Origin of the sequence: Streptosporangium oxazolinicum (assembly GCF_039537505.1) — a bacterium.
Classification (GTDB): Bacteria; Actinomycetota; Actinomycetes; order Streptosporangiales; family Streptosporangiaceae; genus Streptosporangium; species Streptosporangium oxazolinicum.
Genome location: NZ_BAABAQ010000007.1, coordinates 285,749 through 398,440 on the forward strand (window position 1 = coordinate 285,749; position 112,692 = coordinate 398,440).

The following is a 112,692-nucleotide window of genomic DNA, read 5'->3' on the forward strand; positions in this document are numbered from 1 at the left end:
GAACTGCTCACCGACGACCGGGGCGACCTCGCCGCCCTCACCATGGACGTCCACGGGCGCGGCGGCGTGGCCATCGGGTCGGCCGTCGCGCTGATGGCCCGCCTCGTGTACGGCACCGCGCCCCGGCGGCTCCGCGACTACGACGTGGTCACCAACGAGCCGCCGGGCACCCCGTTCCGCGGGCCGGGGGCGCCGCCCATGCTCTGGGCGCTGGAGCAGGCCGTGGACGAGGCCGCCCACCGCCGGGGCGAGGACCCGATCGCGCTGCGCCGCCGCTGGGACGGCAACCGCAAACGGCACGCCCTCTACGACCTGGCCATGACCCTGCCCGAGTGGACGGCCAGGCCGCGCACCGGCTCCCAGACGGGCCGCTTCCGCAGGGGCGTCGGGGTGGCCGCCGCCAACTGGCCCTACATGCTCGACCCCGCCACGGAGGTGGAGCTGCGCGTCGAGGGCGACGTGGTCGTGGCCCGCACCACGACCCAGGACATCGGGACCGGCATCCGCACCGTCATCACCGGTGTCGTGTGCGAGGAGCTCGGGCTGCCCGCCGAGCGCGTCCGTGTCGAGATCGGCAGGACGGGCACCGTGCACGGGCCGCCCTCGATCGGCAGCCGCACCACCGCCTCGGTGGCCCCCGCCGCGCGCGACGCCGCGCGGCGCCTGCGGACGCTGGGCGTGACCGACGGAGCCACGGTCGTGGGCGGGCGCCGCCGCGACCGGCGCGGCTACGTCACCCCGTTCCCGGTGGGCGGCATGGCGATCGGCCGAGGGTTCAGCGGTTCGGTCCACGTCACCGAGGTCGAGGTCGACACCCGCCTGGGCGTCGTCAGGCCGCTGCGGGTCTGGGCCGGGATCGCGGTGGGCCACGTCTACGCCGAGCGGCTGGCGCGCAGCCAGTGCGAGGGCGGCGTCGTGCAGGGCATCGGCTACGCCCTGTACGAGGAGCGCCTGGTCGACCCGGTGACGGGAACCGTACTGACCGCCAACCTCGACGACTACCGCATCCCCGGCATCGGCGACACCCCAGAGATCACCGTGCACTTCCACCGCGACGGGTGGGACCACGTCAACGGCCACGGCGTCGGGGTCGGGGAGATCTCCACGGTCGGCGTGGCGGCCTCGGTGGGCAACGCCGTGCACAACGCCACCGGCTGGCGCCCCCACGACCTGCCCATCCGCCCCGACCGGCTCCTCGAGGGGATCGCCCGATGACTCTCTTCCCGCAGCCGGACCCGGCCCCTGAACGGGCGCCCGGGGGAGCCACGAGGGATCGCCCGATGACCCTCCTCCCGCAGCCGGACCATGAACGGGCGCCCAGGGGGGCCGCGGCCTTCTTCTCGGAGCGCGGCCCCCGGATCCCCACACTGGAAGGTGTTCGATGACCGCACTCACCGATCTCGGCGAGGCCGTGCGGCGCGGGGGCGAGTTCCGCGCCGGAGGCACCGACCTGATGGGCCGCCGCGCGGCGGGGCCGCACGTGGACCTGCGTGACGTACGTGACCTGCCCGGCATGTCCGGCGTCATCTGGCAGCCGGACGGCTCCGTCAGGATCGGCGCGCTGACCACGGTCGCGCGGGTGGCCCGCGACGCGCGCCTCGGCGCCGCCCACCCCTGCCTGACGCTGACGGCGGCGGGCCTGGCCACGCCGCAGATCCGGGAGGTGGCCACCGTCGGGGGCAACCTGCTGCAGCGCAACCGCTGCGCGTACTTCCGCAACCCGGCCTTCTCCTGTCACCAGAACGGCGGTGACCACTGCCCGGCCCGCGCGGGGCTCGCCCCGAACGCCGCGATCCTCGACAGCGGCCCGTGCGTCGCGCCGCACCCGTCGTCGCTGGCGGTGGCGCTGCTCGCCTGCGACGCCTCCGCCGAGGCGCACGGCGGGGACCCGTTTCCCGTCGCCGACCTGTACGGGGACGGCTCGGACCCGTCCCGCGACCACCTGCTGCCCCCGGGGGAGATCCTCCTGTCGGTCCTCCTGCCGCCGCCCGTGCCGGGGGAGCGGGCCGCCTACCACCGGGCGATCGGCAGGTCCGAGGCCGAGTGGCCACTGGTGGAGGCGGCGGCGCGGCTCGTCGTCGACGACGGGAGGATCACCTTCGCCAGGGTGGCCGTGGGGGGCGTCGCCCGCGTCCCCGTACGCCTGCCCGAGGTGGAGGAGGCGCTCCTGGCGGGGGAGTCCCTCGACCGGGCGGCCGGGCTGGTCACCGCCCGGTGCGCTCCGGCGGCCCGCAACCACTACAAGGTCGCGCTGCTCGCCGGGACCGTCCTGGAGGTCCTGGAACGCGCGACCGGAACCGGCGAGACCCGCTGACCGGCCCGGCCGGAGCCCCCGCCGTGCCGCCCGGGTGCGGCGGGGACACCGGTGGAACGGCTCGCCCGGCTTCGTCATCCCGTACGGGGAAACCGGGGGGCCGTCACTCCGTATGGGGGAACCGGGGGGCCGTCCCCCGTACGCTCGACGATCACCAGGGGGATGTCCCGCTCGGTCCGCTCCTGATACCTCTGGTAGGACGGCATCGTCGCGACCATGAGCCGCCACAGCCGGGGTTTCTCCGAGGCCGTGGCGGTCCGCGTGTTCACCGCGAACGTCTCCGCGCCGATCTGGACCACGGCGCCGGGGGTGTCGACCAGGTTGAGATACCAGGCCGGATGCCGGTCCGCCCCGGAGTTGGACGCGGCGAGGACATAGCGGTCGCCGTCGCGCGCGTAGACCAGGGCGGTGCGGCGGAGCCTGCCCGACCTGCGGCCACGCGTCGTCAGCAGCAGGTCGTTCATGCCCGGCCTGGCCTGCCCGCCGGTCTCGACGAAACGACGGATGTGCCGGGCCACCCACTCGTCCGGGCTGTCGACGATCTCCTCCTCCATCAACCCCCCTCGACGCCGAGGTGCGTGCGGTGGTGCTTGGGGGCGTCGATCTCGTCGAGCAGCGCGATCGCGAAGTCGGCGTAGGAGACGCGGCCGGTCGCCTCGGCCGGAGCCGTGCGGTAGCGGCCGGTACGGGTGCCGCCGTGGTCGAAGTCACCGGCCGGGCTGACGACCAGCCAGTCGAGCGCGGTGGTGGCGGTGCGCAGCACGTCGTTTCCGGCCGCGTGCCCCAGGTAGAACGACCGGTACTCCTGCGGGTAGCCGGGCGTGTCCATGAGGAGCGTCCCCGACGCGGTCTCCAGCACCGACGCCAGGCCGACCACCAGCAGCCTGGACACCTTGGCCCTCGTCAGCCCGTCGAGCAGGGCGCGGGCGGCGTCGGCGAAGAAGACGTCCTGCGCCGCGCCGGGGTCGTAGACGGCGCTGATCGCGGCGTCGTGACCCTCGGCGAGCCGTGTGACGCCGCTCGCGTCCGTGACGTCGCCGGCGACGACCCGTACGCCGTCCGCCGCCAGGTCACCGTGCCCGGCCGGGTCACGCACGACCGCGGTGACCCGGTGACCACGCCGGAGGGCCTCGTGGACGGCCGCCCGGCCCGCCCTGCCACCCGCGCCGAAGACAATGATCCCGCTCATCCGCACACCTCGCGTCCAGGGCCGGACCTGATCGCCGGCCGCTGCCGGGAGAGTAACCGGGCAGGTGGTTACCACCGGGATACCCGGCCGCCGTGGGCGCTCGCGTGTGACGGGCGGTGGTCGCCGAAGGGATACCCGGCTACCGTGGAGCGGTGACAGAGCCCCTCGATCCGGAGATGTTCGACCCGGTTTGCCCGTCCGATCTCACGCCCATCCGTTTCGGTGACAAATGGGCAGGGATGATCATCCGCTGTCTCGAGGACGGCCCGCGGCGGTTCTCGGAGCTTCGGATCCCGCTGCGCGGCATCACCGCGAAGGTGCTCACCCAGTCGCTCCGGGCGCTCGCGCGCGACGGCCTGATCGCGCGCACCGCCCATCCCGCGCAGCGGGTCGAGTACGCGCTGACGCCACTCGGCCGCAGCATGCTCGAACCGATGGACGCCGCGTGCGCCTGGACACGGGAACACTGGGACGAACTCATCGACGCGCGCGAGGCGTCCTCCGCCGCTCCGTCGTACGGGCTTGGCCGGGCGGGCTAGGTACCGGACCGGGGGTGACCGGGCGGCCGACACACCGGGGACGTCTTCCGGACGCATGACGCGGTGCCGGGGGCACCCAGGGGCATTTGGGAGCACGGCCAGTCGTGACACGGCGCTACGAGCGCTACAGACGGGACGGGCGGGCCGTGACCAGGCCCGTCTCGTAGGCGACGATGACCAGCTGGGCTCGGTCGCGGGCGCCGAGCTTGCCGAGCAGGCGGCCCACGTGTGTCTTCACGGTCGCCAGGCTCAGGGTCAGGTGATCGGCGATCTCCGTGTTGGACAGTCCCCTGGCGATGAGTGTCAGCACGTCGAGTTCCCGGCCGGTGATCCCGTCGAGTCCGCGGGTCACCGGGCGCGTCGGTTCGGGACGCCGGGAGAACTCGGCGATGAGCCTGCGCGTCACCGTCGGCGCGAGCAGCGCCTCGCCGGAGGCCACCACCCGAATCGCGGCCAGCAGGTCGCCCGGCGGGGTGTCCTTGAGCAGGAAGCCGCTGGCCCCGGCCCGCAGCGCCGCGTAGACGTACTCGTCCAGGTCGAACGTGGTGAGCATGAGCACCCGCACGCCCGGGACGCCCGCCGGGCCGCAGATGCGCCGGGTCGCCTCGATGCCGTCCATCTCCGGCATCCGCACGTCCATGAGCACCACGTCCGGAGACTCGCCGCGTGCCAGCTCCACCGCCTCGGTGCCCGTCCCGGCCTCGCCGACCGACACCAGGTCGGGCGCGGTGTCCACCAGCACCCGGAAACTCCCGCGCAGCAGCGCCTGGTCGTCCGCGACGAGCACCCGGATCACGGAACCTCCTCGTACGGCCCACGCGTCCGCGTGTGTGACGCGCCCGTCTCCCCGTTCGGCACGCGCGTCTCCTCGTACGGTATGCGGGCCGAGATCCCGAACCCGCCCTCCGGGCGGCGCCCGGCCGTGAAGCTCCCGCCGTACATGACCACCCTCTCGCGCATCCCGATCAGCCCGTGTCCCGGCCCGCCGGGCAGCACCCGCTCGCCGGGCCCGTCGTCGGTGACCTCGACCCCGACCTCGCCCCCGGACGCCCGGACCGAGACCCGGCACCGGGCGGGGGCGGCGTGCCTGACGACGTTGGTCAGCGCCTCCTGGACGATCCGGTAGACCGACAGTTCCACCCCCTCGGGCAAGGTGGTCGCCTGAATGTCCAGCTCGACGCGTACCCCGGCCATCGACGCCCGCTCCGCGAGGCCGGTGAGCCCCGCGAGGCCGGGGGAGGGGGCGAGGTCGGGGCCGAGATCGGAGCGGAGCACCCCCAGCAGCTGGCGCATCTCGGCCAGGGCGCCCCTGCTCGTGGTCTCGATGACGCGCAGCGCGTCCGTGGCCTCCTCGGGCCGCACGGCGGCGACGTGGTTGGCGATGGCCGCCTTGACCGCGATCAGGCTCATGCTGTGCGCCACCACGTCGTGCATCTCGCGGGCGATCCGCAGCCGCTCCTCGGCCACCGCCCGGCCCGCGAGCTGCTCGGCCGCCCGCGCCGTGTACGCCCGCCGCTCGCGTACGGCGCGGCCCGTGACCCAGGCGCCGCCCATGAACGCCACCCCCACCAGCAGCGGTCCGACGACGCCGGGCGCCGGGGCGGGGGCGCCCATCGCCGACAGCAGCAGGACGGCCACCGCGCCGCAGACGCCAATCGCGATCGTGGGCTCCCAGCGGGGCCGGGGTCGGGTGAGCGCCACCATGTAGACCGCGAAGGCCGCCGCCGCGAACCTGTCGTGCACCGCGCCCAGGAGGACGACGGACACCAGCGACATCGCGAAGACGGCGCAGAAGACGGTGAGCGGCCACAGCCGCCGCACCGCGAGCGGCAGGGTGATCCCGGCCAGGACCAGCAACTCCCCCCACGCGGGGACCGCCGGGTCCAGGCGCCCGGCTCCGAACAGCAGCAGCGTGATCGCGTACCCCACCGCCCCCAGGGCGTCGAGGCGGACGAGCCGGCCGCGGCTCCAGTGCCGCGGGAAGAGCGAGTCGTCCACGGTGAAACCGTATCCGCCGGGGACGCCTGCCCGCCTCCTCCCGTGGGACGTCATCCCCGGGGCCGATCCTCCCGCGCCGAGGCTGCCCGCGTCAGGCCCGGGGCTGACCGCGAAGTGCCCGCCGTGGTCCGACGCGCCCGGGTTCTGCCCCGCGAGAGCCTCGACGGCATGATCGAAGTCAGGGAGTTGACCAAGCGCTATGGCGCGACCGTCGCGGTGGACGGCTTGTCGTTCCAGGTGAAGCCGGGTCTGGTCACCGGTTTCCTCGGTTCCAACGGCGCGGGGAAGTCGACCACGATGCGCGTGCTGCTCGGGCTGGACGCGCCCACCTCCGGCCAGGGGCTCGTCAACGGGCGCCGCTACGCCACGATGCGGCACCCGATGCGCGAGGTCGGCGCGCTGCTCGACGCGAACGCGGTGGACGGCGGGCGCAGCGCCTACAACCACCTGCGCTGGCTGGCGCGGAGCAACGGGATCGGGGTCTCGCGGGTGGCCGGCGTCCTGGAGCAGGTGGGCCTGGCTGGGGTGGCCCGCAGGCGGGCCGGTGACTTCTCGCTCGGCATGCTGCAGCGACTGGGGATCGCGGCGGCGCTGCTCGGCGACCCGGGCGTACTGATGTTCGATGAGCCGGTCAACGGGCTCGACCCGGAGGGCGTGCGGTGGATCCGCCACCTGATGCGCTCGCTGGCCGCCGAGGGGCGCACCGTGCTGCTCTCCAGCCACCTGATGAGCGAGATGGAGCTCACCGCCGACCGCCTCGTGATCATCGGGCGTGGCCGGCTGGTCGCCGAGACCACGGTCGGCGAGCTGGCCGCCCGCCACGACCGGGGGGTGCTGGTGCGCTCCCCGCGCGCCGCCGAGCTCACCGGCGTGCTGGAGGCCGCCGGCGCGACGGTCGGGACGGAGCCCGGCGGAGGACTGGTCGTCAGAGGGCTGGACGTCGCCGAGATCGGGGACCTCGCCGCGGGCGGCGGCCTCGCCGTGCACGAGGTCACCCCGCGCAGCGCCTCGCTGGAGGAGGCGTACCTGGAGCTGACCGGCGACAGCGTCGAGTACCGGGCGGGTGGGCGATGACCGCTCTTTCGCGGCACGAGGTGACGGGGAGCCGACTGGTGGCCGACGTGCTGGCCGCCGAGTGGCTGAAGCTGCGTACGATCCGCTCCACCTGGTACGTCCTGGCCGTCGTCGCGGCCTTCGTCGTCCTCATGGCCGTGTTCACCCTCTACGTGGGCGCCCTCTGGGACGGGCTGCCTCCCGAGGGGCGGGCCACCCTGCGCGCCGCGCGGCCCGAGCAGATCCTGCTGCTGCCGGTGCAGATCTGCATGGCCGTGCTCGGGGTCCTCGCGTTCACCTCCGAGTACGCCACCGGCATGGCACGTACCGGCTTCACCGCGGTGCCGCAGCGAGGAGTGGTGCTGGCGGCCAGGGCGGCGGTCGTGGCCGCCGTCGCGTTCGCGGTGGGGCAGGGGAGCGGGCTCGTGGCGTTCGTCGCCGGACGGTTGATCATCGGTGACCGTCCGATCCCGGGCTTCGCGGCACCGCTGTCGGAAGAGTTCCCCGGGATGTTCGCCGGCGGGCTGTCGGTGGTGGTGCTCGCCATGGTCGGACTCGGCGCGGGCGCCGTCCTGCGCTCCACCGCCGGTGCGATCACCGGCGTCGTCGCGTACCTGTACATCCTCCCGAGGTTCGCGACCGCGCTGCCCGACCCGTGGAACGCCAGGGTCGGTTCGGTGCTGCTGGAGGATCTGACCAGGCAGGCCGCGGGCGAGCCGCCCCTGGCGGTCGGGCTCGGCGACGCGACCGCAGGGATCGGGCTGTCACCGGCGGCGGCGCTGGCGGTGATGGCCCTGTACGTCGCCGTCGCCCTCGGCGCGGCGGCGTTCGCGCTCACCCGGAGGGACGTGTGATCCGGGTGCCAAGTGATCTACTTTGTAAAGGCGCGGGGTTGGTGGAATCCCCTCGCGGAAAAAGAGAAACCTCACCGGTCAGGGAGACGAGCGAGGATCTCACCTGAGGGTGACCGCCAGGTGCTTGGCCAGACCCTCGGAGGCGGCCCTGACCATCTCCAGCACCTCGGCGAAGCCCTCGCGCTCGCCGTAGTAGGGGTCGGGCACCTCGGCGCCCTCGGGGGCGGCGGGGTCGAAGGAGCGGAAGAGGCGCACGTCCGCGCCGTCGGGGGCGAGGTCGCGCAGGGCGGCGAGGTTGTGGGCGTCCATGGCCAGCACCAGGTCGACCCGGTCGTACCAGTCGCTCAGGAACTGCCGGGCCCGGTGCTCCGAGCCGTCGTAGCCGTGCTCGGAGAGCATCTCGGCGGCCCGCGCGTCCATCGGGCCGCCCTGGTGCCAGCCGCCGGTGCCCGCGCTGTCGACCGTGACGAGATCACCGAGACCGTGGTCGTCGAGGGTCTTCCTCAGCACGACCTCGGCCATGGGGGAGCGGCAGATGTTCCCCATGCACACCACGCATATGCGATAACTCATGCCTACCAGGATGCCGCCTGCTCGGGGTGCCCCCGCCGGGCGGCTTCGGGCCGACCCGAATGTGATCCGGTTGTACGGCCGGTGGGCGAAGACCTGGACGGATCATCGCAGACCAGGCGGTTACCGGCCCCACCTCCAGCACACCATCCCTTAGGACCGCCGGGCCCGGTCGGAGCCCGGGGCGATGTCGGAGGGCGGCGGCCCGGCTTTATCGAGGGGTTGATGGAAAGGCCACTCGGGTCAGGTCCGTTGGGACGGGGGGCGGGAGCGGCCGACGGGGGGTGCCGTCCGTTCGAAACGCGTCGAGGAGATAGCCGACGAGCCGCTTCGACGCCGCGGCCGTGGAATTCGGCGCGTTTTGCACTACACCGCTATTGGCCATGAGAACCAGGGCGAGATCGTCAAACGTGAAGTCGCGGCGGAGCCGGCCGGAGTTCTTCGCGCGGTGAATGAGTTGCTGGAATCCGGCTACGCCCTGCCGTAGTTTCTCCGCGACCATGGACGCCTGCGGAAGTCGCCCGACGAAGGCGGCGCTGAATCCGTGGTCCTCCGCCTGCATCGCGGCGAGCCCCTCCACGGCGGTGCACAGTCCTCGCCAGGCGTCAGGGTCTGCCAGGGCGGCCTCGACGATGGCGGCGCACTGGGCGAACTGCTCGGCGAAGACCTCGATGAGCAGGTCCTGCCGGGTCGGGAAGCGCCGGTACAGCGTGGCCATGCCGACTTCCGCCTCGCGGGCGATCGCCGACATGGGCACGTCGATGCCCTTCGTCGCGAAGAGGTGCCGTGCGGCGGCCAGTATCTTCTGCCGGTTCTCCCGGGCGTCGGCGCGCAGAGACGCCTCCGCCTCTGCGGCGGCCGGTCCGTTCACCGCCGAGGTCATCTGAGAATCTTCCGCCGCCATTCTTCCCACTTCCCCCGCAAGCGGATAACTCTGTCCGTTTGCCTGCTTACGATAGTCGCATCGCTCCGGCCGAACAAAAGCCGGGGGTGAATGTCGTTTTCTGGATTGAGGAATCAGGTAATGCCCACTGCAGTCCTTATCGGAGCCGGGCCGGGCCTTGGCCTGGCGATGGCGCGACGCTTCGGGCGCGGGGGATACACAATCGCCCTGATCTCACGTGACCCCGCTCGCCACGACGACGCCGTCCGGGAGCTGGCCGGCCTGGGGATCGAGGCGGCCGCCTTCGCCGTGGACGTCCGCGACACCGCCGGGCTGGGCGAGGCGCTGGGCCGGGTGGAGCGGGAGTTCGGCGCCATCGACCTCGTGTACTACGGGCCGTCGCCGCACAGCGTGGCCGAGGCGCGGAAGCCCATCGAGGAGATCACGGGATCTGACGTCGAGGAGGCGATGGCCCTGGTGTACCCGGCGGCGGACGTGGTCGCCAGGACGCTCCCCTCGATGCGGGAGCGCAGGACCGGGGCGTTCCTGTTCACCAGCGCGATCAGCGCCGTCGTCCCCGTTCCTCAGCTCGGTGCGATGACGGTACCGGCGTCTGCCGCGCGCACCTACGCGGTGACGCTCAACGCGGCGCTCGCCCCGCACGGCGTCTACGCCGGGGTCCTGCTGATCGGCGGGCTGATCGAGGGCAGCGACATCCACGCGGCCATGTCCTCCGCGGGGGAATCGGACTCCGCCTACCTGCTTGATCCTGACCGCACCGCGGACATCGCCTGGGACATGGTCGCCCGGCGCAAGTCCCCCGAAGCCCTGATCATGCCCGGCCGTAGGGGACTGGGCCTCACCCTGCTGCTGATCGCCCGGCTCCTGCGGGTGACGAGGCGCAGCGGGCGCTCCCCCTGCCGCCGCTGAGCCCCGGACACGGCGGGGCACGGAAACCCTGGAAGAAGAGCAAGGAGAACCACATGAAGGCGATCGGCTTCCACACGCCCGGAGGACCGCAGGTCCTCACCGAACTGACCCTTCCCGTACCCGAGGCGGGGCCGGGTGAAGTGCGCGTCCGCGTCCACGGCGCGGCCGTCAACCCGGCCGACACGCTCATCCGCATGGGTGACGTCGACCTGGGCGCGATGCCGGGGCCGTACGTCCTCGGCATGGACGTCGCGGGAGTCGTCGACCAGGTCGGCCCAGGCGCGTCCACGTTCGGCGTCGGTGACCGTGTTATGGCCGTCGTCATCCCCGACCGGCCCCACAACGGTGGATACGCGCACTATGTCGTGGTCCCTGCCGGTCAGGTGACCGCCGCCCCGAAGAACGTCAGCCTGATCGAGGCGGCCACCGTTCCGATGAACGGTCTCACGGCCCTGTGGGGCCTGCACGTCCTGAACGTGCGCCCCGGCTCGACCGTCGCCGTCACCGGCTCGACGGGCGCTTTCGGCGGCTACTTCATCGAACTGAGCAAGCGCGCGGGCGCGAGAGTGATCGCGGACTCCGGTGAGAGCGACGAGGCGCTCGTCCGCGATCTTGGAGCCGACCTGATCGCCCGCCGAGGTCCGGGGTATGTCGCCGACGTGCGCCGGCAGATCCCCGACGGCGTGGACGCGCTCGCGGACGCCGCCCTGCTCGGTGACGCCGTGCTGGACGCGATCTCCGACAACGGAATCTACGCGGGCCTGCGCGCCGCCGGGGAACGCGGCACGAAGCCCCTTCCCCACCCCGCGCCGCGCGGCATCGACTACCGCTACTTCGGCTTCTACGAGAATCCCGACATCTCGAACAGCCTGCTCGAACTCGCCGACGCCGTGGAGGCCGGGCACCTCACGCCCCGCGTCGCCGAAGTGATCGATCCCTCCGACGCCGGGCGAGCTCATGCCGCCCTGGAGGCCGGGGGAGTGCGCGGGCGATTCGTGCTCGACCTCTCGCGTCCCTGAGCGCGGCGAGGACCGCCGGCCGTCGCCGACGTGGACTCCGCCGCCGTCCCGGGGGGCGGTGGAATCGATCACGCGCGCGTGATGTTCGATTGCCTCATAGGCATCGTTCGTGACGCGGAGGTTCCGGTGGGAAAACTCAATGAAGACGCCAAGGAACTGCTCGGGCGGCCCCTCCACGCCTGGGTGACCACCGTCAGGCCGGACGGGTCGCTGCACAGCACGGTCGTGTGGGTCGACGTCGACGGAGACGACGTCGTCTTCAACACGGCCGTCGGCCGGGCCAAGGAGCGCCACCTGCGCGCGGATCCGCGCGTGTCGGTGAGCGTCCTCGACCCCGAGGACGCCGCCCGCCTGGTCAGCGTCTCGGGTACGGCCCGGCTGGAGCTGGAGGGCGCGGACGAGGTCGTCGACCACCTGGCGAAGAAGTATCTCGGGGTGGAGTCCTACCCCTTCCGGACTCCGGGCGAGCGGCGTGTCACCGTGAGGGTCACGCCCGACGACGTCATCTTCAACGCGGGAGGCTGAGAGTGGAGCCGAGTGGCGAGGGCAGGCCCATCCGTCATGTGGGTGACCCGGTGCTGCACCGGCCCTGCGAGCCGGTCACCCGTTTCGACGAGGACCTGGCCACGCTGGTGCACGACATGTTCGCCAGCATGTACGCCGCGGACGGCGTGGGGCTCGCGGCCAACCAGATCGGGGTCCCCCTGCGCGTGTTCGTCTACGACTGCCCGGACGAGACCGAGGAATACCGCAAGGGCGTCGTGGTCAACCCGGTCCTGGTGCTGCCCGAGGCCGCCGCGCGCACCCTGGCCGACTACGACGAGGGCTGCCTGTCGGTGCCCGGACAGCGGGCGTCGCTCGCCAGGCCCGACCGGGCGGTCGTGCACGGTGTCGATGTCACCGGGGTGCCCCTGACGGTCGAGGGCACCGGGCTGCTGGCCCGGTGCCTGCAGCACGAGACGGACCACCTCGACGGCCGCCTCTACATCGACCGGCTCCCGGCGGAGCGGCGCGAGGAGGTCCTGCACGCCTACGAGGAGGAGCGCGACCGGCCCGCCACGGAGGAGTGATCGGCGCTGACCGGTGGTGGGGGCGACGGCGGGTTCGCCAACCATTGGGTTGGGATTCCAAAGGGCCATTGGAGAGATGCCTTCGGCGAGGGGCTCCGCTCCGGGGGGAGGGGGAGCGCGGCGCGCGAGTAGCGGAGCGTGCCGGGTCTTCGTGCGGCCGTGGCGACCGGCCGGTGGCCGGTTCCAGCGATGGACGCGGTCCGGGGCTACCATGTCGCCCGGTAGAACGGCATCGGGGAAGGGCTGGCTGTTGAAGGATCTCGGGGAGGGACTCCGCGCGTTCTGGCGGGAGCGTCACCTGTGCACGATGACCACCGTGCGCGCCGACGGCACGCCGCACGTCGTCCCGGTGGGGGTGACGCTGGACGCTGACTCGGGGATCGCCAGGGTGATCACCTCGGGTGGCTCGCACAAGGTCCGCCACGTGCTCGCGGCGGGGGACGAGGGGGCGGCCGTCGCGGTCTGCCAGGTGGACGGGAGGCGCTGGTCGACCCTGGAGGGGCGCGCGGTGATCCGTACCGACCCCGAATCGGTCGCCGACGCCGAGCGTCGCTACGCCGAGCGCTACCGCGCGGCCCGGGAGAACCCCGCCCGCGTCGTGGTCGAGATCCGCGTCACCCGGGTGCTGGGCAATGTCTGACCCCGCCACCACGGCGGCCGGTCCCGTCGTCGTCGTCGTCGGGATCGGCGACGACGGCTGGGCCGGTCTCTCCGAGGCGGCACGGCGCGAGCTGCGCGCCGCCGAGGTCCTGATGGGCGGCGCCCGGCAGCTGGGACTCGTCCCCGACCTCGGCGCCGAGCCCGGTGACGCGTACGGTGGCGAGCCCAGTGACCAGCCCGGCACCGACCCCGGCATTGACCCCGGTGACCAGCCCGGCACCGGACCCGGTGGTACGCACGGTGGCGAGCCCGGTGACCAGTCCGGCATCGACCCCGGTGGCGAGTACGGTGCCGGGCCCGGTGCCGAGCGTGTCGTCTGGCCCTCACCGCTGCTCCCGGCCCTGCCCGCGCTGATCGCCTCCCACCGGGGGCGCAGGGTGTGCGTGCTGGCCAGCGGCGACCCCATGTTCCACGGCATCGGCACGACCCTGGTGCGGCTGCTCGGCGCCGACCGGGTGCGGGTCCTGCCGCACCCGTCGTCGGTCTCCCTGGCCTGCGCCAGGCTCGGGTGGGCGGCCGACCGGGTCGAGGTGGTCAGCCTCGTGGCGCGGCCCGCCGAGGTGTTGCACCCGGTCGTCCACGACGGCCGCCGCGTCCTGGTCCTCAGTGCCGACGGGCGCACCCCGGCCCGGGTCGCCGGGCTGCTCACCGCCCGAGGCTACGGCGCGAGCCCGATGACGGTCCTGGAACGGCTGGGCGGTGCCGGGGAACGCCTGCTCTCCGGTACGGCCGCCACCTGGTCCCCGCCCGTGACCCACGATCTCAACGTCGTCGCCGTGGAGTGCCGCGCCGACGCCGGGACCGTTCCGCTGCCCCGCCTGCCCGGCCTGCCCGACGAGGCGTACGAGCACGACGGCCAGCTCACCAAGAGCGAGGTGCGCGCGGTCACCCTGTCCCGGCTGGCGCCCGTCCCCGGGCAGCTGCTGTGGGACGTCGGCGCGGGCGCGGGCAGCATCGGCATCGAGTGGATGCGCGCGCACCCGGACAACCGGGCCGTCGCGGTGGAGTCCCACCCGGCGAGGGCGGCCGCGGTCGCCCGCAACGCCGCGGGGCTGGGGGTTCCCGGTCTCGGCGTGGTGACCGGTGCCGCGCCCGCCGCGCTCGCCGGGCTGGAGCGGCCCGACGCGGTCTTCGTCGGCGGCGGGGTGACCGTTCCCGGGATGGTGGAGGCGTGCTGGGAGGCGCTGCGGCCGGGCGGCAGGCTGGTGGCCAACGCGGTGACCGTCGAGTCCGAGGCGGTCCTCGCCCTCTGGCACGGCAGGCTCGGCGGCGGCATGGTCCGGCTCGCGGTCAGCAGGGCCGCCCCGGTCGGCGCGTTCACCGGCTGGCGGCCCATGATGCCCGTCACGATCTGGACCGCGGTCAAGCCGCCCGTCCCGGAGGAGACACGATGACGGTACGTTTCGTCGGTGCCGGGCCGGGCGCCGCGGATCTCATCACCGTGCGGGGTCAGCGGGCGATCGCGTCCGCGCCGGTGTGCCTGTACGCCGGGTCGCTGGTCCCGGCCGAGTTGCTGGAGTCGTGCCCGCCGGGCGCGCGGCTCGTCGACACCGCGAGGATGGCCCTGGAGGAGATCGTCGCGGAGATGGTCGCCGCCCACGGGGCCGGGCACGACGTGGCCAGGCTGCACTCCGGCGACCCGTCGGTGTTCAGCGCGATGGCCGAGCAGATGCGGAGGCTGGACGCCGAGGGGGTGCCGTACGAGGTGATCCCGGGCGTGCCCGCCTTCGCCGCCGCCGCGGCGTCGCTGCGGCGCGAGCTGACCGTGCCGGGGGTGGGGCAGACGGTCGTGCTGACCCGCACCGCGGTGCGCGCCACCCCCATGCCCGAGGGCGAGGACCTCGGCACGCTCGGCCGCAGCCGGGCCACGATGGTCCTGCATCTGGCGGTGCAGCGTATCGAGGCCGTCGCGGCGGAGCTCGTCCCCAACTACGGCGCCGACTGCCCGGTGGCCGTGGTGGCCAGGGCCAGCCGCGACGACGAGGTGATCCTGCGCGGCACCCTGGGCGACATCGCCGGGCAGGTCCGCGAGGCGGGGATCCTCCGTACCGCGGTGATCGTCGTCGGCCGCGTGCTGACCGCCTCGGAGTTTCCCGACAGCCACCTGTACTCGGCCGCCCGCTGCCGTGACTGACCCCGCGCCCCGAGGTGACGGTGTGCCGAACACGCCGAACGCGCCGAACACGTTGAACGTCCTGATACTGGGCGGCACCGACGAGGCCAGGCGGCTCGCCGCCGCGCTCGCCGACCGCCCGCGGACGCGCGTGGTGTCCTCGCTGGCGGGCCGGGTACGCGACCCGAAGCTGCCGGTGGGGGAGGTGCGCGAGGGGGGTTTCGGCGGCCCCGGCGGGCTCGCGGCGTGGTTGGCGGAGCACGGCGTCCACGCCGTCGTGGACGCCACGCACCCGTTCGCGGCCAGGATGACCGCCTCGGCGGTCGAGGCGGCGGCCCGCACCGGCCTGCCGCTGCTGATCCTGCGGCGGCCCGGCTGGCGGGCGGCTCCCGGCGACGACTGGCGCTGGGTGCCCTCCCTGGAGGCCGCCGCCGAGCTGCTGCCCTCGCTGGGGGAGCGGGTGTTCCTCACCACGGGACGCCGCAGCCTGCCGGTCTTCGCCGGACTCGACGGCCAGTGGTTCCTGGCCCGCTCGGTGGACATGCCGGGACCGCTCGTCCCGCGACGCCTGGAGGTGCTGCTCAGCCGGGGGCCGTTCACGGTGGACGGGGAGCTGGCGCTGATGCGCGAGCACCGGGTGCAGGTGCTGGTCACCAAGGACAGCGGCGGTGAGATGACCACCGCGAAGCTACTGGCCGCCCGCGAGCTGGGGCTGCCGGTCGTGATCGTACGCCGTCCGCCCCCGCCCGAGGGGGTGGCCTCGGTGGAGACCGTCGAGGCCGCGCTCGCCTGGCTGGAGACCGTGACCGGCCCCGGCGGGCGGGAACCGGCTTGAGCCGCCGGAGCCGGTCGCCACGACGGTCCCGCGACGGGGGATCGAACGACACGCCGGCTCATTCACCCGCCGCCGGTGTCGTGGAAACCTCCCGGAGTAGCCCTCCTCCACCTTTGCCGCCGTGCTCGCGCGGTCGGCCCGGCGGGTCACGCGGGGTAGCGGCGGGGGGTGAACACCACCCGGCCGCCGTCACCCCGCTCGGCCACCCGCGTGGTGGAGGAGCCCACCAGCAGCAGGCAGCGCATGTCGACCGTGTCGGGGTCCAGGTCACCGAGGGTGGTGACGGTCATGCTCTCCCGGGGCCCGCCGACGTCGCGGCCGACGACTACGGGGGTCTCCGGCGCCCGGTGCTCCAGCAGCAGGTCCCGCGCGGCGGCCACCTGCCAGGTACGGCTCTTCGATGCCGGGTTGTAGATCGCCAGGACGAGGTCGGCCTTCGCCGCGGCGCCGATCCGTTCGGCGACCACCTCCCAGGGCTTGAGCAGGTCCGACAGCGACAGCACGCAGTAGTCGTGGCCGAGGGGCGCACCGGCCCTGCTGGCCACCGCGTGCGCCGCGGTCAGGCCGGGCAGCACCCGTACCGGCACGTCCGCGAACCTCGGCTCGCACGCCACCTCCAGCACCGCGCTGGCCATCGCGAACACCCCGGGGTCGCCCGAGGAGACCACGGCCACCCTCGACCCGGCCGCGGCCAGCTCCAGCGCGTGCGCGGCCCGTTCGGCCTCCACCCGGTTGTCGGTGGGGTGGCGGCGCTGGCGCGGGTTGGGCGGGACGCGGTCCAGGTAGGGGCCGTACCCGACGAGCTCGTCGACACCGGCCAGCGCCTCCTGCGCCTCCGGGGTCAGCCACGGCCGCCCGGCGGGGCCGAGCCCCACCACGACCACCTCGCCGCGCGCGCTCACGTCACCTGGTGTCCCGGTTTCGGCGGCGGGCGCGGGACTCGCCGCGTTGACGGGGCTCGGGACGAGCGCCAGCGAGAAGTACGGGACGCTGCCGGGGTCGACCTCGGCGAGGGGGGCGATGCGCTGCTGCCCGGTGGTGGCGCGCTCGACGTACCACGCCTCGTCGAGCCGCCCGGCCTCGGCGAGCGCGTCGCGGACCTTGGTGAACGTACGGCCGAGTTTCAGCACCGCCGCCGAGTCGGTGGCCGCCAGGCGCTCGGCGAGCACCTCGGCCGGGAGCGTCCCCGGCAGCACGGTCAGGACCTCGTCCCGCTCGACCAGCGGGCGCCCCAGGACCGCCGAGGCGCCGCTCACCGACGTCACCCCCGGCACGACCTCGGTGACGTAGCGGTGCGACAGGCGCTTGTGCATGTGCATGTACGAGCCGTAGAAGAGCGGGTCGCCCTCGCACAGCACCACGACGTCGCGCCCGGCGTCCAGATGGGCCGCGAGCCGCACCGCGCAGGCGGCGTAGAAGTCGTCGATCGCCCCCTGGTAGCCGCCCGGGTGGTCGGTGGTCTCGGTGGTGAGCGGGTAGATGAGCGCCTCCTCGACCTGCCCCTCCCGCAGGTAGGGGGCGGCCACCGAGCGGGCGATGCTCCGGCCGTGGCGGGCACTGTGGAAGGCGATCACGTCCGCCTGGCCGATCAGGCGGGCGGCCTTGACGGTCACCAGTTCGGGGTCGCCGGGTCCGAGCCCCACGCCCCACAGCCGTCCGGTCACGTCGTCGCTCACTCTTCCTCACTCGCCATCGCGTTAACCGCGGCGGCGGTCATCGCGCTTCCGCCCCGGCGTCCGTTCACGACCAGGTACTCAAGGTTCGCCGGGTGCTCGGCGAGGGCCTGCTTGGACTCGGCGGCGCCGATGAAGCCGACCGGGACGCCGAGTACGGCGGCCGGGCGGCCCGCGCCCTCCTCGACCATCTCCAGCAGCCGGAACAGCGCGGTCGGCGCGTTGCCGATCGCGACCACCGAGCCCTGAAGCCTGTCGCGCCACAGCTCCAGCGCGGCGGCGCTGCGGGTGGTGCCCAGCTCCGCGGCGAGTTCCGGCACCCGGGGGTCGCCGAGGGTGCAGACCACCTCGTTGCCCGCGGGGAGACGGCGCCGGGTCACCCCGGAGGCGACCATCTGCGCGTCGCAGAGCACCGGGGCGCCCGCGAGGAGCGCCTCGCGCGCCGAGGCCACGACACCGGGCGACCAGCGCAGATCGCTCACCAGGTCGACCATCCCGCAGGCATGGATCATGCGGACCGCGACCCGGGCGACGTCGGCGGGCAGGCCGTCCAGGTCGGCCTCCGCGCGGATGGTGGCGAAGGAGCGGCGGTAGATCTCCGCGCCGTCGCGGACGTAGTCGATCACAGTTCCCCTCTGGCGGCCGCCACCGCGGCCGCGGTCTCCTCGATGCCGGAGCAGGTCAGGCCGGTGCCGTCCAGTTCCAGGCGGTAGCCGTCGCCGGTGGCGACCACGTCCGCGACCCGCCCCCTCGGGCGACCGCAGCGCCTGGCGCAGCCCGCCCAGTGCACGGGGAGCGTATCGGTGCCCGGCCCGCTCCCGGACGGCGGGGCCACCGGCGGCCCGCTTCCGGAAGAGTCGCTTCCGGACGGAGGGACCGTGGATGGCAGGGCCACGGATGGTGGTGGCAGGGACGGCGGCGGGGTCAGGCCGATGGCGGTGGCCGCGTCGGCCTGGACGTCGGCCAGGGACTTGGCGCAGCCGGGGCGGCCGGTGCAGGCCGTCACGCCGACCCACAGGGAGGCGGGGTCGACGACCAGCCCGGCGGCCTCCAGCCGGGCCGCCGTGCCCGCGACCTCGGCGCGCTCCAGGCCGGGCAGGACCACGCCCCGCCACGGCGTGAGCCGGATCTCCCCGCCGGAGGCGACGTCCGCGAGCAGCCGGGCCGACGCGGAGGTCAACCGCCCCAGCGGGACCGCCACCCCGAGCGCGACCCGCGCGTCTCCTCCCTCGCCTCCCTCGACACCGACTTCGACTCCGGGTTCGGTCATGCCCGCGCTCCCGATGACCCCGACAGGGCCGAGCGTCACGACCCGGAGGCTCACCGGTTCGAAGGGGGCCGTGCCGGGGATCCCCAGGGCGGTTCGCACGCGGGCGGCGATCAGGGAGGGGCCGTCGGGGAGTTCGGCGATCCGCCAGGCGGTGACGTCCCGGGTGGTCAGCTCGTCGAGGAACGCCCCGGCGGCGGCGAGCAGGGCGGTCACGGCTCCGTCCAGCGGGACGCGCAGACCGGTGTCGGTTCCGGCGAGGATCAGCGCGACCTCGTCCGGCCCCGTCGGCAGGATCCCGGCGTCCGCCCCCAGACCGGCCACGTCCCCCCGGCCGTCGTCGAGGGCGAACATGAACCGCCCCGGCAGGGCGGCGAGGGCGGGCCGGGCGCACAGCCGCCGGTCCAGCTCGCCGATGAGCGGGGTGACGTCGACGATCGGGCCGCCGCCCGGACGGCCCGGATGACCCCGGTGCTCCGCACCGCCCGGACCGTACGCATCGGTCGGCCCGGCACGCCCCACGAGCCCGGTCAGCTCCGCGAGCCCGGTCAGCCCGGTCAGCGGGGAGGCGAGGATGTTGCGGATCCGCTCGTGCGTCGCCGAGGGCAGCAGGCCCGCCCCCGCCATCCGGGCGGCGAACCCGCCGCCCGCACCGCCGTCCGGATTCTCCGGGCCGAGGCCGCGCACCTGGACGTTCGCGCGGGAGGTCAGCTCGATGACACCGCCGCCGTACGCGGAGGCGGCGTCGGCGAGCTCGCGCAGCTGGGAGGGGGTGAGGCGGCCTCCGGGCACGCGGACGCGGGCCAGGCCGCCGTCCGCGGCGGCGTGGACCTGGAGAGCCCCGGGACACGCGTCGAGTCGTGATCGTCCGGAAAAGTCGGCAATGGACACTCAGAGGATGTTAACGCCAGTTTCTTGCATCGAACCGGACTGCCGTAGTGTCATCGGTGGCGACGGCAAAGGGAGGAAGCCGGTGTGATTCCGGCGCGGTCCCGCCACTGTAACCGGGGAGCGAACCCCACCCGGGCCACTGTCCGACGACGGACGGGAAGGCCGGGGTGAGCACCGATCCGGGAGCCAGGAGACTCCAGCCGTCGCGGCCGACGACGACCCGGGGCGAGGACCCCGAGGGAGGAAGCTCCGTGCGCTTTTCGCCGTTCCCCCGCCGTACCGCGACATCGCGGTTCCCCCGTCACATCGTGGCATCGCCGTTTCCCCGCCACGCCGTGGCACCCCTGGGCCGTACCGCCCTGCCTCTCCTGGAGTGTGGCGCGTGATCCTCCTGCTCTCGACCTCCGACACCGACCTGCTGAGCGCCCGCGCGAGCGGCTCCGGCTACCGCCTCGGCAACCCCGCCAGGCTCGCCGCCACCGACCTCCCGCCGCTGCTGGAGGACGTCGACCTGGTCGTGGTCCGCCTGCTCGGCGGGCGCCGCGCCTGGGAGGAGGGCCTGGACGCCCTGCTCGCCGGACCCAGGCCCGTCGTCGTCCTCGGCGGCGAGCAGGCGCCGGACGCCGAGCTGATGGAGCTGTCCACCGTGCCCGGCGGGGTCTGCGCCGAGGCGCACGCCTACCTCGCCCACGGCGGCCCGGCCAACCTGACCGAGCTGCACCACTTCCTGTCCGACACGCTGCTGCTCACCGGCCACGGGTTCGCCGCGCCCGAGCCCACCCCCACCTGGGGGACGCTGGAGCGCGAGGCCCGCGACCAGGACGGCCCCGTCGTCGGGGTGCTCTACTACCGGGCCCACCACGTGGCGGGGAACACCGCCTTCGTCGAGGCGCTCTGCTCGGCGATCGAGGACGCGGGGGCGCGGGCGCTGCCGGTGTACTGCGCCTCCCTGCGCACCGCCGAGTCCGGCCTGCTGGAGGTCCTGCGTACGGTGGACGCGCTGGTGGTGACCGTGCTCGCCGCGGGCGGCACCCGCCCGGCGACCGCGTCGGCGGGCGGGGACGACGAGGCGTGGGACGTCGGCGCGCTCGCCGAGCTGGACGTGCCGATCCTGCAGGGCCTGTGCCTGACGAGCAGCCGGGCCTCCTGGGAGGAGAACGACGACGGCCTGTCCCCGCTGGACGCCGCCACCCAGGTGGCGATCCCCGAGTTCGACGGGCGGATCATCACGGTGCCGTTCTCCTTCAAGGAGATCGACGAGGACGGGCTCACCGTCTACGTGGCCGACCCCGAGCGGGCCTCGCGGGTGGCGGGTATCGCGGTGCGCCACGCCGCGCTGCGGCACATCCCGCCCGCAGAGCGGCGGCTGGTGCTGATGCTGTCGGCCTACCCCACCAAGCACGCCCGCATCGGCAACGCCGTCGGCCTGGACACCCCGGCCAGCCTGGTGCGACTGCTGGCCGCGCTCCGCGAGCGCGGGTACGACATCGGCGCCGAGGACGAGCTGCCCGGGGTGACCGCGCAGGACGGCGACGCGCTCATCCACGCGCTGATCGCCGCGGGCGGGCAGGACCAGGACTGGCTCACCGAGGAGCAACTCGCCGGGAATCCGGTGCGCATCGCGGCGAGCCGGTACGCCGAGTGGTACGCCACCCTTCCTGCGGACCTGCGCGCCCGGATGGAGGAGCACTGGGGCCCGGCGCCCGGCGAGCTGTTCGTGGACAGGTCGCGCGACCCGGAGGGCGAGATCGTGCTGGCCGCGCTGCGCTCCGGCAACGTGACGGTGATGGTGCAGCCGCCGCGCGGCTTCGGCGAGAACCCCATCGCGATCTACCACGACCCCGACCTGCCGCCCAGTCACCACTACCTGGCCGCCTACCGCTGGCTGGCCGACGGCTTCGGCGCGCACGCCGTGGTCCACGTGGGCAAGCACGGCAACCTGGAATGGCTGCCCGGCAAGTCCGCGGGCCTGTCGGCCTCCTGCGGCCCGGACGCCGCGCTCGGCGACCTGCCGCTCATCTACCCGTTCCTCGTCAACGACCCCGGCGAGGGCACCCAGGCCAAGCGCCGCGCCCACGCCACCCTGGTCGACCACCTCGTCCCGCCGATGGCCCGCGCCGACAGCTACGGGGACATGGCCAGGCTGGAGCAGCTCCTCGACGAGCACGCCTCCATCGCGGCGATGGACCCGGCCAAGCTGCCCGCGATCCGCGCCCAGATCTGGACGCTCATCCAGGCCGCCAGGCTCGACCACGACCTCGGCGTCGCCGACCGCCCGCACGACGCCGAGTTCGACGACTTCCTGCTGCACATCGACGGCTGGCTGTGCGAGGTCAAGGACGTCCAGATCCGCGACGGCCTGCACGTGCTGGGGGTCGCTCCCGAGGGGCAGCCGCGCGTCGACCTGGTGCTGGCCATGCTCCGCGCCCGGCAGATGTGGGCGGGCGGCGAGGCGCTCGTCGGCCTGCGCGAGGCCCTGGGCCTGGCCGAGGACGGCAGCGCGGGACGGATCGGCGTCGACGAGGCCGAGACCCTGGCGCGCGCCCTGGTCGAGGCGATGGAGCACCGCGACTGGGACCCGTCGGCGGCGGGGGAGGTGGCCGCCGAGGTCCTGGGCCGGGCGACCGCCGGGGCTGCGGGCGCTGGCACGACCGGTGCGACCGGTTCGGGTAACGGGCCCGGTTCAACCGGTACGACTGGTCAGGGCGGCGGTCCCGGCACGGGTGGCCCGGCGGGATCGGCCGACGCGTCCGGCGTTCCCGGCGCGGACGCCGGGACGGTGGAGCGCATCCTGCGGTTCGCCGCCGTCGAGGTCGTGCCCCGGCTGGCGCGTACCACCGACGAGATCGGCGCGATCCTGCACGCCCTCGACGGCGGCTACGTCCCGGCCGGGCCGAGCGGGTCGCCGCTGCGCGGGCTGATCAACGTGCTGCCCACCGGCCGCAACTTCTACTCGGTCGACCCCAAGGCCGTGCCGAGCAGGCTGGCGTGGGAGACCGGCCAGGCGATGGCCGAGTCCCTGCTGGAGCGCTACCGCGCCGACACCGGCGACTGGCCGCGCTCGGTCGGGCTGTCGGTCTGGGGGACCAGCGCCATGCGCACCGCCGGGGACGACGTCGCCGAGGTGCTGGCGCTGCTCGGCGTGCGGCCGGTCTGGGACGAGGCCTCGCGCCGCGTCACCGGCCTGGAGCCCATCCCCGCCGCCGAGCTGGGTCGCCCGCGCGTGGACGTCACCGTCAGGATCAGCGGCTTCTTCCGTGACGCCTTCCCGCACGTGGTGGCGATGCTGGACGACGCCGTACGGCTCGCGGCCGGGCTGGAGGAGCCCGAGGAGCTCAACTACGTGCGGGCGCACGTGCTCGCCGACCAGGCGACCCACGGCGACGAGCGCAGGGCCACCATGCGGATCTTCGGCTCGCGGCCGGGCGCCTACGGGGCCGGGCTGCTGCCGCTGATCGACAGCCGCAACTGGCGAGACGACGCCGACCTGGCCGAGGTTTACGCGGTCTGGGGCGGCTTCGCCTACGGCCGGGGCGTCGACGGCGTCCCCGCCAGGCAGGACATGGAGACGGCCTACCGCAGGATCGCCGTGGCGGCCAAGAACGTCGACACCCGCGAGCACGACATCGCCGACTCCGACGACTACTTCCAGTACCACGGCGGCATGATCGCCACCGTCCGGGCGCTCACCGGCAAGGCACCGGCCGCCTACATCGGCGACAGCACCAGGCCGGACGCGGTCCGCACCCGGACGCTTTCCGAGGAGACATCCAGGATCTTCCGTGCCCGGGTGGTCAACCCCCGCTGGCTGGCCGCGATGCGCAGGCACGGCTACAAGGGCGCCTTCGAGCTGGCCGCCACCGTCGACTACCTGTTTGGCTACGACGCCACCACCGGCGTCGTCGCCGACTGGATGTACGACAAACTGGCCGCGACCTACGTGCTGGACCCGGAGAACCAGGCGTTCATGGCCCGGTCCAACCCGTGGGCACTGCACGGCATCGCCGAGCGGCTGCTGGAGGCGGCCAACCGGGGCATGTGGGAGCACCCCGACCCCGCCATCCTGCGCGACCTCCAGGAGGTCTACCTCAAGTCCGAGGGAGACCTGGAGGACGGCGCCTGACCCGAGGCCCCACCCGCTCCGGCGGCCGGCCCACTACGAAGAAGGCGATCGCTGCGTCTTCTTGGCCGCCTTCAGGCGTCTGCTCATGAGGAAGACGAAGAGAAGGGCGAACGTCGGACTCATGAAGAGCGTGTAGATGACGGCGCCCCGCCAGTCGAAGGCGACGTCCCCCGATTCGGAACCGAGGGGGCCGAGCCATACGGAGAGGAATCCTGCCAGGACACCCGCGACAACACCTGCCGCGAGACCGAGAAGACCCGCTCGCCACAAAGCACGTCGGGGATCCTTGATGTCGATGATGCCGAGAAGGCCGTATCGCCATAAACGAGATCGGCGATCTGTCATGTCAATCCCCTTCGCCCCCGAAGTAATCGGGCCCCGTTGTGGTCGTGCTGCTGGGGTCTTCTCTATCCGGCTGGGATGATCGAAAACGTTCTGGGTGGATATCCGCTGATTGAGCCCGCCGTATTGAGCCGACGGCACCAGGCGCCGGTCCTGTCGAGGTCCACCCACGGGTAGAGGTGGCCGTCCGGGTCCGCCGGCCGCCAGGCGTGGAACGTCCTCGGGCAGGGGGCGCGGGGGCTCCTCAGCCCAGGGCGTGGTCGAGGTTGAACGCCGCGCTGATCAGTGCGAGGTGGGTGAAGGCCTGCGGGAAGTTACCGAGCTGCTCGCCGGTCTGCCCGATCTCCTCGGCGTACAGGCCGAGGTGGTTGGCGTACGTGAGCATCTTCTCGAACGCCAGCCGTGCCTCGTCCAGGCGCCCGGCGCGGGTGAGCCCCTCGACGTACCAGAACGAGCAGATCGAGAACGTGCCGTCCTCCCCGCGCAGCCCGTCCGGGCTGACCGCGGGGTCGTAGCGGTAGACCAGCGAGTCGGACACCAGGTTCGCGCCGAGCGCGTCGAGGGTGGAGAGCCACTTCGGGTCGGTGGGGGAGACGAACTTCGCCATCGGCATCATCAGCACCGAGGAGTCGAGGACGTCGTCGTCGAAGTGCTGGACGAACGCCCGCAGCTCCTCCGACCAGCCGTGCCGCATGATCTGCCGGTAGATCGCGTCGCGGGCCAGCTGCCAGCGCGGGGTGTCGGCGGGCAGCCCGCGGTGGGCGGCCATCCGCATGGCCCGTTCGATCGCCACCCAGCACATCAGCCGCGAGTAGACGAAGTCCTTGCGCCCGCCGCGCGTCTCCCACACGCCCTCGTCGGGCTGGTCCCAGTTGTCGCAGACCCAGTCGACCAGGAGGTGGACGTCGTCCCAGAGGGCGCTGGAGATCGGCTGGTGCCACTTGTCGTAGAGGTAGACGGAGTCGAGGAGGGCGCCGTAGATGTCCAGCTGGAGCTGGTCCACGGCGGCGTTCCCGACGCGTACCGGGGCCGAGCCCTGGTAGCCCTCGAGGTGGGACAGCTCGATCTCGGGCAGCTCGGTGCGCCCGTCGATGCCGTACATGATCTGCAGGGGACCGGAGGCGCCGCCGCCGTCGCGGCTGACGTGTTTGGACAGGAAGCCCATGAACGCCTCGGCCTCCTCGCCGAAGCCCAGCCGCAGCAGCGCGTACACGCAGAACGCCGAGTCGCGGATCCAGACGTAGCGGTAGTCCCAGTTGCGCTCCCCGCCGACCTGCTCGGGCAGGCTGGTCGTCGCGGCGGCCACGATCCCGCCGGTCGGCGCGTACGTGAGGAGCTTCAGCGTCAGCGCGGACCGGTGGACCATCTCCCGCCACCGGCCCCGGTAGCGTGACGAGGACAGCCAGTGGCGCCAGTACGCCACGGTCGCGGCGAACTCCTGCTCGGCCTCCTCGATCGGGCACGAGCGCAGCGCCACGTCGTCGCCGAACCTGTCGAGGGCGAACACCGCGCACTCGCCCTCGCTGAGTTTGAACTCCGAGCGCACGTCCTGGCCGTCCGCCTCCAGGGTGACGCTGGAGAACAGGGTGAGGGACAGCGACGGCGACTCGAAGACCGCCCGGTCCCGGTGCATGCTCAGGACGTGGGCCTGCCTGCCGTAGTCGAACCTCGGCGCCACCCGCGCCCGGAACGACAGCGCCCCTCGGACGCACCTCACCCGCCGGATCAGCCGGTGCCTGGCGCCGTCGCGCGTGTCGCCGACGATCGGCATGAAGTCCTGGACCTCACCCACCCCGTCGGCGGCGGAGAAGCGGGTGATCAGTACGTTGGTGTCGGGGAAGTAGAACTGCCTGGTCCTGGCCGGGGCGTCCGCGCGCAGCTCGAACGACCCGCCCCGCTCCGCGTCCAGGATCGAGCCGAACACGCTGGGCGCGTCGAAGCGCGGGCAGCAGTACCAGACGATGGTGCCGCCGGTGTCCACCAGCGCCACGGTGTGCAGGTCGCCGATGAGCCCGTGGTCGGCGATGGGCCGGTATCCGGGGGCGCCCGCCGGGTCCTGACGAGCGGATTCCGCTGCTGTCATGCTGGCCTTCTCACGTCGCGAGCAGGGCACCTTACGCCCTCAAGCTATGTGTCCGGGGCGCCTGTCCGGTTCTGTCCCGCGTCAAGGAGTCGGCAGGTTTTCCGCCGCCGGAGGCAAAGGCCACCCGGCGGCGGCAGCGTCATCGGGGGTCATCGGGGGTCATCGGGGTCGTCCGGGGGCCGGTGCCGCCCGTTCAGTCGCTCTCCGAGCGTCCCAGCCGCCAGTAGCCCATGAAGGCCACCGAGGAGCGGTCGACGCCCACCTCCTGCACCAGGTGGCGGCGCAGCAGTTTGACCATGCCCGCCTCGCCCGCCAGCCAGGCGTACAGGCCGCCGCCCCCTGAGGACTCCGAGGACTCGGGGGACTCGGGGACCTCCCAGAGGATCTCCTCGTCGACGTCGACGTCCTCCAGCGGGCTCGCGGCGCCGGTGTCGGCGGGAGCGGCGGTGAGCCCGGCCAGGACGTCGCGTACGGCCGGGACGAGCAGGTCGCCGTGGCGGGCCCCCTCGCGGGGCAGCCAGGTGACCTCCACGCCCGGACGGACGTCGAGCGCGAGCGCGTCGGCGGCCTCGGGGACCTCCAGCAGCGCGGTGGCGCGCACGGAGCCGGAGAGCGACTCGACGATCGTGGCGATGGCGGGCACGGCCGTCTCGTCCCCGGCCAGCAGCAGGTGCGACGCCCCGGCGGGCGGGGCCCACTCCTGGCCGCCGATGAAGCCGGGATAGGCGGCGTTGGGGCCGACCACCACGACCTGGTCACCGGGGGAGACGCGGGTCGCCCACCGGGAGGCGGGGCCGGTCTCGCCGTGCAGGACGAAGTCGATGTCGACTTCGCGCAGCTCGGGCCGCACGGCCCGCGCGGTGTAGGTGCGGATCGGGTTGCGCAGCTCGTCGGGGAGCGCCCGCCACCGCTGGTACCAGTCGTCGCCCCTGCCCAGGGGGGTGATGCTGCCGTCCGGCAGCGGGAAGATCACCTTGATCCGCTGGTCGAGGCCCTTGTCGGCGAAGTCGGCCAGCTCCTCGCCGCCGAAGGTGACCCGGAGGAAGTTCGGGCTGAGCCGCACCGTCCGCACGACCTGCGCTTGGTGGCCGCGGTAGGCCGGAACCTCCGCCGCGCGCTCAAGGGTCTGCTCGCCGCCCGCTGTCATCGTGCCGCCTTCGCTGGGGGAATGCCGTCCCCAGCAACTTAGCTTTGCCTAACCTTATTAGGCAACCCGCCGTCGCCGCCCGATCCCGGCCGATCCCGTACGGCCCGGCGCGTCCTGGCCGGGACCGGTCACGCGGCCCGCGCCTCCTCGCCCTCGCGCGTCTCCGGCGCGCCGCGCCGCGCCGTCGCCCCGAGGTCCGTTTCGTCGGTCCGCGCGCCGGTACGGCCGGGGGTCCCGGTGACGACGGCGCGCTTCGGGAGGCCCGCGCGGTACGGCTCGCACGCCCAGCTCGGCCTGCTCACGCGGAGCGTCTCGCGCATCCGGGGCGCGGGCCTGTCCGGCACGCCCGGCTGGGACGGCTGGGACGGCTCGGCCTGGGGGAGCGTCGTCCAGGCCGGGGGCGTCTGCGCGCGGGGGAGCGTCTCCGAGACCGGATACGCCATGCCGGTCCACAGGTCGGCCCGTTCCCGACGCCCGCCCCTCCTGCGGTGCCGTCCCGCCGAGACGCGGGGACGCAGCCGGGACAGGACGAACGTCGTGCCGAGGATGAAGGTGAGCAGTCCGGCGATCGCCGCGGTCTCCATGGAGACCGGGAGCGTTCCAGGCGCGCTGGGCGGGGTCGTCGCGCCCGGGGCGAGCGCCGGGCGGACCTCGATCCGCCCGGCCACCGGCGGGGCGGCCTCCTCCTTGCCCGGGACGGCCGTGAGCTTCTCCTTGACCTTGCGCGGCAGCCCGTAGCCGACGACCTTGCTCTGGTCGCGGGTTTTGCGCTTCAGCCAGACCCGGTCGACGTTTCCCTCGATGGTGTGGATCGTTCCACCGTTCACACTCTCCACGATGCCGACGTGGTCGATGCCCTTGATGTCCTTGCCGCCGGACCAGTCGAAGAAGACCAGGGCCCCCGGCTCCGGCGTCCGTGTCCACGCGTCGTTGGTCTCGAACCAGCGGGCCTGCGACGGGGTCCAGGCGAACTGCCCGACGTACTCCCGCACGCCCGCCTTCTCCGCCGCCCAGGCGATGAACATCGCGCACCAGGGGGCCGTTTTGTACTGCGGGTCCTGGGCGACGTTGACCGCGTACCACTCGCCGAACTTGCTGTGCTGGCCGGACCCCTCCCGGTACCCGATCTCGGGCTTGATGGTGCTGAGCAGATCGTCACCGATCGGATCCATGGCTGTGAGCCACCCCGTCCACTCTCCTCCGCCCTTCCGAGAAGGGGGCGCCGTCCGACAAAGCTGGACTGTATTCGTAGAAAAATGGAGAAGTGAGGCTATTTGCATAAAAAGCCAAACTGGGAGGCTGTTGAATACCGGATTCGACGAAAGGCGGGAAACGTGTCCCCGCAGCGCCTACCATCGTCCGGCCGCCCGCCTCGTTCCCGGCGCGTGCGCCGTCCCGCGAGGTCCGGGGGCGCCGGGGGCATATCTCACCTCACCCCGTGCTCACGGGTCACAGCGGTACGCGTCCTGCCCATCGGGGCCCATCGGGTCGAATAGCATGTGATCGCACGTGCGCGACAGGCGCGGGTGCCGACGCCGAGGCCCTGCCTCCCGGTCCGGCGACAACGGGGACGTGAAGGCGGAGTGGGTTTCCATGTTCGACGACAAGACGCAGGAGACCCTCCGCCGCCTCCTGGACCTCGCCGAGCATCCCGCGACCCCGCAGGCCGAGCGCGCCCTGGCCGTCGCGCGGGTCCGGGCCCTCATCATGGTGCCCGAGGGGGACGCCCGCCGGGCACCGGTCACCCCGGCGATGGAGGCGGGGATCCTCAGCAGGGTCAGGCCGCTCGCCCACCGGGTCGAGGAGGACCTGGTGGACGAGGTGCACGGCGACCTCTACGCTTTCAGCACCCGCTACCGGGTGATCGGCGAGCTCGCCGAGGAGATCGCCCTCCTGCTCGAACGCTGGAGCGCCGTCGTCCCGCAGAAGCGCCACCGCCACGAGGAGGCCGTCAGGACCGCCGCCTCGAAGCTCGTCTACCTGCTGGAGCGCCGCGACCTGTTCCGCAAACCCCGGTGGGGCAACCGCCCGAGAACCCGGTAGGCCCAGGACGATCGGGCGGGCGGGTCAGCGGTCCGGGCGCTCGGCGAGCAGCGGCAGCAGCGGGTTCCACGCGGTCCCGTCCCGGGCGTCGCGCCGCCGCCGGGCGATGGCGCTCAACGCCTCCAGGACCACCCGGTTGGCCAGCGCGGCGGTGATGTCGGCGTGGTCGTAGGGCGGGCTGACCTCCACGACGTCGACGCCGACGACCGGCAGCTCCAGGCAGATACGCCGTACGGAGTCCAGGAGCTGGCGCGCGGTGATGCCGCCGGGCTCCGGGGTTCCGGTGCCCGGCGCGTGTCCCGGGTCGCACACGTCGATGTCGACGGACAGGAAGACGCCGTCGCACTCGTCGACGGCGATGGCGAAGGCCTCGGTCAGGCACTCCTCCAGGCCGCGGTGCACGATCTCGGTCATCTCGTACGAGCGCATCGCCCGTTCCGCCATCCAGTCCAGCGTCTCCGGCGGCGGCCAGTAGCCGCGCAGGCCGACCTGCAGGAACCGGTCGCCGCGCAGCGCCCCCGACTCGATGAGCCTGCGCATCGGCTGCCCGTGCCCCCACAGCGAGCCGAACTCGATGTCGCCGGTGTCCGCGTGGGCATCGAAGTGGATCATGGAGATCCGGCCGTGCCCGAGGACGTTGGCGACCCCCTTGGCGTCGGGGAAGGCGATCGAGTGGTCACCGCCCAGGACCACCGGGATGGCCCCCGAGCGGGCGACCTTCTCGACAGCCGCCTCCAGGGCGGCCAGCGACGCCAGGATGTCGCCGGGCGGCATCTCGACGTCGCCCGCGTCCAGGACGCGCAGGTCGCGCAGCCCGTCGGTGCGCAGCGCCAGGCTGGGGCGCGTCCCGTCGTGCGGCAGGTAGTCGGTCATCCGGATCGCCTGCGGCCCGAAGCGCGCGCCGGGCCGGTGCGAGGTGCCGCCGTCGAACGGCGCCCCCACGATCACGACGTCGGCGCCCGCGTAGCTCGCGGGCTCGTCCAGTGAGCACCGCTCGACGCCGAGGAAGGTGATGTCGGGCCCGAACTGGGCCCCGTAGCGGTTCGTCACTGCTCCTCCGGCTCCCGCGGCGGGAAGGTCCCGGCCCGCGCGTGCCACGGCCCGTCGCCGCCGGGCACGGCTCGCGGGATGGCCTCGGCCGCCCGCCAGGAGATCGTCGTCGGGAACTCCACCCGGTCAGGTCCATTCGACCAGCCAGCATAACCATACAGGTCAGGACATGTGCTGACTCGTGGTGCGGCTCGGCGGGGGCGGGCGCAGAACCGGTGAACCCGATGAGCCCGGTGACTCCGTGAGGGTGAAGGACGGATGGTGGCCGTGGCCCGGGGAGACTTTCCGCCCGCGCGAGGCACGACCTCGCGCGATCCGGCGATTCGTCCCGGGGCCACGGCGTGTGAACTGGCAGATCCCGGGTGCCCGGCGGGGGAAGGGAAGCCGGTCACCATGGGATGAGTGGGACCCGCCAGAGCTCTCCGTCGACGCGCTGACCGGGAATGCGCGACCGCCGCGCCGCGGTACGCACAACCGTGACGGTAAGCAGCCCTGGGCGGGTGCCTCAATGATGTTGCCGGATGTTGCGTGGAATTCGCCGCCGGGCGGCGGACGCCGCCACGGGCGTTCGCCGGCCGATCGGCGTGCCGCCGATCGATACGCCGGGGGACCCTCGCGGGCCGGGACCGCGCGACCGGGGTCGCGAGGCCACGCGAGGGCACGGAGCCGGTTTCCTCCGGCGCCACGGCGGCCGGGCGGGGTTCACGCCCCGCCCGAGGTGTCACCTGCCGGTCTGCTCACCGGTGGGGTTGTCGGCCTCGCTCTCCGGCGCGGGATCGTCACCGGCGCCAAGCTCCTTGCGCAACCGGTCAAGATCCATGCTGTGGCTGCTGTACTTCAGCTCGCGAGCAACCTTCGTCTGCTTAGCCTTGGCTCGGCCCCGTCCCATTGGCTGTACTCCCTTGCGCAGGCCGTGCTCGGCCTCTCGTCACTGTCGCATCGCCGGCTGGCGCGCTCTGACGCCGCAGGTCAGCCTGCGGTAGCCGTACCAAGTATCCCGCTGCGCGGTCGATCCGTCATCGATCGGGCTCGAACCGGCCGTGGGCCCTGTTGGAAAACGGCCTTCGCCATCATAGCCAACGTCATTACGATTTGAAGAATTATGCAATTTGCCACATCATGAGGAACGGTGTGCCGATAAACCAGACGCCGGGGAGCGACCTGATCCACGGGAGGTGGGGGACATGAGCGAGTTCGCGGCGGAGCTACGAGCACGCATCGCCGATGTCGACGGCGAGCTGGAGCTCATGCGCCAGGCCTCGGACGATCACGCGGTCGAGGTCCTGTCCGGGCGGCTGGACAACCTGCTGCGCATCGCCGGCCAGCACGGTGTCGACGTACGACACGCCGGTGGCGGGCCTGCCGCCGGAGCTGTGTGATCATGCCGGTGCCGCTGCACCAGGCCAAGGCCGAATTCTTCCGCACCATCGGCCATCCGGTCCGCATCCAGGTGCTGGAGCTGCTCCAGGACGGCCCCCTGCCGGTGCGGGACCTCCTGAGCGCCATCGACGTGGAGGCCTCCAACCTCTCCCAGCAGCTCGCCGTGCTGCGCCGCGCGGGAGTCGTGACCGCCACCCGGGACGGCGCCACCGTCGTCTACGCCCTGTCCACCCGGGACCTGGCCGACCTGATGTCCGTGGCGCGGTCGATCCTGGCCGAGGTCCTCGCCGAGCAGGGAGAGCTGCTCGCCGAGCTGCGCGCCGAGGCCGGTAGGTGAGCGCGGCCTCCCCGCAGCGCAGGCGATAGGGGTGCGGGCCCTTCCCGGCCCCCGTGGTGATCGCCCGTCGCCTCCCGTCCCGAGCGGGGCCGGAGCCTGCTTCGCGATTCGAGGACACCGGCGAGTGGTGCCCGGCGGGCGGGCCGTGCCGTCGCACCGCCCGCCCGTTGCGCCCGTCCCGGCGTTTCAGCCCGCCATCGCGGTCTCGGGGTCGTAGCCGTAGAGCCAGGCGCTCTGCCGGAGCGGGTCACCGCCGGCGAGGGCCGCGTCGCGCTCCAGCTGGGCGGGCCCGTCGGGCAGGTGGTTCTGCACCTCGCGGCCCCGGCTCATCAGCTGCACCCGCGAGGCCCGGGGCCTGCGGATCTCCTCGTAGCGGGCCAGCGCCTTCGTCACCGTCTCGCGGGTGGCGTCGCGCAGGCAGCTCGTGAGGACCGCCGCGTCCTCGACCGCCTGGGCGGCGCCCTGGCCGAAGAAGGGCAGCATCGAGTGGGCGGCGTCCCCCAGCAGGGTCACCCGCCCCGACGTCCAGCGCTCCAGGGGGCTGCGGTCGTACAGGGCCCAGCGCTTGGTCTCGGTGGCCGCGGCGATCAGCCGCCCCAGCCGGGGGTCCCAGGTCTCGAACTCGCGCGCCAGGTCCTCGATCCGCCCGTCGGCCGTCCACGACTCGACGCGCCACTCGCCCGCGGGCACGGCCGCGACGACGTTGATCAGTTTCCTGTCCCTGATGGGATAGTGCACGAAGTGGCGCCCCGGGCCCAGCCAGAGCGTCTGCACCCGGCGCAGCGCCAGCTCCGGTGCCCGGTCGGCCTCGACCAGGCACCGGTAGACGCACAGCCCGGAGAAGCGCGGCGGCTCCTCGTCGACGACCGCGGGCCGGACGGTCGAGTGGATGCCGTCCGCGCCGATCACCGCGTCGGCGACCACCGTCGTCTTCACGCCCCGGGTGTCGGTGAAGGTCAGCTCGACCTCCTCGCGGTCCTGTTCCAGCAGCTCCAGCCGCCGTCCGGTCCTGACCGCGTCCGAGGGCAGCGCCCTCAGCAGCATGTCGAGCAGGTCGGCCCGGTGCGCGACGTAGCAGTCGGTGCCGTACAGCCGCCGGCACTCCTCGCCCATCGGCTGGGAGGACAGCACCCGGCCGTCCTCCCAGCGCCGGAACTCCCAGGCGGCCTCCAGGGGGACGGCGAAGGACGCCAGCCGCTCGCCGAGCCCGGCCCGTACCAGGGGGCGGACCATGTTGGGGCCCACCACGATTCCCGCGCCGACCTCGCGCAGCTCGGAGGTCTGCTCGTACACGACGGCCTCGATGCCGGCCTGCCGCAGCAGCAGGGCGGTGGCCAGCCCGCCGAGGCCTCCGCCGACAATGGCGATCTTCACTCAGGGGTTCCTCTCCTCGGACGGCGTCTCACCCCGCGGCACCGCGGTGCTCCTCGACGAGGTGTCTCGTCGGCGGGTCCTCACCGAAGTCGTTGATCGGTTCGCCACCTCGGTCGGCGGGGCCACCCGGTCACCGCCGGTCAGCACGCCCACCCGGACCCGGCGGCCGTCCCGAAACCCGGTAGACCTCATCGTTCACTCCCGGCGTTCCCGGCACGAGGCGTCACGGTAGCCTCGAACGCACCTCTACTACGTTCTCGGCTCATCTGGTGATCCTCGTACATTCCTTCCCAATGCGGTAGTGGAATGCGGTAGTGGGGCGGGGTGCCGCGCGGTGTGAAGGTGTTCGCCGTGCCGGGGTTCGAACGTCCCGGCTGAGGAACTGTCGATATATGGACGCACTCGCGCATGTCGACGCCTATTGGCGCGCGGCCAACTACCTGTCGGTTGGTCAGATCTATCTGCTGGACAACCCGCTGCTGGCCGAGCCGCTGCGGGTCGAGCACATCAAGCCCCGGTTGCTGGGGCACTGGGGGACCACTCCGGGGCTGAATTTCTGCTTCGCCCACCTGAACCGGATCATCGCCGAACGCGACCAGGACATGATCTACATCGCCGGTCCGGGGCACGGTGGTCCGGGGGCGGTGGCGCACGCCTGGCTGGAAGGCTCCTATACCGAGAAATATCCGGATATTACGCAGGACACCGATGGGATGCGGCGGCTGTTCCGGCAGTTCTCCTTCCCCGGAGGCATCCCCAGCCACGTGGCGCCCGAGACGCCCGGCTCGATCCACGAGGGCGGTGAGCTCGGCTACTCCCTGGCCCACGCCTACGGGGCCGCGTTCGACAACCCGGACCTGGTGGTGGCCTGCGTCATCGGCGACGGCGAGGCGGAGACCGGGCCGCTCGCGGCGAGCTGGCACTCCGGCAAGTTCCACGCCCCGGGCCGTGACGGCGCCGTGCTGCCGATCCTGCACCTGAACGGCTACAAGATCGCCAATCCGACCGTGCTGGCCCGCATCCCGCAGGACGAGCTGGTCAAGCTCATGGAGGGCTACGGATACCGGCCGCACATCGTGGCCGGGGACGAGCCCGAGGCCGTGCACCAGATCATGGCCCAGACCCTGGAGACGGTGTTCGACCAGATCGCCGAGGGCGGCCGGCCACCGATGATCATTCTGCGGACCCCCAAGGGGTGGACCGGGCCGCGCGAGGTCGACGGCCTGCCGGTGGAGGGCACCTGGCGCTCCCACCAGGTGCCGCTGGCGGGGGTACGCGACAACCCGGAGCACCTGGCGATGCTGGAGGAGTGGATGCGCTCCTACCGGCCCAGGGAGCTGTTCGACACCGACGGGCGGCCGGTGGCCGAGATCCTGCGCACGGTGCCCGAGGGACCGCTGCGGATGAGCGCGAACCCGCACGCCAACGGCGGCGAGCTGCTGCGGCCGCTGGCGCTGCCCGACTTCCGCGAGTACGCGGTCGAGGTCAAGTCGCCCGCCACCGCCACGAGCGAGCCCACCCGGGTGCTCGGCGCCTTCCTGCGCGACGTCATCGCCGCCAACCCCGACACCTTCCGGTTGATGGGCCCCGACGAGACCGCCTCCAACCGGCTGCAGGCGGTGTTCGAGGCCACCGACCGGGCCTGGAACGCCGAGGTGCTCCCGACCGACGAGCACCTGGGGCAGGGCGGCCGGGTGATGGAGGTGCTCAGCGAGCACCTGTGCCAGGGCTGGCTGGAGGGCTATCTGCTGACCGGCCGCCACGGGCTGTTCAACTGCTACGAGGCGTTCATCCACATCATCGACGCGATGTTCAACCAGCACGCCAAGTGGCTGGAGTCCTCCAGGAAGATCGTCTGGCGCCGTCCGGTCGCCTCGCTGAACTACCTGCTGTCGTCGCATGTGTGGCGCCAGGACCACAACGGCTTCTCCCACCAGGATCCCGGTTTCCTGGACGTGGTGATGAACAAGAAGGCCGAGGTGGTGCGGGTCTACCTGCCGCCGGACGCCAACACGCTGTTGTCGACGGCCGACCACTGCCTGCGCTCGCGCGACTACGTGAACGTGATCGTGGCCGGTAAGCAGCCGGTGCTGGACCTGTTGACGATGGACGAGGCGATCGCGCACTGCACGCGCGGTCTGGGCGTGCTGGAGTGGGCCAGCACCGACGCGGGGGTCGAGCCGGACGTGGTGCTGGCCTGCGCCGGGGACGTGCCCACCCTGGAGACCCTGGCGGCGGCGGCCCTGTTGCGCGAGCACCTGCCCGAGTTGCGGGTCCGGGTGGTCAACGTGGTGGACCTGATGCGGCTGCAGCCGCCGTCGGAGCATCCGCACGGCATGCCGGACGCGGAGTTCGACACGCTGTTCACCGCCGACCGGCCGATCATCTTCAACTTCCACGGCTATCCGTGGCTGATCCACCGCCTGACCTACCGCCGCAGCGGGCACGAGAACATCCACGTGCGCGGCTACAAGGAGGAGGGCACCACGACCACGCCGTTCGACATGGCCATGCTGAACGACATCGACCGGTTCCATCTGGTGATGGACGTCATCGACCGGGTTCCCGGGCTGGCCGAGCGCTCGGCGCACCTGCGCCAGCACATGGCCGACGCGCGGCTGCGCGCCCGCGCCCACACCCGCGAGTACGGGGAGGACCCGGCCGAGATCCGCGACTGGACCTGGCCCCGCTGAGGAGCCGGTCCGTGCGCGGCGTGCCACCGCCCGCGTCACGCCGCCCGGGGGAGCGGGTGGCGTGACGCGGGCGTCGCCGTGCACCGGACCGGCTCGCCGAAGTCCTCGCCTCAGGTACGCATCCGCCTGCCCAGGGCGGTCTCGTAGGCGCGCATCGTCCGCACGATCGTGGCGCGTTCGGCCGGTGTGAGGTCGGCCAGGACCTCGGCCCACGCCAGCGCGCTGCCCGCCAGCCACTCGCGGATCGGCTCGGCGTACTCCGGTGCGATCGCGACGACCCGCCGTCGCCGGTCGGTGTCGTCCTCCTCCCGCGTCAGGACACCGCGGCGAGACAGGTCGCCCACCATGAGGCTGACGGTCGTCGGAGCGACCTCCAGCCGCTCCGCCAGCCGGCTCACCGTGAGGGGGCCGTCGTGTTGCAGGTAGGCCAGCAGCGACAGGTGGCGGGGCGCGAGATCGAGCGTCCGCAGCGGCTCGGGAACGGGCAGCCGCTTGGCCCGCCCGACGAGCCTGGGCATCAGCAGCAGCATGGACCGCACCGCCTGCTGGATCGTCATGCTGCCCGCGTCGTTGACCATCCGGCACCTCACCTATTACCTTTGCATCTAAAGCTAATTTGAGAGCAAACGAGAGGTTCTCGATGCCACATCTGACCGTCCGGGTCCTGGAGCCGCAGCTCAAGGGCAACGAAGCGGCCCTCATCGGCGCGTTGACCGACGCGGTGGCCGAGGTGTACGGCGAGTGGGCGCGCGACGTCGCGGTCATCCACCTCGACGGCGTACCCGCCGGGCGGTGGGGCCTGCGAGGCGAACCGGTCGACGAGGCCCCACCCGCGATCACGTTCGGTATCCGCGAGGCGGCGCTCACCCGCCCCGACAGCGGCGAGCTCGCCGCCAGGCTCGTGCGAACTGTCACCGACGCCGTCGCCGGTGTCCTCGGGGCGCACCTGCGCGACACCATCGCGGTCGAGCTCGTCGCGACCCCGGCCGGTCGCACCGCGCTCGGAGGTGTGATCGTCGACGACTAGTCACCGCCCGTCTCGGTGGCGATCTTCGTGATCGCCGCGCGTTCCCGTCCTAGGGTGACATGTCCGCGACCGCGCGCACGCGGCGAGCCGCTCGGGCGCGCGGGGCGGTGAGCGCGGTCGAGACGGCGGGATCTGCGAGGATTGACGGCATGGACAAGATCGCTCAGGCTCTGTCCGAGGTCGGTCCCCGCCTCAAGCGGCTCAGGACCCAGCGTGAGATCACCCTCGCCGCGCTGTCCGAGGCGACCGGGATCTCGAAGAGCACGCTGTCCCGGCTGGAATCCGGGCAGCGCAGGCCGAGCCTGGAACTGTTGTTCCCCATCGCCCAGGCCCACCAGGTGCCGCTGGACGAGCTGGTCGGCACGCCCGAGGTGGGCGATCCCAGGATCCGGCTCACGCCCCGCCGGGCGCACGGCCGGATCGTGGTCCCGCTCACCCGCCAGCCGGGAGGCATCGCCGCCTGGAAGATCCTCGTCCCCGCCGACCAGACCGAGCCCGAACTCCGGGTTCACGACGGCTACGAGTGGCTCTACGTGCTGTCCGGCCGGTTGAGGCTCGTCCTGGCCGAGCATGACCTCGTGCTGGCCGCGGGCCAGGTCGCCGAGTTCGACACCCGGCTCCCGCACTGGTTCGGCAGTGCGGGAGCCGGGGCCGTCGAGATCCTCAGCCTCTTCGGGCCCCAAGGTGAGCGCATGCACGTCCGCGCCCAGCCCCGGGCCAAGGGGTAGCTCCCCGGCCCGGCGTCGCGGAGGTCATCCCAGGGGCCTGGTGTGCCCCTCCGGTCGCCGGGGCCGCCTTCCGGGACGGGCGGTGGCGTCCCCGCCCGGAACCGCTCGCCGGTCCCGCGCGGCTCCGCGTCGCCCTCCGGACTCCTCCGTTCACCGTTCCAGGTCGTAGGCCACCTCGGCGACCCGGACCGTCGCGACCAGAGGGTCGTCGAGGATCCTCCGCAGCTGCCCGACGGTGGAGAGCGTGTCCACGTAGGCGTAGGCCTTCCCGCCCGACGCCGCGGAGCGCAGCCGCGCCAGGTCCAGGCCGAACCTCCTGAGGTTCGGCTCGTCGTACTCCCGAAGCGCCCCCACCCAGGCGCGGAAGTTCGCCAGCTCGTGCGGGATCAGGTCGCTGCACGCGCCGCTGCGCATCGTGGAGGTGCTCGGCAGCATGCCCGTTCCCCAGGTGATCGGGGTGGAACGCGGACGGTTCTCGTAGACCACCAGATCCGGGCAGGACCTGTACTGCCCGCCGAAGGCGGCGAGCTGGGAGCCGGTGCGTGGAGCGGTGAACTCCACGACGGCGAGCGCGTTCATGGTCTCGGGGAGGCGGGCCAGTACCTTCCGCATGTGCTCCTTGGGCTGGTTGCCCGTCCCGACGTTGTACAGGGCGTAGGTGAGCGGGGTCTCGGTGGCATGGCCGAGCGGCGGTCGCCGTACCCTGCCGAAGAAGTCCTGGGTGAGCTCCTCCCCGCGGTCGCCGAAGGCCGTTCCGGTGCGGAAGGAGCCCTGGACGCGACGCGGGCTCACCCCGACCTCCATGGAGAGCGACAGCGGGGCCGCGGTGATCTCACCCGGCCTGACCTCGTAGCCCGGATTGGCGATCTGCAGCGCCGTGCCGAGCACGTCGAGCATGCGGGTCTCCCGATCGCCGCGCCGCTGGAACGCCTCCGACCCCACGGTCGCCACCAGGAAGATCATCACCAGCGTGACGAGCACGACCAGGCTCGTCCGCAGGATTCCCCCGCGGACGGCCCGGCGCGTCCTCTTCGGGTCGAAGTCGGGGATCTCGAAGTCCGGGGTATCGAACGGAGTCTTGGGGCCGGTCGCCTCGGCGGGGTCGTTCGGCCCGGTGTGCCGGGTCGGTTCGGTCATCGGGTCGCTCCGTACATCTCGGCGAAGGCGGCGCGGGCGCGCCACACGGCGGTCTTGATCGAGCTCGTGGACTGGCCGGTCATCGCGGCCACCTCCACCAGAGAGAACCCGTCGAAGTAGACGAGGATGAGCAGTCTCCGCTGCCGTTCGGGCAGGCGGCCGAGCACGTCGCGGACCGCGACGGCGTCGGTCGCCATCTCCGGCATGCCGAGCTCGTCGGGGCCGGGCAGCGGTGTCTCCGGGCGCTTACGGCGCACGTGGTCGACGAGGACGTTGCGCGCGATGCTGAGCAGCCAGGCGACCGGTGCCTCCCCACGCCAGCCGAGCAGGGCCCGGGTGGCCTTGACGAAGGTCTCCTGGGCGAGGTCCTCGGCCAGGTGGGGGTCGCGGGTGCGACGCAGGAGGTAACCGCAGACCAGGTGCCAGTGCTCCCGATACAGATCTTCGATGCGGGTGCCGATGGTCGCCTCCGCGTCCAGGATGGATGTCTCACATCTGAGGAGACGGGGGAAGCGCCCCAATGGTCACAGCCCGGCGCGGTGACGAATGCCCCGGGGCCGCCGCGTTCCCGGTCGTGATCGGCGCCGTCGGCACTGCTCGCGCCGTCCGCCGAGTTTGGCGAGGACGCCCCGCCGGGCGGGTCGCCGCCCTGGTCGTCGCGCGGTGAGGGCGTGGGCGGTGTGACGGTGGTCAGAGCCCCGGCACGTCGTACGGGAGGGTCTCTTCGCTCACCTTCGCCAGACGTCCAGGCACCGCGCCATGAACCGGAAGGGGATGGCCTGCCCCCTGGTCTGGTCGACCGTGCCGGCCAGGTGCAGGTCGAGCTCCGGGCAGTGGAAGAGCCAGGTCCCGGTGGCTCCCGAATGGCCGACGAGCGTGACAGGGCGGCGCCCAGGCGACATGAGCCGGCCGACCCTGAAGAACATGGTGCCCAGCCCGTACCGGAGGACGGGGATGTTGCGCAGCCGGTTGCGCCGCTCGGTGAGCGGCTCCAGCGAGCGGGCGTCACCGAAGAGCCCGCCGCCGAGCAGCGCCCGCTGAAAGCTGAGGAGATCGCCGGTGGTGCCGAACAGGTCGTTGGAGGACTCGATCATCAAGGGCAGCTCCACGCGGCGCCGTCTCGCGTAGAGCGGCGAGGGCGTGGCGGTCGCCGGATCCGGCGGGCGATGTCCGGGGAGCCAGGTGCGCGTCAGGCCGAGCGGCCCGAGGATCCGCTCGGTCAGCAGATCGGCGAACGACCGATCGGTCACCGTCTCCACGATGCGGATGAGCAACTGGAAGCCGGTGTCGGAGTAGCGGGCCTTCTGCCGGGGGGCGGTGAGGTCCTGCGGCTCGAAGTGCGGGCGCTGCCGCTCGCGCGTGGTCCGGATCGTGTCCTCGAACGTCCAGGCCAGGTCCTGACCGGCGGCGAGGCGCTCGTACAGGCTGGGGCCCCCACGACGCCTCTCGAAGTGGTCGGGCAGCCCGGAGGTGTGACTCGCCAGATGGCGCACCGTGATCGCGGACGTCCGGTCGACCCCGCCGAGGACATGGAGTCCGGTGATCGTCTCCGCCGGAAGGAGGCCGCTGATCGGCGCGGCCAGGTCGAGCTCGCCGCGCTCGTGCGCCTGGAGGACGAGCGTGATGACGAAACGCTTGGTGACGCTCGCGATGAAGAACGGGGTGTCGGGGCGCGGCGGGTGATCGTCGGCATCGGCGGGGCCGGAGGCGGCGGACCAGCGCCGTTGCCCGTCGCCGCTCGTGACGGCGAGGTTGGCGTGGTGCATGCCGCGCCGCGCGACGAGGCTCTCCAGCAGGCCCGTCAACCGCGCGTCGAGGGCGGCGGGAACGTGATTGTCATGAGCACGGGTCGTGGCGAGCGGCGATGTCACGTGAACACTCCCCGTGTCTGTTCCCTCACGTTGTCACGAAATATCACTGTTTCTCCGTTTTGGGCGGACTGGACGAGAGCCTCGATGATCTTTATATGTCTACTAGACATATCTACGAGAGTCAACGGTCTACACTCGACCGGTGGCCCATGTGATCCTCGGTCTGCTCCTGATCGCCCCGCAGAGCTTCTACGACCTCATCAAGGGATTCGAGGCCGGTGTCGCGCTCTTCTACAGCGCCAGCTCCGGCAGCATCAAACGCGCGCTGGACACCCTGCTCGCGCGGGGGTTCATCGAGGTCGCCAGCGTCGAGGCCGGGGGCCGGGGACGGAAGGTGTACCACCTGACCGACGCCGGTCGTGAGGAGTTCCACGCGTGGATGACGGGGGAGCCGACCGGGCCGGACCTGGAGACCGCGGCGCTGTCCAGGCTCTACTTCCTCGGTCTGCTGGAGCCGGTCGAACGGGTGGCGGTGCTCCGCCGCATCACGGCGCGCATCGAGGCCGACCTCGCGGCGCTCTCAGCCCTCGACAAGCAACTCGACAAGCACTTCGACGCGCTGGACGTCCCGGAGGAGCACCGCGACCTCGCCACCCACCAGCGCGCGACGCTCGACTACGGCATCGCCTCACACCGCTTCGCGCTCGACTGGTTCCGCGATCACATCGAGCGGCACGGCCCGCCGGACCGCTGACGCCGCGCGGACGCGGTGCCGGGTCCGGCCTCTCGACGGTGAGCGTGGTGTAGACGTCGATGTTGCACATGGCCGCGTAGACGTCGACGGCGGACCGCACGTCCAGGCCGCGCCGCAGGAAGCCGTCCGGCCAGGACGAGATGAGCCGAGAGGAGCAGAGGTGGGCCGAGGTGGAGTGGTGCGGGTGTCGGCGGGCCGGGATACTGTCCGCATGCGGAACCGTTCGAGTAAGCGGGTCGTGCGGTCGCGAGCCGTGTGGGCGACGGCCGCCCGGCTGGGCCAGGTCCACTGGTTCTTCGGCAACGTCTACGAGGCGATGGTGGACATGCCCCAGCTGCTGGCGGACGCCCGATCGGACAGGGCGCCGGAGCTTCTGGGCGCCGGAAGCCCGCTGCGCTACTACCTGCCGGTGGCGCCCGTGACCCTCGCGGCCACCGCGGCCACCCTGGTCGGCGGCTGGCGATCCGGCGGTGACAGACGCGCCGTCATCGCGGCCGCGGCCGGTACGGTGTCGGCGACGGCACTCACCGCCTACCTGGTACGGACCGTCAACCTCCCGCTGTTGCGAGGCGACGAGCCACTCGGCGAGGCGGAGGTCCGCGGGCTGGTCCGGACGTGGCACCGCGGCAACCTGGCGCGCCTGCTCGCCCTCGCCGTCGCGATGTGGGCGCTGGGACACGGCGCCCGAGGCGAGGTCGCCGGGGAAAACCGCCTGCCGCGTGTTCACACCAAGCCCGGTGTCAGGACCTCGCCGCCGTCGCGGTGAGGGCGAGGACCGGGGCGCCGGACGCCATGGCGTGCCGGTCTTGAGACGCCGCAGGCCACCGACTACGCCGCCGCCCCCGAGCAGACCTTCGAGTTCGGCCTCCAGGCCCTCCTCGACGGCCTTGAGGACCGGCTCGCCGACGTCCCCTCCTGACTCGCGGCCGGGGCTCCTCGCCTCGCCGGGGATCCGAGGACCGAGGGCCTCCGGCGCGTGGGCATACGCGAGATCGGCCGCCGAGGTGACGGCGTGCCGGGACGCCGCCGAGGGACGATCGCGGCCGACGGCCCCTTTCCCGGGGAGATCGGGTAGGCTCGCATGCGCATGATGAACTAAAGTTCGCAGAGCGAACGCATTGCGGAACGGAGTGCCGTGCGCAGGGACAAGGTGGTCGCCACCGCCGCGGAGGCGCTGGCGGACGTGCGTGACGGCGCCTCGTTCGCGGTGGGCGGGTTCGGCCTGAGCGGCATCCCGAGCGTGCTGATCCAGGCCCTGTACGACACGGGGGTGCGCGGGATCGGCGTGGTGTCGAACAACTGCGGCGTGGACGGCGGCGGCCTGGGCGTCCTGCTGGCGGCCGGGCGGATCGGCCGGGTGACGGCCTCCTACATCGGCGACAACAAGGAGTTCGCCCGGCAGTACCTGGCCGGGGAGCTGGAGGTGGAGCTCACCCCGCAGGGCAGCCTGGCCGAGCGGCTGCGCGCGGGTGGCTGTGGCATCCCCGCCTTCTACACCCCCGCCGGGGTCGGCACGCCGGTCGCCGACGGCGGGCTGCCGCTGCGGCACGGCCGGGACGGCTCGGTGGTGCTCGCCTCGCCGCCCAAGGAGGTGCGCGAGTTCGACGGCCGGGCCTACGTGCTGGAGCGCGGCATCACCACCGACTTCGCGCTGGTGCGTGCGGTCAGGGGGGACCGGTACGGCAACCTCGTGTTCGGCAAGGCCGCCAGGAACTTCAACCCGCTGGCCGCGATGGCCGGGAGGACCACGATCGCCGAGGTCGAGGAGCTGACCGAGCTCGACCCCGACGAGATCCACCTGCCCGGCGTGTTCGTCCAGCGCGTCGTGCGGCTCACCCCGGAGCAGGCCGCCGACAAGGCCGTCGAACGGCGTACCACCTCCGCTCCCGCGCCCCGGGCGGAGGGCACCCGATGAGCTGGAGCCGTGACCAGATGGTCGCGCGCGCGGCGGCCGAGCTGCGCGACGGCGACTACGTCAACCTCGGCATCGGCCTGCCCACCCGCATCCCCTCCTTCCTGCCGGCGGAGGTGGACGTGATCCTGCACTCGGAGAACGGCGTCCTCGGCGTCGGCCCCTACCCCGCGCCGGACGCGGTCGACCCCGACCTGATCAACGCGGGCAAGGAGACCGTGACCGTGCTCCCCGGCGCGTCGTTCTTCGACTCCTCCCTGTCGTTCGGCATGATCCGCGGCGGTCACATCGACGTGGCGGTGCTGGGCGCGATGCAGGTCTCCGCCCGCGGCGACCTGGCCAACTGGATGGTCCCCGGCAGGCTCGTCAAGGGCATGGGCGGCGCGATGGACCTGGTCCACGGCGCCCGCAGGGTTATCGTGATCATGGAGCACACCGCCAGGGACGGCTCGCCGAAGATCGTCGAGAGGTGCACGCTGCCCCTCACGGGGAAGGGGTGCGTCCACCGGATCATCACCGACCTCGGCGTCCTCGACGTCACGGGGGAGGGGCTGAGGCTGGTGGAGACCGCACCCGGGGTGAGCCCGGCGGAGCTGCGCGACCGCACGGACGCCGAGGTGAGGGCGTGAGGGTCCGCGTCGCGGACGCCGTACGCACGCCCTCCGGCCACCGGGATCCCGGCGACCCGGCCGTCCACGTCACCAAGGCCGCGTCGTCAAGGCCGCGGCGTCCGGCTCCGGCCAGGGCCCGGCCGTCGCCTCCGGAAGGTCAGGAGTCATGTCAACACCCCCCACACAGGCCGACATCGACCGCGAGATCGCCGAGCTCCGCGAGCTCCGGATCACCGGCGACGGCCCGGAGCGGCACCACCCGTCCCGCGACTACGGCCCCTACCGCAGCACCGCGCTCCGCCACCCCGGGCAGCCGCTGGTCGCGCTCAAGGACCCGGACGCGGCCGAGCTCACCGGGCCTGTCTTCGGCGTCACCGACGTCACCGCGCTCGACGCCGACCTGACCAGGCAGCATCTCGCCGAGCCGCTGGGCGAGCGCATCACCGTGCGGGGCCGCGTCCTCGACAGGGACGGGCGCCCGGTGCGCGGCCAGCTCGTGGAGGTGTGGCAGGCCAACGCCTCCGGCCGCTACCCGCACCAGCGCGACGGCCACCCGGCCCCGCTCGACCCCAACTTCACCGGGGTCGGCCGCTGTCTCACCGACGGCGACGGCCGCTACGCCTTCACCACGATCAAGCCCGGCGCCTACCCGTGGCGCAACCACGTCAACGCCTGGCGTCCCGCGCACATCCACTTCTCGGTCTTCGGCACCGCCTTCGCCCAGCGCCTGGTCACCCAGATGTACTTCCCGAACGACCCGCTGTTCCCCTACGACCCCATCCTCAACTCCGTCACCGACGAACGGGCCCGGCGGCGCCTGGTCGCCGCCTACGAGCACGACCTGTCCGTCCCCGAGTGGTCCCTCGGCTACCGGTGGGACATCGTGCTGGACGGCCCCGCCGCCACCTGGGCGGAGGAGGGCCGGTGAACCCCACCCCCTCGCAGACCGTCGGCCCCTTCTACGGCTACGCGCTCCCGTTCCCCGGCGGCGGCGACATCGCGACCGGCGGCATCACCGTGCACGGCCACGTCTACGACGGCGCGGGTGATCCGGTGCCGGACGCGCTGCTGGAGTTCTGGCAGGCCGCCCCGTCCGGCGACCTCACCGGCGCGCCCGGCACGCTGCGCCGCGACCAGGCGAGCGGCGCGCTCCTCGGCAGGAACGGTGTCGACTTCACCGGTTTCGGCCGGGTCCCCACCGACGCCGACGGCCGCTGGACGCTGCGCACCCTCGTGCCCGGCAACGGCTACATCAGCGTGTGCGTGTTCGCCCGCGGCCTGCTGCACCACCTCTACACCCGTATCTACCTCGCCCACGAGGCGTTCCTCGACGCGCTGCCCTCCGAGCGCGCGCACACGCTGCTGGCCACGCCGGAGCGCGAGGGCCTCTACCGCTTCGACGTCCACCTCCAGGGCGAGAAGGAGACGATCTTCTTCGACCTCGGCTGACGTCGAGGGGGTGGACGAACGCCACCCGTGGGCACGGGAGGGCGGGAGTCCGGCGTCACGGGCCGGTCTCAGGGGGCGTGCCCGCGTCGAGGTGGTAGAGCGCGCCGAAGAGCGGCCAGGTCAGGGCGGCCATCTCGGCCGGGGAGCGCGAGCATCCGCGCTGAAGCCAGTCGGAGGCCACGCCGATGAGCGCCCCGGCGGTGAAGGCGGCCGGGACGTCGTACGGAGTGTCCGCCGACGAGCCGGCGGGGTCGGGGAGACCACCGGCGGCCTGGTGGAGGCGGTCGTGGACGGTCGCGGCGATGCGGCGGCGGATGTGGTCGACGACGCGTGCGCTGCCCTGCGGACCCAGCAGGGCGCGGTAGAGCCCGGCGTGCTCGGCGAGGCTGGCGAAGAACGCCTCCAGCGACTGGGTCGCCTCGGGCACCGGATCCGGGACCTCCGGACCGGGGGTGGGCAGGGAGCCGATCAATCCGTCGATCATCGCGGTGCAGGCGGCCTCGGCCAGCTCGTGGACGTCGCGGTAGTGGTCGTAGAAGGTCGAGCGGCTCAATCCGGCGCGTTCGGCGACGTCGGCGACGGTGATCCGGGAGAGGTCGCGCTCCTCGACGAGCTGGATCAGCGCGCGTGCCAGGGCCGTGTGGGTACGGCGCACGCGTCGGTCGCCGGACGGGGTGTTGCTGTTCTTGGTCGTGGCCACGTCTTTTACCCTACCGTCGGACTACATGTGTAGGTTTCCCGACATGTGTAGGGTAGCTTGGTGGCGCAGGGGCTTCCCGGGCAGGCCGGGGCGTGCGCGGGTGAGCGGCGGCACGACCTGACCACACCATCCATTCGCAAGGAGACGCGCGTGAGTGTCAACGAGCAGGTTCTGCGCTACCCGATCCCCAACGACACGGCGCTGGAGCCGCCCGCGGAATGGGCCGAGCTGCGCGGCGAGTGCCCGGTGGCGCACGTGAGGCTGCCCAGCGGCGACCAGGCGACGCTGCTGACCCGCTACGAGGACGTCAGGAAGGTGCTCGCCGACCCGCGCTTCACCCGTCAGCTCAACGCCCCCGACGCGGCGCGGCTGTCGGCGGAGGGCGGCGGGGTGTTCAGCAGCGAGATGGCGCAGGTCATCCCCGACGGAGGCGACGGGCACCAGCACTGGCGGCGCCTGGTCGGCAAGTGGTTCACCGCCAAGCGGATGGCCGCCCTGCGACCGGCGATGACCCGGATCGCCGAGCGGCTCGTCGACGACATGGTCGAACGCGGCAGGCCCGGCGACCTCAGGGCCGACCTGGGCTTCCCGCTCCCGATCTACGTCATCTGCGACATGCTCGGCGTGCCGGACGCGGACCGGGACCGCTTCTCGTACTGGTCCGACACCCTGCTCAACCTCACCCGCTACAGCCAGGCCGAGGTCGAGGCCGCCCAGGGCGAGTTCTTCCAGTACATGTCCGGCCACCTCGCCGCCAAGCGCGCCGAGCCGGGCGAGGACCTGCTGAGCGAGCTGATCGCGGCAGGCGGCCCCGAGGACGGCGGGCTGTCCGACCTGCAGATCCTGGTCACCGGCATGGGCCTGCTGGTCGCCGGGCACGAGACCACCGCCAACATGATCGGCAAGATGGTCTCCATGCTGCTGGCCGACCGCGGCCGGTGGGAGCGGCTGCTCGCCGACCCGTCGCTGATCCGCACGGCGGTGGAGGAGACGCTGCGGCTCGACGCCAACGCCGGTTTCGGCCTGCCGCGCTACCTGCGCGAGGAGACCGAGGTCAGCGGTACGACCCTGCCCCGCGGCACCACCGTGGTGTGCAGCATGGCCGCGGCCAACCGGGACGAGAGAGCCTTCGAGGCCGCCGCCGAGATGGACCTGAGCCGCAGCCCGAACCCGCACCTCGCCTTCGGCGTGGGCGCCCACTCCTGCCTGGGCCAGGCGCTGGCCCGCACCGAGCTGCAGGTCGTGCTCGAGGTGCTGCTGCGCAGGCTCCCGACCCTGGAGCTGGCCGTCCCGGTGCGGGAGCTGGAGCGCGTGGAGGGGCTGGCCGTCGGCGGCCTGCGCACGGTCCCGGTCCGCTGGTGATCCGGCGCCGCCCCATCCGGCCGACAGAGAGGAAACCGGTATGAAGGTCACCGTGGACGAGGACAAATGCTGCGGTGCCGGTCAGTGCGTGCTGATCGCGCCGGAGGTGTTCGACCAGCGTGACGAGGACGGCATCGTCGTCCTGCTCGACCCCGAGCCGGGTGCGGACCTGCACACCCCGGTCCGCGAGGCCGCCGCCGTCTGCCCCACCGCCGCCATCGGGCTGAGCGAGCGGGCGTGAGCGCCGGACGACGGTTCGCGGCGGGAGGAGGCCGCGGCGTGGACGAGCCGGGCGAGACCGGCCGCACCAGCCGTACCACCGGAGAGGTCGCCCTGGCCGTCGCCCGCTGAGGCCGAGCCCGGCGGCCGTCGCCGCCGGGCGGACGCCCGGGATCGGGGCTCGTCGCGCGGTCAGCGCGGGGAGCCCCTGAGCGGCAGCGACCACACGTAGGCGAAACCCGCGCCCGCCCGGTGGTCGAAGGTGTCTCCCGCCTCGTAGGTGGCGAGCGAGTCGCTGTAGCGGGAGTTCGGCGAACGGCGGCCGACGATGACGCAGGTCCCCTTGTAGAGCTCGACGGTCACCTCGCCCGTCACCCTCGGCTGCAACGTGGAGACGAAACCGTCCAGGGCGCGGCGCAGGTCGGAGAACCAGTAGCCGTAGTAGGCGAGTTCGGCGTAGCGCCGCGCGAGGCCCTGCTTGTGGTGCAGCGTCTCCCGGTCGAGGACGATCGCCTCCAGTTCCTCGTGCGCGGCCATCAGCACGGTCGCCGCCGGTGCCTCGTAGATGCCGCGGGTCTTGAAACCCACGATCCGGCTCTCGACGATGTCGATCCGCCCCACGCCGTGGCGGGCGGCGATCGCCGTCAGGCGGGAGACCAGGTCGGCCGGTTCCAGCTTGTCGCCGTCGAGGGAGACGGGCACCCCCGCCTCGAAGCCCACCGTGACCCGTTCGGCCCGGTCGGGGGCGGTCTTGGGGTCGGCGGTCAGCTGCCAGGCGTGGCCGGGCGGCGGCCGGTCGATGTCGTCGAGCTCACCGCACTCGATGCTGGTGCCCCAGATGTTGGTGTCGATGCTGTACGGGTTCTCCTTGCTGACCGACACCTCGATGCCGTGTTCCCGCGCGTAGGCGAGCTCCGTCTCGCGGGTGGTCAGCTCCCAGTCGATGACCGGCGCCAGCACCCGCAGCCCCGGATCGAGAGCGGTCACGCTGGTGAAGAACCGCACCTGGTCGTTGCCCTTGCCGGTGGCCCCGTGCGCCACGGCGTCGGCGCCCTCGGCGCGGGCGATCTCGACCATGCGCTGGGCGATCAACGGCCGGGAGAGCGGCGCGGCCAGCAGGTACTTGTTCTCGTAACGCGCGTGCGCCCGCAGGGCGGGCAGCGCGAAATCCCGCAGGTACCTGTCGGTGAGCGGCTCCACGTAGACCTTCGAGGCGCCGGTGCGCAGCGCCCGTTCCCGCACGGTCTCCAGCGACTCCAGCTGGCCGATGTCCGCGCAGAACGCGATGATCTCGGCGTTGTGGCGCCGCTTGAGCCAGTGCAGGGCCACGGACGTGTCGAGGCCGCCGGAGTAGGCCAGAACGATCTTCATAACGGGTCTCCGTTGAGCGTGGGCAGGTCGGGGGCGATACGGCCGAGGGCCTCGCCGACGTCGGTTCCACCGGCGACGTCGCGGGCCGCGCGGAAGGCGGCCTCGTACGCGCTCCGGAGCCTTCGCCGTGTCCCGTCGAGCCAGGCGGTGTGGGCGGTCACGGCCGCGTGCAACTCGGCGCGCACGGCCGTGACGCTGCGCGGCGAGGTGCCGCCGGGGCTGGTGTAGCCGGCCACCGCGGTCCGGGGCGCGAGCAGGTGGGCGAGCACGGGCTCGGGCACGGGATGGCCGAGCCCGGTGAGGATCTCCGCGCCGGCGGCCGTGTCCCGCAGCGTCGCGCCCCGCTTGAGGAGGGCCGAGACGAGCGCGCCGCCGACGTGGTGCGCCTCGCGGAACGCGAGCCCCCGCTCGGCGACCAGGTGGTTGGCCAGCTCGGTGGCCGTGGAGAAGTTGTCCCAGCACAGCTCCTCGCCCCGGGCGCCGTCGAAGCGCAGCCCCCGGGTCTGCCCGGCCACGATGCGCAGGGTCGAGAGGTAGGTGTCGATGGCGTGCCACAGGTACGGCTTGTCCTCCTGGAGATCGCAGCTGTAGCCGAGGGTCACCCCCTTGGACATGGTGAGGAGCTGGACGAGGGTGCCCACCGTCCGCCCGGTGCGTCCCCTGGCCAGCTCGGCGACGACCGGGTTCTTCTTCTGGGGCATGATCGAGCTGCCGGTGGCGTAGGCGTCGGAGACCTCGACCAGGCTGTACTCGTGCCCGCTCCACATGACGATCTCCTCGGCCATGCGGGACAGGTTGTTGCCGCCGATCGCGAAGGCCGAGGCGCTCTCGATGATATGGTCGCGGGCGCTGGTGGCGTCCAGCGCGTGGCCGAGCACGCCGGAGAACCCGAGCAGCCGGGCGGTGAGCTCGCGGTCGAGCGCGAAGGACGTGCCGGCCAGCGCGCAGGAGCCCAGGGGGGACTCGTCCGTCCGGCCGAACACGTCGCGCAACCGGCGTACGTCGCGCAGGAGCATGCTCGCGTGCGCGGTCTTCCAGAAGGCGACGGAGATCGGCTGGGCGGCCTGGCTGTGGGTGTAGCCGGGCAGGATCGCGAGCAGGTCCTCCTCGGGGAAGCCGAGCAGCTCACCGACGAGCTCCAGGTTCGCCGCGACCGCGTCGAGCTGGACCCGCCGCAGGTACATGCGGGTGTCGGTGGAGACCTGGTCGTTGCGTGAGCGCGCGGTCTGCAGGTGGCCGCCGATCTCACGACCCAGGTCCTCGATGACCATCTGCTCGATGTTGAAGTGGACGTCCTCCAGCTCGGGGCGCAGCCGAAGCTCCCCGTGCTCGCTCAGGTCCCACAGCCGGAGCAGCGCGCCGAGGAGGGCCCGGGTGACCTCGCCGGTGACGATTCCCCGGGCGCCCAGCATCAGCACATGCGCGATGTCCTGCCACAGGTCCGCGAAGACGAGCCGCTCGTCGACGTCCACGGTGAGGGTGTAGTCGAGAACGTCCCCGGTGATGTCCTCGTCAAAGCGACCACCCCATAACTTGTCAGTCAATGCCCGTTCCTTTGATCGTAAAAATCCGATTAACGAATGGCGGCCTGACCAGCGTCTTCACTCTCGGGGTCGGGCTGTCACCGTGTTACGCATCCCGGAGAATGGCACGATGGATATAAGAATCACGGCGTCGGCGAACAATCATCGATAAACCGGCCTGACGACGCCTGAATGATGCACCAGGCTATCTATCCGCGTCAATGGACGGTTCCAATTTTCCGTGTGGCCGCCCGGCGGGGACGCCGCTCGCACGGCGGCCCGGAGGCGGCGCCGGGCGACCGGGCCGCGCGGCGGCGCGATCTTTCCGACGCGCGCCCCGGCCGCCGCCGGGAATCGCGGCCCCCCGTGAGGCTCCCGCCCCGAGCGGGCGGCCCGCTCTCCTCCGGCCTCTCGCGTCAAGGCGCTCACCTGCGAAAACACCGCCACGTTCCGGTCCTCGCCCGCTGCGGGCGACGGGCCGGACGGAATCAATACAACAATTTCGAACGGACGACAAGGCCCATATTTCCGCTGCACAGCGAAAATAACAAAAAAGTCTTGCGGGGTTGTTAGGTGACAACCACTGTGCTCTGCTATGGCTCTGGAAATGAGAGTGCAGCGGGTAAACGACAGCTAGCCCGGACGTTATCCGCGTCGCGATCGGACCATAAGTCAGCAGATAAGGGTCCGAGTAGATCCGGGTTTTCACGCCCTGGTTCGGTGTGTGTGGGGCCGCCGAAATCGATCAGGGGACATCCAAAGGTTCGGGCCGCGGTTCGCCGATGCCCGGTGAGGCGGCTCGACGCCGCGTGCGGCCCGTTTTCGGTGGTCCCGCGTGCCGTTCTCACATTCCCGGCGTCATTCGAGCGCGGTTGACGACCAGGGAGGCTGTGTGGACCCCATGCCCGACGACGCCGATGTTTTCTCCTACCCGCTGTGCGCCGCCCTCGCCGAGTCGCTGAGGACGGGCGGCGACCGGATCGCCGTACGGGCGGGCACATCGGAACTGACCTACCGGCAACTGGAGGAACGGGCGCTGAGCGTCGCCTTGCGCGTCGGCGACCCGACCGGCCCCACCGGGGCGCAGACGGTGGTCGCGATCATGCTGCCCAGGGGCGAGGAGCTGATCGCCGCGCTGACCGGCGTCCTGCTGTCCGGTGCCGCCTTCCTGCCGGTCGACCCGCAACTGCCGCTCGACCGCAGGCTGCGCATGCTCGCCGCCGCCGACCTGTGCCTCACCGACGCGGCGGGCGCCGCCGTCGCCAAGCGGGCCGGTGTCCGGCCGCTCCCCGAATCCGGCGCCGGGCCGTTCGCCGGGTGCTTCCCGCACGGCGAGCGGCTCGCCTACGTGCTGTTCACCTCGGGCACCACCGGCACGCAGAAAGCCGTCGAGGTCCCGCACCGCGCGCTCGGCGCGCACGCGTGGGCCATCCGGGCGGCGTACGCGCTGAGCGGCGGGGACCGGGTCCTGCAGTTCGCCACCGCCGGCTTCGACGTGGCACTTGAGGAGATCTTCCCGACCCTGCTGGCCGGGGCCACGCTCGTGCTCGCGCCGACCTCGGCGATCACCACGGAGCAGCTCACCGGCCTCCTCACCCGCGAACGGGTCACCGTCGCCAACCTCCCCACCCCCTACTGGGAGCAGTGGGTCCGCGACCTCGACCGGGGCGGCGGCGCGCCCCCCTCGATACCCCCCTCGCTGCGCCTGCTGGTCATCGGCAGCGACATGGGCCGCGCCGCGACGCTCGCCACCTGGCGCCGGTTCTGCCGGGTGGAGACGATCAACGCGTACGGTCTCACCGAGACGACGGTGACCTCGACGACGCACCCGCTCACCGACGCCGACGCCGCTGACGGCGGAGCGACCCTGCCCGTCGGCACGGCCATCCCGGGCACCGAGGTCCTCGTGCTCGACGAGAACCTGGAGCGGGTCCCGCCCGGCCGTCCCGGCGAGGTCCACATCGGCGGGCCCGGCGTGGCGCTCGGCTACCGCGGCGACCCCCGCCTCACCGCCGACAGGTTCGTCCCCGACCCCTGGTCGGGCCGCGCCGGAGCGCGCCTGTACCGCACCGGCGACCGCGGCGTCCTCGACGACGGCGGCGTGCTGCGGATCCTCGGCCGGGCCGACGACCTGGTGAAGATCCGGGGCCAGCGGGTGCACCCCGGGGAGGTCGTCCGGCACCTGTGCTCCCACCCCGAGGTCGCCGCGGCCCACGCGCGCGCCGAGACCGGCGACGACGGCGACACCCGGCTGATCGCCTACGTCGTGCCGGTCGACGCCCACCGGGTGCCCACCGCGGGCAGGCTCCGCGAGCATCTGGCACGGTCGCTGCCCGCCGGTCACATCCCCAGCCGCTACGTCGTCGTCGACGCGCTCCCGCTGCTGCCCAGCGGCAAGATCGACGCTGACGCGCTGCCCAAGTCCCAGCTGTGGCGGCGCGCCGACGACGTGCCCTTCCGCGCGCCGGTCACCGGCACCGAGACCGCGCTGGCCCGGATGTGGAGCCGGACGCTGCGCGTCGAGCGGATCGGCGCCGACGACTCGTTCTTCGACCTCGGCGGGCACTCCCTCGCCGCCGTGCAGATCACCAACCGGATCCGCGCCCGCTGGCCGGTCGAGGTCACCGTCGCCGACCTGATGGCACACCCGACGATCGCCGCGCTGGCCGCGCTCGTCGACCGGGGCGGCCCCGGCGCGGAGAACGCACTGCCCCCGATGGAACGCGGCGGCGACGACGACCGCGTACCGCTCACCGCGCAGCAGCAGCAGGTCTGGTTCCTCGACCGGCTCGCCCCCGGCAACATCGCCTACCACGCGCAGACGACGATGCGGGTGGCGGGCGACCTCGACCTCGACGCGCTGCGCCGCGCGGTCGGCGTCATCACCGCCCGCCAGTCGATCTTCCGGACCACCTTCCACGACGACGACGGGGTGCCGTTCCAGCGCGTGCACGCCGAGGGCCCGACGCCGGTCCACCTCGTCGACCTGTCCGATGTGCCGGAGTCCGAGCACCGGGCCAGGGTGGAGGAACTCGTCGTCCGCGACATGACCACGCCGTTCGACCTCGCCGAGCTGCCGCTGGTGCGATGGACGGTGGTACGGCTCGGCCCGGCCACCCACGAGATCATCCTGGTGGAGCACCACTTCGTCCACGACGGCTGGTCCTTCGGCCTGCTGATGCGGGAGTTGCGCGCCGCCTACACCGCCGAGGTCACCGGGGAGCCCGCCGGGCTGCCCGAGATCGAGTTCCGGTACGCCGACTACGCGCGCTGGCAGGAGCGGGCACTGGCCGGCGAGGGCATGCGACGCCAGCGCGAACACTGGGCCGCGACACTGGCGGGCAGCCCACCGGCGGTGTCGCTGCCCACCACCAGGCCCCGTTCGAGACCGCAGGGCTTCGAAGGCGGCATGGTGCGGCTGGAGGTGTCGGCGCGCACCGTCGCCGCGCTCCGCGAGCTCGCCAGGACCCACCACACCACGCTGTTCAGCGCGATGCTCGCGGGCTTCTACGCCACGCTGTGGCGCTACACCCGCCAGGACGACCTCGCGGTCGGCTCGGCGTTCGGCAACCGCCAGCTCGCCGAGACCGAGGACGTCATCGGCATGTTCGTCAACGCGGTCGTGCTGCGCTGCGACGCGGGCGGCGACCCCACCTTCGCGGAACTGCTGCGCCGCAGTACCGCGACCGTGCGCGCGGCCACGGCCAACCAGGAGCTCCCCTTCGTGGAACTGGTGCGCGCGCTCAACCCCGACCGCGACCCGGCGGCCAACCCCTACTTCCAGATCATGTTCAGCGCCAACGACGCCAGGATGCCCGACCTGGAACTGCCCGGCTGCTCGGCGACGGTCTACGAGCGCGACAACGGCTCGGCGAAGGTCGACCTCAACGTGGTCGTCATCCCGAGAGCCGAGGCGGAGCCCGGCGCGGACGGCCGCCTCGACGGCCGGGTCACCCTGCTGTGGGAGTACAACAGCGACCTGTTCGACAGGGAGTTCATCGCCGAGGTGGCGGACTCCTACCTGCACCTGCTCGCCACGATGACCGAGAACCCCGGCGCGCGCCTCGGCGAGGTGGACCTCGTCGGCCCGGGGAGCCGGGCCGGGCTGCTCGCCCTGGGTGCCGGCCGGCCCGCCGCCCCGGCGGCGTCCTTCGCCGACCTGTTCGCCGCCACGGCCGCGCGCGTCCCGGACGCGCCCGCGATCAGCACGACGGCCGGGACGCTCAGCTACGCGGAGGTCGCCGGGCGGGCCCGGTCGGTCGCCCGGATGCTCGACGAGTCCGGCGCGGGCGGCGGCGGCGCGCCGGTCGGCATCCTGCTGCGCCGCACGCCGCGGGCGCTGACCTCACTGCTGGGCACGCTGCTCTCCGGCCGGGGCTACCTGCCGCTCGACCCCGCCCACCCGGCCGACCGCATCGCGTACATGCTCGCGGACTCCGGGGCGCGCCGGGTCCTCGTCGAGCCCGGCACGGCGGGCCTGCTGCCCCCGGGGGACTGGGAACCGCTCGACGTCGGCGCGCTCGAAGCCGGGCCCGAACCCGCGGACGGTCTCCCGTTCCGGACCCCGCACCCCGCCTCGACCGCGTGGGTCATGTACACCTCGGGCAGCACGGGCCTCCCCAAGGGCTGCCGGGTGACGCACGCCAACCTCGACCACTTCGTACGCTGGACGCTCGCCAAGACCCCGGACGGGCTGCTGGAGCGCACACTCGCCGCCACCGCGCTCACGTTCGACATCTCGGTGCACGAGATCCTGCCGACGCTGGCGGCCGGTGGGACGGTCGTGCTCGTCGACGACCTGTTCGCGCTGCCGTCGCTGCCGGAGCACCTGGTCCCCACCCAGGCCAACGTCGTCGGCAGCATGCTCGCCGAGCTGCTGCGCGAGGGCGGGATCCCGGCGGGCGTGCGCTCGGTGAACTTCGGCGGCGAGGCCGGGACCGCGCCGCTCGTCCGGCTGGTGGAGGAGGCGGGCGTGCCGATGGTGCGCAACCTGTACGGCCCGACCGAGACGACGGTGTTCGTCACCGGCGGCCCGGTGACCGCCGACCCCGACCGGCCCTGGCCGCTCGGCACGCCAGGACCCGGCGTCGAGGCCCACGTCGTGGACCCCGGCGGGCACCTGCTGCCGCGCGGCGTCGAGGGCGAGCTCGCCATCGGCGGCGACGGCGTCTGCGACGGCTACCTCGGCCGGGCCCGCCTCACCGCCGAGCGGTTCGTCCCCGACCCGTACGGCCGGCGGCCGGGCGGACGGCTCTACCTCACCGGCGACCGCGCGCGGTGGGCGCTGGACGGCAGGCTCGAATACCTCGGCAGGCGCGACCAGCAGGTCAAGATCCGTGGCCTGCGCGTCGAGCTCGGCGAGATCGAGCAGGTGCTCGGCACCCACCCGGACGTCGCGGCCGCCTATGTCGTGGTGCGCGGCGAGGCTTCCGCGCAGGCCCTGGTCGCCTACGTACGGCCCGCGACGGACGAGCCGCCGTCGGCGAAGGACCTCGCCGCGCACGCCGCGGCCAAGCTGCCCTCGGGTCTGGTGCCGCGCGCCTACGTCGTGCTCGACGAGATCCCGCTGACCACCTCGGGCAAGATCGATCGCGCCCGGCTGCCGGAACCGCCGTACGACACGGAGCCGTCGCACGACACGGAACCGCGGCACGACACCGGAGCGGTTCCCGGTGACGAGAGCGGAGACCGGGCGCCGTGGGCGGAACTGGAACGCACCATGAGCGGCATCTGGGCGGAGATCCTCGACGTACCCCGGGTCGACCGGCACGACAACCTGTTCCTCCTGGGCGGGCACTCGCTCGCGGTGCTGCGGATCCGCCATCGGCTCAAGGCGTCGACCGGGATGGATCTCCCGGTCGCCGACTTCTTCGCCCACCCGACGGTCGCCGAGCTCGTCGGCCACCTCGCCGTGACCCCGCCCGCGGAAGAGGTCCCGGCGTGACCGGCGCGCCGGTCCGCGCGCCACTGACCCCGGCGCAGCTCGGGCTCTGGTTCGGCGAGCAGTGGGAGCGCGCGGCCTTGGCGGACGGCGGGGCCGCGCTATACCACATCAACGCCTCCCTGCGGGTGCGCGGCCCCCTCGACGCCGACGCGCTGCACCGGGCGCTGGCGGCCCTGCTGGAGAGGCATCCGGTCCTGCGTGGCCGTGTCGTCGCGGGTGAGCGGCCCTTTCTGGAGGACACCGGCCCGGTCGTGCTCGCGATGCCGGTGGTGGACTTCTCGCACTCGCCGCACACCGCGCCGGAGATGGCGCGGGCCAGGCTCGCCCACGAGGTGGACAGGCCGTTCGACCTGTCCCGGGGCCCGCTGCTGCGCACCGCCCTGCTGCGGCTGTCCGCCGACGACCACGTGCTGGTCCTGGTGGCGCACCACCTGGTGTGCGACGGACTGTCCCTGCGGGTGCTGTATCGCGACCTCGGCCTGCTCTACCGTGCGCTCTCCGGCGGGACGGAGGCCGGGCTCCCCGCCGCCGCGTCCTGGTTCGGCCGGGACACGACCGTGCCACCCGGCAGGGAGGAGGCCCTGCGCCACTGGGAGGAGATGCTGCGCGACGCCCCCGAGGTCATCGACCTGCCGGCCGACCGGCCACGGCCGGAGGGCGGCGGCAGCGCGGGTGGCGCGCTGCGCCGGACGATCCCGCCGGGGCTGTGGCGGCGGCTCGTCGCCGCCTGCGCGCGGTGGCGCGTCACGCCGTACATGGTGGTGCTCGCCGCGTACGCGGTCCTGCTGGCCCGGCTCACCGGGCAGCGCGACCTGGTGATCGGCTCGCCGTCGTCGGGACGGGCGTCGATGGACGACGTGGACACCGTCGGCATGTTCGTCACCACCGTCCCGCTGCGGCTGCGCGTCGGCGCCGGCGACACCGTCCGGGACCTGCTCGACCAGGTGCGGGCCAGGGTGCTGGAGACGATGCGCCACGGCGGTGTCGGCTTCGAGGAGCTGGTGGACCGGCTGCGGGTCCCGCGCTCGACGGCGTACGCGCCGCTCGTGCAGGTGGTGTGCGGCCTCGACCAGCTCGACGCGATCACTCCCGGGTTCGGCGCCGGTCTCGCCGCCGAGCGGATGCCGACGCCGTGCGCGAACGCCAAGTTCGAGCTGGGCCTCGGGGTGGAGGTCACGGCGGGGGGAGTCGTCGCCGACTGGGAGTACCGGACGGACCTGTTCGACGAGAGTACGGTGGCCGCGCTGGCCGGAGCCTACCTGGCCCTGCTGGAGTCCTTCGTGGCCGGTGGGGACGGGAACGGGGACGGTGGGCTGGTGCGCGACCTGGACGCGGGCGGGAGCGGGAGCCTGCTGTCCGGGCCGGTCGGGGCCGAGGGGCCGATCCTGCCGACCCGGGTGCCGGTGCCGGTGCAGATCTCCGAACGGGCGGCCCTGTGCCCCGGCGCCGTCGCGGCCAGGACCTGCCAGGGCGTCGAGGTGACCTACCGCGAGCTCGACCGCCGGGCCAGGAGCCTGGCCGCGCGGATCCGCGCGGCGGGCGCGGGGCCGGACGACACCGTACTGCTCGCCCTGCCGCGCGGGGTGGGCTGGGCGGTCGCGGTACTCGGCACCTGGTACGCGGGCGCCGCCGTCGTCCCACTCGACCTGTCCCTGCCCGACCGGCGGCTGCGCGCGATGGCGGAGGCGGCCGGCGTACGCCTCGGGCTGGCCGAGTCCGCGGAGGCGGCCAAGGAGGTCGCGCGGCGGCTCGCCCTCGACGCGGACCTCACCTGGCTGGACCTGGACGGGATCACCGCGGACACCGACGAGGCGGACACAGAAGACACGAGTGCCGGAGAGGCGGGGACCGGGGAGGCGGGGACCGGAGGCGCGGAGGCCGGAGGAGTGGAGACCAGAGGCGCGGGGGCCGGAGCGCCCGCCACCCTGCTCAACGCGCTGGCGTACGTGCTGTTCACCTCGGGATCGACCGGGCTTCCCAAGCCGGTGGCGGTCGGCCACGACGCGCTCGCGTTCTACGCGAGTATCTTCGCCGAGCGGCTCGCGATCACCGCCGACGACGTGTTCCTGCAGTTCGCCGCGCTCACCTTCGACGTCTGCTTCGAGGAGACGGTGCCGGTGTGGTGCGTCGGGGGCGGGGTGCTGCTGCTGGAGGACAACAGGATCGCCCCGGTGGACCTGGAGCGGGTGCTCGCCGACGGCGGCGGCACGCTGGCCGACTTCACCAGCTCCTACTGGGCCGAGTGGGCGCGCGACCTGGAACGCCGCCCGCGCCCGCTGCCCCCGGCGCTGCGCACGGTGGTGATCGGCGCGGAGGCGGGCTATGTGGCCGACCTCAAGCGCTGGGCCGAGCGGACCGACGTGCCGGTGGTGAACGCCTACGGCCTCACCGAGACCCTGATCACCTCGATCACCCACACCGGCTCGGTGAGCGACGGCGGACTCGGTCCCGTGGTACCCATCGGCCTGCCGATGCGCGGCATGCGCGCCTACGTGCTCGACGCGGAGATGTGGCCGGTCGCGCCGGGCCTGGCAGGGGAGCTGTACGTCGCGGGCCCCTGCCTGGCCCGGGGCTACCCCGGCCTGCCCGCCGCGACGGCGCGGCGGTTCGTGCCCGACCCGTTCGGCGGTGAGCCGGGCGCGCGGATGTACCGCACCGGCGACCGGGCCAGGGTCGACGCCGACGGCGTGCTGCGCTTCGTCGGCCGGGTCGACGGCCAGGTCAAAGTACGCGGCCACCGGGTCGAGCTGAGAGAGGTCGAGGTGGCGGTCGCCGCCCACCCCGACGTCGAGGAGGTGGTCGCCCGCGCGGTGCGCACCGAGGGCTCGCACGAGGTGGTCGCCTACGTGGTCGCCCGGCCCGGCGGCACGCTCGACACCGGCGACCTGCGGCGTTTCCTCGTCGAGCGGATACCGGGCTACCAGGTGCCCGCCCACCTGGTCGAGCTGACCGGGCTGCCGCGTACGGCGGGCGGCAAGCTCGTGCCGAGCGCGCTACCGGAGCCCATCCGGGGGCGGGAACCGGCCGAGGGCGGGCCCGCGCCGACGGACGTGCCGACGGACGACGGCCAGGCGGCGCTCCTGCGCATCTGGTGGAAGGTCCTCGGCCGCGAGGACATCTCGGCCGACGACAACTTCTTCGCCGTCGGCGGCACCTCGATCTCCAGCATCCGGGTGGTCTCCCTGGCCAGGGCGGCGGGGATGCCGTTCACCGCGCGGGACGTGTTCGCCCACCAGACGGTCCGCGAGCTGGCCGGGGCACTCGGCGCGACCTGGACGCCGCGGGAGGGCGAGCCGCCGACGGCCGAGGCCGGGCCGGTTCCCAGGGGCTTCCGGCTGCCCGAGACCGCCCACCTCGGCATCGACGGCGCGAGCCGTCCCGCGCTGCTGGCCGGACTGCTCGACGCCGAGCGGATCGAACCGGCCGGGCCGATGCAGCGCTGGGGGCTCAACCGGCTGCGGCACCGGCCCCGGCCCGGGATGTACCGGGTGTACGAGGCGTTCGACGTCAGCGGCACGGACATCGACGTGGACCTGCTGGTCCTGGCGTGGAACGCGCTGGTCGAGCACCATCCGGCCCTGCGCACCTCGCTGCGCACGCACGACGGCAGGGACCTTCAGGTGGTGCACCGCAACGCCGCGCTCCGCGTGCGCCGCGAGGACCTCGGCGGCCTCGGCACGGACGAGGCGGTCCTGGCGGTCAACCGCCACCTGGGGGTCCTCAGGAGCACCCCGGCCGATCCGCTGCGCCGCTGCCAGGTCGAGCTGACCGTGTTCGACCGGGGTCCCGGAGCCGCCTGCCTGGTGTGGGACTACTCCTACCTGAACCTCGACGGCTGGTCGTTCCCGGCGCTGCTGCGGGACCTGTTCGACCTGCACGACGGGTTCCGCGCCGGTGAGCCGGTCACCCTGGCCACCCGGCCGGAACCCGGCGTGATCGCCCGCTGGTGGCAGGAGCGTGACGACGCCGCCGCCCGGTCGTACTGGACCGGCAGGCTCGCCGGGGCGCCGCGCGGGCTGGTCGCCGCCGGGCTCGGTCCGGGCTCCGCGGGCGGTGAGTCCCACGCCGACCAGCGCGTCTGGCTGCCCGCCGAGCGCACGGCCCCGCTGAACCGGCGGGCGGCCGAGGCGGGGCTGACGCTGCACACCCTGGTGCAGGGCGCGTACGCGATCGCGCTCGGCCACGCGCTCGGCACCGGCGATCTCGTCTTCGGCACCGTCGTCTCGGGCCGCGCCGACGCGGTCGGCGGCGCGGAGGACATCGTGGGCTGCCTCAACAACCGGCTGCCCAGCCGGGTCGTCGTGGACCGCGCGGCCCGCTGCCGGGACTGGCTGCGCGGCCTGCAGGACAACCACGCCGAGGCGGCCGGGTTCGAGTACGTCTCGCCCCTGGACGTCCAGCGCTGGTGCGGGATCGACGACGCCGACCGGCTCTACGACTCGGAGATCGTCGTCGAGAACTTCCCGTTCGACGGGCGGCTGCAGTCGCGGCTCGCGGGCTGGAACCCGATCGCCAACGGCGCCCCCGGCGACGAGACGCTGCGGCTGGTCGTCTGGCCGGACCCCGCCCTGCTGCTGAAGGTGAGCTACTACCGCGAGCAGGTGTCGGACGAGCGCGCCGTGGAGCTGCTGCACCACGTCAGGCGGGTGCTCGACGCCCTGGCCGACGGACTGGACCGGCCGGTCGCCGACCTGCTGTCCCTGACACGCCCACCCCATTGAAGAGGAACCACCGCGAGGAGTGCCCATGACCGACCCCACCGACCACCGCGTCGTCCGCAACGACGAGGACCAGTACTCGATCTGGCCCGTCGGACGTGCCCTGCCCCCCGGATGGACCGAGGAGGGGACCGTCGGCGACCGCGAGACCTGCCTCGACCGGATCGAGCGGGTGTGGACCGACATGCGCCCGCGCTCGCTGCGTGAGCACCTCGCCGCCGGCTGAATCGGCACCGACGGAGAAAGGGACACCCCCCAATGGACAGCAAGGCCACGCCCACCGCGCACCGGCGAAGTCTCTGGCGGCACCGTGACTTCACCCTGCTGTGGGCGGCCCAGACGGTGAGCCAGATCGGCTCGCAGATCACCTTCTTCGCCATCCCGGTGATCGCGCTGACCGTGCTCGACGCGTCCACGACCCAGGTCGGCCTGCTCGCGGCCGCGGAGACCCTGCCGTTCCTGCTGGTCTCGCTGCCCGCGGGCGTGTGGGTCGACCGCTGGGACCGGCGCCGCATCCTGATCTTCACCGACGTCGGGCGGATGGTGGTCCTCGCGACCCTGCCGCTCGCCTACCTGTTCGACCTGCTGAGCATCGGGCTGATGCTGGTCGTCGGCCTGCTGGTCGGCGTGCAGACGGTGTTCTTCGACATCGCCGACCAGGCGTTCCTGCCCTCGGTGGTCGAGACCGAGGACATCCCCGCGGGCAACACCCGGCTGGAGGTGTCCAGGTCGATCGCGTACCTGGGAGGACCGGGCCTCGGCGGCCTGCTCGTCCAGGTGCTGATCGCGCCGCTCGTGCTGCTGTTCAACGTGGCCGGCTACCTGGTGTCGGCCGTGCTGGTCAGCATGATCACCCGCCGTCCCGCCGCCGGGCCCGACCCCGCCGCCCCGCGCCGGAGGATGGTCACGGAGATCGGTGAGGGGTTGCGCTTCGTCTTCGGCAACCGCACGCTGCGGGCGATCGCCCTGTGCACGGCACTGATGAACCTGATCGGGCTCGGCGGCGCGCTGACCGCGCTGCTGGTCGTGTTCGCGCTCGGCGACCTCGGTCTCACGCCCGGCGCGCTCGGGCTCATCCTGACCCTGGGCAACGCGGGCGCCCTGCTCGGCGCGATGGTCAACGCGCGGGTGGTCAGGACGCTGGGGCTGGGGCCGACGCTGGTCGGCGCCGCGGTGCTGGCGGTGCTGCCGATCCTGCTCATCGCCTCGGCGGGAGCGGGCGCCGGTTCGCTGCTCGTCTCCGTCGCGATCGGGCTGATGCTGGCCGGGATCTCGGTCTACAACATCAACCAGATCAGCCTGCGGCAGGCGATCACACCGACGGAGCTGCAGGGCCGGATGAACGCGTCCATGCGGTTCGCGGTGTGGGGCACGCTCCCGCTGGGCGCCGCCGTCGGCGGCGTGCTCGGCGACGTGTTCGGCGTCCGGCCGATGCTGTGGGTCCTCGGCTCGCTGGCGGCCCTGGTGTGCCTGCCGCTGCTGCTCACCCGCGAGATCAGGACACTGCGCACCGGGCCGGGAGGGAAGGGGTAGACGGCCGCCCGCCCGGCCCGGTCACCACACTCCACTCTTCACCTACGGAACCTACGGAAAGGACAGAGGGCGTGCGTCTTGTCTTCATGGGCTACCAAACGTGGGGTCACCGGGTCCTGGAGGCCCTGCTGACCGAGCACGAGGTCCCGCTCGTCATCACCCACCCGGCGAGCGATCACGCTTACGAGACCATCTGGGACGACTCGGTGGCCGATCTCGCGGCGAAGCACGGCATCCCCGTACTGGAGCGCCGGTACGCCAACGACGAGGAGGTGGTGGAACGGCTGCGCGGGCTGGGGCCCGACCTCATGGTCTCCTCGGACTGGCGCACCTGGGTGGCGCCGCACGTCTACGGCCTGGCCAAGCACGGCGCGATCAACGTCCACGACGCGCTGCTGCCCCGCTACGGGGGCTTCGCGCCGCTCAACTGGGCCCTGATCAACGGTGAGCGCGAGGTCGGCGTCACCGTCCACTTCATGAACGAGAAGTTCGACCTCGGCGACATCGTGCTGCAGCGCCGGGTCCCGGTGGAGGACGACGACACCGTCACCGACCTGTTCCACAAGACGATAAAGCTGTTCGCGCCGATGACCCTGGAGGCCATCGAGCTCATCGACTCGGGCCGGACGGACTGGGCCAAGCAGGATCCGGCCGACGCCACGTTCTTCCACAAGCGTTCGGTCGAGGACAGCAGGATCCACTGGACGTGGTCGGCGAGGGACATCGTGAACCTGGTCCGGGCCCAGTCGGACCCCTACCCCAGCACGTTCGCCTACTTCAACGGCGAGCGCATCGGGATCCTGGCCGCCTCGGTGTCGAGGCTCCGCCTGGGCGGCACGCCCGGCCGGGTGTTCCGCCCGGACGGCGAGGGGGTGGCGATCGTCTGCGGTCCCGGCGCGCGCGGCGGCACCGAGTACGGGGTGGTGGTGGAGCGGATCCGCACCGACGACGGCCGGGAGCACCGCGCCACCGACTACTTCCGCACCATGGGCGGCTATCTCACCAGCCATCCGTCGCCGTGATCGACCGGCTCGGGGTCACCTCGTTCCAGCTCCACGCGAGCCCGCCGCCCGGCGCCCCCGCCTGACGCGGCAGCCGGGGGCGCCGGGCGGGTGTCCCGGTGGATCGGCCGCCGTGCCCGTCCACGGCGTCCCCGGCCGGTACTCGATCACCTCGCGGGGCGCGGTGAGCGTGGTGACGCGCGTCACCTTATTTTGCATAGTCATGCGTCGTGATGCATACTCTTGTTTCATGTCCAAGGTTCTCACCTCCTTGCCCAGCGGCGAGCGCGTCGGCATCGCCTTCTCCGGCGGCCTCGACACCTCGGTCGCCGTCGCGTGGATGCGCGACAAGGGTGCCGTCCCGTGCACCTACACCGCCGACATCGGCCAGTACGACGAGCCCGACATCGCCTCGGTGCCCAGCCGCGCGTTGACGTACGGTGCCGAGATCGCGCGCCTGGTCGACTGCCGCGCGGCGCTGGTCGAGGAGGGCCTGGCCGCGCTCACCTGCGGCGCGTTCCACATCCGCTCGGCCGGGCGCCCCTACTTCAACACCACGCCGCTCGGCCGTGCCGTCACCGGGACCCTGCTGGTCCGGGCGATGATCGACGACGACGTGCAGATCTGGGGCGACGGCTCGACGTTCAAGGGCAACGACATCGAGCGGTTCTACCGCTACGGCCTGCTCGCGAACCCGCACCTGCGCGTCTACAAGCCCTGGCTCGACGCCGACTTCGTGTCCGAGCTCGGTGGCCGCAAGGAGATGTCGGAGTGGCTGCTCGCCCACGACCTCCCCTACCGTGACAGCACCGAGAAGGCGTACTCGACCGACGCCAACATCTGGGGCGCCACCCACGAGGCCAAGACCCTGGAGCACCTCGACACCGGCATCGAGACCGTGGACCCGATCATGGGCGTGCGGTTCTGGGATCCCGCGGTCGAGATCGCCACCGAGGTCGTGACCATCGGCTTCGAGCAGGGCCGCCCGGTGACGATCAACGGCAAGGAGTTCGCCACCCCGGTCGACCTGGTGATGGAGGCGAACGCGATCGGCGGACGGCACGGCATGGGCATGTCCGACCAGATCGAGAACCGGGTGATCGAGGCCAAGAGCCGCGGCATCTACGAGGCGCCCGGGATGGCGTTGCTGCACGCGGCGTACGAACGGCTGGTCAACGCGATCCACAACGAGGACACCCTGGCGAGCTATCACAACGAGGGACGGCGGCTCGGCCGGCTGATGTACGAGGGCCGCTGGCTCGACCCGCAGGCGCTGATGCTGCGAGAGTCGCTGCAGCGCTGGGTCGGCACGGCGATCACCGGCGAGGTGACGCTGCGGCTGCGGCGCGGCGAGGACTACTCGATCCTGGACACCTCCGGCCCGGCCTTCAGCTACCACCCGGACAAGCTGTCGATGGAGCGCACCGAGGACTCGGCGTTCGGCCCGGTGGACCGGATCGGCCAGCTCACCATGCGCAACCTCGACATCGCCGACTCGCGCGCCAAGCTGGAGCAGTACGCCAACCTCGGCATGGTCGGCACCACCCACCCCGCGCTCATCGGCGCCGCCCAGGCGGCCTCCACCGGGCTGATCGGCGCGATGCCGCGGGGCGGCGCGGAGGCCATCGCCTCACGCGGCACGGTCTCCGGCGACGACGAGATGCTCGACCGCGCCGCGATGGAGTTCGGCACCGACTGACCCGCCCGTGCCCCGGCCGGGGGAAGGCCGGGGCACGCCGTCGGGACGGCTAGAGGACGGGCTAGAGGACGGTGCAGACGATGGGGGCGATCAGGACGGCCAGCGGCCCGCTGAGCAGCCCGGCCGCGGCGCCGTAGGCCGCGACGGCCGTCCCGTGGCCCGGGGCGGTCGTGCCGGTCAGGAGCCGCTCGACGCGCTGGACGACCTCCACCTGGGCCAGGGCCAGGGCGTGAGCCGGTCGTTGATCGCCGGGGGTGACCATCTGGACGATGGCCTGGGCGAGGACCAGGTCGCCGTGACGCCGACGGGCCTGATCGTCGGCGAGCATCTCCAGCAGCACCGACACCGCCCGCACCGCCGTACGCGGGGCGCTGAGGATCGGGAGGGCCTGCGCCAGCGCCGCGAAGGGCAGCAGGACCAGGTCGTGACGGCCGCGGGCGTGCGCGCGTTCGTGGGCCAGGACGGCGTGCACGTGGCGAGGGCTCAACCGCTCCAGCGTGCCCCGGCTCACCACGACGCGGGCCCGTCGTCTGCTGCGTCCGGGCACGCAGTAGGCGACGGGCCGGGCCTCGGGCAGGACGTGGGCGCCGTAGCCGCGGTCCAGGTCGGCGACCAGGTCGATCAACAGGCGCTGGCGTCGCCGGTCGGCGGCCGTCCTGGTGAGGGTGCGCGCCGTGTGGGCCAGCAGCCAGGCCGGCAGCGACAGCGACCACAGCAGCGCGGCGACGTGACCCCAGCCCAGGCCGGACAGGCCCCGTCCGTCGAGGATCTGGTCGCCGAGGGTGTGCACGCCGTGCGGGAAGGCCGCCGCCAGCGGCGCGACCGCGGCGACCAGCCCCAGTCCGAGGGCGCCCAGACCGGCGGACAGGCCGATGGCCTGCCACAGCACCAGCGCGGCCCGCGGCCGGCGGCTCGTCCACGCGGCCGAGGCCAGCCGTACGGTCATCCGCCCGCCGAGCAGGAGGGGGAGCGGCGCGATGCCGGCGGCGAGCATCCACGCCGTCACGGCGCCTGCCCCTCTCGCGGGTGCTGCTCCTCGTGCCGGTTCTCTCGTTCCCGCAGGGCCAGGCGCAGGGCGGCGGCGACCTCGGGGGAGACGGTCCCGACGAAGCGGTGGACCACGGCGTCGACGTTGCCCGCCTCGCTGAGGGCCTCCTGCATGACCTCCGCGACGAAGGCGTCCTTGCCGCCACTGGCCCGGTAGCGGTGTGCCCGGCCGACGCGTTCCCGGACGACCAGCCCCTTGTGTGACAGGCGGAGCAGCACGGTCAGAACGGTCGTCACCGCGGGCTGGGACGGCAGGGAGCCGGCGATCTCCTGGGCGAGCATCCCGCCCGGGTGCCGCCACAGGGCCTCCATGATCGAGCGCTCCAGATGGCCGAGCCGCACTGGTGACCCCTTTCCTCATGGTCATCTCACCATGGGCAGCAGGGTACGCCAGCGCCCTGGCGAGCCCTCCACGCCAGGGTGCCCGCACGCACTCGGCCGAATTTATGCGAATCTTCTATGCCGTGTAGAAGTATGGGGACGGCCGCCAGGCCCCGGTCACCAGCCCGGGGCGTCCCCGCGCGGCAACCCGATGATGAGGAGCGTAGGTGTCGCAGCGACAGGACCGGACCGAGGACAGGCGCGCCAAGATCGCGGCGATGCGTGCCGCGGACGCCCGGCAGTCCGCCCGGAAGAGGAACCTCGCGGTGACCGCGGCCGTGGTGGGCGCGGTGGTCGTGGTGCTGGCCGCCTTCGTCCTCATCAGCAGGATCGGGGGCGGGGGCGCGACCGACGCCGTGGCCGCCGGTGAGTCGCGGCTGGTGCGGGCCGACAGCCACAAGGTGCAGAGCGCCGCCGACGGCAAGGTGACCCTGGTGGAGTTCCTCGACTTCGAGTGCGAGGCGTGCAGGGCCTTCTTCCCGGTCGTGGAGGATCTGCGCAAGCAGTACGCGGGCAAAGTCACGTTCGTGGTCCGCTATTTCCCGCTGCCCGGCCACTTCAACGCCGAACGCGCCGCCCGCGCCGTGGAGGCCGCCGCCCAGCAGGGCAGATTCGAGGCGATGTACCAGCGGATGTACGAGACGCAGAGCCAGTGGGGTGAGAAGCAGGTCCCGGCCGACACGGTCTTCCGCGGTTTCGCCCAGGGCCTCGCCCTGGACATGGCCGCCTGGGACAAGGCGTACGACGACCCGGCCACCCTGGCGAGGGTGAACAGGGACGTCGCCGACGGCCAGGCCCTCGGCGTGAGCGGTACGCCCACGTTCTTCCTCAACGGCACCAAGATCCAGCCCCAGTCCGGTGACGAGTTCAAGGCGGCCGTCGATGCGGCACTCGCCGGCTGAGCCCGCCCCCGCCGGGCACCCGGACCACCTCGGGCGGCAGGCGGGCGAGCGGGGGCCCGAGGAGCCGTTCCCCCGCCTGCTGCCCTGGCTGCTGGTGATCGGCGGCGCGGTCGGGCTGCTGGCGGCGTTCGTCCTGGCCGTCGAGAAGATCGCCCTGCTGAAGAACCCGGAGTACGTGCCCAGCTGCAGCATCAACCCGGTGCTGTCCTGCGGGTCGATCATGACGACCCCGCAGGCCGAGCTGTTCGGTTTCCCCAACCCGCTCCTGGGGGTCGCCGGTTTCGCCGTCGTCGTGACGGTCGGTGCCGCGCTGCTGGCCGGGGCGGGCTTCGGCCGATGGTTCTGGCTGGGCTTGCAGGCGGGAGTCACCTGCGGCGCCGTCTTCGTGCACTGGCTGATCTTCCAGAGCCTCTACGTCATCGGCGCCCTGTGCCCGTACTGCATGGTCGTGTGGGCGGTGACGATCCCGCTGTTCTGGTACGTCACCGTGCGCAACCTCGCGCGGGGCCACCTGCCGGGCGGCGGTTCCGTGGTGTCGTCCACGCGCGGGGCCCGCGTCGTGGCGGTCTTGAGGGACTACCACTCGGTCGCGATCGCGGTGTGGTTCGGCGCGGTCATCGCGCTGATCGCCGTGCGCTTCTGGTCGTTCTGGATCACCCTCGTCTGACTCTCCGAGTAGCCCGCCCCTTTGAGTACAGGGTTTCCTGAATTCAGGAAACCCTGTACTGTACGGGCATGTTGACGATCGCCTCCGAGATCGAGGTCCTGGCGCGCTTCGGCCGTGCCCTGGCCGATCCGATCCGCTGCCGGATCCTGCTCGCGCTGCGCGAGGCTCCCGCCCACCCGGCCGACCTGGCCGACCTCCTGGGCATCTCCCGCACCCGGCTGAGCAACCACCTGGCCTGCCTGCGTGACTGCGGCCTGGTCGTCGCCGTCCCGGTCGGCCGCCGCACCCGCTACGAGCTGGCCGACCCCCGGCTCGGCCACGCCCTGACCGACCTGAGCGGCGCCGTCATCGCGGTCGCGGCCGACGCCGGGCGCACCTGCCCCGACGCCGACGAGCAGGGGTGCTGCCCATGACCGCCGTCACCCTCGGCCCCACCCCGGCCCGGCGCGCCGCGCTGGCACGCCGCGTCCGGCTGCTGGTGGCCGCGACCATCACCTACAACGTCGTCGAAGCCGCCGTGGCCATCACCGCCGGCACCATCGCCTCGTCGAGCGCCCTCATCGGGTTCGGCCTGGACTCCATCGTCGAGGTCGCCTCCGCCACCGCGGTGGCCTGGCAGTTCTCCGCCACCGACCACGAGGCGCGTGAGAAGACCGCGCTGCGTGTCATCGCCCTCTCCTTCTTCGCGCTGGCCGCCTACGTCACCTTCGACGCCGTCCGCGCGCTGCTCGGCACCGGCGAGGCCGAACACTCCACCCCCGGCCTGATCCTGGCCGCGCTGAGCCTGGTCGTCATGCCGTTCCTGTCGGCCGCCCAGCGCCGCGCCGGCCGCGAGCTCGGCTCCGCCTCCGCGGTCGCCGACTCCAAGCAGACCCTGCTGTGCACCTACCTGTCCGGCGTGCTCCTCGCCGGGCTGGCGCTCAACAGCCTGTTCGGCTGGTCCTGGGCCGACCCGATCGCCGCCCTCGTCATCGCCGCCGTCGCGGTCAAAGAAGGCCGCGAGGCCTGGCGCGGCGACACCTGCTGCGCCGTCCCCGCCGTCCCCGCCGTCCCCGCCGTCCCCGCCGCGCCCCTGTCCGGTGGCACGGTGTCCGGTGGCACGGTGCCCGAGGCCGGCGGCTGCGCGGACGGCTGCTGCTCACCCGTCCGGGACACGTCGCGGGACGGGTGACGACACCGCCCCGGTGCGGGGTGTGGAAGTCCTAGGCCAATGGTCCGATGCGGCGGGTACGGGGTGGGACATAGCGTCGGTGTCTCGTTCACAGAGAGGCATGCCAATGACGTTTCTGGTGACCGGCGCCACCGGCCGGGCCGGTCGGCACGTGGTCGACCATCTGCTTCGTACGGGACGGAGAGTGCGGGCGCTGACCAGGGATCCGGCCAGGGCCGACCTGCCGGAGTCCGTGGAGGTGGTGCGGGGCGATCTCACCGATCCCGGAACGCTGGGACCGGCCTTCGAGGGCGTCGAGGGCGTACATCTGCTGACCGTCGGCGGCGACGACTACGCCACGCTGCGGACCGGGCCGGAGCTGGCCGCGCTGGCGGAGAAGGCGGGGGTACGGCGGGTCGCGCTGCTGTGGAACGGCCAGGTGGGCCCGGTGGAGGAGGCATTCGCGGCGAGCGACCTTGAGTGGACCAGCCTGCGGCCGGTCGACTTCATGAGCAACACGCTGGCCTGGGCACCGGCCATCAGGGCGGAGGGCGAGGTGCGTGAGCCGTTCGCCGACGTTCCCGGCGGGGTGGTGGACGAGGCCGACGTCGGCGCCGTGTCGGCGGCGGTGCTCGTGCGCGGCGGCCACGCGGGCAGGACGTACGTGCTCACGGGGCCCCAGGTGCTCAGCCGGCGCCGGCGCCTGGCCGCGATCGCGGAGGCGACGGGCCGTCCGCTCCGCCTCGTCGAGCTCACCGAGCAGGAGGCGCGCCGGGGCTGGCGGGAGGCGGGGCACGCCGAGGAGCTCGTCGAGTTGCTCGCCTCCTGGCAGGGCAACCCGCCCCCCGAGTCGATCTCCATCTCGCCCGCGGTACGTGAGATCACCGGTCGCGAGCCGCGTTCGTTCGAGGAGTGGGCCGTCGCGCACGCCGCCCACTTCGGCGCGAAGGCTTAGCGAGGCCGCCGGGGGGTCACCGGGGGGCCGCCGGGGGGCCGCTGACGAAGCCGGGCGGGTGGGCCGGTCGCCACGCCGTGCCGCTCCCGTCCGGCGATCGCTCCCGTCGCCGGTAGCCGGGCTCTCCCCGCCAGGGATCCAAGAGAAGCGCAGGAACAATAGCAAGACCATCCGTACGTCAGCAAAGCGGGACGAACTATGGCGAACAGGCGTCAAGAACGCGTATGGATCCGTCTGATTTCCTAGGCGCCCGGCGGCCGGACCGGTAGGGAATATGCCGTGTCTCGTCTTCCCCTCCTTCGCCCCCTCCCGGCCACGCCCCGCGGCCCGGGACGAATCGTCGTCTCCTCACCGGGGCGACGCGGGTGAGCGCGGGGCTGCGGGGATGGCTGTTGAAGGGCCTGCAACGCTCCGACTCCAAAACCGATGTCCCGGATCACGAGGAGCCGCCCGAGCACCGGCATTCCTGGTGGCAGGTGATGTGCCTGACCGGAGTGGACTACTTCTCCACCCTGGGCTACCAGCCGGGCATCGCCGCGCTGGCCGCCGGGGCGCTCAGCCCGGTCGCCACCGTGTTGCTGGTGGCGCTGACCCTGTTCGGCGCGCTGCCGACCTATCGGGCGGTGGCCGAGCAGAGCCCCAGCGGGCTGGGCTCGCTGTCGATGCTGGAACGCCTGCTGCCCGGCTGGCGGGGTAAGCTGCTGGTGCTGTTCCTGCTCGGGTTCGTCGCCACCGCGTTCATCATCACGATCACCCTGTCGGCGGCCGACGCCACCGCCCACATCCTGCACAACCCGTTCGTGCCCGGTTTCCTGTCCGGCTGGCAGGTGCCGGTCACACTGGCGCTGATCGCCGCGCTCGGCGGAGTGTTCCTGGTCGGGTTCAGCGAGGCCATCTCGATCGCCGTCATCCTGGTGGTCGTCTACCTCACCCTGAACGTGGTCGTCCTGGTGACGGCCCTGCAGCAGGTGCTCGCCGATCCCGTGCTGGTCACCGACTGGCAGGCGGCGTTGACCAGCCGGCAGTCCAGCCCGATCGCGATGATCGCCGTCTCGCTGTACGTCATGCCCAAACTCGCCCTCGGCCTGTCCGGTTTCGAGACCGGGGTGGCCGTGATGCCGCTGGTCAAGGGAGATCTCGCCCAGCGGATCAGCGGCGCGAGAAAGCTGCTGACCACCGCGGCGATCATCATGAGCGTCTTCCTGATCACCTCCAGCTTCGCCACCACCGTGCTCATCCCGGCCGCCGAGTTCGCCGAGGGCGGCTCGGCCAACGGGCGCGCGCTGGCCTATCTGGCCCACACCTACCTGGGAGACGGGTTCGGCACCGTCTACGACCTGTCCACGATCGCGATCCTGTGGTTCGCCGGAGCCTCGGCGCTGGCCGGACTGCTCAACATCGTGCCGCGCTACCTGCCCCGCTACGGCATGGCCCCCGACTGGTCGCGCGCCGCCCGGCCGATGGTGCTGGTCTTCACCGCCATCTCCTTTCTCATCACCCTCTTCTTCGGGGCCGACGTGGAGTCCCAGGGCGGCGCCTACGCCACCGGCGTGCTCGCGCTGATCCTCTCGGCCGCCGTCGCGGTCACCCTCGCCGCCTGGAACGCCGGCCGCGTCCGGGCCGCGATCCCGTTCGGGATCATCACGCTGATCTTCGGCTACGCCACCGTCGCCAACATCATCGAACGCCCCGACGGCCTGGTGATCGCCCTGCTGTTCGTGCTGGCCATCGTGATCACCTCACTGATCTCCCGGGCCACCCGCTCCACCGAGCTGCGCGTCACCAAGGTCACCCTGGACGACCTGGCACGCCGCTACATCAGCGAGTCCGGGGAGATCCGGCTGATCGCCAACGAGCCGCACGAGCGCGACTGCAAGGAGTACGTCGACAAGGCCCGCGAGGCCTGGGAGCTGCACCGGCTGCGCACCGGCGAGGGCCTGCTGTTCCTGGAGGTGAGCGTCCCGGACGCCTCGGAGTTCGCCGGGGAGCTGCGCGTCGTCGGGGAGGAACGCCACGGCTTCCGTATCCTGCGGATGGAGAGCCCCACGATCGCCAACGCCATCGCCGCCCTGCTGCTCTACCTGCGCGACCAGACCGGCAAGACCCCGCACGTCTACTTCCACTGGGCCGCGGAGGGCAACCCCATCGGCGCGCTGCTGCGCTACCTCGTCTTCGGCGGCGGCGACATCCCACCCCTCACCCGCGAGGTGCTGCGCCAGGCCGAGGCCGACACCGCCCGCCGCCCCCTGGTCCACGTCGGCTGACCAAAGGACCGGGGGAGGCCGGTGGCGTGATGATCTCCGAGAAGATCACGTTTGGGTTCGGCCCGTCCGCGGCGCGGAACACCTGACCGCGCCCGCGAGACCCGTCTCCGGCCGCGCTCTCCGGAAGGCCGGTGCCGACGCGGCCGTGACGTCCACCGGTGTGGTCACGGGCTTTTGTCGGTTCCGCCGGACACAATCGGTGTATGGAGAAACCAGAGATTGTTTCGGCCGAGGAGTGGCAGCAGGCCCGGGACGAGCTGCTCAAAGTGGAGAAGGAGGCGACCCGCGCGCAGGACGCGCTCGCCGCGCGGCGTCGTCGCCTCCCGATGGTCAGGTTCGACGGCGGGTACGCCTTCGACACGCCGTCCGGCACGAAGACCCTGCTCGACCTGTTCGAGGGGCAAGGACAGCTGGTCGTCTACCAGTTCATGGACCTCGGGCCCGACCGTTACTGTCCGGGCTGCACCTGGTTCACGAACAACATCCCCGAGGCCGGGCCGTCCCTGCTGGCCGGGCGGGGGGCCACCTGGGTGAACGTGTCGAACATGCCGCTCGCCCAGATCGAGGCGTACAAGGCGAAGATGGGCTGGACGGTGCCGTTCGTGTCCTCGCGCGGCACGTCGTTCGCGGAGGACTGCGGCGCCGGTGGCGGCTTCATGCTGAGCGTGTTCCTGCGCGACGGCGAGGACGTCTACCGGACGTACAACACCACCTCCCGCGGCGTGGACCGGCTCGTCTTCGCCAACAGCATCCTCGACCTCACCCCGTACGGCAGGCAGGAGGACTGGGAGGATTCCCCGCCCGGCTGGCCGCAGCATCCCACGTACGGGTAAATGAGCCGAGCGGACGCCCCGGGCCGGGATGTCGGGGTTTTTCCGCTCGGCTCCTCGCGGGCGTGAGGATTCCGGGAAACCGCTGCCCCGTGGAGCGCGCTATGAGGCTTCGGCCAGGGGCAGGCGTAGCTCGAAGCGGGCGCCACCGGCGGCCGATCGCCCGACCTCGACGCTCCCGCCGTGGGCGTGCACCACGTCGCTGGTGATCGCCAGGCCGAGGCCGGTGCCGCCTCGGTCACGGCTGCGGGCCGCGTCCAGCCGGGTGAACCGCTCGAAGATCCTCTCTCGGTCGGGCCCGGCGATCCCGGCGCCGTCGTCGGAGACGGCCAGCAGGGCGCTGTCACCCTCCCGGCACACCTCGACACGCACCGTGTGCTCGGCGTGTCGCTGGGCGTTGTCCAGCAGGTTGGCCAGCGCCCGGCGAAGCTGATGATCCACGGCCAGCACGACGACCCCCTCCCGCAGTGCGAGCTCGGTGGGCAGCCGGTCCCGGACGGTGCGTAGCCTCACCTCCGCGCGGACCATGGCGGCCACATCCACCCGCTCCCGCACCGCGGCCACCTCGGCGTCGACGCCGGCCAGATACAACAGGTCGGTGATGATCTGCTGAAGCCGGGAGGTGTCGCCGAGCAGGTGATCGAGCAGGTGGTCCAGGTCGACGTCACCGGGGTGCAGCCGGGCCTCCTCCAGTTGCAGGCGTAGCCCGGCCAGGGGGGTGCGCAGCTCGTGTGAGGCGTCGGTGACGAACTGCCGCCGTACCCTTACGGCCTGTTCCAGCCGGTCCAGCGTGCGGTTGGCGGTGCGGGCGAGCTTGGCGACCTCGTCGTCGCCGGACGGTTGCGGCACCCGGCCGCTCAGGTCCTGGAAGGTGATCTGGGCGAGCTGGCGGCGGATGGTGTCGACGGGCCGCAGCGTCTGGCCGCTCACCCTCCAGCTGACCCAGCCCACCAAGGCGATCAGCGCACCGGTCTGGAGCGCGACGGCGGCGGTGACGAAACCGGTCGACTGGGTGCTGGGAGCGCGTCGGCCGGCGTAGACGACGGGAGACTCGGGCATCGCCTCGACGCGCAGGGCGGTCAGGCGCATGCAGCCGGGCTCGGGATCACCGCAGGTCTGCGCGTCCTGGATCGGCTCGTCGGGGGCGGGGTGGATCGTGCTCAGCGCGATCTTCCGCTGGGCGGCGGGGGAGGCGGCGATGACGTGCCGGTCGGCCCCCACGACCTGCACCATGTCGACGCCCGGCACGACCGGCACGATGACGGAGGGAAGTTGCCCGGCGCGGATGAGCGCCGCCACCGCGGTCACCTCCTGGCGGGTGTCGCTCCACGCCGAGTCGACGAACGTCTGCTCGATGAAGGTGGTCATGATCAGTGCCATGGGAACCAGCAGCAGGGCGGCGATCAGGACGGTCAGTAAGGTGATCCGCCCGCGGATCGACCCTGGGTAAAATCTGGATGCTGACCACCCCATTCCCTCACGCTACGTGAACCGGTCAAATGACCGCCACCGCCGCCGGCGTGCCCGGGGTGGGCCAGGATCATGACGCCGGGCTCGGGTGATGCCCCGCCGTGGTGATCACCGGAGAGAGGGCCGCGTACGAGACAGGCGACGCCGTCGCGGATTCGTGCCGGTTCCGGCCGACTCGCCGATTGCGAAGATTCACCGGGGCGCATGTCACACCACCCCGACGGGTACGTTTGTGCGAGCCTCACAACTCCGGTCGCGAAAGACGCTCAGTCCCCGCTATTCCGGTAGCCGGGGGCGGCCGGAAGTATGTATCCCTGTGGGGGCGGGGAACGGCCGCCGTGTTCACCGCCTTCGAAAGGGTTCGCTCAGTGTTCAGTCGCGTCGCCATCGTCAACCGCGGCGAAGCCGCCATGCGGCTCATCTACGCCGTTCAGGACCTAGCCGCGGAGACAGGGACACGGATCGAGACCGTCGCCCTGTACACCGACTCCGACCGGACGGCCACGTTCGTCCGCGAGGCGGACATCGCCTACGACCTGGGACCCGCCGCGAACCGGCCCTATCTGGACCACGCGGTCCTCAGGAAGGCCCTGATCGAGACCGGGGCGGACGCGGCCTGGGTCGGCTGGGGCTTCGTGGCGGAGGACCCGGCGTTCGCCGAGCTGTGCGCCGAGATCGGCGTGACGTTCGTCGGCCCCGGCGCCGAGGCGATGCGCAAGCTGGGCGACAAGATCGGCTCGAAGCTGATCGCCGAAGAGGTCGGCGTGCCCGTCGCGCCGTGGAGCCGCGGCCCGGTGGAGACGCTGGAGGAGGCGAAGGCGGCGGCCGACCGGATCGGCTACCCGCTGATGCTGAAGGCGACCGCGGGCGGCGGTGGCCGCGGCATCCGGATGGTCTCCGACGCCGACGAGCTGACCCGGGCCTACGAGCTGACCCGCCAGGAGGCCGCGCGCGCGTTCGGCAGCGGCGTCGTGTTCCTGGAGCGCCTGGTGACGGGCGCCCGGCACGTCGAGGTGCAGGTCATCGCGGACGGGCAGGGCACCGCGTGGGCACTGGGCGTGCGCGACTGCTCCGTGCAGCGGCGCAACCAGAAGATCATCGAGGAGTCCGCCTCCCCGGTCCTCGACGCCGCGCAGATCACCGAGCTGAAGGCGGCGGCCGAGCGGCTCGTGCTCGCGGTGGACTACAAGGGCGCGGGCACCGTCGAGTTCCTCTACCACCCCGGCGAGCGGCTGTTCGCGTTCCTGGAGGTCAACACGCGCCTGCAGGTCGAGCACCCGATCACCGAGATCACCACCGGCGTCGACCTGGTGAAGGCCCAGCTGCACGTCGCGGCCGGTGGCAGGCTCGAGGGGAACCCCCCCGAGGAGTGGGGGCACGCCGTCGAGGCGCGCCTCAACGCCGAGGACCCCGACCGCGACTTCGCGCCCTCACCCGGCCGGATCGCGCGGCTGGCGCTGCCCAGCGGCCCCGGCATCCGGGTGGACACCGGGTTCAGCGAGGGCGACACGATCCCCGCCGACTTCGACTCGATGATCGCCAAGATCATCGCGCACGGCCGTGACCGCACCGAGGCGCTGGCCCGCCTGCGCCGCGCGATGACGCAGACGACCGTCATCATCGAGGGCGGCGTGACGAACAAGGGCTTCGTCTGCATGCTGCTCGACGAGCCCGCCGTGATCGACGGGTCCGCCGACACCGGCTGGATCGACCGGGTACGCGCCCAGGGCGCCCTCGTGTCGCACCGGCACTCCGCGATCGCGCTGATCGCCGCCGCCGTCGAGGCCTACGAGGACGAGGAGGCCGTGACGCGGCAGCGCTTCCTGACCACCGCGCACGGCGGCCGCCCGCAGGCGCAGCACGAGAGCGGCCGCGCGCTGGAGCTCAAGCTCCGCGACGTCGGCTACCGCGTCCAGGTCGCCCGTACCGGCGGCCACCGGTTCCGCGTCGGCATCTCGGCGGGCGGCCCCCAGCACTCGGCCGACGTCGACACCGAGTGCTTCGACGAGCACAGCGGCCAGATGACCGTGAACGGTGTCCGCTTCAAGGTCGTGATGAGCACCCACGGCCCGATCCACCTCGTGGAGGTCGACGGCGTCACGCACCGGATCAGCCGCGACGAGGGCGGTATCGTGCGCTCGCCCGTGCCCGCGCTTGTGGTGGCCACCCCGCTGCGGGCGGGCGACGAGGTCGAGGCCGGCGCGCCGCTGCTGGTGGTCGAGAGCATGAAGATGGAGACCGTGCTGCGCGCGCCGTTCCGCGGCCGCGTGCGGGAGCTCGCGGTGTCGGTCGGCAGCCAGGTGGAGGCGGGCGCCCGCCTGCTCCGCCTGGAGCCGCTGGGCGACGACGACGCGGCGGCCGGTCCCGCGGCCGAGGCGCGAGAGGTCGAGCTGGACCTGCCGCCCGAGCCGGTGGACATGCCCGCGGCCGAGCGTGCCGCGCGCGGCCTTCAGGACCTGCGCAGCCTCCTGCTGGGTTTCGACATCGACTCGCAGGACGAGAAGCGCCTGCTCGCCGGCTACCTGGCCGCGCGCGCCGAGCTCGTCGCGAAGGGCGAGCACGAGCCGGCCGGTGAGGTCGAGCTGCTGCGCCTGTTCGCCGACCTGGGCGAGCTGAGCCGCAACCGGCCCGCCGGCGAGGAGTCGAAGCCCGACTCCTCGGTGCACAGCCCCCGCGAGTACTTCCACACCTACCTGCAGTACCTGGACCCGGACCGGGCCGGGCTGTCGGAGGGCTTCCGGCAGCGGCTCACGCACGTGCTGTCCCGCTACGGTGTCGAGAGCCTGGACCGCACGCCGGAGCTGGAGGACGCGGTCTTCCGGATCTTCCTGGCCCAGCGGCGCGCGTCCACCGACGTCGCGGTGGTGACGACCCTGCTGCGCCAGTGGGCGGAGGAGGCCCCGCCCGCCCGGGAGGACCGCGTCACCGTCGGCCTGGCACTGGAACACCTGGTCGCCGCCACCCAGGTCCGCTTCCCCGCCGTCGCGGACCTGGCGCGCGGCGTGGTGTTCGCCTGGTTCGCCCAGCCGCTGCTGCGCCGCATCCGCGCCAAGGTCTACACGGCCGTACGCAAGCACCTGCGCCACCTCGACCAGCACCCGGACGCGCCCGACCGCGCCGAGCGGATCTCCGCCATGGTCGCCAGCGCCGAGCCGCTCGTCCGGCTGATCGGCCAGCGGATCGGCCGCGAGGGCGCGGACCCCGTGCCGCTGCTGGAGGTGCTGAGCCGCCGCTACTACGGCAACCGCGCGCTCAGCGACATCCGGGTGAGCAAGGTGGCGGGCTGCACGTTCGTCGTCGCCGAACACCGCACCGCGACCGGCACCGGCCGCGTCGTGGCCACCGCGGTCGACTTCCTGGCGCTGGCCGAGGCCGTCAAGGCGGTCGACGAGTTCGCCGGTGACGGCGAGCTGGTGGCGGACATCTACCTGACCTGGCCGGACGGCCCGAGCGACCCCGAGGAGATGGCCGCGAAGCTGCGCGAGGTCATGGTCGCGCAGCAGCCGTCGAGCCGGATCGGCCGCATCGCCACGACCGTCGCGGGCGCCAGCGGCGCCGTGATGCACCACCACTTCACCTTCCGGCCGTCCGCGGACGGCTTCGTGGAGGAACGACTGCTGCGCGGTCTGCACCCGCGCATCGCCGAGCGCATGCAGCTGGAGCGGCTGCGCGACTTCGACCTCACCCGGCTGCCCGCGCCCGACGAGGAGGTCTACCTCTTCCGCGCCACGGCACGGCAGAACCCGTCCGACGAGCGCCTCGTCGCCCTGGGGCAGGTCCGCGACCTGACCCCGTTGCGCGACGACGAGGGCAGGCTCGTCGCGCTGCCCGCCGCCGAGAACATCCTGGCCACGTGCCTCGACGCGATCCGCCGGGCCAAGAAGCCCGGCGCGAAGGCGTCCGCCACGAACCGGATCGTCATCTACGTGTGGCCGCCGAACGATCTCTCGCCGGACGACCTGGACACCGTGGCGAAGCGCGTGCTGCCGACGACGGCGGGCGCGGGCCTGGAGGAGGTGCTGTTCCTCGGCAGGCGCCGCGACAACACCACCGGCGAGCTCGTCGACATCGCCCTGCGGATCGGCTACGACGTGGACTCCGGCGTGCGGCTGTCCGTCGTGCCGCCGCCGACCGAGCCCATCGAGCCGCTGGACGACTACCGCCAGGAGGTGCTGCGCGCGCACAGCCGAGGCACGCACCACCCGTACGAGCTGACCGGCATGCTCGCCGGGCCGTTCGGCTCGTTCACCGAGTACGACCTGGACGAGCACTCCAGGCTGGTGCCGGTGAACCGGCCCAAGGGGCGCAACACCGCCGCGCTCGTCGCGGGCGTCGTCAGCACGCCCACGCCGCGCCACCCGGAGGGCATGACCCGCGTCGTGCTGCTGGGCGACCCGACGAAGGCTCTCGGCGCGCTGTCCGAGCCCGAGTGCGCGCGGGTGATCGCCGCGATCGACCTGGCCGAGCGGATGCGGGTGCCGCTGGAGTGGTTCGCGCTCTCCGCGGGCGCCCGGATCTCGATGTCGTCCGGCACCGAGAACATGGACTGGGTGGCGGCCGCCCTGAAGCGGATCGTGACCTTCACCCAGGACGGCGGTGAGATCAACATCGTGGTCGCGGGCATCAACGTCGGCGCCCAGCCGTACTGGAACGCCGAGGCCACGATGCTCATGCACACCAGGGGCATCCTGGTGATGACGCCCGACTCCGCGATGGTGCTGACGGGCAAGCAGTCGCTCGACTTCTCCGGCGGTGTGTCCGCCGAGGACAACCACGGCATCGGCGGCTACGACCGGATCATGGGCCCGAACGGCCAGGCACAGTACTGGGCGCCGGACATCCGCGGCGCGCGGGAGATCCTGATGTCGCACTACGACCACAGCTACGTCGCGCCGGGGGAGAGCGGCCCGCGCAGGGCGGTCACCGGCGACCCGGTGGACCGCGACGTGTCGACGTTCCCGCACGCCGTGCCGGACAGCGACTTCACGACGGTGGGCCAGATCTTCTCCGCCGAGTCCAACCCGGACCGCAAGAAGCCGTTCGACATCCGCACCGTCATGCGCGCGCTGTCCGACCAGGACCACCCGGTGCTGGAGCGGTGGGCGGGCATGGCCGACGCCGACACCGCCGCGGTCCAGGACGTCCACCTCGGCGGACGGCCGGTGTGCCTGCTGGGCATCGAGTCCCGGTCCGTGCCGCGTCGCGGATTCCCCCCCACCGACGGCCCGGACACCTACACCGCGGGCACCCTGTTCCCGAGGTCGTCCAAGAAGGCCGCCCGAGCCATCAACGCCGCCAGCGGGAACCGGCCGCTGGTCGTGCTGGCCAACCTGTCGGGGTTCGACGGGTCGCCCGAGTCGATGCGCAAGCTGCAGCTGGAGTACGGCGCGGAGATCGGCCGCGCGGTGGTGAACTTCAAGGGCCCCATCGTGTTCTGCGTGATCTCGCGGTACCACGGCGGCGCGTTCGTGGTGTTCTCCAAGGCGCTCAACCCGAACATGACCGTGCTCGCGGTCGAGGGCTCGTTCGCCTCGGTGCTCGGCGGCGCTCCGGCCGCCGCGGTGGTCTTCGCGCGTGACGTCGACAAGCGGACCGGCAACGACCCCCGCGTGCTCGCGCTCGCCGCCCGCGTCGCCGAGGCGCCGACCACCACGCGGGCCGCGCTCGCCGCCGAGCTGGCCGAGCTGCGGTCGTCGGTACGGGCCGAGAAGCTGACCGAGGTGGCCACCGAGTTCGACCGCGTGCACAGCATCCAGCGGGCGGTCGACGTCGGCTCGGTGGACGCGATCATCAGCTGCGCCGAGCTGCGGCCACGAATCATCGAGGCGGTCGAGAAGGGGCTCGCCCGGCAGGTCTGACCCGATCCCGAAGCCGGACACCCGCACCTTTCCCGGGCGGGCGTCCGGCTTCTCGCGTTCCCGAGGAAGCAAGCGGCGCCGGACCCGCACCGCGGCCGGTAGCCACTCCGCTACCCGCGCGCCCTATTCCTCGCTCATCCCGACGGTGGTCACTCTTACGGGGAGTTGCGTCAGTGACAGGCGTTTTTGAGAACACGCCGTCACTTGGCTGGCCGGACGAAATCGAGCGTGCCGAACCTGCGCTGTTCTTGGCTACCACCGTGACCGACCCCGCCCATACTCACCACAGGCCGGGCAGTTTGATCGCGTGGTGGGCACTTCGTGCCGGACGGACATCGGGACCGGGCATGCGGCGTGGGGTGCTGCCGCCCGCTCCTAGCAGAAGCGCGTCTCGAGGAGTTCGGTGAAGGTCCCCAGGAAGTCGTTCCAGTCGCCGTTCAGGTTGCTCACCAGCGTACGGGTGCCCTGGCGGTCGCCCATCGCGTACGACATCGAGCCCTGGATGAAGCCGCCGCCGCCCCAGACCGTGACCCCGCACGGGAGCCTCTGGGAGTAGACGCCGAGGCCGTACCCGGTGTCCGGGACCCAGTCCGAGCCCTCCGTCGAGACGGTGGTGAACATCTCCTCCTGCTGGGCGGGCGGCAGGAGGCGACCGCCCAGCAGGGCGCTGAGGAACCGGTGCAGGTCCGAGGTCGTCGAGATCATGCCACCGGCGGCCCCCGCCCAGCTCACGTCCATCTCGGTCACGTCGTGGATGTTCGCGCCGGGGCCGGTCTCGCCCAGCGTGGAGTAGTGGCGGGCGTGCGGGCCGCGGATCGTCGTCTCCTCGGTGCCCGGCAGGTAGGTTCCCCCCAGGTGGAGCGGGCGGGCGATGCGGTGTTCGATCGCCTCCGCGAGGGGCGCGCCGGTCGCACGCTCGACGATCATTCCCGCGAGGTTGTAGTTGACCTTGGAGTAGATGAAGCGCGTCCCCGGCTCCTCGGGGCGCGGGGGCTCCTGGCCGAGGATGGCGTCGGGGAGTCCGCTGGTGTGGTTGAGCAGTCGCCTGATGGTGATCGCGGTGCCGTCCGCGCCGAGATGCTCCTCAACCACGCCGGGCAGCCACGTCGCCACCGTGTCGTCCAGGGCGAGCCGTCCTTCGGCCGCCAGTTGCAGGACCACCGTGCCGGTGAACGCCTTGGTGAGGCTTCCGATGCGGAAGTGCTCACCCGGGTGGCGCTTGCGGCCGGTCGTCATGTCGGCCACCCCCGCCGTGCCGAACCACGGTTTCGTACGGGCGTCCCTGAGTTCGGCGACCATGCCGGGGCCACCGCCGCCTGCCACGGCCTGGTCGAGTACCCGCTGGATCTCACGGTGGCCCCGGTCGCGGTCGGCCGCGGAGGCGGGGTTCATCATGGCGGTCCCCGTCACGGTCAGGACGGCGACGAGCAGGCCCGCGCGGGCATGGAACATGGACACGTTGTCTCCTTGGGCATGGAAGAAAGACCGGAGGGCGGAGGGGGTGGGGTCAGGCAGGGCCGTGCCGACAGGAGGGGAGGCCGCGGAAGGCGGTGCCGGGCGATCCGCTCGGATGGGCGTACCCGGCGGATGTGGGGGAGTGGGGCGTGGCCGGTGGAGCCCGCCGTCCGATGTGCTCGTGAGCCGGGCGCGGACCGCCTCCGAGCCGGGGGAGGGGCCGGTGTGGTCGCTACCCGATGTCGTCGTTCGCGACGATGTCCCGGACGCGGGTCAGCAGGTCGGTACGGTCGACACCGGCCAGAGCCAGGGCGCGTGGCACCGTGCCGACCTCGGCCAGCAGGATTCCGAGCAGCACGTGCGCCGGTCGCAGGTCCTTCTTGCGGGAGACCAGGGCGAAGCCACGATCGAGGGCGAGCTTGCCCGTCGCGCCCATGGTGGGCGGGCGCCTGAGCGTGGCGCTCGACAGGGGGATGCCGAAGGAGGCGCGCGACACCCCGACCGTGCTCAGGCTGTGGTCGAACTCCCGGTCGAGGGCGGCCCGGACCGCCTGGTGGTCGAGACCGGCGGAGGCCAGGACGCGCTGCGGGGCGGTGCCCTCCTGGGCCGTGACGGCCAGCAGGAGGTGCTGCGCCTCGACCGTGGCCGATCCGTGCCGCTGCGCCTCGACCGCTCCCTCCGTGATGATCGTATGGAGGTATCTGTCGAACGTGCTCATGGTGAACATGCTCATGGTGAACGTCTCCTCAGCTTGACGCCCGCGGCGATGAGCCGCTCGGCGTGCTTCCTGTGCACCGCTTGACGGGTCACGCCGAGCGCTTCGGCGACCTGCGGCCAGCTCCAGCCCGTGCGCATCGCCCGCTCGACGGCGGCGTTCTCCAACTGGTCGGCCAGGCGCCGCAGCGCCACCACGGCCGCCAGCGCGTCGGCGGGGTCCTGGGGCTCGGGGATATCACTGACCGGCATGTAAGCAACATTAATTGACTAATCTGAAGTTAGTCAACATGTGTTGCTTAGGGGAGGGTTTTCCAGGTTTGGCGGAGGCGGTCACTTCGGACTTCCGGCTACGGCTTGAGCCGCTCACCGCCGAGGAGGCCGCGACCGGCGGGCTGAAATGACGGATGCTCTTTTGTACTGCGATGATCGCTGTTGGGTGGATAAGATCGCTTCCTGGTAGGTACGGCCGGACGGTGGGCAGGCAACCGGTCAACGAGCCAAATCGTCGTCCGGGCAGCCGGTCTCTCGGCGACGGCGGAGGGAGCCGGCTCCGGTGGGAGAACTCGACCTGAACCGCGAGGCGCTGACCAGGCTGCGCGTCGCGGTGAACACCGAGGGGAGAAAGCTCGCCGGTGTCGGCGACGACTTCCCGGCCGCGAGCGGCGCGAGTCCGTCGATCTTCGGGACCCTGGCCGGTGCCCAGGAACTGGCCGACGCGATCGGCCGGGTCGAAGGGCACGCCGACAGAGAGCTCGGCACGGTGAAGAGCCGTCTCGACGGCGTCGAACGTGCCCTCGACACCATCGAGGACAACGTGACCGCGGCCGAGCGGGACACCGGGAACCACCTTCCCGCCATATGACCGACATGGATGCCGTGGCGGCACTGCCCGGGGGACAGGCCCTGGCCGCGCTGGCGAAGAGGACGGACGGGGACCCGGCCGCGATCCGGGCGATCGCCACCCGGTGGCGCAAGGCGGTCAGCTCGTCCGGCGAGCCGTTCACGCTCCTGAACAAGGCGGTCAACCAGGTGGACACCGCCTGGAGGGGTGCCTCCGCCGACGCCTTCGTGGCGTACATGCGGCGATACAACAGCACGGGCGCCTCCCTGCGCGACGCGCTGGGCGACTGCGCGGGCTCTCTGGACACCGCCGCCGGTGCCGTCGAGACGGCGAAGTCGAACGCCGAACGCGTCTGCGGTGACCTGCTGTCCTGGGTGGCGGAGTACCGGCGTGCCAACCCGCACGCCACCGAGGAGCAGCTCAGGCGGGGCATCGGCCGACAGGTCGAGATGGCGGTGTCCCTCCTGCAGGGGTACGTCGACTCGGCCGAGACCGCGCTGTCCACCGCGCGGGGCGAGCTCGACAAGCACCTCGGCGACGCCCTGGTGTTCTCCGCCATCCCCGCCGCGGGCGACCAGGGCTTCGTCCCCGGCCCCGGGCACACCACCGGGTGGGTGCCGGTGCCCGAGGAGGAGTTGCGCACCACCACGCTCGCCGGTACGGAACCCGGTTCACCGGGCGGCGGCGGCAACGGCGGCAACGGCGGTGGCGGGGGACAGGGCGGCGACGCCGGTGGTTCAGGCGGAGGTGGCGGGGGAGGCCGGGCGATCCCGTACACGGTCACCGGCGACGGTACCGGAGCCGACGTCGTGGCCGCCGCGAGGAGCCACATCGGCAAACCTTACGTCTGGGGCGCCGACGGGCCCGACGCGTTCGACTGCAGCGGTCTGGTGCACGTCTCGCTGAACGAGGCGGGAATCAAGATCGGAGACAACACCGCCGCCGGGTACCAGGCGAGCGGCCAGCCGATCACCGGTCCGCCGAGGCCGGGGGACATCGTCTTCTTCGGCGATCCGGCGACCCACTGCGCCGTCTACATGGGCGACGGCAAGATGATCGCCGCCCCGCGGACGGGCGACCACGTCAGGATCCAGCCGGTGGCCGGCGCGCAGCCCATCACCTACCGGCGCTTCACATGAGCGTCCATACGAGGTCCGCACGGCGATGACCGCCGTTGCGGGGCGCCTCGGGATCTTGAAGGTCTCGGTGCCGCGTGTCATGCGAGGTGGTGTTCGCTCCTAAGCTCGGGGTGTGGCGAAATACTTCGATGTGCATCCGGACACTCCCCAACCCCGGCTGATCGGCCAGGTGGTCGAGATTCTGCGTACGGACGGGCTGATCGCGTATCCAACGGACTCGGGCTACGCGCTGGGGTGTCGGCTGGGAAACAAGGAAGGCATCGACCGGATCAGAGAGATCCGCGACCTCGGCAGTGATCATCACTTCACCCTGGTCTGTAGAGACTTTGCCCAGTTTGGGCAGTTCGTGCATGTGAGCAATGCGCTGTTCCGCTCGGTCAAGGCGGCGACCCCCGGCGGCTACACCTTCATCCTGCCCGCGACCAAGGAGGTGCCGCGGCGGTTGCTGCACCCCCGGAAGAAGACGGTCGGTGTCCGGATCCCCGACCATGTCGTCACACAGGCGCTGCTGGCCGAGCTCGGCGAACCGCTGGTGTCGAGCACCCTGCTACTGCCCGACGAGGCCGAGCCCCTGACGCAGGGCTGGGAGATCAAGGAGAGGCTCGATCACGTGGTGGACGCCGTCATCGACGCCGGTGAGTGCGGCGCCGTCCCGACGACGGTCGTCGACTTCTCGCAGGACGAGCCCGAGATTCTCCGCCGGGGCACCGGAGACCCGTCCCTCTTCGAGTAGGGGCACGGCGGCTCGCGGGAGTCAGTCGGCGTGTCCGTGCGGGTCCCACCCCGGGACGCGGTCACCGCGAAGGGCCCGGTCCGGACCATCTGGCCGATCGGCGGTCCGGACCGGGCCGCGAAATAAATCTACATTGTAAAGGCGCCCGACCAGATTCAAGATCATTTAAACGCAAACCACAAAACCATCACCTACGAGCAACACCGTCGGTCTTCTCGATGTCGATCACGCCGTCGCCGGTGATCGGTGCCGTTCGCCCGGTGTGGTTGGTGACACGCATGGGTTCCTCTCCGTCGTGAGCTTCGTGGCTTCGTCATTGGTTCGCCAGGCCGATTCAACGGGGCCCGGGAGGGGACTGGGCTCACAGCCCAAACTTCCGGGGGTGATGGGGCTCAGCGCGAGGTGCGGGGGATCTTCAGGGCCGGTCACGGCTCCGGTGGGTCGCCCGGCCGGTCATGTCGATCGTCACGGCTTCCGCAGGGTTTTCGCAGGCGCGGCGAAGCCGAGGTCTGCTTTGTCGTTGATGGTGGTTGTGCGAGCATGGTTGGCGTAGGCGACGGCGGACTGAGGAAGCCGGTGTGAATCCGGCGCGGTCCCGCCACTGTGATCGGCGAGCGAATCCCGACGAAGCCACTGCCCGGATAACGGGTGGGAAGGCCGGGAGGAGCGTTGACCCGAGAGCCAGGAGACTCACGCGGTCGCCTCCTCGCAGAAATTGGGGCGGATCTCCCCAAGGGAGGAACGGTGATCGCCATGCCTGGCCCCCGGCCCACCGGCTCCGGACGCGCCGACGACGTGGCTTCTGTCGCCTGGCCGGGGCTGCTTCCCGCATCACCGTCGGAGGTGTCGGCCGCGGTCGCCGATGTTTCCGCGATCAGTGGTTACTTCGAGCTCGAGGTCGGTCCGATCGAGGTGGGCTGGCGACCGCTCATTGATCTGGCGGCCGATTCCGGGCTCCTGCGGCGGCGGATCATCGATGTCGCCGGACGTCTGGGGACCGACGAGCCGAGGGTGGCGGCCTCGATCCTGTTTCAGGGGCTTGCCGCTCGCCTGTGGTCACCTGTCGTCGGTGCGGTGGTAACGCATGATCTGCTCTTGGACCTGGCGTCTGTTCACTGGCGGGAGGTGTCCGGCGGGCCGTTGCCGCTGCGGGCCGAGCGTCCGACCGGTCGGCGGATCCTTGATCCCGCCGGGGTCGCCGAACCGTTGTATCGCGGTGTGCTGACCGAGGTGCTGGAGCCGTTGGCGTGGTCCGTACGGGAGGTCGTGGGGATTGCCCCTGGGCTGTTGTGGGGTAATGCCGCCTCCGCGCTGGCCGGAACGGTTCGGACCGTCGTCGACCGGTGCCCCGGATTCGCCGTTCGGGCTATCGCGCTTGGGCGTGAGCTGCTCGCGCTGGGAGTGTTGCGGGGTGGCGGTGATCTGGTCGAACCCGTTCCCGGGCAGCCGTTCTTCGTTCGGCGTACCTGCTGTCTGTTCTACCGTCTGCCCGGGGGCGGCAAGTGTGGTGACTGTGTTCTCGTCGATTCCGGGACCCGTCACCGGCAGTGGGCTGCGGCTTTGCGGCAGCCCGGAGGGTCTTGATGAGCTACCTTCGGGGTGAGCGGGTGGTCATGGATGGTCTTGGGTGGTTCTGGCGATCGCGGCGGTGTGCTCGTCGGCGGTCATGCCGAGGGTGGGGTGGTGCTGGTTGAGGTCGTGCTGGTCGTCGGCCCACTGCCGGTAGTCCTGCCGCAGGGTGGTGGCGTCGGAGTCGAGGGCGAGGGCGATGTCGGCCCAGGTGGCTCCGGCCAGCAGTGCGTGGTGGATGTTGGCGGGGTGGCGTACGGTGCGTGCGATGCTCTCGGCCAGTGCCAGCAGTTCGAGGTGTTCGGCGACGGTGAGCGGGGGCCGGTCTTCGGTTCCGTGCCGGGTGGGGTCGTAGGTTCCCCGGGCCATCAGTTCCGCGCGGGCGCGGGCTGACGCGTTTCGGGCGGCCAGCTCGTTGTAGCGCTCCAGTTGCCGGCTGACGGGCAGGTCGTAGCGGGCGTCGTGCCAGGTTGTGATGTTCTCGGGCGGGGTCATGGTGGCTTCTCCGGGACGGTCGGGGGTTGGCTTCCGGCGGGGCCGTGCGGGATGTGGTCGAGGCTCGCGTCTCAAGCCGACCGGCGCCCCATGACGAGGTCGGCGGTGATGCGGACCGGCGTGCACAATGTCTGGCCGTGCGCCCGGAACAAGGCATCGCGGGAGCTGAAATATCCCAGGTCGGCTAGCACGTAGTTGGACAGGTCACATGATGAGCCGGTGATGCCGTCCCAATCGACGGCGGTGCGGGCCACCGCGTCGAAGAGCGTCTCAGCACCGATGTTGGTGAATCCCTCCTTCCTCCGCAGCGTGTTCAGCTCGCCGTACAACTCGGAGACGGTCACCCATTCACCGTCGAGCAGGAACTCCGGCCAGGCGAGCACCACCTGGCGCGGGACCAATGCTCGTAGCCGGGGAAAGCGAGGGTGCCAGAAGCGTCCGCTCACCAGTAATCCCCTGACCCGGCTGGCGATTCCGTGGGCCCGTCCTACCGCTTCCAGCGCCGCCAGTCGCTGGCTGCACGATCCGCGCTCCAGGAGAAGCGTTCTGGAGACCGGCTGGGTGTCGTTCATGGCATACACCGGGCGTATTCGCGCGGTGATGAGCCGGTGGGCCGTGATCAGGAGATCCCGATCCGTCGAGGTGTCTTTACGCCGGGCTTCGGTCGCCAGCTCCAGCACCCGGGGATGCTGCCAGTCGAGGATGGGTGTGGCCGACGGTTCTCTCCCGCTTGTTTCTCGGTGGACGGCAGCGCGACGACGCCGTGAGGGGGAAGGCGACGGCTTCATTCCATGACCGTATCGGAGTCCGTGACGTGTCCGGTTCTGTTCGAGCGCGTACGGATGGCGGTTTCGCGCCGGGTGCGGCGTGCGGGCCGTCGAGTCCGTCTGTCTCGCTTGGGGGAAGGGTGGGTTGGTCGTACGCCGCGGGGGCGGGTCGTGGTCTGGTCCCTGCGGTGTCGTCGTCGCGGGTTTCGTACGGCACGCCGTTACGGCTCGCTCCCGGGGTGTTGTCCATTCGGTGTGTTTTCTCGCCTGGTCAGCGGGGTCGTGGGGTGGAGGCGTAGGGGAGCAGGGCCATTTCGCGGGCGTTTTTGATCGCGGTGGCCAGTTGGCGTTGTTGCTGGACGGTGACTCCGGTGACGCGGCGTCCGCGGATTTTGCCGCGGTCGGAGATGAAGGCGCGGAGCAGGGTGGTGTCCTTGTAGTCGATGTGGCTCACGCCGTGTAGCGGATTGGTCTTCTTGCGGGGGGTGCGGCGGGGTTTCACGCGGAGGTCTCCTTCAGGTCGAGGTCGAGGACGAAGGCGAACGGGTCGGGGTATGTGGCCCAGATGTCGGAGCCTGCCAGGGTTTCGGTCTCGGTGAGCAGGCAGGAGTCCAGTAGGCGGTGGATGCGGTCGCGGTCGAGGTCGGGGCCGGTGAAGACGAGGTGCTGGACGCGGTCGCCGAGTTGGGGAGTCCAGTCGAGGGTGGCGGCCATGCGGCGGGCGGGGCTTTGTGTCTCCCAGGCGGCTTCGGGCAGGGTGACCAGCCAGGGGCCGGCGTCCTCGATGGTGATGACTCCGGCGACGGCGTCCCAGGCGAGCAGGCGTTCGTGCCGGTTGGCCAGCCAGAATCGGCCGCGGCTGCGGACGGTTTCGGTGACGAGTTCGTCGACGGCGTCGAACAGTCGTTGGGGGTGCAGGGGGCGTAGCCGGTGCCAGACGACGGTGGAGATCTCCCCGGTTTGCGCGTCGCAGGGTAGTTGGGCGGTGGCCGGGTCGACGCGGGCTCCGAGCATTTCCACGTCGATTCTCGTGCCGGTGACCGTGGGCAGGGTGCGGTCGGGGGGTGCGGCCGGGGTGGTGGGGGCGAGGTGGCCGAGTACGGCCAGGGTGAGTTCGATGTCCTCCTCGTCCGTGCCGGACACGATGAGGGCGGTGGCGTATTCGATCTGGCGGGTGAGCACCTCGGCCAGGTGGCGTGTGTCGCCGGCCGCCGCGTGTTTGCCGTGGGCGGCGAGGGTGTCGTCGCAGCTGATGTCGTCGGTCGTGCGTGCCGCGTCCAGGGCGGTCAGTACGCCGGTCAGGCGCAGGCGGTGCACGGTGTCCTCGTGCCAGGCGAGGGCTTCGGCGACGGTGCGGGGTTCGACCGAGTCCCACAGTTCCACGATGAGCAGTGGCGTCGAGTGCGCTCGTGCGAGGAGTTCTGGGATGAGGTCTTCGCGCACGGTGCAGGTGACGCAGCCGTGTGCGAGGCGTACCTCCTGTAGGTCCAGTGTCCCCGACGCGTCGCGTACGACGCGTTCCACGCGTCCGGTGCTCACCTCTCGCAGGTCGTGGTGGATCGCCATCGATCCGGGGTGGTCGGTGAGCAGGCGGTCGACGAGGGCTGAGCGCGGTTCGGGATGCAGTCCTGAGACGATGACGACGGGGACGGACATGACAGCTCCTTTCGTGGTGTGGGGGGCGTGGGGTCGGGGGGTGGTTCTCAGGGGAGGAGGCCTCGTCGGTAGGCGCGGACGAGTCGGCGTGGTACCAGTAGTTCGCGTTCGCCGACGGTGATCGGGATGAGGTCGGGTGGGGTGGTCTTCCACTGTGAGCGGCGGTGGCGGGTGTTGCTTCGGGAGGTCTTGCGTTTGGGGACGGCCATGTCGGGGTGCTCCTACCAGCTGGATTTGGTGACGCCGGGCAGTTCGCCGCGGTGGGCCAGTTCGCGGAAGCGGATCCGGGAGAGTCCGAATTTGCGCAGGTGGCCGCGGGGGCGGCCGTCGGTGCTGTCGCGGTTGCGTACGCGGGTGGCGCTGGCGTCGCGGGGTTGGCGGCTCAGTTCGCGGGCGGCTTGGGTTCGCTCGTCGGGGGTGCCGGTGCGGATGATCTCTTTGAGTTCGGCTCGGCGCTTCGCGTGGCGGGCGACGAGGAGTTTGCGCCGTTCGTTGGCTGCGATCTTGCTTTTCTTCGCCATCAGATTCGTTCTCCCCGGGCGCGGATGCGGGCCACGGCGGCCTCGATGCCGATCTTGTCGATGGTCTTGACGGCTCTGGCGCTGAGTGTCAGTCGTACGAAGCGGCCCTCGGTGGGCAGCCAGTAGCGGCGGGGCTGGATGTTGGGACTCCAGCGGCGGCGGGTGCGGCGGTGGGAGTGGGAGACGTTGTTGCCGAAGACCGGTTTGACGCCGGTGAGCTGGCAGTGGGCGGACATGCGGTTTCCTTTCCGAAGGGGGTGGGTCCTGTTCGTACGTCCCTGGAAGGGGACGGGTGCCATGATAGCGATAACCGTTTTCATTTGCGAAGTGAAGGGGGTGGGCCTGGACGACCACCGAGAAACGGAGTTCGACGGCGCACATGGACGTAGATCGTTGAAAGCGGTAGCGTCGGCCACGTAACTCGTGGTGACAGGAGCCGCTGGATGTCCTCAAAAACGGCCAGGCGACCCGGTGCTGTGTCTCAGCCGGGCACTCGTTCGTCCTCCAGCTGGGCGCGTTACCTCGTGACCGCTCTCGTCGCCGCCGCGATAGCCGGGCCGGTGGGCTATCTCGTCGGTCGCCCCGACGCCTCCCAGGTCGCCATCGCCGACATGCGGGAGGCGGAGGTGAAGCGGGATGTCCAGCAGATCGGTGAGCTGACGTCCACGGCGCGGGTGACCGCCGGCGAGCTGAACGGGGTGCTGTCCAGGCTCGTCGAGGTGCTTCCCAAGGACGGAAGCCCCGGCGCGCGGTCGGTGGAGGCGGCCGAGGTCGAGGGATGGCAGCGCGTTCTGCGGCAGGCCGTCGACCGGCACGCGGAGACCCCCTCCGGGACGACCGCGACCAACGTGGCCCGTGCGGGATTCCGCAGCGCGGTGGACTCCATGGCGATCGCGGTCGACGCGTACGCGGCCGGCCGGAAACTCCCCGAGGACCAGCAAAAGACCTTCCTCGACCTGGCGGTCCGCCAGCGGTCCGCCGCCGTCACGGCGTGGTCGGTCGCGGCGACACAACTCGACCAGATCAATGTCGATGCCGGCAACGGCCACCAGCACGTCTACCTGACGGGTGCCCCGGGAGAGGGGATGTCCGCGGACAGCGTCCCCGAGGGGAGCCACGGCCACGGCTAGCGTCCCGTCACCACATCACACGCCACCGGTGAACCCGCCGTCAGGCGCTACGGCGTCCCCAGCTACGGCGTCCTGAGGTAGGTGTCGAGCGCGGCCGCGCCCGCCAGCATGGCCAGGCCCCGCGCGGTCAGCCGGTCGTGCCAGTCCCGCAGCGTCGCCTGCAGCGGCTCGGGCCCGCCCGCGGCCCGTACCCTCTCCAGCACCCGCGCGATCCGTTCCAGCCCGTACCCGCCTCGCCGCAGCTGGTGGGCGAGCAGCACGTCGCGCACGTCGGCGGAGGTGTAGACGCGGTAGCCGGTGTGCGGGTCGCGCCCGGGGACGATCAGCCCGGCCCGCTCCCATTTGCGCAGCGTCGCCGGCCGGACGCCGATCCTGCGCGCCAGCGGCCCGATGAACGTCACCCCCGGCTCCGGCTCGCGCGGCGGCGCCAGGTCGCGCAGCGCCCGTTCCACGGCCTCCAGCGTGTGCCGGTCGCCGGCCAGTTGCGCGTGGCTCTCGTCGATCAGCCGCAGCGCCTCCTCGACCGCGCCGCCGTTCACGGCCCGCATGATCGCCCCCGCGGTCGCGTGGCCGTGCGCGGGGATCGACGCCAGGAACGTCCGCAACGCCGCCGCGTGGCGCGGAGCGTAGTGGCGGTAGCCGTGCGGCGAGCGCTCGGCCGGGGGCAGGATCCCCGCCTCCTCGTAGTTGCGCACCGCCTGGGTGGACAGGCCGTGCTCGCGCGCCAGGTCGATGGGCCGCAACCGCATTTTGAAGGTACGTCCTCGTCAACAGGTGGAAATGCCGCCAAAGTTTACACCGAAGGTTCAACGATACGATGCGTCGTCCTGAAGCCGGTGGACAAGGCCGGACCGGGGCCCGTGCCCCGGCAAAGGCCGCGAGAGTGAGGCTCACCCGAGGATCCGGCGGGCCACCGCGCTGACGTGCAGTTCGTCGGGGCCGTCGAGCAGGCGGGCCATCCGGCCGGTGCGAAACAGCGCGGGCAGCGGGGTGCCGGGGCCCAGCCCGGCCGCGCCGTGGACCTGGATGGCCGCGTCGGTGACCTGTTGCAGCGTCCGGGCGGCGGCCACCTTCGCCAGGCCGGTCTCGATTCTGGCGTCCAGCCCTGCCTCCACCAGGGCCACGGCCTCGAACACCAGCGGGCGGGTGGTCCTGATCGCGAGCAGGGCGTCGAAGACGAGCGCCTGGACGAGCTGGAGGTCGGCGAGCCGTCCCGAGGCCGTCGGCCGTGAGCGGGCCCGCTCGCGCATGAGGGCGAAGGCGCGCTCGGCCTGGCCGAGCCAGCGCAGGCAGCGCAGCAGGCGGCCCAGCCGCACCCGTTCGGCGAGCACGCGCAGTCCCCGTCCGGGCCGCCCGAGGAGGTGGCCGGGCGGGACGGTGACCGCGTCCAGGGCGATCTCCCACTGGCCGCCCGCGCCGAGGACCGGCAGCTCGCGGACCACCCGGAAGCCGGGGGCGGAGGTGGGCACGAGCAGCAGGGACAGGCCGGTCGTGGAGGGCGGGGCGCCGGAGGTGCGGGCGAGCACGGCGGCCAGGTCCGCGTCGCCGGCGCCGGTGACGAACCACTTGCGCCCGTGAACCGTCCAGGAGCCGTCGGGCTCGCGCGTGGCCCGGGTGGTGGTGAGGCCGGGTTCCGAGCCGGGCGCGTCCGGTTCGGTCATCGCGTTGCACATGCTCAGCCGCCCGCTCGCCAGCCGGGGCAGGTAGAGGTCGCGGACGGCGGGTTCGGCGTGTCCGGCCAGGGTGGTCACGTCCAGCAGCGCCGTGGAACCGAGCACGCCCGGACCGTGGTCGCTCGCGCCCTCGGCCTCGGCCACGTGCGCGTACTCCGTCAGCGACAGGCCCGCGCCGCCCAGCTCCACCGGCAGCGGCAGCCCCCAGAGTCCTTCGGCGCGCGCCCGGCACCTGAGCCGGGCGAGGAGTTCGCGCGCGGGGGCGCCGCCCGCGTCCAGTCGCGCTTCGTGCGGCATGACGTGCTCGCGGACGAATCCGGCCACCCGCTCGCGCAGCGTGAGCACCCCCGGCGGGCAGGCGGGCGCTCCCCAGGTGTCCGGGCCGATCGGTTCGGTGTCGGTCGCGGTGACGGCCTGCTGTGACATTCCAACTCCAGACATGTCGGGAACTGATTGAAAAATTCATCCGACTTCCTGCTGTGGAACAGGTCGCGTGGACGCGCGGCGGAGTTCCCGTTCGCGGCAGGCACGACTCGCGGTCACCGCCCGCGGGAGAGGAGAGCCATGGCACACCCCGTCACCGTCACGGCGGAGCACCCGCTCGACGGCCTCGGCCTGCGGGCGGCAGGGCCACCCGCCCTCACCGCCGTCGCCGCCCGGCACCTGGCCCTGCTGGGCGCCGACGACCTCGGATCGACCGCCTCCGACGGCCCCGGGATCGTGTCACTCGCCGGTACGGACGCGCGCCTGCTCACCGCCGAGATCGTCTGGGCCCGCCTCGCCCCGGCCGAGGAGGTGAGTGATGAGGCCACCGCGCAGGCCGCGACCGGGGTCGCCCACGTGCACGGCCGCCGCGACGGCGAGCCGCGCGGCCTGGCCGCCGACTACCTGACGACCGCGTGCTCGGTGCTGGCCGTCCAGGGACTCCTGGCCGCCCTGATCGGCCGCGCCCGCGGCTGCGCGGTCGAGACCGTGCGCACCGGGGTGGACCTGGCCGGGCTGCTCGCCGTCGGCCAGTATCTGGCCGCCGCCACGGCCGCCGACGAGGAGGCGGCGCCGCTGGCACCGGGCGGGCCGCCCTTCACCACGGCCGACGGCGTGTGTTTTGAGGTCGAGACCCTCGACCCGGCCGCCTGGGTGGCCTTCTGGCGTTTCCTGGGGGTGGCCGAGCGCCTCGCCGGATCGGCGTGGAGGTCCTTTCAGTTCCGCTACGCCACGGCCTGCTGCCCGCTGCCCGGGGAACTGCCCGCGCGGGCCCGCGCGGCGGACTGGGCGCTCGTGCTGCGGGCCGCGGCGGAGTCGGGCGCCTCGGTGTGCGCGCTGCGCTCCCTCACCGATCGCCTGGCCGAACCCCGCCCGGCGGCGCCCTGGCGGCTGTCGCCGCTGCTCCCGGTCGCCGGGCCGCCCTCGCCGGGCGCGGCGGCCGAGACCGCCCGCCCGCTGGCCGGGTTCACGGTCCTGGAGGCCGGGCGGCGGATCCAGGCGCCGCTCACCGCCCACTTGCTGGGACTGCTCGGCGCCGACGTGGTGCGCGTCGAGCCACCCGGCGGGGATCCGCTGCGCGGCATGCCGCCCATGTGCGGTGACCTGTCGGCCCGGTGGCTCGCGCTCAACCGGGGCAAACGCGCGGTGGAGATCGACATCAAGTCGGCCGCGGGCCGGGCCGCGCTGCGCGACCTGGTCGCGGGCGCGGACGTCTTCGTGCACAACTGGGCGCCGGGCACGGCCGAGCGCCTCGGCCTGGACGACGGCGACCTGTCGGCGGTCAACCCCGCCCTGGTCTACGCCTACACCAGCGGCTGGGCCGGGCGGCTGGCCGACGTGCCGCTGGGAACCGACTTCATGGTCCAGGCCCGCACCGGCGTGGGCGAGGCCGTACGGCCCGCCGGTGAGGCGCCCGCGCCGTCGCTGATGACCCTGCTGGACGTCCTCGGCGGCCTGCTCGGCGCCCAGGCGGTGCTCGCCGGGCTCCTGCTGCGTGAGCGCGGCGGCCACGGCGTGCGGGTGGACTCCTCGCTGCTCGGCGCGGCCGAGGTGCTCACCGCTCCCGCGCTGCGCCGGGCCGCCGAGGGCGGCGCCTGCCGCGCCCCGGAGGGGTTTCGCCGTCCCCTGCGGACGGCGGACGGCTGGGTGAGCGTCGCCGACGGCCCCGCCGGGCAGGCGGGCGCGGCCTGCCCCGGCATGCTCGCCGACCTCACACAGAGCACCGCGATGACCTCGGCCGAGGTTCTCGCGATGCTCCGGAGCCGGGGGCTGCGGGCCACCACCGTGACGACCGCCCTGGACACCCTGGGCGCCGACCCGCGTTTCGCCTCCGCCCTCACCCGTGACGAGCACGGGGCTCTGGCCGTACCCGCTCCCTGGAGGTTCGCATGACCCCGCGCCTGGACGACCTGGTACCCGCCACCCTGAGACGCCGGTGGGCCGCCGACGGCACCTGCCCGGACCTCGACCTGTACGCCCTGTTTCGCACCCGCCGCCTGGCGGACCCGGACCGGGTCGCGGTGATCGACGCGGCGGGCGAGGTCACCTACGCCGAACTGGACCGCCTGGCCCGGTCGGCCGCGGCCGGGCTGCGCGGGCTCGGCGTGTGCGAGGGCGACGTCGTCGGCGTCCAGCTGCCCAACGGCCGCGACGCGGTCGTGGCGGACCTGGCCCTGGCGGCGCTCGGCGCGGTGGCGCTGCCGTTCCCCGCGGGGCGGGGGGTGGCCGAGGCGGCCTCCCTGCTGGGCCGTTCCGGCGCGCGGGCCGTCGTCGCCGCCGTCGAGTATCGGGGCAGCGCGCACGCCCGCGAGCTGGTGGCCGCCGCCGGAGACCTGCCGGGCCTGCGGGTGGTGATCGCCGCCGGGCCGCAGGAGCCTCCGCCGGGCAGCGTCGACTGGGGCCAGGTGCTGTCGGCCGACGGCGGCGCCTTCGTCCCGGCCAGGCCCGACCCGGACGGCGCGGCCCGCATCCTGGTCTCCTCGGGGTCGGAGTCGGAACCCAAGATGGTCGCCTACTCCCACAACGCGCTCGCCGGCGGGCGGGGCAACTTCATGGCCACCCTCCTTCCCGGCGGGGGCACGCCGCGCTGCCTGTTCCTGGTCCCGCTCGCCTCGGCCTTCGGCAGCAACGGCACCGCCGTCACCCTGGCCCGGCACGGCGGCACCCTGGTGCTTCTGGAGCACTTCTCTCCCCGGGCCGCGCTGGCGGCGATCCGTGAGCACCGCCCCACCCACGTGCTCGCCGTACCGACCATGATCCGTATGATGCTCGACCAGCCGGACGCCGGGCCGGCGCCGTCCATGACGGCCCTGGTGCTGGGCGGCGCCGAGCTGGACGCGGCCACCGCGGCCGAGGCGGGCACGGCGTTCGGCTGCCCGGTGATCAACCTGTACGGCTCCGCCGACGGGGTGAACTGCCACAGCGGGTTTCGCCCGGCCAGCGCGGGCGACGGCGGCCCCGGTGTGGTGGTGGGGTTGCCCGACCCCCGGGTGGCGGAGATCCGCATCGCCGCGCCCCCGGACGGGGAGCGGTTCGGTGAGATCATCGCCCGTGGCCCGATGACCCCGATGTGCTATGTCGGCGCCCCGGAGCTGAACCGGCGCTACCGCACGGGGGACGGCTGGGTCCGCACCGGCGACCTGGGGGTGATCGACGCCGACGGGCGGCTGCGCCTGATGGGCAGGCTCAAACACGTCGTCATCCGCGGCGGCGCCAACATCAGCCCGGCCGAGGTGGAGCGCGCGCTGGCCGACCATCCCGGGGTACGCGAGGTGGTGTGCCTGGGCGTGCCCGACCAGGTGATGGGGGAGCGGCTGGCGGCCTGCGTGGTGCCGCGCCCCGGGCACACCCCCGACCTGCCCGGCCTGTCGGCCCATCTGCTGCGGCGGGGCGTCGAGCGGGGCAAGCACCCCGAACGCCTGCTGCTGGTGCGGCAGGTGCCGCTCACCCCGGCGGGCAAACCCGACCGGGACGCGCTGCGCGCCCTGCTGCTCGGCGGGCGCCGGGAAACACCCTGAGCCCTCCCGGGCCGGAGGTGTTCTCGGCCCGGGAGAAAGCCTCGCTCAGGCGGCCCGGTCGGCGGCCTCCAGCGACTCGATGAGCTGGGTGCGGGCTCGCGCCACCCGGGAGCGCACCGTGCCGATGGGGCAGCCGATCAGCGAGGCGGCCTCGGCGTAGGGCAGGCCGACGACCTGGGTGAGCACGAAGGCCTCCCGTCGCTCGTGCGGCACCTTGGCCAGCAGGTCCGCCAGGGCCACCCCGTCCTCGCGTCCCGGTAGCCCGCGGGGCTGACATCGCTCGGCGGCGCTCTGCCAGTCGGCGAGATCGGCGATCCTGGGGCGGCAGGACGCCGACCGGAACCGGTCGACGACGACCCGCCGGGCGATGGACAGCAGCCAGGTCCTGGCCGACGAGCGGCCGGCGAAGCGGGGCAGGCTGCGCAGGACGCGGACGAACGTCTCCTGGGTCAGGTCCTCGGCCGACGGGGTCCCGGCCAGGTAGGCGACGAACCTGCGCACGTCGGGGTAGACCGCGCGGGTGAAGGCCTCGACGTCCGCGGGCGCTCCTGCGCGCGCGGCCAGTGCGAGCACCGTCAGCCGCTCGTCGGAGCAGGCGCCGGTGTCATGGTCGGATGCGCGGTGATCGCGCGTGACAGAACTCATGATGATCGTTCCTTGGGTCGCGGTGCAGAACGGATACACGGTCTGGAGATGGGTGGCCCCTGACGGGCTGGTGGAGGAGACAGGGGCGCGGGGCGTGGACGCCGGGGCAGGAGCTGACCGATCTCACCGGGCCGCTTGACCTCCCGGCGCGGGGCGGCCGTGGACGCCGGGGGAGGCGGGCCTCGGGCCTCTCGCACGGGCCGCGCCATCGCCTCCGTCCTCACGGGAACCCCGGCGGGTCGGCGGGCGACTGTCTGGAGCGCGGTCGTCGCGAGGACTCCGCGAGGGGAAGGAGGCCGCGATGCGGCTGAAAAGACCAGAAAGCCGCGGACGGCCAGGACGCGGCACGGCCGGGCAACGGCGGGTGACCGTCCTGCTCACCGCGGCCATGGGCGTGTCGATGCTTCAGCTCTTCCTGATCGGCGCGCTCGGCCCGCGCCTGGTCGCCGAGGCGGGCATCTCCCGTACGGCGATCGGCCTGACCACGACCGCCGGGTTCGGGGTCGCCGCGCTGCTCTCGCTCACCGCCGGTCGCTGGGTGGACCGGCTGGGCGCCCGCCGCTGCCTGGTCGCCCTGCTGCTGCTGGCCGCGGTGGCGCTGGCCCTGATCGGCGCCGCCGCGAACACGTTCGTCCTGCTGGCGGCGGTGGCCCTGGGCGGGCTGCCGCAGGCGCTGGCCAACCCCGCCACCAACAAGATCATCGTGGCGGTGGTCGAACCGGCCGGTCGCGGCGCGGTCACCGGCTGGAAGCAGTCCGGGGTGCAGTTCGGCGCCTTCGCGGCGGGGCTGCCGCTGGCGGCGCTCGCCGCCTGGACGGGATGGCGCGGCTCGGTGTGGACGGCCGCCGCGCTCGCCGTCCTCATCGCCTGCTGGGCCCTTCGCGCGCTGCCGCCCGACCCCGGCCCCGCGCAGGCTCCGCCGTCCCGGGACGCGCCGCGCGCCCGCGTCGGCCGGCTGGCGCTGTTCTCCTTCCTGCTGGGGTGCGGGATCGCCGCGGTGAACACCTACCTCGCGCTCTTCGGGGCCGAGCGGCTGGGACTGGGGCCGGTCGTGGCGGCGTGGCTGGTCGCCACGCTGGGCGTCACCGGCGTGGCGGGCCGGGTCGGCTGGTCGCGGCGGGCCGGCCGTCCGGGCCGGGCCGAAGCGCTGCTGGCCCCCCTCGCGGCCGGAGCGTGCGGGGCCGCCCTGCTGCTCGCGGCGGCCTCGTCGGCCCCCTTCCTGGTCTGGGCGGGGGCGGCGGCCGTCGGCGCCTTCGCCGTCGCGGGCAACGCGGTCACGATGGTCGCCGTGATCAGGCGCGCCGACCCTCGCGGCGCCGGTCGCGACTCCGCGCTCGTCTCGGCGGGCTTCTTCGCCGGATTCGCCGCCGGGCCACCCCTGTTCGCCGTCCTCGTCGAGACCGCGGGGTACGGGCCCGGCTGGGGGCTGGTGGCCGCCGAGTTCGCGGTCGCCGCCGCCGTCGCGGCGCCACTGCGGTTCCGGGCCGGAGCGCGCCGATGACCTGGGCTCAGACGGCGCTGGCGGAGCTCCTCGCCCGGGCGGGGGCCACCGAGGCCGAAGTGGCCGGGCGGTGGCCGCTGCACGCCGATCCCGGCTCCGGCCGCTGGACGACCACCGCCCGCGGGTCATGGACCGGCGGTTTCTGGGCGGGCCTGCTGTGGCTGCGGGCGATCGTGAGCGGTGCGCCCGCCGACCGGGCCGCCGCGACCGGCCGCACCGCGCTGCTCGCCCCCTGGGCCGAGGCCGACACCGCGACCCGGGGCCTGATCCTGTGGTACGGCACCGCGTTCGGCGTGATGTGCGGGGACGATGCCGCGACGGCGCTTCGCGACCGCGCGGCCCGAGCCTGCCTGGAGGCCTACGACCCCGGGCTCGGGCTGGTGCCCTGGGGCGACGCGTTCGGCGGCCCCCGCGAGGTGGCCCGGGTCGACGCCCTGCCCGGCCTGGCGCAGCTCCTGCGCCTGCGAGGGCCCGGCGGGATCGCCGCCGCCCGCGACCAGCTCGCACTGCACCTCGGGCTGACGCTCGGGGAGCCGGAACCGCGCCCGGCCTGGCGGGCACGACCCGACGGCACCTGGGCGCCCCATCACGATCCGGCGCCCGGCTGGAGCCGTACGGTGGCGTGGCTGTCGCTCGCGGTCGCCGACGCCGGCGACGAGGCGGCCCGGCGTGAGCTGCTGGGCCATCCCCGGGTGGCCGGCCGGTTCGCGGCGGCCTCGCCCGCCGTCCCCCCGGCACGTCCCGGCGGTCCCCCCGACACCTCGGCGGCCGCGATCGAGGCCGTGGCCGCCCTCAAGCTGGCCGCGCGAGCCCTCGCCACCTGCCCGAGGGCGGCGGCCCGGCTGCGGCAGCGCGCCGTCGCCGTGCTGCGCGAACTGGTCACCGCGCACCTGCGCGACGGCCGCCTCCTGGACGGGTGCCACGACCTCGAACGCGATGTGGCCACCCGCCACGAACTGGTGTGGGGTGACTTCTTCCTGGCCGTGGGCCTGGCGATCCTCACCGGAGTGATCGCTCCCTTCAGCTGCTGAGCGCCGCGGTCAGCGCGTCGGCGCCCGCCCGGTACACGGCGATCAGATCCAGCTCCCGGCCGGGGAAGTTGTCGATGACCACGCGCTTGGCCCGCACGCCGGACAGCGCGTCCCCGCCGGGCATGGCGGAGTTGTCGAGCACCAGCCGGGGCCGCTTGGCGGCCAGTTCGGAGATCTGCCCGGCGGTGGGCGGCTGCGGGCCGAACACCCCGGCGGGCCGGGTGCCGGCCAGATCGGCGGCCCAGGCCACGAACGCCTGCGAGACGATCACCGGCGCGGTGCCCCCGGTGGCGGCGGTGACCTTCTCCTTCAGCGCGGCGTACTCGGCGTCGAAGGCCGAGGTCCACGCCTGGGCGGCCTGGGCGGTGCCGAACTCGCCGCCCAGGCGCCGCACCTCGGCCTTGACCTTGTCGGGGGCGTTGTCCAGGGAGACCTCGATCAGCTTGGCGCCGGACCCGGCGGCCTCCTTGAGCTTTCCGGCGAAGCCTTCGAAGGCGGCGTACAGCACCACGTCGGCCTGGGCCACCGTGGCCAGGTCCGAGGGCTTGGGGTCGTAGTCGGCGGCGTGGTGCACGCCGGGCGGGACGATCACCGCGATGTCGGTCGCGCCCGCGGCCTTGGCGAACCCCGCCTCCCAGGTGGAGGCGGCGACCACCTTCAGGCCGCCCCCGGCGGAAGCGGGGGCGGCCTGCTGAGGCCGGGCGCTCCCACAGGCGGCCACGGCCAGCGCGGCGACGGCGGCCAGGGCGGCGAGACGGAATCGGCGCAAAATGATCATTTCGTGAGGATCCTTTCCGGGATCGAGTAGAGAAGGACGGTGCACAGCCCGCCGACCAGCACCAGCACCGGGCCGGGCGGCAGGTCGAGAAGCAGGGCGAGCAGGAAGCCGCCCAGGGTGAAGGCGAGCCCGAAGGCGACCGACCAGCCGACCATCGCCGACAGCGACCGGCCGACCCGCCGCGCGGCCAGGGCGGGCAGCAGGGTGAGCGCGTCGACCAGCAGCGCCCCGGTCAGCCGGATGGCCGAGGCGATCGCCACCGCGATCACCACCAGCAGGACGAACGTGAGCCGCTGCACGGCCACCCCCGAGCAGAGGGCCAGCTCACGGTCGTGCAGCAGCAGGGCCAGGTCCTTTCTGCGTAGGGCGTACAGCACCGGGACGAGCGCGGCCAAGACGGCGAGCGCGGCCACGTCCCCCGGGCGGGTCGCCAGGATCGACCCCCACAGCAGCTCGAACGCCCCGTTGGCGTTCACCCCGGAGATCGACAGCACCAGCAGCGCCGCCGCGATGGCCAGTGTCATCAGCAGGCCCATCGCCCCTGACAACCCCGCGCCGCTGCGGGCCAGCGGGGTGAGCGCGCCGCCGGTCAGCGCGCACAGCACCAGTGCGCACAGCAGCGGATCCAGGCCGGTCAGCAGGCCGATCGCGATGCCCAGCAGCGCGACGTGCATCATCGCGAAACGGACCGGCATGATGTCCAGTCCCACGATGAACACCCCGACGATCGGCAGCGCCACCGAGCCGAGCAGCAGCGCCAGCAGGGCCAGCCGGACCGAGGGGATCTCCAGCAGCGTCCAGATCGAGGTCACCGGACCTCCCGCAGCCGCCCGGCGGCCATCTCGGCCACCCGCTCGCACGCCTGGGCGACCACCCGGTCGTGGGTGACCACCACCACGCTGACCGGCAGTGCGGCCAGCACGCCGGCGACCTGTTCCTGACCGGCGAAGTCCAGGGCCGCGGTCGGCTCGTCGGCCAGCACCAGCCCCGCCCCGGCCGCGACCTGCCCCAGCGCCCGCGCCAGGTAGGCGCGCTGCAACTGCCCCCCCGACAAGGTGGCCAGCGGGCGCTCCAGCAGGGCGCCCACCCCCAGGTCCTCGGCCGAGGCGAACGCCCGCCCGGCGTGGCCGCCGCTGGCCAGCAGTTCGCGGACCAGCAGCGGGAAGCGTCCGGCCGCTTGCCGCTGCGGGATCCAGGCGACCTCGGCGCGGCGGCGGGCCCAGTCGGCCGGTGTGCGCGCCCGCCGTCCGGCGACCTCGATCACACCGGAGACCTCGCGGTGCAGCCCGAGCAGCGCGCGCAGCAGCGTGCTCTTGCCCGAGCCGTTGGTGCCGGTGATGGCCAGATGCTCGCCGGGGGCGAGTGTCAGGTCGACGGCGTCCACCGCGAGGAGCCCGCCGTGCCGGCAGCTCACGGCGGACAGGCGCAGGCCGGCGGCGCTCGCCGGAGAGCCGGGAAGAGGGAGGGGAGGGGGGAGGGGCATGGGCGTACTCCGGTCGGGGGGTGGGGGCACGGCGGCGGCCGGGCGGACCGGGTCCGCCCGGGAGGGCATGGTGAGGAGACGGGACCGCCTTCGAAGGTCAGCCCGTGGAGGGAGAGCGGCTCAGCCGCAGGTCGGCGGCGGGGCCCGCCCGTTGAGCGCGTACCGCAACAGCGCGGATCGCAACAGCGGAGGGGCGGGGGAGCTCGTGAGCCAGGGGCGGGCGGGTTGGGATGGTTGGCACCGGATCCTCAGCAGGCGGCGCAGCCGGACGGCGAGGCGGCGCAGCACCGCCCACAGCGCGGCCTCGCCGCGCGCCAGCCACAGCGCGGCCAGCGCTCCGGCCCAGCCGTGCGCCACCACCATGCCCAGGCCGGGGACGAGCCCGGAACCCGGGTGCGGGTGCCCGCCGGCCTCGGCCAGCGGCGCGATGAGGTGAACGGTGGAGAAGAGCAGGTGCAGCGCCACCTGTGTGGCCGCCAGCAACGGCCAGATCGTCGCCAGGCCGCGTTCGCCGCCGGTCGCGGGCAGCGCCATCAGGAACGCCAGTGCCAGGGCGGACGCCGCCGCCGGCGCGGAGACGACGCCCCCGCCCAGGAGGTGGGCGAGCACGCCGAGTCCCAGGCACACCACGGCGAAGGCCGCGGCGCGGGCCAGGCGGAGCGTCAGGGGTGCTGGCATGGGCGGCGGATCATTCCGTGCCGCCGGGGAGCCCCTGGCGGGAGGTCGGCGGCCGGGTGTCCGCGCCGATCAGCGTGGACGCGGCGAGCGCGATGGGGGCCCTCCGGTCGTCGGCCGCGCGGACAGGGCCGCCGGTCACCACGAGCACGGCGGACAGGACGGGCGGGGCGGACAGGACGCGGTACGGCGTGGTACCGGCGGTCGTGCGGACAGGTCGTGGCGGGGGCGCCATCGTGGGCTCCAGAAGGGGACCTTTCGCCGTGCCCTCGGCGCGGACCGGCGAGAACGGAAGGGACGCCTCCGCTCAGCAGGCTCAGCAGGAGGGCGTCGTGGTCACGGGGGCACGCCGCCGCCGGACCCTTCCTTCGGGTCCCTCAGCCGGCGTGTCGCGGCGCGGGCGGGCCACGCCGCCGCAACACCGGCAGGATCTCCCAGCCGCCGTACGGCCGCACCTCGGCGGCAGGGACGGCCCGCCACACCGGCGAGGCCACCTCGGCGGGGACGGCGAACAGCAACCGGATCAGCGGCCTCGGCCCGCCGTACAGGCGGATCATCAGCCACACCGCGCTCTCACCCCGGTGCAGCCACCACCCGGTGCCCAGCGCCACCACCAGATGGACCACCGTCATGCCCAGCCCGGAATGGCCGTGCTCAACGGACGACATCGCGTGCGAGGCGGGCGCGGCGCGGCCGAACAGCTCGTGCAGCAGGATCTGCGCGCCGGTGGTCGCGCCCAGCACGACCTCCACCCCGCGTTCGCGCCCGTTCAGCGCGTACGCCACGCAAAAAGCGATCAGCGCGCCCAGGACGGCCAGGTGCGGCGGGATCAGGCCGCCCCCGGCCAGGGCGTGGCCGCCCGCGGAGACCACGAGGCACATCGTCGCGAAGACGACGGCTCGTGGCACGCGCAGCGCCGACGCCGTAGGGGTCACACACGACATCCTGTCAGCCGGGTAGCCCGCCGAGAAGACCGAAACAGCGATCATGTTTCCGGCCGTCGCGGCCGGGGGCGTGAACCTCATGCCCGCACACCCGGATCCCGCAGGTCAGCGAGATCCGGCCGGGATTTCCCCCTGCCGGGTGGAACCCCGGGTTCGGTCCTCTAGCGCGACTCCCACGCCTCCCAGAGGCGGGCGTACCGGCCCCCGGCGGCGATCAGCCGGTCGTGGGGCCCCTCCTCGACGATCCGCCCGTGCTCCAGGACGACGACACGATCGGCGGAGACGGCCTGGGTCAGCCGGTGCGCCACGACCAGGGTGGTCCTGCCGAGGGTGGCCGCGGCGGCCGAGTCCTCCAGCACGCGCGCGCCCATGCTGCCCGCCTCCGCGGTGGCCTCGTCCAGTACGGCGACGGCCGGGTCGGCCAGTACCAGGCGGGCCAGGGCGAGCTGCTGGGCCTGGGCGGGTGACACCTCGTGGCCGCCCTCGCCGACCACCGTGTCGAGGCCCTCGGGCAACGCCAGCGCCCACGACAGTGCCCCGACCGTCTCCAGTGCCGAGGCGACCTGCTCGGCCGTCGCGCCGGGGCGGGCCAGGCGCAGGTCCTCGACGAGAGGCCCGGCGAAGACGTGGGTCTCCTGCGTGATGATCGCGACGTGTCCGCGCAGCCTCGCCGTGCTCAGCGACGAGGGGGCGACCCCGCCGATCAGCACGCCGCCGCCGGTCGGGTTCAGCGACCCGGCCGCGACGGCGGCCAGGGTCGACTTGCCCGCGCCCGTCGAGCCGACCAGGGCCACCCGGGTCCCGGCGGGGACGCGCAGGGTGACGCCGTGCAGGACCTCGGTGGAGCCGTCGTAGCTGAAGCGCACGTCGGTCAGGTCGAGCGAGGCGTCGGCCGGCGCCGGTCCCCCCTCGGACTCCGGCCCGGCCTCCGGTTCGGGTTCGGGTTCCGGTTCGGGCTCCAGGTGGGCGACGCCGACCAGCCTGGCCAGGCTCGCCCCGGCCGCCTGCACCTCGTCGAAGACGAACAGCAACAGGCCGATCGGGTTGAACAGCCGGTGGAACAACACGGCCGCGGCGGCGGCCTCGCCGACGGTGACGGCGTCCGCGCGCACCAGCAGGAAACCGGCGACCAGGATGGTGGTCAGGCCGCAGAACTCGGCCCTGTTGACCCGGCCCACGAACCGGGTGAACAGGTCCAGCACCCCCACCGACACCTCTTTCGACTCGTGCGAGGCGGTCTCGATGGCGCGCAGGTGGCTTGCCTCCAGGCGGTAGGCGTGGACCGTGCGCACCCCCTGCATGCTCTCCACCAGCCGCTGCGACGAGCGCGCGACCGCGACGCGCTCTCTCGCGTAGTGGGGGGCGGCGCGGGGGAGGTACCAGCGCAGCGCCAGCGCGTACAGCGGCACCGAGACGGCGCCGGCCAGGCCGAGCCGCCAGTCGAGGCCGACCATCGCGGCCAGGCTCAGCGTGCCGAGCAGGACCGAGGCGATCACGGCGGGGACGACGTCGGAGACGGCCCTGGTGACCTCGGCGGCGTCCGCGCTGACGCGCGACAGCAGGTCGCCCTTGCCCGCGCGTTCCAGCCGGGTGAGCGGGAGCGTGAGGGCCCTGGCGACCGTACGCTCGCGAAGGGCGGCCAGGATCTGGCCGCCCAGCTTGGCCACCAGGTAGGACGTCAGCCCGGTGGCCGCGCCGCCGACGAGGGCCGACAGCGCGATGGCCACGGCGACCGCGACGATCACCGAGGTGCCCGCTTGCTCGCGCACGCGGTCGACGAGGATGCCCATCACGTACGCGGGGATGACCGACGCCGTCGCGCCGAGCACGCCCACCAGCAGCGTCACGGCCACCGTGCCGCGGCGTTCGCGCAGGTGGGCGCGCAGCCAGCGCCAGGTCTCGGCGCCGTCCGCGACCGGAAGCAGGTCCCCTTCCCGCGGTGTGCTCATCGCTGTACCGCCCGCCGGTAGTCGTCGTCGGTGGCGCCCAGATCGGCGTGTGCCCCCTCGGCGACCACCTTGCCGCCGTCGAGTACGAACACCCGGTCGGTGGCGGCGAGCAGGGCGGGGCTTACGGTCACGACCACGGTGGTGAAGGTGTCGTCGCCCTCGGGGTGGCGCAGGGAGCGCAGGCCCCGGGCGATGCCCTGTTCGGTGACCGCGTCCACGGCGGTGGTCGGGTCGTGCAGCACCAGGATCGGCGGGCGGGCCAGCAGCGCCCTGGCCAGGGCCACCCGCTGGCGCTGGCCGCCCGACAGGCTCGCCCCCCGCTCCACCACCTGGTGTTCCAGGCCGTCGGGGTGGGCGGCGACCACGTCGTCGGCCGCCGAGGCGCTCAGGACCGCCGCGAGCTCCTCGGGGTTTTCCGGCCGGCCGCCCACGGTGAGGTTGGTGGCGAGGGTGCCTTCGAACAGGTCGGTGTGGTGGGGTTCGACGAGGATCCGGCCGCCGGTCCGTACGCTTCCGCCGTACTCGGCGGGACTCACCCGCCCCGACAGCACCCGTACCAGCGCGTCGGCGTCGGCGGGGCGGTGGGCCATGACGCCGACGAACTCGCCCGGCCCGGCCACCAGGTCCACTCCGGCGAGCGTGTCGTGGCTCAGCCCGGAGACCTCCAGACCGGGTGGCCCCTCGTCCGGTGAGCCCGTCGCGCCGGTGCCGCCGGGCGGTGGGCCGTCGGGCAGCAGCGCGGGCGCGCCGGCCACGCGCGCCACCCGGTCGGCCGAGGCGCGCGCCTCGGCCACCCAGCCGGGGACCAGCGTCAGCGTGCCCACGGGTTCCATCAGGAACTGCGCCAGCCCGATCACCGTCAGGAACTCCCCGGCGGAGATCTGGCCGCGCAACGCGAACCATCCCGCGAGCACCGCGACCCCGCACGCCAGCAGCGAACCGCCCGCGCCGGAGACGGCCGCGTAGATTCCCTGGGTACGGGCGGCCCGCAGCGCGGCCGCCAGCGAGAGCCGGCTGACCCGTACGTACCGCCGGGAGGCCGCCGCCTCGGCGCCGATGCCCCGCAGCGGCCGGACACCGCTGACCAGGTCGGTCGCGAGGGACGCGGCCTGACCGGCCAGTTCCTGCTGGGCGGCGACGTGGCGGGTGATGTAGGGCGTGCCGACGTGCAGCGCCAGCAGCGTCAGGGGCGTGGCCACCAGGACGGCCACGCCGAGGGGGATGTCGATGACCAGCAGCGTCGTGGCGCACACCCCCGCCGCGACCAGTGCCCCGATCGCGCGCGGCAGGTGGTCCAGGAGTGCGGAGGTGTTGTCGGCGTCGTTGGAGGAGATCGTCAGCAGCTCGCCCGTACGCAGGCCGGTGTCCAGGCCGCGCGGATCGATGATCTTCGCGGCGAGTTCCAGGCGCAGCAGGTGGGCCTCGTGGGCGATGGCGCGCATGAGGGTCCGCGCGCCGTGGCGGTAGGCCAGGCTCAGGGCGGTGAACAGCGCGGCCAGCGCGGCCAGCCACCACAGCAGCGCCCCGGTGTCGCCCGGACCGGTCGCGCGGTCGACGATCACGCCGATGAGGATCGGCACGCTCGCCTCGCACACCTGGTGCAGGCTGATCAGCAGGGTTCCCGCGCCCAGGCGCGCGGCGTTGCGCCGCATGGCCCTGCGCAGAACGCCCGCCCCGGTCATGGCCGGATCGGTCGTGCGCGTCCCGGTCATGCTCGCGCCTTGGCGGTGCCCGGGGCGAGGCCCGGCGCGTACGCGACGACCGGCGGACCCAGGCAGACCCGGAGCCGGCCTGTACGGGGTGCGGGGGGCATGGGAGGCTCTTTCGTGGCGGCTCTGGACGAGTTCGTGGCGGCTCTGGACGAGCGAAGCGGGGACGGAGAGCTCGCCTGCGATAGGTTAGCCTGTCCTAATTAAGGGGAGCCTAATCGGGTCCGGTGGGTTTCCACAAACCGGGACGTCGCGCGGTCGGCGGGAACGCCCGAGCTCCGGCGGCCGTCATCGGCGGCCCGAGAGGCCGAGAGCGTCGGTCGTGTCCGGGCCTTCCGCATCCGGGCCCCCCGTGTCCAGGTTCTCCGTGGCCGAGCCTTTGATGTCCGGGCCTTCGTGGTCGCCGGGTCGCCGTCGCCGTACGGCCGAACGGCGTGCCACCTCCGCCATCGGCCTGGCCGCCGGCGCGCGCGGCACGGTGAACCCCGCAGCCGCTCGTTGGTGATCGGGTTCTCGGCAGACCAGATCGTCGACGAGCGTTCATCTCTGTGCGGGGTCCGTTGCGAGACCGCGATAACGAGAAGCGGTTCCAGGACCCTCTCGCCGAGCTCACCCTGAGTAGCTGATCTCGGTGAGGGCGCTGGCGGACAGCGGGATCGGCGCCCATGCCGGCTGAGCACGCCCCGGGGGTTGACCGGCCGGCACCCCTCGTCCTATATTCAACATATTGGTTGATAAAGGAAGTGGTTGTACAACATGGATGTTGACGATCTGGATGAGCGGCTGGACCGCGCGTTCACCGCACTGGGCGATCCCGTCCGGCGCGCGATGATCGCCCGGCTGTCGCGTGGCGAGGCGACCGTGAACGAGCTGGCCGAACCCTTCTCCATCACCAAGCAGGCCGTCTCGCGCCACATCCACGTACTGGAGACGGCCGGGCTGATCACCCGCAGCCGCGATGCCCAACGCCGGCCGTGCCACCTGAACGCGGCCGCCCTGGAGGAGCTGACCGGCTGGATCGACACCTACCGGCTGCTCGCCGAGCAGCGCCACCGCCGCATGGACGCGGTCCTGGAGAACATGAAGGAGCAGGACAAGTGAACGAGACGACGATCACCGCCCAGCCCGGCACGCCGTTCATCGACATCGTGCGGGAGTTCGACGCGCCCCCGGCCCTGGTGTTCCGTGTCTGGACCGACCCCGAGCTCGTCCCGCAGTGGCTGGGGCCCTCCGGAACGACCCTGACCCTGATCGAGTACGAGGCGACCCCGGGTGGCCGCTACAGCTACATCCACCGTGACCAGAGCGGTGAACACCGCTTCCGTGGCGTGTTCCACACCGTCGTGGCGGGCGAGCGGATCGTGCAGACCTTCCAGTACGACGGCTGGCCCCACGACGTCAGCCTGGAGACGCTGACCTTCGAGGACCTCGGCGGACGCACCCGCGTGCACACCCACGCGGTGTTCGGCTCGGTGGACAGCCGTGACGCGATGATCGAAAGCGGCATGGAGCACGGCGTTCACGACTCGATGGCACGCCTGGACCAGCTGCTGGCCCGATGACCGCGCCGGACCGGCGAAGCGACCTTCAGATGACACTGGTGTGCGCCGTGATCGGAATCGTGCTCGCAGTGGCGCTGCGACGCTGGGCCGCGACCCCCAGGCGCACGTTCGTGACGGTCACCGTCGCGCTCACCGTGCTGTCGGTCGTGCCCGACCTGCTCATCCCGGCGGCGCCCTCGACCAAGGCGATCCTCATGCTCACCCACCTGGTCGCCGCGGCGATCGTCATTCCGCTCATCGCCGGCCGGCTGCCCGCCCGCACCCGCTGACCCCGCTCGAACGCCACCCCCACACCTCTCACCGACACACCGGCGCGACTCCACCGGTCAGGCAGAAGACAGGTGGGGTTGCGTCGGTGGAGCGCTCCGTCACCACCGAAAGTGGGCCAGAGCCGAAAACCGTACGGTCCCTGATGACGGGCCGCCGTGGTGAACGCGCGACAGCTCAGCAGATCTTCACGCATGATCGCAGCCTTGTCATCCGCGCGCGGCCGTGAGGAACCCCGGCCGGTGGGCCGTCAAGTCCGGCTGGACCCGCCCTCTCGGTCCGCGGTTCCCGACATCGGGCGGCCCAGCAGGTCCGTGGCGACGGCCGCGACGTGCGGGGCCAGGTCGGCGGCCCGCGCCTCGGCCAGGGCGGGGGTGCCGACGACCGAGCGCAGGATGCCGATGCCCACCATCCAGGCGCTGAGCAGCTCGGCCCGCAGCTCGGCGTCCTCGCCCTCGGCCAGGTCCCGCAGGGCGTTGACGTAGGTGGCGCAGACCTCCTCGCGGATGCGCCGGCGGGCGTCCTCGTGGGCCGAGGAGCGCAGCATGGCGACCAGGGGGTGCTCGCCGCCGTACTTCGTCCAGTCGTGGTCGACGACCGTGCGCACCATGCGGGCGACCAGCTCCTCCTGGGGGCCTTCGAGCAGGCCGGCGGGGAGGTCGGTGGCGCTGGCCTCGTCGAAGAGCTGCTTCTTGGAGCCGAAGTAGCGGAAGATGAGGGTGGCGTCGACGCCGGAGTCCCTGGCGATGTCGCGGACGCTGGTGGCGTCGTACCCCTCGCGGGCGAAGCGCAGCCTGGCGGCTTCCAGCAGGCGCGCCCGGGTGGCCTCCCTGTCCCTCTTCGGCACCGCGGGCTCCCTCGCTTGGTCATCGATCGTTGACATTCTACGCGGACGCTGTGCTAGGTTCCGATAAGTCAGCGTTCGATGACTTATGAGGTGAAAGATGCGGACGTATGTCGTGGCGGGCGGCACGAACGGCATGGGCCGGGGGCTCGCCCTGCGCTTTTTGAGCCGGGGCGACCGGGTGACGGTCGTGGGCAGCGACCCGGCCAAGGGGCGGCGCCTCCTCGACGAGGCCGCCGGGCTGGGCGCCGCGGAGCGGGCCGCGTTCCTGCGGGCCGATCTGACGTCGGTGGCGGAGAACGTACGAGTGATCAAGGAGATCAGGGCGCGGCACGACGCGCTGGACGGCCTGGTGTCCACCGCGATCCGCCACTTCCCGCAGCGGGTGGAGACCCCCGACGGCTACGAGGCCACCTTCGCCCTCTACTACGTCAGCCGCTTCCTGCTCGCCTACGGCCTGACCGGCCTGCTGGAGCGCGGTGAGAACCCGATGATCGTGAACGTCTGCGGCGTCGGCGTCACCAAGGGCCGCCTCCACTGGGACGACCTGTCGCTCCGGCGGGGCTACGGCGGCATCAAGGCCATGCTGCAGGGCGGGCGCGCCACCGACCTGCTGGGTGTCGCGTACGCCGCCAACCACCCGGACGCCCGCACCCGCTACCTGCTGCACCACCCCGGCTTCACCGACAGCGGCACCGACACCCTCAAGCAGCCCGCCAAGGCCGTCATCAAGCTGCTGGCCAGGTTCGCCGCCCAGCCGGTCGAGAAGGCCATCGCGCCGATCGTCGGGCTGATGGACGACCCGCCGGGCGAGGGCGGGCTGCTCGCCTACGATCGCCGCCGCCCGCTCGATCCGTCCCTGCCCTCGCTCGACCCGGCCGCCGCCCGCCGCCTGTACGACCTGACCGGCCACCTGCTGCGCTTCTAGGGCGACCGGCGCGTTCGGCGGGCCCTGTCATGGCCGGGAGTCAACATTCCATGCCCGCCCGGCGAGCCCGGAGTCCGGGAGGTCACGGTGAACGCGGTGGCTTCCGACCCCCGTCGCCCCCGCTTCGCCAGCAGGCGATTCGTAAGCCTTCGCGCGTGATTCACCTTTCGACCGTCGCCGATACACGCCGGCGTCATCTGGTTCAAGGAACTTGATCAAGCGTCGG

At 72.7% G+C, this 112,692-nt stretch carries 104 protein-coding genes and 2 riboswitches (1 of these 106 running past the window's edge); of the genes, 55 read left to right on the plus strand and 49 right to left on the minus strand.

Annotated elements, in window-relative coordinates; translation table 11 throughout:
- Positions 1-1,215, plus strand: the 3' portion of a protein-coding gene (locus tag ABD817_RS20795) for a molybdopterin-dependent oxidoreductase (RefSeq protein WP_344919695.1). The gene continues 1,299 nt to the left of window position 1, outside the view; the window shows 1,215 of its 2,514 coding nt (coding positions 1,300-2,514); the start codon falls outside the window, past its left edge; the stop codon is at positions 1,213-1,215.
- A 166-nt stretch (positions 1,216-1,381) separates the two neighbouring features.
- Complete coding sequence (locus ABD817_RS20800; protein WP_344919696.1) at positions 1,382-2,314, plus strand: FAD binding domain-containing protein; 933 nt, start codon at positions 1,382-1,384, stop codon at positions 2,312-2,314.
- A gap of 74 nt (positions 2,315-2,388) precedes the next feature.
- Here ABD817_RS20800 and ABD817_RS20805 read toward each other — a convergent pair whose 3' ends face one another.
- Both ABD817_RS20805 and ABD817_RS20810 read right to left on the minus strand, forming a co-directional pair.
- Entirely contained in the window at positions 2,389-2,868 is a 480-nt protein-coding gene (locus ABD817_RS20805) for a nitroreductase/quinone reductase family protein (RefSeq protein ID WP_344919697.1), read from the minus strand.
- Positions 2,868-3,503, minus strand: coding sequence for an NAD(P)-dependent oxidoreductase (locus ABD817_RS20810; RefSeq protein ID WP_344919698.1), 636 nt, complete (start codon positions 3,501-3,503; stop codon positions 2,868-2,870). Before ABD817_RS20810 ends, ABD817_RS20805 begins: the two co-directional genes overlap by 1 nt.
- Positions 3,504-3,655: 152 nt before the next feature.
- On the opposite strand from ABD817_RS20810, the gene ABD817_RS20815 reads away from it, so the two are divergent.
- A complete protein-coding gene (locus ABD817_RS20815) occupies positions 3,656-4,042 on the plus strand; it encodes a winged helix-turn-helix transcriptional regulator (protein ID WP_344919699.1) in 387 nt (128 codons plus the stop codon).
- A gap of 124 nt (positions 4,043-4,166) precedes the next feature.
- Here ABD817_RS20815 and ABD817_RS20820 read toward each other — a convergent pair whose 3' ends face one another.
- On the minus strand, positions 4,167-4,838 hold the full coding sequence (locus ABD817_RS20820) for a response regulator (protein ID WP_344919700.1): 672 nt from the start codon (positions 4,836-4,838) through the stop codon (positions 4,167-4,169).
- Positions 4,835-6,040, minus strand: a complete 1,206-nt coding sequence (locus tag ABD817_RS20825; protein WP_344919701.1) for a sensor histidine kinase — start codon at positions 6,038-6,040, stop codon at positions 4,835-4,837. The genes ABD817_RS20820 and ABD817_RS20825 overlap by 4 nt, the downstream gene beginning before the upstream one ends.
- 168 nt (positions 6,041-6,208) lie before the next feature.
- On the opposite strand from ABD817_RS20825, the gene ABD817_RS20830 reads away from it, so the two are divergent.
- Positions 6,209-7,114: an ABC transporter ATP-binding protein gene (locus ABD817_RS20830; protein ID WP_344919703.1), complete on the plus strand. Its 906-nt coding sequence runs from the start codon at positions 6,209-6,211 to the stop codon at positions 7,112-7,114.
- Positions 7,111-7,947 carry an ABC transporter permease gene (locus ABD817_RS20835; protein ID WP_344919704.1) on the plus strand — a complete coding sequence of 279 codons (837 nt, stop codon included), beginning with the start codon at positions 7,111-7,113 and terminating at the stop codon, positions 7,945-7,947. The genes ABD817_RS20830 and ABD817_RS20835 overlap by 4 nt, the downstream gene beginning before the upstream one ends.
- 99 nt (positions 7,948-8,046) lie before the next feature.
- Here ABD817_RS20835 and ABD817_RS20840 read toward each other — a convergent pair whose 3' ends face one another.
- Together ABD817_RS20840 and ABD817_RS20845 are read right to left on the minus strand one after the other, a co-directional pair.
- A complete protein-coding gene (locus tag ABD817_RS20840) occupies positions 8,047-8,520 on the minus strand; it encodes a low molecular weight protein-tyrosine-phosphatase (RefSeq protein ID WP_344919705.1) in 474 nt (157 codons plus the stop codon).
- Positions 8,521-8,728: 208 nt separating this feature from the next.
- Positions 8,729-9,400 (minus strand): TetR/AcrR family transcriptional regulator, encoded by a 672-nt coding sequence (locus ABD817_RS20845; RefSeq protein ID WP_344919706.1) that lies wholly within the window; start codon positions 9,398-9,400, stop codon positions 8,729-8,731.
- Positions 9,401-9,541: 141 nt separating this feature from the next.
- Here ABD817_RS20845 and ABD817_RS20850 point away from each other — a divergent pair, with 141 nt between their 5' ends.
- The 8 genes from ABD817_RS20850 (at position 9,542) to ABD817_RS20885 (ending at position 16,027) form a co-directional block, all read left to right on the plus strand.
- The gene (locus ABD817_RS20850; RefSeq protein WP_344919707.1) at positions 9,542-10,330 is read left to right on the plus strand and encodes an SDR family NAD(P)-dependent oxidoreductase; all 789 of its coding nucleotides are present in this window, start codon (positions 9,542-9,544) and stop codon (positions 10,328-10,330) included.
- A gap of 53 nt (positions 10,331-10,383) precedes the next feature.
- A complete protein-coding gene (locus ABD817_RS20855) occupies positions 10,384-11,349 on the plus strand; it encodes an NADP-dependent oxidoreductase (RefSeq protein WP_344919708.1) in 966 nt (321 codons plus the stop codon).
- Positions 11,350-11,475: 126 nt separating this feature from the next.
- Entirely contained in the window at positions 11,476-11,874 is a 399-nt protein-coding gene (locus ABD817_RS20860; protein ID WP_344919709.1) for a TIGR03618 family F420-dependent PPOX class oxidoreductase, read from the plus strand.
- Between the two features lie 2 nt (positions 11,875-11,876).
- Positions 11,877-12,419, plus strand: a complete 543-nt coding sequence (gene def, locus ABD817_RS20865; RefSeq protein WP_344919710.1) for a peptide deformylase — start codon at positions 11,877-11,879, stop codon at positions 12,417-12,419.
- Between the two features lie 211 nt (positions 12,420-12,630).
- The gene (locus ABD817_RS20870) at positions 12,631-13,059 is read left to right on the plus strand and encodes a pyridoxamine 5'-phosphate oxidase family protein (protein WP_344919711.1); all 429 of its coding nucleotides are present in this window, start codon (positions 12,631-12,633) and stop codon (positions 13,057-13,059) included.
- The gene (gene cbiE, locus ABD817_RS20875; RefSeq protein WP_344919712.1) at positions 13,052-14,473 is read left to right on the plus strand and encodes a precorrin-6y C5,15-methyltransferase (decarboxylating) subunit CbiE; all 1,422 of its coding nucleotides are present in this window, start codon (positions 13,052-13,054) and stop codon (positions 14,471-14,473) included. The genes ABD817_RS20870 and cbiE overlap by 8 nt, the downstream gene beginning before the upstream one ends.
- Positions 14,470-15,213: a precorrin-4 C(11)-methyltransferase gene (gene cobM, locus ABD817_RS20880; protein ID WP_344919713.1), complete on the plus strand. Its 744-nt coding sequence runs from the start codon at positions 14,470-14,472 to the stop codon at positions 15,211-15,213. The genes cbiE and cobM overlap by 4 nt, the downstream gene beginning before the upstream one ends.
- A 22-nt stretch (positions 15,214-15,235) precedes the next feature.
- A complete protein-coding gene (locus ABD817_RS20885) occupies positions 15,236-16,027 on the plus strand; it encodes a cobalt-precorrin-6A reductase (RefSeq protein ID WP_344919714.1) in 792 nt (263 codons plus the stop codon).
- A 146-nt stretch (positions 16,028-16,173) separates the two neighbouring features.
- Here ABD817_RS20885 and ABD817_RS20890 read toward each other — a convergent pair whose 3' ends face one another.
- Genes ABD817_RS20890 through ABD817_RS20900 form a run of 3 tightly spaced genes read right to left on the minus strand, consistent with a single transcriptional unit; the run spans position 16,174 to position 19,858 of the window.
- Positions 16,174-17,691 (minus strand): precorrin-2 C(20)-methyltransferase, encoded by a 1,518-nt coding sequence (locus ABD817_RS20890; protein ID WP_344919827.1) that lies wholly within the window; start codon positions 17,689-17,691, stop codon positions 16,174-16,176.
- 8 nt (positions 17,692-17,699) lie between these two features.
- A complete protein-coding gene (locus ABD817_RS20895) occupies positions 17,700-18,326 on the minus strand; it encodes a precorrin-8X methylmutase (protein ID WP_344919715.1) in 627 nt (208 codons plus the stop codon).
- A complete protein-coding gene (locus tag ABD817_RS20900) occupies positions 18,323-19,858 on the minus strand; it encodes a precorrin-3B synthase (RefSeq protein WP_344919716.1) in 1,536 nt (511 codons plus the stop codon). The genes ABD817_RS20895 and ABD817_RS20900 overlap by 4 nt, the downstream gene beginning before the upstream one ends.
- A gap of 46 nt (positions 19,859-19,904) precedes the next feature.
- A riboswitch (cobalamin riboswitch) is annotated at positions 19,905-20,077 on the plus strand.
- Positions 20,078-20,240: 163 nt separating this feature from the next.
- Between ABD817_RS20900 and cobN the strand changes: the two genes are divergently transcribed.
- Positions 20,241-23,981 carry a cobaltochelatase subunit CobN gene (cobN, locus tag ABD817_RS20905; protein WP_425583393.1) on the plus strand — a complete coding sequence of 1,247 codons (3,741 nt, stop codon included), beginning with the start codon at positions 20,241-20,243 and terminating at the stop codon, positions 23,979-23,981.
- A gap of 33 nt (positions 23,982-24,014) precedes the next feature.
- Here the strand turns inward: cobN and ABD817_RS20910 are convergent, their stop codons facing one another.
- The 4 genes from ABD817_RS20910 to ABD817_RS20925 all read right to left on the minus strand — a co-directional run bounded on the left by ABD817_RS20910 (position 24,015) and on the right by ABD817_RS20925 (position 28,725).
- Positions 24,015-24,326, minus strand: coding sequence for a hypothetical protein (locus tag ABD817_RS20910; protein ID WP_344919718.1), 312 nt, complete (start codon positions 24,324-24,326; stop codon positions 24,015-24,017).
- 241 nt (positions 24,327-24,567) lie between these two features.
- Positions 24,568-26,406 (minus strand): glycoside hydrolase family 15 protein, encoded by a 1,839-nt coding sequence (locus ABD817_RS20915; protein WP_344919719.1) that lies wholly within the window; start codon positions 26,404-26,406, stop codon positions 24,568-24,570.
- A gap of 193 nt (positions 26,407-26,599) precedes the next feature.
- Positions 26,600-27,553, minus strand: a complete 954-nt coding sequence (locus ABD817_RS20920; RefSeq protein WP_344919720.1) for a siderophore-interacting protein — start codon at positions 27,551-27,553, stop codon at positions 26,600-26,602.
- A 128-nt stretch (positions 27,554-27,681) separates the two neighbouring features.
- A complete protein-coding gene (locus ABD817_RS20925; RefSeq protein ID WP_344919721.1) occupies positions 27,682-28,725 on the minus strand; it encodes a CHAP domain-containing protein in 1,044 nt (347 codons plus the stop codon).
- 421 nt (positions 28,726-29,146) lie between these two features.
- Between ABD817_RS20925 and ABD817_RS20930 the strand changes: the two genes are divergently transcribed.
- Complete coding sequence (locus tag ABD817_RS20930) at positions 29,147-29,596, plus strand: hypothetical protein (RefSeq protein WP_344919722.1); 450 nt, start codon at positions 29,147-29,149, stop codon at positions 29,594-29,596.
- Positions 29,597-29,620: 24 nt separating this feature from the next.
- On the opposite strand, the gene speB is transcribed toward ABD817_RS20930, so the two are convergent.
- The 3 genes from speB to ABD817_RS20945 all read right to left on the minus strand — a co-directional run bounded on the left by speB (position 29,621) and on the right by ABD817_RS20945 (position 31,535).
- Complete coding sequence (gene speB, locus ABD817_RS20935; protein WP_344919723.1) at positions 29,621-30,646, minus strand: agmatinase; 1,026 nt, start codon at positions 30,644-30,646, stop codon at positions 29,621-29,623.
- Positions 30,643-30,768, minus strand: coding sequence for a hypothetical protein (locus ABD817_RS20940; protein WP_344919724.1), 126 nt, complete (start codon positions 30,766-30,768; stop codon positions 30,643-30,645). Before ABD817_RS20940 ends, speB begins: the two co-directional genes overlap by 4 nt.
- A 599-nt stretch (positions 30,769-31,367) precedes the next feature.
- The gene (locus ABD817_RS20945) at positions 31,368-31,535 is read right to left on the minus strand and encodes a DUF3073 domain-containing protein (RefSeq protein WP_344919725.1); all 168 of its coding nucleotides are present in this window, start codon (positions 31,533-31,535) and stop codon (positions 31,368-31,370) included.
- 295 nt (positions 31,536-31,830) lie between these two features.
- Here ABD817_RS20945 and ABD817_RS20950 point away from each other — a divergent pair, with 295 nt between their 5' ends.
- Both ABD817_RS20950 and ABD817_RS20955 read left to right on the plus strand, forming a co-directional pair.
- Positions 31,831-32,025: a hypothetical protein gene (locus ABD817_RS20950; protein ID WP_344919726.1), complete on the plus strand. Its 195-nt coding sequence runs from the start codon at positions 31,831-31,833 to the stop codon at positions 32,023-32,025.
- Between the two features lie 2 nt (positions 32,026-32,027).
- Complete coding sequence (locus ABD817_RS20955; RefSeq protein WP_344919828.1) at positions 32,028-32,363, plus strand: ArsR/SmtB family transcription factor; 336 nt, start codon at positions 32,028-32,030, stop codon at positions 32,361-32,363.
- 186 nt (positions 32,364-32,549) lie between these two features.
- Here the strand turns inward: ABD817_RS20955 and ABD817_RS20960 are convergent, their stop codons facing one another.
- Positions 32,550-33,737 (minus strand): FAD-dependent monooxygenase, encoded by a 1,188-nt coding sequence (locus ABD817_RS20960; protein ID WP_344919727.1) that lies wholly within the window; start codon positions 33,735-33,737, stop codon positions 32,550-32,552.
- A 392-nt stretch (positions 33,738-34,129) separates the two neighbouring features.
- On the opposite strand from ABD817_RS20960, the gene ABD817_RS20965 reads away from it, so the two are divergent.
- Positions 34,130-36,430: a phosphoketolase family protein gene (locus tag ABD817_RS20965; RefSeq protein ID WP_344919728.1), complete on the plus strand. Its 2,301-nt coding sequence runs from the start codon at positions 34,130-34,132 to the stop codon at positions 36,428-36,430.
- A gap of 110 nt (positions 36,431-36,540) precedes the next feature.
- Here ABD817_RS20965 and ABD817_RS20970 read toward each other — a convergent pair whose 3' ends face one another.
- Positions 36,541-37,008 carry a MarR family winged helix-turn-helix transcriptional regulator gene (locus ABD817_RS20970; protein ID WP_344919729.1) on the minus strand — a complete coding sequence of 156 codons (468 nt, stop codon included), beginning with the start codon at positions 37,006-37,008 and terminating at the stop codon, positions 36,541-36,543.
- A 62-nt stretch (positions 37,009-37,070) separates the two neighbouring features.
- On the opposite strand from ABD817_RS20970, the gene ABD817_RS20975 reads away from it, so the two are divergent.
- Entirely contained in the window at positions 37,071-37,457 is a 387-nt protein-coding gene (locus tag ABD817_RS20975; protein WP_344919730.1) for a tautomerase family protein, read from the plus strand.
- Between the two features lie 149 nt (positions 37,458-37,606).
- On the plus strand, positions 37,607-38,185 hold the full coding sequence (locus ABD817_RS20980; RefSeq protein WP_344919731.1) for a helix-turn-helix domain-containing protein: 579 nt from the start codon (positions 37,607-37,609) through the stop codon (positions 38,183-38,185).
- 150 nt (positions 38,186-38,335) lie between these two features.
- Here the strand turns inward: ABD817_RS20980 and ABD817_RS20985 are convergent, their stop codons facing one another.
- From ABD817_RS20985 to ABD817_RS20995, 3 genes are all read right to left on the minus strand, one after another.
- The gene (locus tag ABD817_RS20985; RefSeq protein ID WP_344919732.1) at positions 38,336-39,322 is read right to left on the minus strand and encodes a hypothetical protein; all 987 of its coding nucleotides are present in this window, start codon (positions 39,320-39,322) and stop codon (positions 38,336-38,338) included.
- Positions 39,319-39,843, minus strand: a complete 525-nt coding sequence (locus ABD817_RS20990; RefSeq protein ID WP_344919733.1) for an RNA polymerase sigma factor — start codon at positions 39,841-39,843, stop codon at positions 39,319-39,321. The genes ABD817_RS20985 and ABD817_RS20990 overlap by 4 nt, the downstream gene beginning before the upstream one ends.
- Positions 39,844-40,050: 207 nt before the next feature.
- On the minus strand, positions 40,051-41,193 hold the full coding sequence (locus ABD817_RS20995; RefSeq protein WP_344919734.1) for a serine hydrolase domain-containing protein: 1,143 nt from the start codon (positions 41,191-41,193) through the stop codon (positions 40,051-40,053).
- A 142-nt stretch (positions 41,194-41,335) separates the two neighbouring features.
- Here ABD817_RS20995 and ABD817_RS21000 point away from each other — a divergent pair, with 142 nt between their 5' ends.
- The 6 genes from ABD817_RS21000 to pcaG all read left to right on the plus strand — a co-directional run bounded on the left by ABD817_RS21000 (position 41,336) and on the right by pcaG (position 45,859).
- A complete protein-coding gene (locus ABD817_RS21000; protein WP_344919736.1) occupies positions 41,336-41,887 on the plus strand; it encodes a PadR family transcriptional regulator in 552 nt (183 codons plus the stop codon).
- A gap of 211 nt (positions 41,888-42,098) precedes the next feature.
- Positions 42,099-42,653 (plus strand): hypothetical protein, encoded by a 555-nt coding sequence (locus ABD817_RS21005; RefSeq protein ID WP_344919738.1) that lies wholly within the window; start codon positions 42,099-42,101, stop codon positions 42,651-42,653.
- Between the two features lie 369 nt (positions 42,654-43,022).
- Positions 43,023-43,802 (plus strand): CoA transferase subunit A, encoded by a 780-nt coding sequence (locus tag ABD817_RS21010; protein WP_344919739.1) that lies wholly within the window; start codon positions 43,023-43,025, stop codon positions 43,800-43,802.
- The gene (locus ABD817_RS21015; protein WP_344919741.1) at positions 43,799-44,428 is read left to right on the plus strand and encodes a CoA transferase subunit B; all 630 of its coding nucleotides are present in this window, start codon (positions 43,799-43,801) and stop codon (positions 44,426-44,428) included. The genes ABD817_RS21010 and ABD817_RS21015 overlap by 4 nt, the downstream gene beginning before the upstream one ends.
- Positions 44,429-44,576: 148 nt before the next feature.
- Entirely contained in the window at positions 44,577-45,338 is a 762-nt protein-coding gene (gene pcaH / locus ABD817_RS21020) for a protocatechuate 3,4-dioxygenase subunit beta (RefSeq protein ID WP_344919742.1), read from the plus strand.
- The gene (pcaG, locus tag ABD817_RS21025; protein ID WP_344919743.1) at positions 45,335-45,859 is read left to right on the plus strand and encodes a protocatechuate 3,4-dioxygenase subunit alpha; all 525 of its coding nucleotides are present in this window, start codon (positions 45,335-45,337) and stop codon (positions 45,857-45,859) included. The genes pcaH and pcaG overlap by 4 nt, the downstream gene beginning before the upstream one ends.
- A 55-nt stretch (positions 45,860-45,914) precedes the next feature.
- Here the strand turns inward: pcaG and ABD817_RS21030 are convergent, their stop codons facing one another.
- Entirely contained in the window at positions 45,915-46,559 is a 645-nt protein-coding gene (locus ABD817_RS21030) for a TetR/AcrR family transcriptional regulator (RefSeq protein WP_344919744.1), read from the minus strand.
- Between the two features lie 150 nt (positions 46,560-46,709).
- Between ABD817_RS21030 and ABD817_RS21035 the strand changes: the two genes are divergently transcribed.
- Together ABD817_RS21035 and ABD817_RS21040 are read left to right on the plus strand one after the other, a co-directional pair.
- Entirely contained in the window at positions 46,710-47,921 is a 1,212-nt protein-coding gene (locus ABD817_RS21035; protein WP_344919745.1) for a cytochrome P450, read from the plus strand.
- A gap of 40 nt (positions 47,922-47,961) precedes the next feature.
- Positions 47,962-48,162: a ferredoxin gene (locus tag ABD817_RS21040; RefSeq protein ID WP_344919747.1), complete on the plus strand. Its 201-nt coding sequence runs from the start codon at positions 47,962-47,964 to the stop codon at positions 48,160-48,162.
- Positions 48,163-48,332: 170 nt separating this feature from the next.
- Here the strand turns inward: ABD817_RS21040 and ABD817_RS21045 are convergent, their stop codons facing one another.
- Positions 48,333-49,511, minus strand: coding sequence for an argininosuccinate synthase (locus ABD817_RS21045; protein WP_344919748.1), 1,179 nt, complete (start codon positions 49,509-49,511; stop codon positions 48,333-48,335).
- Positions 49,508-51,055, minus strand: a complete 1,548-nt coding sequence (gene argH / locus ABD817_RS21050) for an argininosuccinate lyase (RefSeq protein ID WP_344919749.1) — start codon at positions 51,053-51,055, stop codon at positions 49,508-49,510. The genes ABD817_RS21045 and argH overlap by 4 nt, the downstream gene beginning before the upstream one ends.
- An 880-nt stretch (positions 51,056-51,935) precedes the next feature.
- Between argH and ABD817_RS21055 the strand changes: the two genes are divergently transcribed.
- The 6 genes from ABD817_RS21055 (at position 51,936) to argG (ending at position 65,929) form a co-directional block, all read left to right on the plus strand.
- Complete coding sequence (locus ABD817_RS21055; RefSeq protein ID WP_344919829.1) at positions 51,936-56,978, plus strand: amino acid adenylation domain-containing protein; 5,043 nt, start codon at positions 51,936-51,938, stop codon at positions 56,976-56,978.
- Positions 56,975-61,699 (plus strand): non-ribosomal peptide synthetase, encoded by a 4,725-nt coding sequence (locus ABD817_RS21060; RefSeq protein ID WP_344919750.1) that lies wholly within the window; start codon positions 56,975-56,977, stop codon positions 61,697-61,699. The genes ABD817_RS21055 and ABD817_RS21060 overlap by 4 nt, the downstream gene beginning before the upstream one ends.
- 25 nt (positions 61,700-61,724) lie before the next feature.
- The gene (locus tag ABD817_RS21065) at positions 61,725-61,922 is read left to right on the plus strand and encodes an MbtH family protein (RefSeq protein WP_344919751.1); all 198 of its coding nucleotides are present in this window, start codon (positions 61,725-61,727) and stop codon (positions 61,920-61,922) included.
- A 32-nt stretch (positions 61,923-61,954) separates the two neighbouring features.
- Positions 61,955-63,229, plus strand: a complete 1,275-nt coding sequence (locus ABD817_RS21070) for an MFS transporter (RefSeq protein ID WP_344919752.1) — start codon at positions 61,955-61,957, stop codon at positions 63,227-63,229.
- A 71-nt stretch (positions 63,230-63,300) separates the two neighbouring features.
- Positions 63,301-64,251 (plus strand): methionyl-tRNA formyltransferase, encoded by a 951-nt coding sequence (locus ABD817_RS21075; protein ID WP_344919753.1) that lies wholly within the window; start codon positions 63,301-63,303, stop codon positions 64,249-64,251.
- A 229-nt stretch (positions 64,252-64,480) separates the two neighbouring features.
- Positions 64,481-65,929 carry an argininosuccinate synthase gene (gene argG / locus ABD817_RS21080; RefSeq protein ID WP_344919754.1) on the plus strand — a complete coding sequence of 483 codons (1,449 nt, stop codon included), beginning with the start codon at positions 64,481-64,483 and terminating at the stop codon, positions 65,927-65,929.
- Between the two features lie 61 nt (positions 65,930-65,990).
- Here argG and ABD817_RS21085 read toward each other — a convergent pair whose 3' ends face one another.
- Both ABD817_RS21085 and ABD817_RS21090 read right to left on the minus strand, forming a co-directional pair.
- Positions 65,991-66,935 carry a M56 family metallopeptidase gene (locus ABD817_RS21085; protein ID WP_344919756.1) on the minus strand — a complete coding sequence of 315 codons (945 nt, stop codon included), beginning with the start codon at positions 66,933-66,935 and terminating at the stop codon, positions 65,991-65,993.
- A complete protein-coding gene (locus tag ABD817_RS21090) occupies positions 66,932-67,318 on the minus strand; it encodes a BlaI/MecI/CopY family transcriptional regulator (RefSeq protein ID WP_344919757.1) in 387 nt (128 codons plus the stop codon). The genes ABD817_RS21085 and ABD817_RS21090 overlap by 4 nt, the downstream gene beginning before the upstream one ends.
- A 206-nt stretch (positions 67,319-67,524) precedes the next feature.
- Here ABD817_RS21090 and ABD817_RS21095 point away from each other — a divergent pair, with 206 nt between their 5' ends.
- The 7 genes from ABD817_RS21095 to ABD817_RS21125 all read left to right on the plus strand — a co-directional run bounded on the left by ABD817_RS21095 (position 67,525) and on the right by ABD817_RS21125 (position 74,128).
- Positions 67,525-68,259 (plus strand): DsbA family protein, encoded by a 735-nt coding sequence (locus ABD817_RS21095; protein ID WP_344919758.1) that lies wholly within the window; start codon positions 67,525-67,527, stop codon positions 68,257-68,259.
- On the plus strand, positions 68,240-68,926 hold the full coding sequence (locus ABD817_RS21100; protein ID WP_344919760.1) for a vitamin K epoxide reductase family protein: 687 nt from the start codon (positions 68,240-68,242) through the stop codon (positions 68,924-68,926). The genes ABD817_RS21095 and ABD817_RS21100 overlap by 20 nt, the downstream gene beginning before the upstream one ends.
- 68 nt (positions 68,927-68,994) lie before the next feature.
- Positions 68,995-69,339, plus strand: a complete 345-nt coding sequence (locus ABD817_RS21105; protein ID WP_344919761.1) for an ArsR/SmtB family transcription factor — start codon at positions 68,995-68,997, stop codon at positions 69,337-69,339.
- On the plus strand, positions 69,336-70,097 hold the full coding sequence (locus tag ABD817_RS21110) for a cation efflux transmembrane domain-containing protein (protein WP_344919762.1): 762 nt from the start codon (positions 69,336-69,338) through the stop codon (positions 70,095-70,097). The genes ABD817_RS21105 and ABD817_RS21110 overlap by 4 nt, the downstream gene beginning before the upstream one ends.
- A gap of 106 nt (positions 70,098-70,203) precedes the next feature.
- A complete protein-coding gene (locus tag ABD817_RS21115) occupies positions 70,204-71,031 on the plus strand; it encodes an NmrA family NAD(P)-binding protein (RefSeq protein ID WP_344919763.1) in 828 nt (275 codons plus the stop codon).
- Between the two features lie 365 nt (positions 71,032-71,396).
- Positions 71,397-73,295 (plus strand): APC family permease, encoded by a 1,899-nt coding sequence (locus ABD817_RS21120; RefSeq protein WP_344919764.1) that lies wholly within the window; start codon positions 71,397-71,399, stop codon positions 73,293-73,295.
- Positions 73,296-73,498: 203 nt separating this feature from the next.
- On the plus strand, positions 73,499-74,128 hold the full coding sequence (locus ABD817_RS21125) for a DUF899 domain-containing protein (RefSeq protein ID WP_344919765.1): 630 nt from the start codon (positions 73,499-73,501) through the stop codon (positions 74,126-74,128).
- Positions 74,129-74,227: 99 nt separating this feature from the next.
- Here the strand turns inward: ABD817_RS21125 and ABD817_RS21130 are convergent, their stop codons facing one another.
- On the minus strand, positions 74,228-75,598 hold the full coding sequence (locus ABD817_RS21130; RefSeq protein WP_344919766.1) for a sensor histidine kinase: 1,371 nt from the start codon (positions 75,596-75,598) through the stop codon (positions 74,228-74,230).
- 365 nt (positions 75,599-75,963) lie between these two features.
- Between ABD817_RS21130 and ABD817_RS21135 the strand changes: the two genes are divergently transcribed.
- Positions 75,964-81,453, plus strand: a complete 5,490-nt coding sequence (locus ABD817_RS21135; RefSeq protein WP_344919767.1) for an ATP-binding protein — start codon at positions 75,964-75,966, stop codon at positions 81,451-81,453.
- A gap of 375 nt (positions 81,454-81,828) precedes the next feature.
- On the opposite strand, the gene ABD817_RS21140 is transcribed toward ABD817_RS21135, so the two are convergent.
- The 3 genes from ABD817_RS21140 to ABD817_RS21150 all read right to left on the minus strand — a co-directional run bounded on the left by ABD817_RS21140 (position 81,829) and on the right by ABD817_RS21150 (position 83,874).
- Positions 81,829-82,905, minus strand: coding sequence for a serine hydrolase domain-containing protein (locus ABD817_RS21140; protein WP_344919831.1), 1,077 nt, complete (start codon positions 82,903-82,905; stop codon positions 81,829-81,831).
- Positions 82,906-83,140: 235 nt separating this feature from the next.
- On the minus strand, positions 83,141-83,641 hold the full coding sequence (locus tag ABD817_RS21145) for a Clp protease N-terminal domain-containing protein (RefSeq protein WP_344919768.1): 501 nt from the start codon (positions 83,639-83,641) through the stop codon (positions 83,141-83,143).
- Complete coding sequence (locus tag ABD817_RS21150) at positions 83,638-83,874, minus strand: hypothetical protein (protein WP_344919769.1); 237 nt, start codon at positions 83,872-83,874, stop codon at positions 83,638-83,640. Before ABD817_RS21150 ends, ABD817_RS21145 begins: the two co-directional genes overlap by 4 nt.
- 304 nt (positions 83,875-84,178) lie before the next feature.
- Between ABD817_RS21150 and ABD817_RS21155 the strand changes: the two genes are divergently transcribed.
- The 4 genes from ABD817_RS21155 (at position 84,179) to ABD817_RS21170 (ending at position 87,922) form a co-directional block, all read left to right on the plus strand.
- Complete coding sequence (locus tag ABD817_RS21155) at positions 84,179-84,487, plus strand: hypothetical protein (protein WP_344919770.1); 309 nt, start codon at positions 84,179-84,181, stop codon at positions 84,485-84,487.
- Positions 84,484-85,605 carry a bifunctional WXG100 family type VII secretion target/C40 family peptidase gene (locus tag ABD817_RS21160; RefSeq protein ID WP_344919771.1) on the plus strand — a complete coding sequence of 374 codons (1,122 nt, stop codon included), beginning with the start codon at positions 84,484-84,486 and terminating at the stop codon, positions 85,603-85,605. The genes ABD817_RS21155 and ABD817_RS21160 overlap by 4 nt, the downstream gene beginning before the upstream one ends.
- A 112-nt stretch (positions 85,606-85,717) precedes the next feature.
- On the plus strand, positions 85,718-86,338 hold the full coding sequence (locus tag ABD817_RS21165) for an L-threonylcarbamoyladenylate synthase (RefSeq protein ID WP_344919772.1): 621 nt from the start codon (positions 85,718-85,720) through the stop codon (positions 86,336-86,338).
- Between the two features lie 526 nt (positions 86,339-86,864).
- Positions 86,865-87,047: riboswitch (cobalamin riboswitch) on the plus strand.
- 44 nt (positions 87,048-87,091) lie between these two features.
- On the plus strand, positions 87,092-87,922 hold the full coding sequence (locus tag ABD817_RS21170; RefSeq protein WP_344919832.1) for a (2Fe-2S)-binding protein: 831 nt from the start codon (positions 87,092-87,094) through the stop codon (positions 87,920-87,922).
- A gap of 27 nt (positions 87,923-87,949) precedes the next feature.
- Here the strand turns inward: ABD817_RS21170 and ABD817_RS21175 are convergent, their stop codons facing one another.
- From ABD817_RS21175 to rpmB, 7 genes are all read right to left on the minus strand, one after another.
- Complete coding sequence (locus ABD817_RS21175) at positions 87,950-88,402, minus strand: hypothetical protein (protein WP_344919773.1); 453 nt, start codon at positions 88,400-88,402, stop codon at positions 87,950-87,952.
- A gap of 71 nt (positions 88,403-88,473) precedes the next feature.
- Positions 88,474-89,190 carry a transglutaminase domain-containing protein gene (locus tag ABD817_RS21180; RefSeq protein ID WP_344919774.1) on the minus strand — a complete coding sequence of 239 codons (717 nt, stop codon included), beginning with the start codon at positions 89,188-89,190 and terminating at the stop codon, positions 88,474-88,476.
- 250 nt (positions 89,191-89,440) lie between these two features.
- Positions 89,441-89,671: a 30S ribosomal protein S18 gene (gene rpsR, locus ABD817_RS21185; protein ID WP_344919775.1), complete on the minus strand. Its 231-nt coding sequence runs from the start codon at positions 89,669-89,671 to the stop codon at positions 89,441-89,443.
- The gene (locus ABD817_RS21190) at positions 89,668-90,825 is read right to left on the minus strand and encodes a CobW family GTP-binding protein (RefSeq protein WP_344919777.1); all 1,158 of its coding nucleotides are present in this window, start codon (positions 90,823-90,825) and stop codon (positions 89,668-89,670) included. The genes rpsR and ABD817_RS21190 overlap by 4 nt, the downstream gene beginning before the upstream one ends.
- 47 nt (positions 90,826-90,872) lie before the next feature.
- Entirely contained in the window at positions 90,873-91,034 is a 162-nt protein-coding gene (rpmF, locus tag ABD817_RS21195) for a 50S ribosomal protein L32 (protein ID WP_344919778.1), read from the minus strand.
- A 12-nt stretch (positions 91,035-91,046) separates the two neighbouring features.
- Entirely contained in the window at positions 91,047-91,346 is a 300-nt protein-coding gene (rpsN, locus tag ABD817_RS21200; RefSeq protein ID WP_344919779.1) for a 30S ribosomal protein S14, read from the minus strand.
- Positions 91,346-91,582 (minus strand): 50S ribosomal protein L28, encoded by a 237-nt coding sequence (gene rpmB / locus ABD817_RS21205; protein ID WP_344919780.1) that lies wholly within the window; start codon positions 91,580-91,582, stop codon positions 91,346-91,348. The genes rpsN and rpmB overlap by 1 nt, the downstream gene beginning before the upstream one ends.
- A 288-nt stretch (positions 91,583-91,870) precedes the next feature.
- Between rpmB and ABD817_RS21210 the strand changes: the two genes are divergently transcribed.
- Positions 91,871-92,476, plus strand: coding sequence for a hypothetical protein (locus ABD817_RS21210; RefSeq protein WP_344919781.1), 606 nt, complete (start codon positions 91,871-91,873; stop codon positions 92,474-92,476).
- Positions 92,477-92,538: 62 nt separating this feature from the next.
- Here the strand turns inward: ABD817_RS21210 and ABD817_RS21215 are convergent, their stop codons facing one another.
- Both ABD817_RS21215 and ABD817_RS21220 read right to left on the minus strand, forming a co-directional pair.
- A complete protein-coding gene (locus ABD817_RS21215) occupies positions 92,539-93,225 on the minus strand; it encodes a MerR family transcriptional regulator (protein ID WP_344919782.1) in 687 nt (228 codons plus the stop codon).
- A gap of 141 nt (positions 93,226-93,366) precedes the next feature.
- Positions 93,367-94,575 (minus strand): acyl-CoA dehydrogenase family protein, encoded by a 1,209-nt coding sequence (locus tag ABD817_RS21220; RefSeq protein WP_344919783.1) that lies wholly within the window; start codon positions 94,573-94,575, stop codon positions 93,367-93,369.
- Positions 94,576-94,713: 138 nt separating this feature from the next.
- On the opposite strand from ABD817_RS21220, the gene ABD817_RS21225 reads away from it, so the two are divergent.
- Positions 94,714-96,525 (plus strand): CoA transferase, encoded by a 1,812-nt coding sequence (locus ABD817_RS21225; protein WP_344919784.1) that lies wholly within the window; start codon positions 94,714-94,716, stop codon positions 96,523-96,525.
- A complete protein-coding gene (locus ABD817_RS21230; protein WP_344919785.1) occupies positions 96,522-98,150 on the plus strand; it encodes a class I adenylate-forming enzyme family protein in 1,629 nt (542 codons plus the stop codon). Before ABD817_RS21225 ends, ABD817_RS21230 begins: the two co-directional genes overlap by 4 nt.
- A gap of 45 nt (positions 98,151-98,195) precedes the next feature.
- On the opposite strand, the gene ABD817_RS21235 is transcribed toward ABD817_RS21230, so the two are convergent.
- Positions 98,196-98,795, minus strand: a complete 600-nt coding sequence (locus tag ABD817_RS21235) for a sigma-70 family RNA polymerase sigma factor (protein WP_344919786.1) — start codon at positions 98,793-98,795, stop codon at positions 98,196-98,198.
- A gap of 301 nt (positions 98,796-99,096) precedes the next feature.
- Here ABD817_RS21235 and ABD817_RS21240 point away from each other — a divergent pair, with 301 nt between their 5' ends.
- Together ABD817_RS21240 and ABD817_RS21245 are read left to right on the plus strand one after the other, a co-directional pair.
- Positions 99,097-100,296, plus strand: a complete 1,200-nt coding sequence (locus ABD817_RS21240) for an MFS transporter (protein WP_344919787.1) — start codon at positions 99,097-99,099, stop codon at positions 100,294-100,296.
- Positions 100,293-101,327 (plus strand): hypothetical protein, encoded by a 1,035-nt coding sequence (locus ABD817_RS21245; RefSeq protein WP_344919788.1) that lies wholly within the window; start codon positions 100,293-100,295, stop codon positions 101,325-101,327. The genes ABD817_RS21240 and ABD817_RS21245 overlap by 4 nt, the downstream gene beginning before the upstream one ends.
- Here ABD817_RS21245 and ABD817_RS21250 read toward each other — a convergent pair.
- The 8 genes from ABD817_RS21250 to ABD817_RS21285 all read right to left on the minus strand — a co-directional run bounded on the left by ABD817_RS21250 (position 101,317) and on the right by ABD817_RS21285 (position 108,868).
- Positions 101,317-102,105, minus strand: a complete 789-nt coding sequence (locus tag ABD817_RS21250) for a metal ABC transporter solute-binding protein, Zn/Mn family (RefSeq protein ID WP_344919789.1) — start codon at positions 102,103-102,105, stop codon at positions 101,317-101,319. The two genes, ABD817_RS21245 and ABD817_RS21250, sit on opposite strands and share 11 nt — an antisense overlap.
- Positions 102,102-102,917, minus strand: a complete 816-nt coding sequence (locus ABD817_RS21255) for a metal ABC transporter permease (RefSeq protein WP_344919790.1) — start codon at positions 102,915-102,917, stop codon at positions 102,102-102,104. Before ABD817_RS21255 ends, ABD817_RS21250 begins: the two co-directional genes overlap by 4 nt.
- Positions 102,914-103,588, minus strand: a complete 675-nt coding sequence (locus ABD817_RS21260; protein ID WP_344919791.1) for a metal ABC transporter ATP-binding protein — start codon at positions 103,586-103,588, stop codon at positions 102,914-102,916. The genes ABD817_RS21255 and ABD817_RS21260 overlap by 4 nt, the downstream gene beginning before the upstream one ends.
- A 120-nt stretch (positions 103,589-103,708) precedes the next feature.
- Entirely contained in the window at positions 103,709-104,266 is a 558-nt protein-coding gene (locus tag ABD817_RS21265; protein ID WP_344919792.1) for an MFS transporter, read from the minus strand.
- A 10-nt stretch (positions 104,267-104,276) separates the two neighbouring features.
- Positions 104,277-104,498 carry a hypothetical protein gene (locus tag ABD817_RS21270; RefSeq protein ID WP_344919793.1) on the minus strand — a complete coding sequence of 74 codons (222 nt, stop codon included), beginning with the start codon at positions 104,496-104,498 and terminating at the stop codon, positions 104,277-104,279.
- Positions 104,499-104,640: 142 nt separating this feature from the next.
- Positions 104,641-105,198, minus strand: a complete 558-nt coding sequence (locus tag ABD817_RS21275) for a hypothetical protein (RefSeq protein ID WP_344919794.1) — start codon at positions 105,196-105,198, stop codon at positions 104,641-104,643.
- A 170-nt stretch (positions 105,199-105,368) separates the two neighbouring features.
- Complete coding sequence (locus ABD817_RS21280; protein ID WP_344919795.1) at positions 105,369-107,156, minus strand: ABC transporter ATP-binding protein; 1,788 nt, start codon at positions 107,154-107,156, stop codon at positions 105,369-105,371.
- On the minus strand, positions 107,153-108,868 hold the full coding sequence (locus tag ABD817_RS21285) for an ABC transporter transmembrane domain-containing protein (protein ID WP_344919796.1): 1,716 nt from the start codon (positions 108,866-108,868) through the stop codon (positions 107,153-107,155). The genes ABD817_RS21280 and ABD817_RS21285 overlap by 4 nt, the downstream gene beginning before the upstream one ends.
- A 753-nt stretch (positions 108,869-109,621) precedes the next feature.
- Here ABD817_RS21285 and ABD817_RS21290 point away from each other — a divergent pair.
- Genes ABD817_RS21290 through ABD817_RS21300 form a run of 3 tightly spaced genes read left to right on the plus strand, consistent with a single transcriptional unit; the run spans position 109,622 to position 110,696 of the window.
- Positions 109,622-109,966, plus strand: a complete 345-nt coding sequence (locus ABD817_RS21290) for an ArsR/SmtB family transcription factor (protein WP_344919797.1) — start codon at positions 109,622-109,624, stop codon at positions 109,964-109,966.
- Complete coding sequence (locus ABD817_RS21295; protein WP_344919798.1) at positions 109,963-110,427, plus strand: SRPBCC family protein; 465 nt, start codon at positions 109,963-109,965, stop codon at positions 110,425-110,427. The genes ABD817_RS21290 and ABD817_RS21295 overlap by 4 nt, the downstream gene beginning before the upstream one ends.
- 29 nt (positions 110,428-110,456) lie before the next feature.
- Positions 110,457-110,696 carry a DUF6069 family protein gene (locus ABD817_RS21300; RefSeq protein ID WP_344919799.1) on the plus strand — a complete coding sequence of 80 codons (240 nt, stop codon included), beginning with the start codon at positions 110,457-110,459 and terminating at the stop codon, positions 110,694-110,696.
- A gap of 248 nt (positions 110,697-110,944) precedes the next feature.
- Here the strand turns inward: ABD817_RS21300 and ABD817_RS21305 are convergent, their stop codons facing one another.
- Complete coding sequence (locus ABD817_RS21305; protein ID WP_344919800.1) at positions 110,945-111,541, minus strand: TetR/AcrR family transcriptional regulator; 597 nt, start codon at positions 111,539-111,541, stop codon at positions 110,945-110,947.
- A 97-nt stretch (positions 111,542-111,638) separates the two neighbouring features.
- Here ABD817_RS21305 and ABD817_RS21310 point away from each other — a divergent pair, with 97 nt between their 5' ends.
- The gene (locus ABD817_RS21310) at positions 111,639-112,466 is read left to right on the plus strand and encodes an SDR family NAD(P)-dependent oxidoreductase (protein WP_344919801.1); all 828 of its coding nucleotides are present in this window, start codon (positions 111,639-111,641) and stop codon (positions 112,464-112,466) included.
- Positions 112,467-112,692: the final 226 nt, after the last annotated feature.

What these genes read in the sequence shown, in the direction of transcription:
- ABD817_RS20800 (WP_344919696.1), top strand. Translation starts at nt 1,382, where the DNA reads ATGACCGCACTCACCGATCTCGGCGAGGCCGTGCGGCGCGGGGGCGAG.
- ABD817_RS20805 (WP_344919697.1), bottom strand. Translation starts at nt 2,868, where the DNA reads ATGGAGGAGGAGATCGTCGACAGCCCGGACGAGTGGGTGGCCCGGCAC.
- ABD817_RS20810 (WP_344919698.1), bottom strand. Translation starts at nt 3,503, where the DNA reads ATGAGCGGGATCATTGTCTTCGGCGCGGGTGGCAGGGCGGGCCGGGCG.
- ABD817_RS20830 (WP_344919703.1), top strand. Translation starts at nt 6,209, where the DNA reads ATGATCGAAGTCAGGGAGTTGACCAAGCGCTATGGCGCGACCGTCGCG.
- ABD817_RS20835 (WP_344919704.1), top strand. Translation starts at nt 7,111, where the DNA reads ATGACCGCTCTTTCGCGGCACGAGGTGACGGGGAGCCGACTGGTGGCC.
- ABD817_RS20840 (WP_344919705.1), bottom strand. Translation starts at nt 8,520, where the DNA reads ATGAGTTATCGCATATGCGTGGTGTGCATGGGGAACATCTGCCGCTCC.
- ABD817_RS20845 (WP_344919706.1), bottom strand. Translation starts at nt 9,400, where the DNA reads ATGACCTCGGCGGTGAACGGACCGGCCGCCGCAGAGGCGGAGGCGTCT.
- ABD817_RS20850 (WP_344919707.1), top strand. Translation starts at nt 9,542, where the DNA reads ATGCCCACTGCAGTCCTTATCGGAGCCGGGCCGGGCCTTGGCCTGGCG.
- ABD817_RS20855 (WP_344919708.1), top strand. Translation starts at nt 10,384, where the DNA reads ATGAAGGCGATCGGCTTCCACACGCCCGGAGGACCGCAGGTCCTCACC.
- ABD817_RS20870 (WP_344919711.1), top strand. Translation starts at nt 12,631, where the DNA reads ATGTCGCCCGGTAGAACGGCATCGGGGAAGGGCTGGCTGTTGAAGGAT.
- cbiE (WP_344919712.1), top strand. Translation starts at nt 13,052, where the DNA reads ATGTCTGACCCCGCCACCACGGCGGCCGGTCCCGTCGTCGTCGTCGTC.
- cobM (WP_344919713.1), top strand. Translation starts at nt 14,470, where the DNA reads ATGACGGTACGTTTCGTCGGTGCCGGGCCGGGCGCCGCGGATCTCATC.
- ABD817_RS20910 (WP_344919718.1), bottom strand. Translation starts at nt 24,326, where the DNA reads ATGACAGATCGCCGATCTCGTTTATGGCGATACGGCCTTCTCGGCATC.
- ABD817_RS20915 (WP_344919719.1), bottom strand. Translation starts at nt 26,406, where the DNA reads ATGACAGCAGCGGAATCCGCTCGTCAGGACCCGGCGGGCGCCCCCGGA.
- ABD817_RS20920 (WP_344919720.1), bottom strand. Translation starts at nt 27,553, where the DNA reads ATGACAGCGGGCGGCGAGCAGACCCTTGAGCGCGCGGCGGAGGTTCCG.
- ABD817_RS20925 (WP_344919721.1), bottom strand. Translation starts at nt 28,725, where the DNA reads ATGGATCCGATCGGTGACGATCTGCTCAGCACCATCAAGCCCGAGATC.
- ABD817_RS20930 (WP_344919722.1), top strand. Translation starts at nt 29,147, where the DNA reads ATGTTCGACGACAAGACGCAGGAGACCCTCCGCCGCCTCCTGGACCTC.
- ABD817_RS20945 (WP_344919725.1), bottom strand. Translation starts at nt 31,535, where the DNA reads ATGGGACGGGGCCGAGCCAAGGCTAAGCAGACGAAGGTTGCTCGCGAG.
- ABD817_RS20950 (WP_344919726.1), top strand. Translation starts at nt 31,831, where the DNA reads ATGAGCGAGTTCGCGGCGGAGCTACGAGCACGCATCGCCGATGTCGAC.
- ABD817_RS20955 (WP_344919828.1), top strand. Translation starts at nt 32,028, where the DNA reads ATGCCGGTGCCGCTGCACCAGGCCAAGGCCGAATTCTTCCGCACCATC.
- ABD817_RS20965 (WP_344919728.1), top strand. Translation starts at nt 34,130, where the DNA reads ATGGACGCACTCGCGCATGTCGACGCCTATTGGCGCGCGGCCAACTAC.
- ABD817_RS20970 (WP_344919729.1), bottom strand. Translation starts at nt 37,008, where the DNA reads ATGGTCAACGACGCGGGCAGCATGACGATCCAGCAGGCGGTGCGGTCC.
- ABD817_RS20975 (WP_344919730.1), top strand. Translation starts at nt 37,071, where the DNA reads ATGCCACATCTGACCGTCCGGGTCCTGGAGCCGCAGCTCAAGGGCAAC.
- ABD817_RS20980 (WP_344919731.1), top strand. Translation starts at nt 37,607, where the DNA reads ATGGACAAGATCGCTCAGGCTCTGTCCGAGGTCGGTCCCCGCCTCAAG.
- ABD817_RS20985 (WP_344919732.1), bottom strand. Translation starts at nt 39,322, where the DNA reads ATGACCGAACCGACCCGGCACACCGGGCCGAACGACCCCGCCGAGGCG.
- ABD817_RS21005 (WP_344919738.1), top strand. Translation starts at nt 42,099, where the DNA reads ATGCGGAACCGTTCGAGTAAGCGGGTCGTGCGGTCGCGAGCCGTGTGG.
- ABD817_RS21015 (WP_344919741.1), top strand. Translation starts at nt 43,799, where the DNA reads ATGAGCTGGAGCCGTGACCAGATGGTCGCGCGCGCGGCGGCCGAGCTG.
- pcaH (WP_344919742.1), top strand. Translation starts at nt 44,577, where the DNA reads ATGTCAACACCCCCCACACAGGCCGACATCGACCGCGAGATCGCCGAG.
- ABD817_RS21040 (WP_344919747.1), top strand. Translation starts at nt 47,962, where the DNA reads ATGAAGGTCACCGTGGACGAGGACAAATGCTGCGGTGCCGGTCAGTGC.
- ABD817_RS21045 (WP_344919748.1), bottom strand. Translation starts at nt 49,511, where the DNA reads ATGAAGATCGTTCTGGCCTACTCCGGCGGCCTCGACACGTCCGTGGCC.
- ABD817_RS21055 (WP_344919829.1), top strand. Translation starts at nt 51,936, where the DNA reads ATGCCCGACGACGCCGATGTTTTCTCCTACCCGCTGTGCGCCGCCCTC.
- ABD817_RS21065 (WP_344919751.1), top strand. Translation starts at nt 61,725, where the DNA reads ATGACCGACCCCACCGACCACCGCGTCGTCCGCAACGACGAGGACCAG.
- ABD817_RS21070 (WP_344919752.1), top strand. Translation starts at nt 61,955, where the DNA reads ATGGACAGCAAGGCCACGCCCACCGCGCACCGGCGAAGTCTCTGGCGG.
- argG (WP_344919754.1), top strand. Translation starts at nt 64,481, where the DNA reads ATGTCCAAGGTTCTCACCTCCTTGCCCAGCGGCGAGCGCGTCGGCATC.
- ABD817_RS21100 (WP_344919760.1), top strand. Translation starts at nt 68,240, where the DNA reads ATGCGGCACTCGCCGGCTGAGCCCGCCCCCGCCGGGCACCCGGACCAC.
- ABD817_RS21105 (WP_344919761.1), top strand. Translation starts at nt 68,995, where the DNA reads ATGTTGACGATCGCCTCCGAGATCGAGGTCCTGGCGCGCTTCGGCCGT.
- ABD817_RS21110 (WP_344919762.1), top strand. Translation starts at nt 69,336, where the DNA reads ATGACCGCCGTCACCCTCGGCCCCACCCCGGCCCGGCGCGCCGCGCTG.
- ABD817_RS21115 (WP_344919763.1), top strand. Translation starts at nt 70,204, where the DNA reads ATGACGTTTCTGGTGACCGGCGCCACCGGCCGGGCCGGTCGGCACGTG.
- ABD817_RS21125 (WP_344919765.1), top strand. Translation starts at nt 73,499, where the DNA reads ATGGAGAAACCAGAGATTGTTTCGGCCGAGGAGTGGCAGCAGGCCCGG.
- ABD817_RS21130 (WP_344919766.1), bottom strand. Translation starts at nt 75,598, where the DNA reads ATGGGGTGGTCAGCATCCAGATTTTACCCAGGGTCGATCCGCGGGCGG.
- ABD817_RS21140 (WP_344919831.1), bottom strand. Translation starts at nt 82,905, where the DNA reads ATGTTCCATGCCCGCGCGGGCCTGCTCGTCGCCGTCCTGACCGTGACG.
- ABD817_RS21145 (WP_344919768.1), bottom strand. Translation starts at nt 83,641, where the DNA reads ATGAGCATGTTCACCATGAGCACGTTCGACAGATACCTCCATACGATC.
- ABD817_RS21150 (WP_344919769.1), bottom strand. Translation starts at nt 83,874, where the DNA reads ATGCCGGTCAGTGATATCCCCGAGCCCCAGGACCCCGCCGACGCGCTG.
- ABD817_RS21160 (WP_344919771.1), top strand. Translation starts at nt 84,484, where the DNA reads ATGACCGACATGGATGCCGTGGCGGCACTGCCCGGGGGACAGGCCCTG.
- ABD817_RS21170 (WP_344919832.1), top strand. Translation starts at nt 87,092, where the DNA reads ATGCCTGGCCCCCGGCCCACCGGCTCCGGACGCGCCGACGACGTGGCT.
- ABD817_RS21175 (WP_344919773.1), bottom strand. Translation starts at nt 88,402, where the DNA reads ATGACCCCGCCCGAGAACATCACAACCTGGCACGACGCCCGCTACGAC.
- ABD817_RS21180 (WP_344919774.1), bottom strand. Translation starts at nt 89,190, where the DNA reads ATGAAGCCGTCGCCTTCCCCCTCACGGCGTCGTCGCGCTGCCGTCCAC.
- ABD817_RS21190 (WP_344919777.1), bottom strand. Translation starts at nt 90,825, where the DNA reads ATGTCCGTCCCCGTCGTCATCGTCTCAGGACTGCATCCCGAACCGCGC.
- rpmF (WP_344919778.1), bottom strand. Translation starts at nt 91,034, where the DNA reads ATGGCCGTCCCCAAACGCAAGACCTCCCGAAGCAACACCCGCCACCGC.
- rpsN (WP_344919779.1), bottom strand. Translation starts at nt 91,346, where the DNA reads ATGGCGAAGAAAAGCAAGATCGCAGCCAACGAACGGCGCAAACTCCTC.
- rpmB (WP_344919780.1), bottom strand. Translation starts at nt 91,582, where the DNA reads ATGTCCGCCCACTGCCAGCTCACCGGCGTCAAACCGGTCTTCGGCAAC.
- ABD817_RS21215 (WP_344919782.1), bottom strand. Translation starts at nt 93,225, where the DNA reads ATGCGGTTGCGGCCCATCGACCTGGCGCGCGAGCACGGCCTGTCCACC.
- ABD817_RS21220 (WP_344919783.1), bottom strand. Translation starts at nt 94,575, where the DNA reads ATGTCACAGCAGGCCGTCACCGCGACCGACACCGAACCGATCGGCCCG.
- ABD817_RS21225 (WP_344919784.1), top strand. Translation starts at nt 94,714, where the DNA reads ATGGCACACCCCGTCACCGTCACGGCGGAGCACCCGCTCGACGGCCTC.
- ABD817_RS21230 (WP_344919785.1), top strand. Translation starts at nt 96,522, where the DNA reads ATGACCCCGCGCCTGGACGACCTGGTACCCGCCACCCTGAGACGCCGG.
- ABD817_RS21235 (WP_344919786.1), bottom strand. Translation starts at nt 98,795, where the DNA reads ATGAGTTCTGTCACGCGCGATCACCGCGCATCCGACCATGACACCGGC.
- ABD817_RS21240 (WP_344919787.1), top strand. Translation starts at nt 99,097, where the DNA reads ATGCGGCTGAAAAGACCAGAAAGCCGCGGACGGCCAGGACGCGGCACG.
- ABD817_RS21245 (WP_344919788.1), top strand. Translation starts at nt 100,293, where the DNA reads ATGACCTGGGCTCAGACGGCGCTGGCGGAGCTCCTCGCCCGGGCGGGG.
- ABD817_RS21250 (WP_344919789.1), bottom strand. Translation starts at nt 102,105, where the DNA reads ATGATCATTTTGCGCCGATTCCGTCTCGCCGCCCTGGCCGCCGTCGCC.
- ABD817_RS21260 (WP_344919791.1), bottom strand. Translation starts at nt 103,588, where the DNA reads ATGCCCCTCCCCCCTCCCCTCCCTCTTCCCGGCTCTCCGGCGAGCGCC.
- ABD817_RS21265 (WP_344919792.1), bottom strand. Translation starts at nt 104,266, where the DNA reads ATGCCAGCACCCCTGACGCTCCGCCTGGCCCGCGCCGCGGCCTTCGCC.
- ABD817_RS21270 (WP_344919793.1), bottom strand. Translation starts at nt 104,498, where the DNA reads ATGGCGCCCCCGCCACGACCTGTCCGCACGACCGCCGGTACCACGCCG.
- ABD817_RS21280 (WP_344919795.1), bottom strand. Translation starts at nt 107,156, where the DNA reads ATGAGCACACCGCGGGAAGGGGACCTGCTTCCGGTCGCGGACGGCGCC.
- ABD817_RS21285 (WP_344919796.1), bottom strand. Translation starts at nt 108,868, where the DNA reads ATGACCGGGACGCGCACGACCGATCCGGCCATGACCGGGGCGGGCGTT.
- ABD817_RS21290 (WP_344919797.1), top strand. Translation starts at nt 109,622, where the DNA reads ATGGATGTTGACGATCTGGATGAGCGGCTGGACCGCGCGTTCACCGCA.
- ABD817_RS21300 (WP_344919799.1), top strand. Translation starts at nt 110,457, where the DNA reads ATGACACTGGTGTGCGCCGTGATCGGAATCGTGCTCGCAGTGGCGCTG.
- ABD817_RS21310 (WP_344919801.1), top strand. Translation starts at nt 111,639, where the DNA reads ATGCGGACGTATGTCGTGGCGGGCGGCACGAACGGCATGGGCCGGGGG.